The following is a 115,343-nucleotide window of genomic DNA, read 5'->3' as shown; positions in this document are numbered from 1 at the left end:
GCCGGTTACGACCTTGACGACGTGCTCGCCTGACTGCAGCGCGAACGGGGCCAGGTCAGCCCTCGATCGGGTTGCCCTCTGCGTCCCAGTTCTCGGCGACCATCTTGCTGGGTTGCACGCGCGGCGGCTCACCCGGCATCTTCGGGAAGTCCGGGGGGAACGACAACTCGCCGAGCCCGTTGTCGAGATCTCTCATCCACCAGCCGAGCAGCGTGTCGATCCGCCCCGGTGCTTTCTGAATATCGGCCCACGGGTCGCCGATGTCTGCCAGACGCTGCGGGATGCTGCGTACCGTGAAGACCGTCGGATCCAGTCCGTCGAGTTTGTCCCATTCCACCGGCGTCGACACCGTTGCGGCGGGAAGCGCACGCGGGCTGTAGGCACCCGCCATCGTGCGGTCGCGATTAGCCTGATTGAAGTCGACGAATATGCGCTCGCCCCGTTCTTCCTTCCACCAGTTCGTGGTGACCTGCTCAGGCATGCGGCGCTCCAGCTCTCGTCCTGCGGCGATGACCGCGTGACGCACGTCGAGGAACTCCCACTCCGGCACGATCGGACAGAACACATGCAGGCCGCGGTTGCCGCTGGTCTTGATGAAGGACTCGAGATCGGCTTCTCGCAGCACCTCGCGGAGACCATGCGCGGCGGTGACGGCATCCGCGAAGTCCGTGCCCGGCTGCGGATCGAGGTCGATGCGCAGCTCGATCGGGTTGTCGGTGTCGGACGCAAGTGACGCCCACGGATGAAAAACGATCGTATTCATCTGCGCAGCCCAGACGATCGCGCTCGGCCGGTTCAGAACGATCTGCGGATGCTGCCTGCCGCTGTTGTAGGTGACGGTCACAGCGTCCACGAAATCGGGCGTGCTCTTGGGTGGGTTCTTCGAGAAGAAGCTCTCGCCGCCGATGCCGGCGCGGAACCGTTCGAGCGACACCGGCCGGGCACCATTGGCATTGAGGAATGGATCGGCGACGACCTGGAAATACTCAGCGAGCTCCGCCTTCGTGATGCCGGCCCCTGAGCCCGGCGAAGGCCAGATCACTTTGTTCGGGCTCGACAGCTCGACTTCTCGCGCTCCCTCCGGGTCGGCGATCGTCAATGTCACGCGCTCACTGGCCATGCACCGACCTTAGAACGGCACCGCCGCGAACGGTAGTGGTCAGTCGCCGACGTCGACTGCGAGCACGAGCACCGCGGCGAGCGCATCCCGCTCGACGAGGATCGACGGTCCCGCCGGGTCGACGATCACACCGGCGATCGCGCTGTGCGTGGTGAGAACCTTCGCCAACTGCTCCGGTGTGAACGGCATCGGCTTGTCGCTGCGGCCGAGTGCAACAACCTCGAGCGGATGCGAGAAAACCTGCAGGTAGCGCTTGCCATCAGCCGTCTGCGCCTCAGCGATACCGATCTGGCCTCCGCCGCTGCCGTCGTTGACGGCCACGTAGACCTTGCTCTTGGCGAGCGCGTCACCGACCTTCTTCGCTGTGTCCTGTTCACGCGGGGCAGCGATCAACGTCTTGACGGCCATCGCGGGATCGGCCTGCTCAAGCGCCTTCGACAGGATCTCGGTCGGGAAAACAGCACGGTGCACACCGGAGGCGTTGTCGAGGATGATGCCGCTGAAGTTCCCGGAGACCACCTGCTGGAGCACCGCTGTGACCGGCTGCGCAACGGCAGAGGTTGCCGTCGGCTCGGTCTCGCGTTGCACAGAGTCCCGAACGGCAACAGCCGAACTGAACGCGAGCATGAAGGCGCGCTCGCCGTCTCGGACCACGGCGATCGACAGCGGCTTGCCCTCGGCGATCTGCGTTCGGGCATCACCGTGCACGCGCAGGTACAGGTGCCCCTGCATCATCTGACGTAGCACCCCGATCAGCTGCTCGTTGCTCGGGCCCTCTTCCAGCTCGGCAAGCGCCGTGCGCAGCAGGACGTTGTCCTTCATGCCCGGCACCGATTCGGTCTGCTCGGGCGGAAGAGCAGGTGCCAGCGGGAGCGTGCGCTTCTCTGGAACGAGCGGCGTCGCGGTGGGGTTCTTCGGCGCGACAGCCTGTCGCGCGGGGGCTGGCGCATCCGGATCCGGAAGAGTCACCTGCGGGCCGGCATCGGCACCGACGCCGCGGAACGCCTGCACAGAGATGCCGATCTGTGGCACGGGTTCGCTCTGCACCGCATCCGCGGGAACTTCTTCGTCCGGGGCATCCGCCTCGGCAGAGGTCTGTGATTCGGGAACGACGTCGTCGGTCTTCTTGCGGCGGGAGAACAAAGCCATATCTGTCAGCCTATCCCGCACGGCCCGTAGCATGGGGCCATGGCAGCGCCCGAGAAACTCTCTGACATCGTCACCACGTTTCTCGATGTCGTGCACGACCGTCTCCTCTCTGACCGTCGCGGCACGGTCGCCGATTACATCCCGCAATTGGCAAGCGCGGACCCCGAACTGTTCGGTATTGCCCTGTGCGGTCTCAACGGGCGCGTGTACGAGAGCGGCGACACGGGTGTCGACTTCACAATCCAATCGGCGTCGAAGCCGTTCGTGTACGCGCTCGCGCTCGATGACCAGGGTTTGGATGCTGTACATGCACGAGTCGGCGCCGAGCCCAGCGGCGAGGCGTTCAACTCGGTGAAGCTGGAAGCGGGCACCGGACGGCCGCCGAACCCGATGGTCAACGCCGGGGCGATCGTCACAACGTCGCTTGTTACCGGCAGCTCGCCCGAGCAGAGGTTTGCCCGCATTCTCTCCCGCCTCAGCGCGTTCGCCGGCAGGGATCTGAGCGTCGACGAGACGGTTTTCGCGTCCGAGGAGGAGTCCGGCGACCGAAATCGAGCATTGGCCTACCTCATGCGCAGCGCCGGATCGCTCACCGCACCGGTGTCGGAGACGCTCGACACATACTTTCGCCAGTGCTCTGTGCTCGTCACTGCCCGCGATCTCGCGGTGATGGGGGCGACTCTGGCGAACGGCGGGGTGAATCCGCTGACGCACGAACGGGTCACGAGCGCCGAAACCTGCCAGCACGTCATGACCATCATGGCCACCTGCGGTATGTACGACTATGCCGGCGAGTGGTTGCTGCGCGCCGGGCTACCGGCGAAGTCCGGTGTTGCCGGCGGCCTGGTTGCAAGTTCACCGGGTGAGTTCGGACTTGGCCTGTTCAGCCCGCGGTTGGATGCCAGCGGTGCGAGCCTCCGCGGCGTCGTGGCCGCGCAGCGCCTCGCGAACCGGTTCGGCCTGCATGTGCTGCACCGCCCGCTCACCCTTTCGGCCGCCGAAGTGACGGCGGCGAATGATGAGCTCGCCGCGGGATTGGGGGCCGAGCAGGATGCCGTGGCCACCCAGATCCTGCAGGAGAACGCCGACGACCTCGCCGTATGGCGGCTGCGCGGGTACATCGACTTCGACGGAGCGGAACGACTGCTGCTCGATCTGGACGCGTGGCTTGACGCTCGTCCGGCGGACCGTGAGTCGCCGGCAGTCATTGTTCTGGATCTCACCGAGGTCACACAGCTGCAATCGGTCGCGGTGTGGATGCTGGCGGCCCTGGCCACCTGGTGTCGTGAGCGGGGGATTCGTGTGATCGCGAGCGACCCGCAGGGCCGCAGCCTCGGCGTCGCGGGGCTCTCGCAATCAGCCGACTTCGACGACGCCGTTCGCGACGCGGCAGCCGGTACCCAGCAGGATGAGGACTGAGCGTTACAGCTTCTCGATCGGAGCGATCTTGATGAGCAGCTTCTTCAGGCCCGCGGCGTCGAAACGCACGTGCGCGATGCGCTTCGCACCTTCGCCGGTGACGGCATCCACTCGTCCCTCACCGAAGTCGGAGTGACGGATGCGGTCGCCCGCGGTAAGTTCGAGGTCGCCGTTGTCGCGCACCTTGCCGGTGACCCTGTTGGGGAACTTGTCCATCGAGGTCGATAGCGGCTTGAGTCCGTCGCGCGCAGCGAGCGGTTTGACCGCGAACCGGTCGTTGCCGCCGCCTCCTGCCCCTGCCGAAGCGCCATAGCCTCCCCCACCGAACCCGCCGCGCCGCGCATTCAGTGCACGCGACTGCATGCCACCACGCGAATTCACGTCTCCCGGCGACTGACGCCAGTCGACGAGTCCGGCAGGAATCTCTTGCAGGAACCGGCTGGGCATGGCGACGGTGACCTCGCCGAACTGCGCCCGGGTCATGGCCAGCGACAGGTGCAGGCGCTTTCGTGCCCGGGTGAGGCCGACGTAGAACAGGCGCCGCTCCTCCTGCGGGCCGCCAGGTTCCCCCGCCGAGATTCGATGCGGGATGAGGTCTTCTTCGACACCGGTGACGAACACCGCGTCGTACTCCAGCCCCTTGGCCGTGTGCATCGTCATCATCGACACTGTTCCCGACTCGTCATGCAGATCGTCGGCATCCGAGACGAGTGCGACCTCGGTGAGGAAGTCGACGATCGTGCCCTCGGGGTTGTTGCGGGCGAAATCACGCGCGACCGCGACGAACTCGTCGAGGTTCTCGACTCGAGCTTCGTCTTGCGGGTCACGGCTGGCGCGGAGCGTGTCGAGGTAGCCGCTCTTCGAGAGCAGCACGCTGAGACCGTCGGCCACGGCTGTCGGCGGCGGCACTTCGCCGGATGCTGGCAGCATGAGTGCGGTCGCCTCTTTCAGCACAGCATCCAAATGGCCGATCGCCGTCTGAATCTTCGGCCCGACGCCAAGCTGGCTGGGAACGGACAGGGCGTCACGGAAGCTGATGCCGTTCTCTTCGGCGAAACGGCCGATCGCTGTCTCGGTGACCTCGCCGATTCCGCGGCGCGGCTTGTTCAGGATGCGGCGCACCGCCATGTCGTCGGCGGGATTCGACACCGCGACGAGATAGGCCAGCGCATCTTTGATCTCGGCACGGTCGTAGAACTTCGTGCCACCCATGATCTTGTACGGCACAGCCGAACGGATGAAGATCTCTTCCAGAGCGCGCGACTGCGAGTTGGTCCGATAGAAGACCGCCATCTCGGAGTACGGCATTCCCGCCCGGCGAAGCACCTCGACCTCATCGGCGACGAACTGCGCCTCGTCGTGCTGCGAGTAACCGGTGAAACCGACGATCTTGTCGCCGTCGCCCTTATCGCTCCAGAGCTTCTTGTCTTTACGATCGAAGTTGTTGCCGATCACCGCGTTCGCGGCCGACAAAATGTTCTGCGTCGACCGATAGTTCTGCTCGAGCAGCACCACCTTGGCACCGGGGAAATCGCGCTCGAACTCGCTGATATTGCGGATGTCAGCGCCGCGGAACGCGTAAATCGACTGATCGGAGTCACCGACAACGGTGAGCGATGCCCCCGCGACAGGATCGACCGAGGGCGCGTCGAAGATCATCATGCCGCTGTCGCCGTAGGCTTCGCCGTCTGCCTCACCCGAGACCGGCTTCGTCAACTCGTGAATCAACGAGTACTGCGCATGGTTGGTGTCTTGGTACTCATCGACCAGGATGTGCCGGAACCGGCGGCGGTACGTGTCGGCGACCTTCGGGAACGCCCGGAACAGGTACACGGTCTGGCCGATGAGGTCGTCGAAGTCGAAAGCGTTGGCCTTGCGCAGGTTGCGCTGATAGTCGGCGAATATCTCGACGAACTTGCGTTCGGCGGGGTCGCTCATGTTCGCATCGCGCGAGTAGGACTCAGCGTCTTGCAGTTCGTTCTTGAGCTTCGAGATCCGCGACTGCACGGATGCCGGGGTCAGCCCGTAGGCGTCGGCCTCGTGCTCTTTGACCAGACGCTTCAACAGCGCCCGCGAATCGCCGGAGTCATAGATCGTGAACGACTTGGTGAAACCGAACTGTTCTGCTTCACGGCGCAGGATCCGCACGCAGGCGGAGTGAAAGGTGGAGATCCACATGCCCCGAGCAGCTTCGCCGACGATGTCGGCAACACGCTCGCGCATCTCACCGGCGGCCTTGTTGGTGAAGGTGATGGCGAGGATCTGACTCGGCCATGCTTCACGATTGCGCAACAGCGAGGCGATACGGCGCGTGAGCACGCTGGTCTTGCCGGAGCCTGCCCCGGCGACGATCAGCAGCGCCGGACCACGGTAGGTCACGGCGTCGAGCTGTTGCGGGTTAAGGCCGGAGAGGAGGTCGTCCTGATCGCCGGCAGACGAGCGTGGGCCAGCGGATTCGGGAACGATGAGAGGTGCGTCGGTCATGTCTCTACGAGTCTAGGCCGGGCCGCCGACGTTGCGATCCTGGCGCTTTCAGGGTCTCAAGTGCCACAATCATGCTCATGCGCACGATATTGAACATCATCTGGGTGATCCTCGCCGGCTGGGCGCTCTTCCTGGGTTACATCCTGGCCGGAGTCCTGTTGTGCATCCCGATCATCACAATCCCCTGGGCGATCGCCTCGTTCCGCTTGGCGGGCTACGCGCTGTGGCCGTTCGGTCGGCAGGTGGTCGAACGTCCGACTGCAGGGGTCGGGGCATTCCTCGGCAACGTCATCTGGGTGATCCTCGCCGGCTGGTGGCTGGCGATCGGGCACATCGTCTCGGGCGTCGCCCTGTGCATCACGATCATCGGCATCCCGATGGCCATCGCCGATTTCAAGATGGTGCCGATCTCGCTCATGCCGCTGGGCAAAGAGATCGTCTCCACGCGCCGGGGCCCCTTCGACGCGAAGTGATCCGCACACGCAGGTGAAAGCCGAGGCGCCGAGGAACGACTGCTCCTCGGCGCCTCGGTGGTGTCAGACTCGCTGCCTGCGGCGTCGCACAACCAGTGCGATCCCCCCGGTCAGCAGCAGCGCGAGCGCCATCGCGGAAGCGCCGATCGGCAGCTCAGTTCCCGTGGTCGCAAGTGCGCCCTCCCGTTGGGCCGGTTCGCCCGGTGCGATGGGGCGCTCGGGGGCGTTCGGCTCAGTCGGAGCGTCGGGTGTGCCCGGCGCTTCAGGTTGAGTCGGTGTCCCGGGTTCCGTCGGAACCGTGGGCTCTGTCGGTGTCTCCGGCTCCACAGGAACCTCCGGCTCGACAGGAACCTCGGGCTCGACAGGAACCTCCGGCTCCACAGGAACCTCCGGCTCCGCGGCGACCGGCAGCGTTCCGGTGCGCAACGACTCAGAGGCATAGCCGTCGGCGAACCACCACACCGGACGCTGATCGTCCACCGCGAGCGAGGACGGCGCCGTGGCGAAGCCCTCGTTGTTGATGTCGGGCAGACCTGCTGGACGGGCGAACTGCGCGATGCCGGGATCAGCTGTGCCGTTCAGTGTGATCTGCGCGGAGCGCCCCTGGCATCCGTCGTCGCACACGGCCCACAGAACTCCGAGAACGGAGTCGTAGTCCAGGCTCATGACGCCGGCAAGCCCGGGGTCGATCGTCGAGACGAGCTGCGCTGAACCGTCTGCGGCGAGCGCGAAGGCGTACACGCCGCCGCCATCCTCGACCGCGACGAAGAACAGTCCGTCGCCCGCGTACGCCGACGGATCGTATGCTGCCTGCGTGTTGTCGTCGAAGAGCATGCCCGCGAGCATCTCATCCGAGACCCATTCGACCGCTTCGATGCCGAGGTTCGCGCCGACTGCCGGAAGCAGTTCGGTGAGATCCCATTCGTTGAGCGCGATGAGGTCGGGGCCAGCTTCATCCGGATCAACCTGCAGCACCGTGTTCTGGTTGACGCCCTTCACGCTGTTGTCGCGCTCGGATGCGACGTAGACGAGGCCATCACCGTCGACGGTGATGCCTTCGGTGTCGGGTCCAGCGGCGCCCGGGGCGTCAGCATCCCTCTGAAAGCGCACCCGCTTGCCGTCTTCCCAGCCGTCCACAAGCGCGACTGAGCCATCGGCAGACGCTTCAAGCTTCCAGATGCGTCCCTCACCATTGTCAACGGCCCAGAGGAATGCGCCGTCGGCGGTCTCCTGCACGTCGAGCCCCGAGCTGTCCTCCAGGAAGGTCGGCACGGTGTCAAGAACCCGTACGTCGGCGGAACCAGGCCACGGCGTGACGGCGATCTCGCCGACGCAGACATTGGCTGCGCCCGGGGTGGGCTCGGCGGTCTCAGCGAATGGTCCACTGATGTCCGGGCAACGACCCCATGTGGTGGCCGCGTGGGCTTCGCCCCATGAAACCTGGTCGACCAGCTGGTCGCCATCGAAGACCCGGACCGTGTCGTCCTTGCCGATTCCGAAGTCGAAATCATCGAGCACGAGGTAGCCGCCCGCGGGAATGCTGGTGGCAGGAGGGATGACGTACTCGTGCGAGTCGTCGTCATCCTTCACGATGATGCCCGAGATATCGAGGGCAGCATCGGTCGGGTTGACCAGCTCCACCCAGTCGGGCTCACCATCGGACTCGACCTCGTTGATGCGTACCGGGTTGCCGCAGGCGTTGCGGATGCCTGGAGTGCCGACTGCGACGTCGACGAAGTCGCCCGTACTGTCCTGGCAGCGGGCCCAGAAGCCCTCCGCGTGCGCGGCGTAGGCATGCTCAGCGACGGTCAAGCCGTTGGCATTGCGGATGGTGACTGTGTCGCCGTTTCCGAGGCCGAAGGTGAAGTGATCGGTGCCGTTGAACACGAAGTACCCACCGGGCTCGAGGATCGTGCCAGCGGCCAGCGGAGTCACATCCGCGGCGTGGCCCGCCGGGTCGTTGTCCATGAGCGTCCAGCCGGAGATGTCGAGCGGCTTCGTACCGGTGTTGACGATCTCGGCCCAATCAGGCGAGCCATTCGAGTCGATCTCGTTGATGCTGATCGTCGGCGGGACGCAGTCGTTCGCCGCGCCCGGAGTTGCATAAGCGAGGGAGAACTCTCCGACGCCATCGAGGCAGCGCGCGAGCGTGGCCGCGATCTCGTCACCGTCGATGTTGGCGTGGCCCTCCCACGCGCCGGTCCGATCAGTCAGCACACCGGCACTGTCGAAGAGCCGGATCTCGTCGGTGCTGCCGATGCCGATCGGTGCGTCGAAGCGTGCAAGCTCTCCATCGACGATGCCGATCGAACTCGCCTCTACGACGAGGAACTGCCCGGCTGCGATCGATGTCCCGTCCTGGAATGCCCAGCGGTGGTCATCCGAATTGTCGCGAAGCTCGTAGCCCGAGATGTCGAAGGATTCGGTCCCGGGGTTGTACAGCTCTACCCAGTCGGCCGGACCCGAGTCGACCTCATTGAGCAGGATCGATCCGGCGACTGTCGCAACGGTGCAGTCGTTTGCGGCGCCAGGCGTCGCGGTGGTCGCATGCGCCCACGCGCCGGTGCCGTCGGGGCAGCGGGCGAAGGTCGCGATCGGCGAAGTGTTCGCATAGAGGTAGGCGTCGACCTCGACGCTGTCGGCGTCGTAGAGAACGACCTCGTCGCCCTTACCGAGACCGAAGTCGAAGTCGACATCGGTGACGAGCACAGCGAATGCACCCGGGGCGAGAGCCGTGCCGTCTGCGAACGGCGTGCTGAATCGATCACGCTTGTCGTCCGAGATCGTCCAGCCCCCGATCGCAACGGTCTCGGTGCCGGCGTTGTAGATTTCGACGCGGTCGCTGTGGCCGGAGATGTCGTCGTAGATGATCTCGTTGAGGACGACACCCGAGCCGGGTGTCTCAGGCTCGGCACCGAGGGCAGAGGTAGGAACAGCGAGCAGCAGAGCAGCGCTGAGGGCGCATACCGCTGTTGTCGCGAGTCCGCGTTGCAGGCGGGACATGTGACTCCATGGTCAAGAGGCGGGCGGGGTGCCTCCAGACCATCGAGTTGCGCTTACGCCTCCGCGTCGAAACGGTGTACTGCACATGAACAGCGGCTGTCCGGCGGTGCCCGCGACTCAGACCGGTCCGCTGCTCAAGCGATGCGTGTGCCCGGCGGCAGCATCCGCGCCGGCGTGCGCGTGCGCGCCCAGGCACCGGCGAACAGCCCACCGGCGATCACAATCTGGATGCCGAGACCGACGAACCAGCTCGGCACACTGTTGTCGATGACTTCCTCTGCCGTGGGCGTCATATCGTTGCCCATTGCCGCGCACTCATCCCAGCGGTACTCCGCAGGCGACTGCTGTGCGCTGCGCAGACCGTACTTGATCTGGCCGAACAGGTCGACGGGCCAACCGCTGTCATCGAACGCTGTCGGTGTGGCATCGGCCAGCACCACGAAGGGATTAGCCGCGAGCGCCCACCAGACCCGATCGAATCGGGGTGTCTCGTAGGTGTAGCTGTCCCATCGCTCGCAGTCCACATTTCCGGCGTTGTCGTACGGGCGGCTGTAGCCGGTGACCTCGCTGCGCAGCGCCGTGCCGCCCAGTCCGAACGCAATGAGGGTGCCGATCGTCAGTGCCGCCACGACGAGGTACGTTGCGGCAACGGAGAACAGCGGGCGTGCAATGAGCCCGCTGAGCCCCACACCGACGGCTGCGACGATGATGATCTCGGCGGCAAGCACGAGCAGTGACACCGCAAAAGTCGCCGGGCGGACCCCGCCTCCGAACAGCGAGACTGCCAGGAACGGCAGCGCGACGAGAAGGAAGACCCCGCCGGTAGCGATTGCCGCCAGAAGCTTGCCGAGCATGATGTCGCCAGTGGATGCCGCGGTCACCTGCACTGCGGCAAGCGTCGCCGCCTCACGGTCGCCGTTGATGGCGTTTCCGCTGAGCGTCGGGGATACCAGGACGACGAGCAGCAGCACCATATTGACGACGATCGAATAGACCCCCGCACCCGTCACCCCGGTATAGGAATACACCGCGAACGCAAGCCCGGTGACGGCGAGCAGGATCAAGGCGAAGATCCCGAGCAGGATGTACCAACCGACGCTGCGCAGGCGCTGTGTGAGCTCAAGACGCGCAACAGTGCCGATGTGTGCCAGGGTCATGATCCGGTCTCCGTCCGTGGCAGGTTGAGGAACCTATGCTCCAGCGCGCTCTGCGCCGGCACGAACTCACTCACCGCAAGACCTGCTTCCACGATCCTGCGCAGGCCGTCGGCAGCCGCCAGCTCGGATGAGAATCCGACGAGTAGGGCGGTTCGATCGATGCCGAGCGATTCCGGTGCCATGGACAGCGCCGTGGCGACCCGCTCCGCGTCGCCACGCAGCTGCTGTTCTCCGGATCCGGCAAGACGAATGCGCCAGGCGCGGACCGCCGACTGCGAGGGCGCGGCGTCCACGACGGATCCGGCCACGAGGAACACCGCATCATCGATGACCTCCTCAAGTTCGGAGAGGATGTGGCTCGAGATCAGCACCGTGCGCCCCTCACTCGCGAGTCGCCGCAGCAACCCGCGCAGCTGCACGCGAGCTTCCGGATCGAGACCGGATGCCGGCTCGTCCAGCAGCAGCACTTGGGGGTCGTGCACGAGCGCGCGGGCCAGCCCGAGCTTCTGCTTCTGCCCCCGCGAGAGCACTTTCGCCGGGGCATCCGCCAGGTCTACGAGACCAACCAGCTCCAGCAGTTCGGCTGCGCGCACGTGTGCGGCGGAGCGTTCCATGTCATAGAGCCGCGCAGTGGTGACGATCGTCTCCCGTGCGGTGAGTGACGGCCAGGCACCGAGGGCGTCCGGCATCCAGCCGAGAAGTCGGCGCGCGCCCAGGGGGTCGGCAAGCGGATCGATTTCACCGATGCGGATCATGCCGGTATCTGGCGCGAGCAGGGACGCCAGCATCAGCAGCAGCGTGGTTTTTCCTGCTCCGTTCGGCCCGATCAGGCCCGTCACCCGTCCCGGCGCGGCATGGAAACTCGCGTCTCGGACAGCCTGTACGTGGCCGAAGGCTCTGCTGACACCGTCAGCGACGATTCCGCTCATGCCGTCAGTCTGGCACCATCAGGACGCCGCGCTATGCGGCAGGCGCTCAGCCGCGGAAGAAAGCTACTCCGAGGTCTGGGTGGTCGACGAAGACACCGTCCACGCCGGTGCGTGCGATCGCCGCCCACTCCCCCTCATAGTCGCCGAATGCGGGCTTACCTCCATCGCCACGGAACTCCGCCGAAAGGAAGGCATTCTCGGGGCGGGCCGTCCAGGTGAAGACCTTCAGGCCACGGGCGTGGGCATCTGCGACGATTGTGTTCTGCTTGGCCAGCAGCATCCGCTTATTGACGCTGATGCCATCGACCTGACCGATCAGGCCATTCAGTCCCTCCGGTGTGACCGTCGCTTTGTACGTGGGTGCCGCCCGTCCGTGCGCGACAAGCTGATCGTAGGGGCGACCGGATGCCTCGATCAGATAGATGTACGACGCCGAGATGTCGTGCTTCTGCAGGTGCCGAAGCACGGTGGATTCGAACGCCTCGATCACCAGCGGAAGTTCGCCATCGGCCCACCCGGCCGCCCGCAGGTCGCGCACGATCAACGGCACGAGATCCAGTCCGATGCTCGCGAAGTACGTTGCGTGTTTGACCTCGAGCACGACGCCGATCTCGCGTCCGTGCTCAGCAGATGCGGCGCGCACCAGATCGAGAACGTCGATCAGGCGCAGGATGCCCTGCGCGCCGTTGAACGACGCGCTCGAGGTGCGGATCTTCGGTAACCGCTCGGTCACCCGCAGCGTCGCCAACTCACTCCAGGTGAAATCCTCGGTGAACCACCCGGTCAGCGCTTCGCCGTCGATGCGTTTGGTTGTTTTGCGATCAGCGAACCGCGGATGCTCGGCGACATCAGTCGTGCCCGAGATCTCGTTCTCGTGCCGAACGACCAGGACACCGTCTTTGGTGGCCACGATGTCCGGCTCAACAGCATCCACACCCATTGCCAAGGCGAGCTCGTACGAGGACCGGCTGTGCTCGGGTCGGTAACCAGGCGCGCCCCGATGACCGATGACGAGGGGAAACTTCCTGGGCATGCTCTCAGCGTAGAACACCCCCTGCAAAGAAAACGCCCGCTATCGTTGAGGAAAGCGACCTATATACCCCACTTGGAGTGAGGCCCACCGATGAGCAATTTCGCGTTCAACAATCCCGCTTTCCAGAAGCAAGACCCCCGTAATGTGGCGACCTATCCGGGTAGCCCACAGGCCGGGGCTCAGACTGCTTCGTTCCAGCACGCCGGCATGGATGCTGCCGCGAACGCGCAGCTGGAGGGAATGTACGCCGCTCCCCCCGCCGGCGCCATCGAAACCGACCGGATGACTGTCGAGGACACCGTCTGGAAGACCGCAGGTCTCTTCGGGATTCTGCTGGTCACCGCCGTTATCGGCTGGATCTGGACGCTCGGTGGCACACAACTCGCCTCGGCGGCCTCCATCTCGATGGTGCCCTGGCTGATCGGTGCGCTCGGCGGATTCGTCCTCGCCATGGTGATCACCTTCACGTCGCGCAAGAAGGTGCGCCCGGCGCTGATCTTCGCCTATGCGGCTCTTGAGGGTCTGTTCATCGGTGGCATCTCGGCGTTCTTCGAGGTGCTCTTCCCGGGCATCGTTCTGCAGGCGACGCTTGCCACGGTCGCGGTGGTCGGTGTCACCCTCGCGCTCTTCGCCAGCGGCAAGATCCGCGCGTCCAAGAAGATGACCAAGATCTTCATGATCGCGATGATCGGCTACCTGGTCTTCTCGCTGTTGAACCTCGTGCTGATGTGGACCGGCGTCAACGACAACGCCTTTGGACTTCGCAGCGAGGAGATCATGGGCATCCCGCTCGGACTCATCCTCGGTGTGCTCGTGGTCTTCATGGCTGCTTACGCGCTGGTCCTCGACTTCGATCAGATCCAGCAGGGTGTGCGCAACGGCGCTCCCCGCCAGTTCGGCTGGATGGGCGGCTTCGGCATCATGGTCACCGTCGTCTGGCTGTACGTCGAGATCCTGCGCATGATCGCGATCGCTCGCAGCAACTAGTCTCTGTGCTTTAAGGGTGTCCGTCTCGTCCGAGGCGGGCACCCTTTCGCATTGAGGGCGCGCCTGTCAATGGGTTGCGTCGCTTTCTTGGGCGGAGCATGATTGCCTCACCGTCACCAACGACGTAAGGAGCACATCATGGGATTTCTTGGATTTCTTATTCTCGGCCTCATCGCCGGTGCAATCGCAAAGCTGATCCTGCCCGGCAAGCAGGGCGGCGGATGGATCGTAACGCTGATCCTTGGCGTCGTCGGAGCGCTCTTGGGCGGATGGATCGGAGGCATGCTCTTCGGCCGTGGCCTGGAGGAGTTCTTCGACCTCGGCACCTGGGCCCTCGCCATCGGTGGCGCGATCATCGTGCTCCTGATCTACGGTCTGATCGTCGGACGAGGTAACAAGGTCCGCGACTAACACCGACTACTCGGAGGCTTTCACTTCCAGAAGGGCGCGCTCCCTGTCGTTCCCCGCAAGTTTTGCGGCGGTGGCGAACTCGGAGCGCGCCTCTTCTTTGCGCCCCAGACGCACCAGCATCTCACCGCGGGTTGCCGGCAGCAGGTGGTAGCCCGGCAGGGAATCGGATGCGACCAGCCGGTCGATAATGCGCAGAGCGGATGCCGGCCCGGTCGCCATCGCAACCGCAGCTGCCCGATTGAGTTCGATCACCGGCGAGGGCGCGATGTGGCCCAATGCCTCGTACAGCACGACGATCTGTTCCCAGTCGGTGTCATCGATGGCTGCTGCGATGGCATGGCACTCGGCGATTGCGGCCTGCAGTGCATAGGCGGTACGTCCGCCACCGAGTGCGTCGGCTCTGGCCAGCGCCGCCCGTCCACGGGTGATGCGACTACGGTCCCAGCGGGATCTGTCCTGGTCGGCCAGAAGCACCGGCTCGCCCTTCGCATCCGCCCTGGCAGGAAAACGCACGGCGGTGAGTTCCATCAGAGCGAGCAGACTGTGGGCATCGCGCTCTTTCGGCACGAGCGAAGTGAGTACGCGGGTGAGCCGGATGGCCTCGGCGCCGAGTTCAGGGCGCATCCAGTCTGCGCCGCTGCTCGCCGCGTGCCCCTCATTGAAGATCAGGTAGAGCACGCCGAAGATCGCGCTCAGACGTTCGGCATACTCCTCGCGAGGCGGCACTTCGAACGGCACGTTCGCTGCGGTCAGCGTCTTCTTCGCTCGCACGATGCGCTGCTGCACTGTCGCAACCGGCACGAGGAAAGCGCGCGCGATCTGCTCGGTGCTGAGCCCCGCGACAACCCGCAGGGTCAGCGCGACACAGGCTTCACGCGAGAGCACAGGATGGCACGAGATGAAGACGAGCCGCAGCACGTCGTCGTCGATGACGTCGGGGTCCCAGGGGTCGGCATCCGCGGCATCAGCCTGTTCGCGTTCGAGGTCATGGGCGATCCCGGCGATGCGATCGTCATAGCGCTCTTGGCGGCGCCATCCGTCGATCGCCTTGCGTTTGGCGACGGCGGTCAGCCATGCTGCGGGATTACGCGGCACGCCCTCAGCGGGCCACTGCTTCAAGGCATCGATGAGGGCTTCCTGGGCGAGGTCTTCGGCAAGGCTGAAATCGCCGACCATGCGCGTGAGCGTCGCGATGATCTTGGCTGATTCGATGCGCCAGACAGCGGCGATGGCACGCTCCGCCTGCTCGACGGAGCGTGCCACCGCGTGGCCAGACCGATCGGTCATGACTCCTGCGCGCGCTTCGCCTGTTCGCCGCGCATGATCTCTTCCTTCTCGATCCACTCGTTGTCAGCAGGGAAGTCTTCGACTCCGGTGACCCGGCGCACCTCGAGAAAAGAGCCGGGGCCGAGCGGGGCGCGCCCTGCCCACTGCGCAGCTTCTTCCCGGGTGGAGACCTCGATGATCCAGAAGCCGTTGAACAGCTCCTTCGTCTCGCCGTAGGGGCCGTCCGTGACCAGTGGCGTTTCCGCCGAGAAGTCGACGACGAAGCCCTCAGCGGCGTCCGTCAGGCCTTCGCCGGCGAGAAGCACTCCGGCTTTCATCATCGACTCGTTGTACTTGCCCATGGCTTCGATGACCTGCTCGAATGGCACGTCCTTGTATGCCTCTACAGCCGCGTCGGTCGCTCGCATGATCAGCATGAACTTCATGATTGTTCTCCTTCAGTCGCGGGTCGTTTTAGACCCTCTCACTGAAGACGTCGAACGGGAAGAGCTCAGATCGACACAGAGCAGAAAGTTCTTCGCGCTGAGATATCGCAGAACAGCACTAATCTCGCAGAAGCTGCCGAGGAACCTGCGAAATTCGTGTTGTTCTGCGAGAACAGTGCCTGCTAAAGCGGAAGCGGCTCGCGCCTACTCCCACTCAATGGTTCCCGGGGGCTTCGAGGTCACATCGAGCACTACACGATTGACGTCGCGCACACCGTTGGTGATGCGGTTCGAGATCTTGGCGAGCACGTCGTAGGGCAGACGCGTCCAGTCAGCCGTCATCGCATCCTCGCTGGAGACGGGACGCAGCACGATCGGGTGACCGTAGGTGCGGCCGTCGCCCTGCACGCCGACCGAGCGGACGTCTGCGAGCAGTACGACCGGGCACTGCCAGATCTCGTTGTCGAGGCCAGCCTTGGTCAGCTCTTCGCGAGCAATGGCATCGGCTTCACGCAGAATCTCCAGGCGATCGGCTGTGACCTCACCAACGATGCGGATGCCGAGGCCAGGGCCCGGGAACGGCTGGCGTCCGACGATCGCCTCGGGAAGACCGAGGTCGCGGCCGATCTGGCGCACCTCGTCCTTGAAGAGGGTGCGCAGCGGCTCGATGAGTTCGAAGTCGAGATCTTCGGGAAGACCGCCGACGTTGTGGTGCGATTTGATGTTCGCGGTTCCCGCGCCGCCGCCAGACTCGACGACGTCGGGGTACAGCGTGCCCTGCACGAGGAACTTCACCGGCTCGCCGGATGCCTTGGCCTCGGCGACGAGGTCCAACTGCACCTTCTCGAACGCACGAATGAACTCGCGGCCAATGATCTTGCGCTTCTGCTCGGGGTCGGTGACACCCTGGAGGTGACCGAGGAATGTGTCTGCGGCATCCACCGTGATCAGGCGCACACCCGTCGATGCGACGTAGTCGTTCTCAACCTGCTCGCGCTCACCCTTGCGAAGAAGTCCGTGATCGACGAACACGGCGGTGAGCTGGTCGCCGATCGCCTTGTGTACAAGAGCCGTGGAGACAGCCGAGTCGACGCCACCGGAGAGCGCGGAGATGACACGGGCGTTGCCGACCTGCGCGCGGATACGCGCAACCTGCTCGTCGATGACGTTGCCGCTGTTCCAGTCCGCGGCGAGCCCGGCCGCCTTGTGGAGGAAGTTCTCGATGATCGCCTGGCCGTGATCGGAGTGCTTGACCTCGGGATGCCACTGCACGCCGTAGAAGCACTTCTCTGCGCTGCCGAATGCGGCGACGGGAGTATCTGCCGTGGATGCGAGCACCTCGAAGCCCTCGGGGGCACGGGATACCTGGTCGCCGTGGCTCATCCACACGTTCTGGGTGCTCGGCTGGCCGCCCATCAGCACGCCACCGTCGTTGGCGATGACCGCGTCGGTGGCGCCGTACTCACGAAGACCGGTGTTGGCCACTTCGCCCCCCAGAGCCCGCGCCATGACCTGGAATCCGTAGCAGATGCCGAGTGTCGGGACGCCGAGTTCGAAGATTGTGTTGTCCAGCGACGGCGCGCCCTCGTCGTAGACCGAGGAGGGACCGCCCGAGAGGATGAGAGCAACGGGGTTCTTCGCGCTGATCTCAGCGGCGGTGACCGTGTGCGGAACGATCTCGCTGTAAACGCCAGCCTCGCGCACGCGTCGCGCAATGAGCTGTGCGTACTGAGCGCCGAAGTCGACGACGAGAACGGGGCGCTGGGCGGTGTCTGCGCTCATCGCGCGGCCTCCTGGGTCTGGGATTCAGCAGCGATCGCTGCTTCACGGGATACGAGGTAGGCCTTGACCTCACGGGAGACCTTCGCCTCCATGATGAACGAGAGCACGGGCACGATGCCGCCCAGGGCGAGCACGATGAACCGCGGGAACGGCCAACGCATCAGGCTCCACATGCGGAAGCAGGCGAAGAGGTACACGACGTAGAACCAGCCGTGCGCCACGAGAATGAAGAGCGAGAGGTTTGCACCGCCCGCTGTCTGCCCCGTCGAATCGAGCTCGCAGCCCATCCCGCCCGGGACGAACAGCGAGTACCACTGGCATCCGTCGCCGACGATGACCGGCGCAAACCAGAGAAGGCCACCATCGCCACCGGCGAAGAGTTCCACGTGGATCGGGCTGTACTTCAAGATCATCTCGGCCAGCAGCAGAAGCAGCATGACGCCGGTGATGATCGACGCGATCTGGTAGAACGTCAGCGCCCCGCGGATCTTCGGGAATGAGGCGACTTTCGGTTCAAGCATGAAGTCCAGTCTAGCCGTGCCTGGGGTGGACGAACGCCGAAGACCGGCGGGATAACTCCCACCGGTCTTCGCGCGTTCGGTCAGCTCTCGGTGTCCTCGATCTCCCCGACGTTGCGGCGGCGTCGGAGCACGAGGAACCCGGCGCCGAGCAGCAGCAGAATCGCGCCGATCACGATGTACGGAGTGGAATCCGCACCGGTTCCTGGCAGCTGTCCGCCGCCGCCAGGAGCCGCGGTCACCACGAGTGTCGCCGTCGCTTCAGCACCATCGGGCTGAATGGCGGCGAGCGTGTGGTTGCCTGCTGCCGTGTTCTTCGGCACCGTGATGGTGGTGCTGAACGTTCCGTCTGTCGCGACCGTCACCGTGCCGACCTGCACCGGTGCAGAGCGCAGTTCCAGCACCAACTCGAGGCCGGCTTCGAACCCTTCACCGCTGACGACCAGGGTGCCGCCGGCTACGACCGAAGTCGCGCCGAGCTTGATGGTTCCTGGTGCGTCCGGGGCATCCGGTGCGTCAGCGAACATGATCGGAAGCTGCACACTCGTGCCGGCTTCAGCCGTCGCCACGGTGAGCTCCTGGGCCCCGAAGACATCTTCAGGAACGGTGAAGGTCACGCTGGCGCGACCTGCTTCATCGGTGGTGTCTACCGGCGTGGAGTCGACCGCAGCGCTTGCCAGCACCGACTCCCCGAGCGAAACCGTGACGTCGCCGGGAGCCGCGTCACCACCGGTGAAGGCCAGCGAGGAAAGATCAAGTGTGACCTCATCTCCCGCACTGTAGCCATCGGCATCCGGGGCGCTCATCACCACGCCCACCGCGCGCTGCGCAAGATCCGGTGTTGCCGTGCCGTTGGCATCGAACCACTCCACCATCGAAGATAGGTCGCTCTTGCCGGTGTCGGCCTGGTTCGCACCGTCAGCCAGCGTGGTGAAGTTGTCGCCGCCGGATGCGAGGAACGAGTTCGCCGCAACCCGATAGCTAGCCTCAGCATCGATCGCCTCACCGTTCAGGGTGACGGAGGTGATCCGCTCCCCCGCTGCTGCCGTCGGATCGTAGGTGTACTGCACCCCTTCCGAGACGCCGAGCTTGAGGAACGGCCTGCTGGAGCCCTCCGGCTGCCACTGTTCCTCGAGCACGCTCTTGAGCTGAGCGCCGGTGAGGTCGAGAGTGACCAGAGTGTTCGCGAACGGCTGCACGGTGGCGGCCTCACGGAAGGTGACGTTGCCGTCCGGGTCAGCCGTTCCCGAGGAGGCGTACGTCAAATCGGTGCGGATACCGCCCGGGTTCATCAGCGCGAGGTCCGAGTCCGTCGCCCATTTGTGCACGTCTGCGACGAAGTTTCCGATCGTCGATTCGCCGCCGCGGTTCTCTGAAGCATCCGTCTGGCGCGCACGGTTGAAGTCGGCCGTGATCTCGCCCACCGGCTCTGCCCCGAGCACATCGGCCTCGGCGACAGCCGCGTCGACGATGTCCTGCACGTCCTGCACAGCGGGATACAACGGGGCCCCCTCCTCATCGGTGAGAGGCATGATCTCGTTGGTGATCGAGATGAGTTCCTTCGACTTGGCGTCGACCTGCAGGTTCATCAGACCGAAATTCTCGCCGTACTGACCGGCCGAGACAACGGGTCGACCGTCGATGACATGGTTGTACGCGAGGTGGGTGTGCGCCGAGACGATCGCACTGACCTTGTCGTTCACGCCCGCGACGATCTCGCCCAGAGCCGATTCCGGGGTGATGCTGGCGACGTCGGTCGACGTCGCGCCCTCGTGGACGAGCAGGATCAGCACATCGGCCTCACCATTTGCATCATCACCGTCAGTGAGTTCATCGGCGACCGCGTTCACGGACTCCGCGATGTCGCGAACTTCGAGATCTGCGATTCCCTCCTGAGCGACGAGCGATTCGAGCTCTTCCGTCACCGCGCCGATGAAGCCGACCTTCACACCATCGAGTTCCGAGACCCAGGCCGGAGCGAGCGCCGTCTCACCCGTTTCGGTCAGGAACACGTTCGAGGAGATGTACTCCCAGTCCGCCCGGTCCTGCACGCGGTCACGCAGGTCTTCCCAGCCCTGATCGAACTCATGATTTCCGGCGGCGCTGACATCGAGCCCCGCGGCGTTGAGAGCGTCGATCGTCGGATTGTCGTCAGCGATGAAGGACGTGAAAGTGGATGCCCCGATCAGGTCACCGGCTGCCGCGAACACCGTGTTCGCGTTCGCATCGCGCACCGACTGCACAGCACCCGCCAGAACCGCGGCTCCTGCAGCTGCTCCGTCCGCTTCGATGCGACCGTGGAAGTCGTTGATCGTGACGACGTCGATACTCACCGGCGGCACGGCGCTGGAGACGCCGACAACCACCGGATCGTGATCGCTGGAGCGGAACGGCGTGCCGGATTCAGCGGCGCCGAAGGAATAGCCGCGGTCGCTCCACTCGGGCGAGTTGATCGTCCATACGCCGGTGCCGGTCACCGATGCCGCCAGCGCGGGCGACGCGATGGCGTGATCGAGCGAACCGAGCTCGCCGTCGAAGGTGTAGGTGTACTGACCGGCGGCCTGCGCCGGTACCAGATCGGTCCAGCCGGCCTGGGCGAAGACATCGATCGGGTCTTCCTGGGCGTAGGCGTTGAAGTCGCCGAGCAGGAGGATATTGTCGCTGCCGCTGCTCTCAGCCAACGTCTGCGTGAAGCCGAGCAACGATTGTGCCTGAGCGGTGCGGTCTTCGTTGAAGAAGCCCTGGCCGTCGGCCGGTTCGTCCCCGCCTTCCTCCGGCGGCGACTTCGACTTGAAGTGGTTTGCGACCACCGAGACGAGCTTTCCGTCGATGTCGAAGGTCTGCGCGATCGGTTCGCGAGCGTTGTCCCACACCTCTTCGTCGATGACCGTGGCGCTGTCACCGACGGGGGTGACGGCATCCGTCCGGTAGATGATCGCGTTGGTGATGACATCCGTCGTCGCGGTGTCCTGCAGGGCGACCGGGGTCGGTACATAGCCCCAGACCTCGGAGCCTGCTGCGGCGTTGAGCCCGGCAACTAGATCAGCGACAGCGGTGTCGACCGGCTTGCCGAAGTGGATGGAGTTCTCGATCTCCATCAGCGCGACGACATCTGCGCCGAGGCCGCTGATCGCGGTGACGATCTTGGACTTCTGAATCGCGAACTTCTCCGCGTTCGCCGCACCGCGTGCTTCCGGGTTTTCGCTGCGCAGTGTCGTGAAGTAGTTGAAAACGTTGAACGCGGCGATCTGCGCGTCACCGCCGACGTCGGGTGCGGTGTCGCTGCGCGGGTTCTCGGTCGTGAACGTGGCCTTGTACGCTGCATCGCTCGAGTCATCGATGGCGATGACGGGCTGCAGCCGCCAGTCGTCGAACCCGTACTGCAGCACATAGCCGTTCTCAGCGAAGGAGACGACGTCACCGTTACGCACTGTCGTGCCGGTGGTGAAGTACGGTTGCTCGCCCGGGTGCGCATTGCTCACGACCTGCGAGTTCCAGCCATCATCGAGCAGAATGCGCTCGGCGCGGTTCTGCGCGGCGATCGTATTGGCATCCGAGCCCGGTCGCGTGGTCTCGGTGCTCTTGACGTTCAGCTCTCCGGGGTTGAGCCACAGCGTTCCGAAGTTGTAGAGCTGGTGACTGGATGCCAAGCGGTACGTGCCCGAAGGGGACACGAACATGTTCTCGTAGGCTTCACGATCCGTGCCGATCACCGAGTCCGGGAGCGGTGTCACCGCAGGCACGCCGACCGCCGCAGTGACGACGGCGACGTCTTGCTCAGCGGCGGGTGCGATCTGTGTCTGACCGTAGTTCTCCGAGACGACGCCGGTCACCGTGACGAGGTCGCCGATTTCGAGCGTGGGTGCGAGGCTGTTCAGGTAGACGAAGATGCCATCGGATGCCCCGGGCGTAGCATCCGTCTCGCCACCGCTGCCCGCGGTCTGAATCGAGATGCCCGCGTAGCCGCCGACACGATAGTCGCCGGTAACGATGCCCTCGACCGTGACTGTCTGGCCGACAAACGGCGAAGATTCGCCGGTGCCCTGCACAGCGGCGATCGACTGCGTTGCGGCAGAAGCGGGAGCTACAGCAAGCCCACCGAAGGCGAGAGCCGCAGTCGCGATAGCAGCGAGAGCCGCGCGGCGTCCCCGACTGTGAAAAAAGGATGATCCTGTGCTCGGCACTGCACAGTCAGGAACAGACATCATTGCGGTAGTTCTCCTCGACGTCGACTCAAGAACTTCGCGCGCCGTCGTGAGGCACACGAAGAGGCGTCCCCCAGTACACACATCTATGTGTGATTCAGGCGCCTAGCTGTGAGCATATGGCTCCCCGCCGACATCCTCAATGGTGTTCGCCGAATGGCCACCACCGCGTCACCGTAAAACGTGCTCGTCAAGCGGCGGTCGCGCGTTCCTCGAACTCCTCGACTTCGAGCTCCCAGCGGTCCTTCGCCAAGCGATACCAGATGTAGAAAGCGAAGCCCGCGAAAACAGCCCATTCCAGCGCGTAGAAGACGTTCAGCCAGTTGACTGTGGCGAGTTCTTCCGGTGCCGGGGAGACGATATCGATCAGTGCCTCAGGAGCATCCACAGCAGCAAGATAGGTCCGGTAGACCGACAGTTCCTCGATGTCGTGCCACTGCCCCAGCAGCATGGCCGGAGACATCCTGTTCATCGAGTGCGGGTCGTCCTTGGTCGGCAATGCCGTGCCCTCATCCGAGATGATGCGGCCCAGGACCGTCGATTCGGTGCCGGCAATCGTCTGCTCAAGAACGGATGCCGCGGCATCCGCTGATTCTTGATCCGGGGCCCACCCCAGCGCCACGGCGATCGAAGTGCGCTCGGCGACACGCAACTGGCCGGTCACCCAATACCCTTCGACGTCGTCGTTGAAGCGCGCTGATACGACGAGAAAGTCGTCGGCGATCCAGGTGCCGGTGGTTTCCACTCGCTGTCCGACATAGGGCTCGGGCAGATACTCCCCCGGAGAAACCACATCCCGGAGCTCTCGGACATCCTCGGTGATCCCCACCGGGGCGGGATCAGTATCGATCGCACGTTCGAGCTGCCACTGCCCGAGGAACGCAAACACCCCTGCGACGACCAGGCACGCGATCAGCACTCCGATCCAGCGTGCACGGAGCATGACCTCGCGAAGGGTCGGTGGGAATTCCTGGGGTGTCGTCACAGCGTGCAGTACTCGTCAGGCCTGTTCGTATGGAGCAAGCACAACTTCGACGCGCTGGAACTCCTTGAGATCGGAGTATCCCGTAGTGGCCATCGACTTGCGAAGTGCGCCCATGAGGTTGGCTGTGCCGTCGGCGACCGGCGCCGGTCCGTACAGGATCTCTTCCAGCGTGCCGATGCCCCGGGTCTCGACGCGACGGCCGCGCGGAAGGTGCGGGTGATGAGCCTCCGGGCCCCAGTGGAAGCCCCGGCCCGGAGCATCCGTGGCACGAGCAAGCGCGACGCCGAGCATGACGGCATCCGCGCCCATGGCGAGCGCCTTGACGATATCGCCAGACGTGCCCACGCCACCGTCGGCGATCACGTGCACGTAGCGTCCGCCGGATTCGTCGAGGTAGTCACGGCGGGCGGCGGCGACATCAGAGACGGCGGTGGCCATCGGGGCGTGGATGCCGAGCACCGCTCGCGTCGTGGATGCTGCTCCCCCGCCGAATCCGACGAGGACGCCTGCGGCGCCGGTGCGCATGAGGTGCAGAGCTGCCGTGTAGGTGGCAGCGCCGCCGACGATCACCGGAACGTCAAGGTCGTAGATGAACTTCTTCAGGTTCAGCGGCTCGGCCACGCTGGAGACATGCTCAGCGGAAACGGTCGTACCGCGGATGACGAACAGGTCGACACCGGCCGCTGCGACGGTCTCGTAAAGCTCCTGCGTGCGCTGCGGCGTGAGAGAACCCGCGACCGTAACACCACCCTCGCGGATTTCCGCCAGACGTGACTTGATCAGCTCGGGCTTGATCGGCTCGGAGTACAGCTCCTGCATCCGCACCGTCGCCTGGGCAGCGGGCAACGAGGCGATCTCGGCGAGGAGCGGCTCGGGCTTCTCGTAGCGGGTCCAGAGACCCTCCAGGTCGAGCACACCGATGCCGCCGAGCTTGCCCAGCATGATCGCGGTCTGCGGGCTGACCACGGAGTCCATCGGAGCACCGATGATCGGGGTATCGAAGTGATACGCGTCGATCGACCACGAAGTCGAGACGTCTTCGGGGTTACGTGTCCGCCGTGACGGCACCACCGCGATGTCGTCGAAAGTGTACGCGCGACGCGCGCGCTTGCCTCGGCCGAGTTCGATGTCCATGCTCACCCGTCCAGCCTACCCGCCCCGCAATATGCTTCCCACGTGCGTGAAGTGGCAATAGGCGCCACCTTGAGTGACGCCGAAGTCCGAGAGGTGTCGCTCGTGGTCGCGTCGCTGCATGTGGTGCGACCACGAGCGACCCCTCAAGCAGGGGCAGACGGGATGCCGGAGCCAGGTATATGCCGAGCAGATCAGGCGATCAGCTCTGCGGAGGCGCCATCACCTGTCGACCCGGATGCACCCGATCGCAGGTGCGGCGCCCGAGCGCGCGTGGCTCAGGCCAGCGCACCGGAGGTCGGCACGGGATTCGTGAAGACGTCGAAAACGGGGCAGTGCGCGTCGACGACCTGGCGCAGGTTCTCGTACTGCTCAGCCGTGTCGGGTCCGGTGATGTCGACCTTCACCCGCACGTCTCGGAATCCTGCCCGACCGGACTCATCGATCCCGAAGAGCTTGCGCACATCGAGGTCGCCTTCGGCCGTGATCTCGATCTCGTCGATCGTGAGCCCGAGCGCCTGTGCGTAGAGGCGGAACACGACAACCTGGCACGACACAAGCGCGCCGAGCGCATATTCGACGGGGCTGGCCGCCGCATCGTCACCGGCGAGAGCGCTGGGTTCATCGACGAGGAAACGGTGCTTGCCCGCGCGGATCTCAGTCGCGACCGAGCCGATTCCTCGGCCGACGACCTTGTAGGTGAGTTGGGCGTTCCCCGTGTCGCGAGCAATGCGTTCGTTCCACGCCGTTCCCGCGTAGGTGAGGCGCTGTGTGCGCTCGGCTGCGGTGACGTCGGTGACGGATGCGATCTGGTCTTGAAGAAGAGTCATAGCGCGACGATAACGGCGACGCTGGCCTGCGGCGAAGGAGGCCGTCATCCGCCGTCACATCACAGGATTATGTCGTGGCGCGCGCAGCTCGCTTCTCCTCCTGGAAGACGCGGATCGCCTCGTAGCGCTCGGCGGAACGGGCACGGCGTTTGGACGCCTCCTGCTCGCGGTTCTTCGGCGGCGCGGTGGTGATCAGGCCATCGAGAAGGGCACGGGTCGCCTGCGCGATCTCTGCGACGGCACGGTCGAAGACCACCTGATTGGCGCGGGAGGGTGCGTTCGCGCCGGAGACCTTGCGCACGAACTGCAGAGCGGCATCCTGACACTCCTCGTCAGTCGCGGCGGGTTCCAGGTTGTTCAGCGGGACGATGTTGCGGCACATGCCAGCACGCTACGCCCGTTCCTGAGGTGGCGCGAGTGGTCGCGTCACCACAGCGCGAGCGGCGCGAAGCGACACCTCCCCGCGACGGACTCCCCTCCCGCAGCGTGCCAGGCATCTGCCGCGGGCTACTTCTTGTAGTTGGGCGCCTCTACGACGATCTGCACGTCGTGCGGGTGCGACTCCTTGAGCCCCGCCGCAGTAATGCGCACGAACTTGCCGCGGGTCTTGAGCTCGTCGATCGTGCGAGCACCGACATAGAACATCGACTGACGCAGGCCACCGACGAGCTGGTACGCGACTGCCGAAACCGGACCGCGGTACGGGACCTGTCCTTCGATGCCCTCCGGGATGAGCTTGTCATCGCTGGGCACATCGGCCTGGAAGTACCGGTCCTTCGAGTACGAAGTCTGCTTGCCGCGAGTCTGCATCGCACCGAGCGAGCCCATGCCACGGTACTGCTTGAACTGCTTGCCCGCCTGGAAGACGATCTCTCCCGGTGACTCGTCGGTTCCGGCGAGGAGCGAGCCGAGCATCACGGCATCCGCCCCGGCGACCAGCGCCTTGGCGATATCGCCCGAGTACTGCAGACCACCGTCGGCGATCACCGGGATACCGGATTCACGCGCGGCGAGCGAGGCTTCGTAAACGGCTGTCACCTGCGGCACACCAACGCCGGCTACAACGCGAGTGGTGCAGATGGATCCGGGACCCACCCCGACCTTGACGGCATCCACGCCCGCATCGATCAGCGCCTGCGCACCCTCGCGAGTGGCGACGTTGCCGCCGATCACGTCGATGTGCTCGAACGTGGGGTCTGCCTTCAACCGCTGCACGAGGTCAATCACACCCTGGGACTGCCCGTTCGCTGTGTCGACCACGAGTACATCCACACCGGCGTCGCGCAACGCCTCCGCACGTTCCCAGGCGTCGCCGAAGAATCCAATCGCAGCACCGACACGCAGCCGGCCCTGCTCATCCTTGGTGGCCAGCGGGTACTTCTCGCTCTTGTCGAAGTCCTTGATCGTGATCAGGCCGGCGAGCTTGCCGTCGTCATCGATGAGCGGCAGCTTCTCGACGCGGTGCTTGGCGAACAGCGCGATGACCTCTCCTGCCGGAACACCGACGGGAGCGGTGACCAGGTTCTCGCTGGTCATGACGTCCTTGACGAGTGTGGTCTGACGTTCACGCCCGCTGACGAAACGCATGTCACGGTTGGTGATGATGCCGACCAGGTGTCCGGTGTCGTCGATCACCGGAAGCCCCGAGATGCGGTATCTCGCACACATCTCATCGACCTCTTCGACCGTTGCCTCGGTCGTGGTCGTGATCGGGTCGGTGATCATGCCGGACTCGCTGCGCTTGACGCGATCCACATGAGCGGCCTGATCAGCGATCGAGAGATTGCGATGCAGGATGCCGATACCGCCCTCGCGCGCCATGGCAATTGCCATGCGGCTTTCGGTGACGGTGTCCATCGCGCTGGACAGCAGGGGCGTGGCAACCGAGATGCGGCGGGTGATCCGCGAAGAAGTATCCGCGTCACTGGGAATCACATCGGTGTGCCCGGGAAGGAGCAGAACATCATCGTATGTGAGTCCGACGAAACCGAAGGGATCGGGCTGGTCCATGAAATCTCCTCCTGCAGGCGCGTTGCGGTGTACCAATTCTAAGCGTGCGGAGACCGCGAATATTCCGGTCGAGCGCCGCCTCTGCGACACCCCCGGCATTGCGATCAGGAAACAGTTAGTACGCATTTACCCAAGTCCGCGTTACGCTCAGTGCGACGTCCGTCACTCGACAGCCTCCCGACGGCTGCGCGAGGGCACTCAATGTGGAGGATGCGTGGGACTCAGATCATCGGCGCTTCAGCGCCCCAAGAACACCCTGTGGGCGCTGCTGGCGGCGCTGACAGTCATCTTCGTGCTGGTCGGGATTCCGTCCGGCACGGCTGTGGCAGACACGACCGACGACGGCCAGGAAGTGACAGACTTCTACTTCGCCGGCAACATCACCTTCGAAGGCACGCCGATCGAGGGCGTCACCGTCGCTGTGGACGGCAACGGTTTCGATGCGAAGACGGAAACGGATGCCGACGGCAAGTGGCGGTTGTACGTGCCCGAGAAGGAGCAGTACACCCTCGCCGTCGATGAGGACACGCTGCCCGAGGGCGTCATCGTCGATCAGACCAAACTCCCCGAGGGCGTCGCAGCGGTCGAGGGCACGAGCGGTTCGTTCGAAGCCGAGTTCGGGCTCACCGGAACCAAGATCATCAACCTGTTCCTCGGTGAGGGCGAGCGGGTCACGGTCTCCTTCATCGATCAGCTGATCTCCCGCATGGTGGGCGGCATCAACTTCGGTCTGCTGCTGGGGCTCGCCGCCATGGGCGCGGCCCTCATCTACGGCACGACCAGGCTGTCGAACTTCGCACACGGTGAGATGGTCACCTGGGGTGGCGTCGTCGCGGTGCTGTTCACATCCTTCTGGCAGCTTCCACTGTGGGCCGGTCTCATCGCCGCAGTGATCGGCGGTGGTGCGCTGGGCTTAGCCATGGATGCCGGACTCTGGCGTCCGTTGCGCCGACGCGGCCTCGGCATCGTGCAGTTGATGATCGTCAGCATCGGACTGTCGCTCGCACTGCGATATGTGCTGCAGTACATGGTTGGCGGCGGTACCCATCAACTTCCGGGGGCAAGCCCGACGCCGATGCAGTTCGGACCGATCACCCTGTCGTACATCGACCTGATCAGTATGGGGATCAGTCTCGCCGCCATCCTCGGCATGGCCTATTTCCTCACCCGCACTCGCATCGGCAAGGCGACGAGGGCGATCTCCGATAACCCACAGCTGGCGGCAGCATCCGGAATCGACGTCGACAAGGTCGTACGCATCGTCTGGATCGTCGCCGGCGCGCTGGCGGCGATCTCCGGCGTTCTGTGGACGTACTTCCGGCCTGGTGTGAAGTGGGACATGGGCATGCAGATGCTGCTGCTGATCTTCTGCGCGATCACCCTGGGCGGTCTCGGCTCGGCGATCGGCGCTCTGATCGGCTCCCTCATCGTGGGCATCGCCGTCGAGGTCTCGACGCTGCTGGGTGTTCCCTCCGACCTCAAGTACGCCACCGCGCTGGTCGCACTGATCGTGATCCTGCTGGTGCGGCCTCAGGGCTTGCTCGGGCGCAAGGAAAGGCTGGGCTGACATATGGACTTCGGATCGATCTTCGGCAACACCGCCGCATACATCTTCAGCCCCGTCACGATCGCGTACGCGCTGGCGGCCACCGGGCTTGCCGTGCACTTCGGCTATGCGGGTCTGCTCAACTTCGGCATGGCGGCATTCATGGCCGTGGGCGCCTACGGCTATACGATTCCCGTCCTCGTGTTCGGAGCACCATGGTGGCTCGGCATGCTCATCGGCCTCCTTGGTGGCGCCGTATTCGCCCTGCTGCTGGGTATCCCGACGCTGCGGCTGCGCGCTGACTACCTCGCCATCGCCACGATCGCGACAGCGGAAGTGGTGCGACTACTGTTCTTGACGAGGCTGTTCGAGGAGTGGACGGGAGCGGCAGGCGGGCGTACCGGATACCACGCCAGCTTCCGCTCGGCGAACCCGTTCCCCGAGGGGACCTACGGCTTCGGTCCCTGGACGTACAACGCCACTGAACTGTGGGACCGGGTGTTCGGCCTGATCCTGCTGGCCATCGCAATTCTGCTGGTGTGGGCCCTGATGCGCAGCCCCTGGGGCCGTGTGCTCAAGGGCATCCGTGAGGACGAGGATGCCGTGCGCTCGCTGGGCAAGAACGTCTTCGCATACAAGATGCAGGCGCTCGTCGTCGGCGGTGTGATCGGCGCTGCCGGTGGCATGGTCTTCGTGCTGCCCTCGGCAGTGGTGCCCGGCAGCTATTCGACATCGCTGACGTTCTTCCTGTGGACCGTGCTGCTGCTCGGAGGAGCGGCCACCGTGTTCGGCCCCACTCTCGGTGCGGTGCTGTTCTGGGTGCTGTTCGCGTTCCTCGGCAACCTGCTTCCACAGCTGGCGAGCAACGGCCTGCTCCCGATGACGGCGTCCCAGGCCGAGGTCGTCCGCTGGATCCTGGCTGGTGTCGCGCTCATGCTGATCGTGATCTACCGCCCGCAGGGCATCCTCGGAGACAAGAGGGAGATGACCTTTGTCAAGTGAAAGCACGCCGGTCAAACGGCAGAAGTCAACGGGCCTGGCCAAGGGCGAGGCTGTCCCCGGAGTCGCCAAGGTTGACCCGATCCTCGTCGTGGATGCCGTCGAGCGCCGCTTCGGCGGACTCGTCGCCGTCGACGTCGACCATCTCGAGATCCCCCGCGGAGCGATCACCGCCCTGATCGGCCCGAACGGTGCGGGAAAGACCACCCTGTTCAACCTGCTCTGCGGCTTCGACAAGCCCAACGCTGGCACCTGGGAATACAACGGCAAGAGCCTGGCCGGCATCCCGTCGTTCAAGGTGGCCCGCATGGGGCAGGTGCGAACCTTCCAGCTCACAAAGGCACTGTCGCTGCTGACGGTGCTGGAGAACATGAAGCTCGGCTCCCCCGATCAACCCGGTGAAAAATTCTGGGCCAGCCTGTTTCCCGTGATCTGGCGCAAGAAGGAAGCCGAGATCGAGGTCAAGGCCCGAGAGCTGCTCACGCTGTTCAAACTCGATGCCAAGGAGAAGGACTTCGCCGCCTCCCTCTCGGGAGGTCAGCGCAAGCTGCTGGAGATGGCGCGGGCGCTGATGAGCGATCCCAACCTCGTCATGCTCGACGAGCCGATGGCCGGCGTCAACCCGGCTTTGACGCAGTCCCTGCTCGATCACATTCTCGGGTTGAAGGACCGCGGTATGACCGTGCTGTTCGTCGAGCACGATATGCATATGGTGCGCCACATCGCCGATTGGGTGGTCGTCATGGCCGAGGGCCGCGTCGTCGCGGAAGGGCCACCGGAGACGGTCATGGAGGATCAGGCCGTGATCGATGCGTATCTGGGCGCTCACCAGGACGTGGACCTCGGTGAGGTCACCGGGCGCATCGCGGTGGTATCGGATGCCGAGGCAAGCCGCATCCGTGAAAAAATTGAGTCCGAAGCCGAGGCTGAGCTCGATGAAGGGGAGAAATCATGACCGATGCTTCGCACGTCCGCCAGCAGATCGGCGACGCTGCCCCGCCCGATGATCGCGACATCGTCGTCCAGATGAAGGACGTGCACGCCGGGTATCTCCCGGGCGTCAACATCCTCAATGGTGCGAATCTCGTCGCGCACAAAGGCGAATTGGTCGGCATCATCGGCCCCAACGGCGCGGGAAAGTCCACGCTGCTGAAGGCGATCTTCGGCATGCTGCAGGTGCGTGAGGGCGAGATCACCCTGAACGGTTCGAGCATCGTCGGCCTCAAAGCCGACAAGCTCGTTGCCCGTGGGGTCGCCTTCGTTCCGCAGACCAACAACGTCTTCCCGTCGCTGACCATCGCCGAGAACCTGCAGATGGGGCTCTATCAGAACCCGAAGATCTACAACGAACGCCTCGCGTTCGTCACGGAGATCTTCGCGGAGCTCGGCTCACGGTTGAAGCAGCGCGCCGGATCCCTGTCGGGCGGCGAACGTCAGATGGTGGCGATGTCTCGCGCGCTGATGATGGACCCCTCCGTCCTGCTGCTGGATGAGCCCTCGGCAGGGCTTTCGCCGGTGCGCCAGGATGACGCCTTCATCCGCGTCTCCGACATCAACAAGGCCGGCGTAACGACGATCATGGTCGAGCAGAACGCTCGCCGCTGCCTGCAGATCTGCGACCGCGGCTACGTGCTCGACCAGGGCCGCGACGCTTATGAAGGCAGCGGACGCGACCTGCTCAACGACCCGAAGGTAATCGGCCTGTACCTGGGAACGCTCGGCCAAGACGCCGCCTGACCAGCGCCACAGTGAAACGGCCCCGGATGCGTCGCGTCCGGGGCCGTTCTCTTCTCCGCGTGTTACTTGATGCGGGTGTGCAGGTTGCCCTCACCGTATTCGTAGACGCCGATGGCGGCGCCCTTCGGGTCGTTGTTCTCATCGAACGTGACCGAGCCGGACAGGCCCTCGTAATCGACGGTGCCGCCGTCGTTGATGATCGCGGCGCAGTCAGCGAAAGTGCTGCACTTCTCGCCTTCGCCCTCACCACCCGAGACCTCGCGCATCTTGCCCGCGATGTCCGCGCCCTCGACGGACTGTGCAGACAGCGCAGCCAGTGCGATCAGGATCGTGGCGTCGTACGCCTCAGCGGAGTACGTGACGGCGTCGATCGGGTCATTGCCCTCAGCGGTCCAGATCTCGTTGAGCTGGTCGATGAAGTCATCGGGCAACTCGGCTCCCGCACGCGTTCCCTTGGAACCGGTCAGGTCGATTGGGAGGTCAGGCCAGTCCTTCAGGTTGCCATCGACCAGGTACAGCTTGCCGGTGTCGACGCCCGCGTTGCCCAGCAGCGGGGCGATCGTTGCGAACTGGTCGTACGAGACGATAGCGACCGCGTCGGGGTTCGCCGCGGCAATGGTGTCGACCTGGGCGTTGTACTGGCCGTCGCCCTGGTTGTAGGACGCTTCTGCGACGACTTCGCCACCGGCGGATGCGAAGGTCGCCCCGATGGCCTCTGCGAGGCCGGTACCGTAGGGGTCATTCTGGTAGAGGATGCCGAGAGTAGTGTTGCCATCCTCAGCGATCTGGTTGCCCAGCACCTCGCCCTGCAGATTGTCACTGGGAGCGGTACGGAAATACATCGGGTCGATGCCGGTGAAGTCCGCTGAGGTGTTCGACGGCGACACCGTGACGATACCGGCACCGACGTTGCCGTCGAGGATGAGCTTGGAGACGCTGGAGGAAGCCGCACCGACCATCGCTGTGATGCCAGCGCTCTGCAGTTTGGCGATCGAGGTCTCGTAGGCCTTGTTGTCGAGGTCGCCTTCATCACCGGTCGACAGTTCGACGGTGATGCCTGCATCCGCCTCATTGATCTGCGAGACGGCGAGCTGCACACCGGCCTCCATCGGAGCGCCGAGGAACGAGAGCGTTCCGGACGCCGGCAACAAAGAGCCGAGCTTCAGCGTCAGGTCGACCGCCGCCGGCTTGTCTTCACCGCCGCCATTGTCTGTGGGCGTCTCGGCTGGGGTGCTGCTGCACCCGGCAATGACCAGTGCGGAGGCGCTTGCCAGCGCAAGCCCCGCGAAGATCCTCGCGGATCGCGAGCCCTTCATAGCGTTCATGTTGCTCCTTTGCGTAACTGAACGTGGATAACCACCTTCGGGTGCCTATCACCCTAATCTCTTGTATGTGCGGACAGTCGATGCTTCTGTCTCGGTCCCACAACAATCCTCAGATCAGCGCCGCTGAGGCCGCGCGCCGGCCACGCCGCTTCTTCAGAGCGAGGTCGACGAGGAACACGCCGATCGCCACCCAGACGATGGCGAACCCGATCCACCGTTCGGTCGGCATCGGCTCTTTCAACAGCGCCCAACCGACCAGGAACTGCATGACCGGGGTGATGAACTGGAACATTCCCACCAGGGTCAGATCGATCCGCCTGGCACCGGCTGCGAAACACAGCAGGGGCACTGCTGTGGCGATGCCGGCACCGGCTACCAGCACCGTATGCCAGACGCTCACGGCACCGAAGGTGATGCCATCGGTACTGCCGACGATGATGAGTGTGACCGCGGCGACCGGGATCAACCAGAAAGATTCCATGGTCAGTCCGCTGACAGCATCCACCGCCGGGCCGATCTGCTTCTTGACGAGTCCGTAAAGGCCGAACGATGCCGTCAACGACAGTGCGATCCAAGGGAACCGTCCGTGGGCGATGATGATCACCACAACCGCGACGGCGGCGATGCCGATCGCGGTCCACTGCAGTTTTGAGATGCGCTCGCGCAGCACGAAGACGCCCAGCAGCACCGTGAAGATCGGGTTGATGAAGTACCCGAGACTCGTCTCGATGACCTGCCCGCTGAGGGTTCCGATCAGGAACACCTGCCAGTTGCCGTAAATGAGGATTCCGGCGAGCGCCGTCCACCCCAGCAGCCGCGGCTGCCGGATGATCGCCCGCAACGACGCCCAGCCGCGTGTGACAGCGAGCAGCACGAGGCAGAAGACGAACGACAGCAGCACCCGCCACGCGACGACCTCCCATGGGCCGGTCGGCACGAGCATCAGGAAGTACAGCGGCAGTACACCCCAGAGCAGATAGGCGCCGACGGTGTAGGCGATGCCGCTGCGGCTTACTCCCATCCCTTCACCCTATCCGCCCCCTCCGCCCCTTAACCCCTTGCGAGTGGTCGCTGGTGGCTCATAATTTGACGAAAATCGAGCCACCAGCGCCCACTCGCAAGGGGTGGGGGCGGGGGACGCGGAAGGGCCCGGATGCCGAAGCATCCGGGCCCTTCTTTGCTTTACTGAAACGCTCAGCGAACGACGACTGCGAGGACGTCGCGAGCCGAGAGCACGAGGTACTCATCGGCGCCGAACTTCACCTCGGTGCCGCCGTACTTGCTGTACAGAACGCGGTCGCCGACGGCGACGTCGATCGGAACGCGGTTGCCGTTGTCGTCAATGCGGCCGGGGCCAACGGCCACAACCTCGCCCTCCTGGGGCTTCTCCTTGGCGGTGTCAGGGATGACCAGGCCACTTGCTGTGGTCTGCTCGGCCTCGACCTGCTGGATGACGATGCGGTCTTCGAGCGGCTTGATGGAAACCGACACGGTCTACCTCTTCTTTCTTGACGCTGACACGAAAGACTTGTTCGCACTCTCAACCCGAGAGTGCTAACCCAAGTGTATGCGGTCGGCTGGCACTCACGCAATGCGAGTGCCAGTTTTGTCGTCACAGACCCGACGGACACACCTCGTAGGCTGGTCCCGTGGACATGTCCGAACTCACTGCCCTACTCACCCCCGATGGCCTCCGGCTGCTCGACGAGGTGGGCACGATCGAGTCGACGGCGGATGTGGCGCAGACCGTTTCCCGCCTGCGTGCGGCGGGCCACTCCCCCGATCTCGTATCCGCTGTCGTCGGGCAGGCGCATCTGCGCGCAAAGGGTACTGCGAAATTCGGTGGCTTCGCCGAGCGGATGCTGTTCACCAGAGCAGGCTTCGAACAGGCCACCCGCCTGGGAGTTGCAGCACGCCATGCCGGACGCATGCGCCGCGCCGGCATCACCCGGGTCGCCGACCTCGGTTGCGGCATCGGCGGCGACGCACTCGCGTTCGCCGGTGCAGGGCTGAGCGTGCTGGCCGTCGATGCGGATGAGGTGACCGCAGCCATCGCCGCGTACAACCTCGCTCCATTCGGCGATGAAGCGACCGTCAAACACAGCACAGCCGAGACCACCGATCTCACCGGCATCGACGCAGTGTGGCTCGACCCCGCGCGCCGGACGGCCGGTCACAGCGAGACGCGGCGGGTGACGGCATCCGATTATTCCCCGTCACTGGACTGGGCATTCGAGCTCGCATCGCGGGTGCCGACCGGCATCAAACTCGGCCCCGGGCACGACCGTGAGGCGCTTCCGGCAGACGCCGAGGCGCAGTGGGTCAGTGCTGACGGCAGCGTCGTCGAACTCGTGCTCTGGTCTGGCGTGCTCGCTCGCGAAGGTGTCCGCCGTGCGGCGCTGGTGATCCGCGGCGACGAGTCGCATGAGCTCACCGGCGGGGCGGATGCTGAGGACGCCGACGTCCGTGAACTCGGCGCATTCCTGCACGAGCCCGATGGCGCGGTCATCCGCGCACGTCTGATCGGCGACGTGGCACGCAGCCTGGAAGCCGGGATGCTGGACGAGAAGATCGCTTACATCACCGGAGATGCGGCGCTGACGAGCCCGTTCGTGCAGTCGTTCCGCGTGCGCGAGGTGACCGCTGCGAACCCGAAGGCCATCAACGCGGTGCTGCGCGCCGGCGACATCGGCACGCTGGAGATCAAGAAGCGCGGGATGGACATCGATCCCGCCGCGTTCCGCAAGAAGTTGAATCTGAAGGGAACGAAGTCGGCGACGTTGATCCTCACGCGCACGGGCGACAAGCGGATGGCGATCCTCGCCGACCGGGTATGAGCCGGAGTCATCTCACTCGTTGATGTCCCCGGTTTTGTCGTCGATCTCGACCTGCTCGCCTTCGGTGACTTCGACTCGAGTGCCGGGAACCTTCACGATCGTGAGCTGCTGACCGCGCGTCTCGGTCTGATGCACGTTGTACTGTGTCGGGATGCCGCCGACGGGTGCTGTGACGACCAAGTCCGTCATGGGCATTTCCGCGGTCGATGAACAGCCCCACACAATGCCGACGTCAGATTCCACGATCAGGCACAGCTCGTTGCCCCAACTCGTCCAGATTGGCTTCTCGCCGTCGTAGCCGAGAATACTGAGCGAATTTCGAACGAAACCTGCCGCTTCTACGCGGTCGAGGGCTTCGCGTTCTTCCTCGCTGAACTGCGATTCCCAGTTGTTGTCTTCGGGATTCCAGAGCTGGATCGCGGGGACAACCTCCCCGTTCGCCGATAACAGCAGGAACGCATTGAGCATCTGCCCCTCGGCCTCATCGCCTTCCGGCACGGGGATGGAGACGTTGGCTCCCAGGTTGCTTTGATCCAGCTCCGCGCATCCGCTCTGCGTCTGCACCGGCGTCGTGGCGATGATGCACGTCCGCTCGCCCTCTTGGCTTTCTGCGCGCCAGATGACCACTCCATGACTCTCCGACAGCGCGGCGACGGTTCCCGGGTCGTAGTCACCGGATTTCTCCAGTTCGGCGCGTTTCTCGGAGTGTGTGGTGGCGAGGGCGAACTCGGCCGTGTTCCAGCCCCAGAGCGTCCATCCGACCCCCATCCCGATGAGCAGGGCCCCGACAGCGGCGAGTGCGAGTCGCCGGCGACCGCGGGAGGGTCGGGATGGTGCGGATGCTTCAGGCTCTGGACTCGGCGATTCCTCGGGCAGCTCGGACCCGTCCGGCACCTCGGACAGCTCGACAGCCTCCGCGCCCCAGACCGGGGCTGCGCGCTCCACAGGCTCCACGACGGAAGGCGCCGCGACGCGCGGGCGCAGCTTCGACTCCAGCTCATGCAGGCGCGCCGCATCCTCGGCGGCCAGCCCACCACCGCGTCCGTACGCACGTTTCTGAAGCGACCGCAGCTGCGCGGTCTCTGATTCGTCCAGCATCCGTCCGATCATGTCACCCGTCGAGGCTTCGGTGCACATCCAGGTGCACGGCCGGCTCCCGTCCAGCGGTGAGCAGCAGCGTGGCGTACGCCTCGTCGGTGTAGCCGTCGCCGTCGGTCCGGTGCACCACGGCGAGCCCGTCGGATGCCACCCGATCCTCATCGCTGCACACAGTGGTTGCGTCGAGGCCATCATCGACGATGAGGCACAGCGTATCGCCGCCGTCGGTCATCGCGAGCCAGACGATCACGTCGTCGTGTGCGATCATCGCCCGCAGCGCGTTCGCGTCATAGCCGCCATCAGCGACGAGCTCATCCCCTCTCAGCCGTTGCTCCTGCGTTAATCCGATCGATGAGCTGTCCGCACGTCCGAACAGGATCCAGCCGACGCCGATGCCCACAGCGAAGACGGCGATGACTGCGAGCACGGCGCGCCACATCCGGATGCGCGAAGACGGCTGCGGCGGTGCGCTTCCAGATAGATCAGCACCGGATGCGCCGCCGGACGGCCCGGTGTCGCGGCGCCGCTCCAGGTCTCGCAACCTCGAGATCTGCTCCGCTGACAGATCACCATCCTGCCGATACACCTGCGCCTCAAGCATCCGCAGTTCTGCGAATTCGTCGGCGCTCAGCATCCGATTATCCGAGTGTCTCGAACTGCATGGCGGCCCAGATCAACCAGCCCAGGCTGAAGATCGTGGCGGCGATCCCGAGCACAAGTGCCCACCGCGCAATCGCGCGGTTCTCGACCGGACGACGCAGCGACATGATCGCGGCTACCACCGCGACGATCGCCAGCGGGATGCCCCAACCCACGAACCACGACGCGACCAGGGCGACGATTGCTGCGACAAGCGCCCAGGGCGCGAGGCGCGCATTGTCATCGCTGACCACCGCGTCGTTCGGAGCCCACTGCACCGCAGGCATACCCGCGGTGTCGGCCGGACCACTGGCGACGACCGGCTCTATGCCGACAGGGCCTGTGGGCAGCGTCGTGTACCCCTCGCGCGGCGCTCCGGGCATCCGCGCTGTGCCGGCTGGCCGCTCAACCTCTGAGCTCGGCTCCTCAACTCTGGGCTGATCGCTGGGCTGATCGCCGGGCTCGCTCATGCGGCTTCCTCGTGCGCGGCATCCGCACGCTCGGCGACCTGGATCTCGGTGACCGGCAACGTCGAATCCGCCCCGAATGCGAGCGTCGAAGGGCGACGCCCGGAAGCAATGAGGTCAGCGGCGAGCGCGGCGATCATCGCACCGTTGTCCGTGCACAGCGACAGCGGCGGGATACGCACGGTGACGCCCGCTTCCGCCGCACGGGAGAGAGTAACCTCGCGCAGCCGCTTGTTCGCGATCACGCCACCGCCGAGCAGCAGGCGAGGCACTCCGAGGTCGGCGCAGGCGGCCAGCGCCTTGGTCACCAGTACATCGATGACGGCCTCACGGAAGCTCGCTGCCACATCAGCAACCGGCACCGGTTTGCCTTCTGCCTCACAGCGTTCGACCCAGCGGGCGACGGCGGTCTTCAATCCGGAGAAGGAGAAGTCGTAGCGGTGCTTTTCCATGTCCGAGGCCTTCGACAGCCCGCGCGGGAAACGGATCGCCTTCGGATCGCCGTCGAGAGCCACCCGGTCGATCTGCGGGCCGCCCGGATACGGCAGCGACAGCAGTCGGGCGACCTTGTCGAATGCTTCACCAGCCGCGTCATCGATCGTTTCGCCCAGCAGCTCGACGTCGGTGGTGAGATCGCGCACGTGCAGCAGCGATGTGTGTCCACCGGAGACGAGAAGTGCAATCGTCGGGTACTCGAGTGGTTCGGAATCGGGGGTCACGATGTCTGCGGCGATGTGCCCGACGAGGTGGTTCACCGCGTAGAGCGGCTTGCCGAGCGCGACGGCCAGGCCCTTGGCCGCTCCGACTCCGACCATGAGTGCGCCGGCGAGGCCCGGACCGCTGGTGACCGCAATCGCGTCGAGGTCGGCGAGCTGTACCTGAGCTTCGGCGAGCGCCGCCTCGATCGAGGGTTGCAGCGCTTCGAGGTGCGCGCGGGCGGCGACTTCGGGCACGACGCCCCCGTACCGGGCGTGCTCGTCCATGCTCGAGGCGATTGTGTTCGACAACAGTGTGCGTCCACGGACGATGCCGATGCCGGTCTCGTCGCAGCTCGTCTCGATCCCGAGGACCAGTGGCTCGCTCATGCTGTCTTCTCCTCGTCACACTGTTGGGCGGAGTTCGCGCTGTTGGGCGGAGAAATCTCCGCTGAAGTTCCGCCCATGGGTGCGTTTTCCGCCCGAGCGTGCGGCGCGGCAGCGGCAGCGGCAGCGGCAGCGGCAGCGGCAGCGGCAGCCCTATCCGCCCACGCCCGCAGGTCGAGCTTCATCACGATCGCATCCACATTTTCCGGCTGGTAGTACCGGGGGCGGCGGGCGATCTCATCGAACCCCTCCGAGAGATAGAGCGCCTCCGCACCGGGGTTGTCAGCGCGAACCTCCAGGAAGACTTCCCGGGCTCCGCGAGCGGATGCCTCGGCGAGCAGCGTACGCAGAAGCGCGCGGCCGCGGCCCTCTCCCCTGCGTGCTTCGAGCAACGCGATCGTCTGGATGTCGGCATCCGCATTCCCGAGGATCGAACGGAGGCCGGCGTATCCGATGATGTCGCCGGCATCCTCGTCGACGAGATACTGGCTGTGCTCGGTGGCGAGTTCCGCTGCCATCGACTCGCTGCTCCACGCGTCGGTGGGAAACGATACGTTCTCGATCGCCATGATCGCGTCCAGATCAGCGGGAGTCGCAATACGGATGGTCACGAGCTCACTCGTTTCGGAGCGCCGGGAACGGTGACATCCGGCTGGCGGAGGTAGAGCGGCTCAGCGCCGGTCAGCACGCGTGCGGCGTTCGCGGCACGGATGCCGACGCGGCCGAGCGCGGCGCCATCGATGGTTGCGACCTCAATGGCATGGATGCCGCTGAGCCGCTCCTCCGAATCGGCGCGAGGCACGAGCACCGTGGGTGCTGTGAGGTTCGGGATGCCATCGGCATCGAGGCCGTCGAACACGCTGATCGCGACCTCTCGGCGGCGAGCATCCGTCACGATCGCGAAGGGGGTGTCCGGAGCTTCTGCCTCGATCACTGCGAGCGCGGCACCGAAATGGCTGGGCACCGCGATGACCGGGATGCCGCGGGCGAGCGCGAAAGCTCGGGCCGTGGCAATGCCGATCCGCAGGCCAGTGAAGGGGCCGGGGCCCATGCCCGCGACGACCTGGGTGATGTCCGCCGCATCTGCTTCTGACAGCACCCGCTCGAGGAGCGCGCCGATGACCTCGGCGTGCCCGAGCGGGTCAGGGCTCGAGGCATCCGCTCGCAGACGCCCATCGGCATCGATCAGAGCGACGGCAGTGCCCAGGGAAGTATCGACGGCAAGGATCACCTCTCCAGGGTAGTCGGCGCTGGCACCGGGAGCCTGGCGACTGGCTCGCGCGTTCAGCGCTCGACGCGCTCGATCGTCACGATTCGGGGGGCATCGGCATCCAGATCCTCGTCTGCGACACCGTCGTCGGCGACGCCTACGGGCCGCTCCAGCTCGATGTCCCACCAGGAATCGGCGATCGACGAGGCCATCTCACGACCCCACTCGACTACGACGACCGAATGCGCGAGGTCAACATCGAGGTCGTCGAGCTCCGCGGCCGATCCCAGCCGGTAGGCGTCGACATGCACGAGCGGTGCGCGCCCGACGAGCGAGGGGTGGGTGCGAGCAATGACGAAGGTCGGACTCTGCACAGGGCCGCGCACGCCGAGTCCTTCAGCAAGCCCACGCGTGAAAGTCGTCTTGCCAGCACCCAACGGACCCGTGAGCACCAGCAGATCACCTGCTTCGAGCTGCTCCCCCATGACGAAGCCGAGACGCTCCATGCCGTCCGCAGTGGCGATCTCGCGGCGACCGAGGAATGCCGGGTCGACGCTCATGCGTTTCTCCGCGGCACCCGGTTGCCGATGCGGGTGACGATCTCATAGTTGATCGTGCCGGCGGCATCCGCCCAGTCCGTGGCCGATGGCGCACCCAACGTCGGGTCGCCGAACAGCACGGCTTCATCGCCCACCGCCACGGAGGTATCACCGACGTCAACGACGAACTGATCCATCGCGATGCGTCCGGCGACGCGGAAGCGGCGACCGTTGATCAGCACGGGTCCACGCCCGGATGCTTGGCGCGGGATGCCATCGGCATAGCCGAGCGGAATCAACGCCAGGGTGGTCTCTCGGTCGGTTCGGTGGTCGTATCCGTAGGAGACGCCGGCACCGGGCCCGACCCGGCGAACCGCAGCGACAGCGCCGCGAAGAGTCATAGCGGGGCGAAGGCCGAGATCGGCTGAGGAGCGGTCGTCGAACGGCGAGAGCCCGTAGAGGCCGATCCCGATGCGAACGGCATCGAGGCGGGTTTCAGGCAGATCGATGGCGGCCGCGGTGGCCGCGATGTGCCGGATCTGAGGTCGGACACCCGCGGCTGCCGCGGCAGCCGTCCCCTCGTCGAACTGGGCGAGCGCGGCCCGGTCGTCAGCAACCGAGGCGTTGGAGAGGTGGCTGAACAAGCCGATGATCTGGACCCGGCCGATGCGCTCGAGGCGCGCGGCCTCAGCAAAGATTCGCCCCCAGTCAGCGGGTGCGATGCCGTTGCGGGACAGACCCGTCTCGAGCTTCAGGTGCACGCCGACGGGGCTGTCGACGCCGGCTGCGGCTCCGGCGGCTTCCAGCTGGTCGAACGAGGAGATTCCCACCTCGATGCGGTTCGCGGCGGCGAGATCGAATCGCTGGCCCGGCTCGTGCAGCCACGCCATGATCGGGGCGTTGACGCCCTGCCGACGCAGGTCGATGCCCTCGGGCACCTCGGCGACGCCGAGGCGGGTGGCTCCGCCGGAGAGCGCTGCGACGGCGCTGGAAGCGGCACCGTGTCCGTAGGCGTTGGCTTTCACGACGGCGATGACCTCGGTGCCGGTGAGTCGGCGCAGGTGCCGGGTGTTATCGGCGATCGCATCCAATTCAATGGTCGCTTCGCGGAACGGGACAGTCACAGCGGCGCTCCTTCAGCGACGACGAAGGCGGTGGCAAGACCAGCATCGTGGGACATGGTCAGGTGCAGGTTCAGGATGCCCCGACTGGCCACGGCCTCGGCTGTTGTGCCGGACAGCACGAAGTGCGGCTTGCCGGACTCTTCGGATGCGATCTCGATCTCGGTCCAGTGCACACCGTCGGAGCCGCCCAGAGCCTTGATCAGAGCCTCTTTGGCGGCATAACGCGCGGCAAGCGAAGCGAGCCGGAGCGTACGCTCCGACGGGGCGAAGAGTCGCTCCATGAGCCGCGGTGTCCGGGACATCGTGCGCTCGAACCGCGGGATGTCGACGAGGTCGATGCCGGTGCCGATGATCACGCTTCCAGCCTACTCGCGCAGTGGCCTGGCACAGATTTCGCCCGGGCGGCCGGCGGCGCGGTGGCGCCGGCACGGATGTCGGCTCGGCTCTACGGATGCCAGGAGATTCGGGGGAATTGGACTGACCGGTGTGGAAATCCACCGACAAGTGGACCAGAGCCACCCGCGGCCTGACCAGTTCTGCACATCTCGGGCTATGCCCGTTTTGTCCACAATCGCCCGTTTCGGCCTCGTTCGAGGCCGCAGTTCCGGCACGCTCGGGACATGTTTCCTCCTGCAGTCCTCCTTGACCGTTTCGGCGGCATCGCTCGCGGCACTTTCCTTCAGCAGTTCGGATGTACGCGAAAACAGCTTGCTGCCGACGTGCGAATCGGCAGCATCCACAGGGTCCGTCCCGGTGTTTTCGCCATCCCGACGGCAGACGCGAGAGTCGTATCCGCCGCAGCGCATGGCGGAGCGCTCACGTGCAATGCAGCGCTTCGTTTCCACGGAATATGGATTCTGCCCGATCCAGACGACGAGGTTCACGTCTGGATGGGCGCGGCGGGCCGCAGCCATCCGCATGAGCGATGCGTCTGCGTGGTGCATTACTCTCCCGGCCGCGCCGAACTCGGACTCGCCCCGGTCGCCGCGGCCCTCGTCCATGCGTACCGGTGCCTGAGCCAAGAGGCGTTCTTCGCCGCGTACGAATCCGCATGGAACAAGCGACTCATCTCCGCGACCGACCGGGCACGTATCCGTCGTGAGCTGCCCAAGACCGCAGGCTGGCTGCTTGATCTGGCACGCGCTGACGCTGAGAGCGGCCTGGAATCGCTTCTGCGGCTTCGCCTGCATCTGCTCGGTATCCAGCTCGAATGCCAAGTAGCCATCGATGGGGTCGGCCGCGTGGATTTCGTGATCGGCGGACGTGTGATCCTCGAGGCAGATGGCAAAGACAACCACACGGGCGCGAAGCGCCACAAGGACCTGATGCGGGATGCCGCGGCATCCGTTCGGGGATACGAGACTCTGCACTTCGACTACGCGATGATCCTGCACAACTGGGATCTGGTCGTCGCCGCCATTCTGCCGGCAATCGCGCGCGCTCGCGCGTGACGACAGGTACGGATGTCAGTCAGAAAACACGGATGCCTGCGCAGCCACCTGATTCCGGCAAACATCCGTGGAATCGACCGACAAGTGTGCCCGGGCGGCCAGCAGCGCGGCCGCACCCGACCCGGTTACTCGACGGTGACGGATTTGGCCAGGTTGCGCGGCTGGTCGACGTCGAGTCCCTTGGCCGTGGCCAGTGCCATGGCGAAGATCTGCAGCGGAACGACGGTGAGGAGCGGCTCGAACATTGCGCCGGCGAGCGGAATGCGGATGACCTCATCGGCGAAGGGCAGCACTGCGGCATCGCCCTCTTCGGCAACCACGATCACCTTGGCGCCGCGAGCGCGGATCTCCTGGATGTTCGAGACGACCTTCGAGTGGATCAGCGCCGAGTGACGCGGCGACGGCAGGATCACAAACACCGGCTGGCCGGGCTCGATCAGCGCGATCGGACCGTGCTTGAGCTCACCTGCAGCGAAGCCTTCGGCGTGGATGTAAGAGATTTCCTTGAGCTTGAGCGCACCCTCGAGCGCGATCGGATAGCCCACGTGGCGGCCGAGGAACAGCACCGAACGGGTATCTGCCATCCAGCTGGCCAACTGCGAGACGTGGTCGTGCTCTTCTTCCAGCACCCGAGCGATCTTCTCGGGGAGGGTGGCGAGCTCTTCGACGGCGGTCTCATCGGTCAGCGTGTCGCGCACACGACCCATGTGCAGGCCCAGCAGCAGCAGCGCCGTGATCTGCGCAGAGAACGCTTTGGTGGATGCGACAGCGACCTCGGGGCCGGCGTGGGTGTAGACGACGGCATCCGATTCGCGCGGAATCGTCGCACCCTGCGTGTTGCAGATCGACAGCGTCCGGGCGCCGCGCTCGCGCGCGTACTTGACGGCCATGAGCGTGTCCATGGTCTCGCCGGACTGGCTGATCGAAATGACGAGCGTGTCGTCGCCGATCACCGGGTCACGGTAGCGGAACTCGTGCGCGAGCTCGACGTCGGTGGCGATGCGGGCCCACTGCTCGATGGCGTATTTTCCGACGAGGGCTGCATAGGATGCCGTGCCACAGGCGGTGATGATCACCCGGTTGATGCCACTGAAGAGGTCATCGAGCCCCTCGAGTTCGGGGATGACGACCTGTCCGTCCTGAACGCGGCCACGAATGGTGTTCGCGACAGCCTCGGGCTGCTCGGCGACCTCCTTCGCCATGAAGGAGGACCATCCGCCCTTTTCTGCGGCGGCAGCATCCCAGGAGACGTCGAACGGCTCGGCTTCGACGGGCGTGCCCGCGAAGTCGGTGACGGTAACCGCGGCGGGTGTGATCGAGACGATCTGATCCTGGCCGATCGCCAGGGCCTTGCGGGTGTGTTCGACGAAAGCGGCAACGTCGGATCCGAGGAAGTTCTCCCCCTCGCCGAGTCCGATCACCAGCGGAGAGTTACGGCGAGCGCCGACGACGAGGTCGGGGTGGTCCTGGTGCATCGCGAGCAGAGTGAAGGCGCCCTCGAGACGGTTCACAACGTTCTGGAAAGCGGTCTGCAGGTCGGGGGTCTTCGCGTATTCCTGGCCGAGGAGCGCGGCGGCGACCTCGGTGTCGGTTTCGCTGCGGAACTCGACGCCCGCAGCAAGCAGCTCTTCGCGCAGAGCTGCGAAGTTCTCGATGATGCCGTTGTGGATGACGGCGAGCTTGTCACCATCGGCGAGGTGCGGGTGGGCGTTGACGTCGGTCGGTCCGCCGTGGGTCGCCCACCGCGTGTGGCCGATCCCGGTGTTGCCGTCACTCAGCGGCGAATCAGCGAGCGATTCGCGCAGCATACTGAGCTTGCCGGCTTTCTTTCGCATGCCGAGGTGGCCGTCACCATCGATGATGGCGATACCAGCGGAGTCGTAGCCACGGTATTCCAACCGTGCAAGGCCGGCGATAAGGATGTCCTGGCTGGGGCGCGGCCCCACGTATCCGACGATTCCACACATAAAGTACAGAATAAACGCGATATTTTGCGAGTCGCCCGAACGAACCCTGCGGCAGTGTGCTCAGAGTTTGCGCAGCAGCACGCTCTCGACTGAGTGATCGGCACCCTTGTTCAGAACAAGGCTCGCCCGATGCCGAGTCGGCATCACGTTCTCGACGAGGTTCGGCATGTTGATGTCGTTCCAGTATCCGAGCGCGGTGGCGCGTGCCTCATCGTCAGTGAGATGGGCGAACACGTTGAAGTACGACGACGGGTTACTGAACGCGCCCTTGCGCAGCGCGAGGAAGCGGTCGACGTACCATTTCTCGACGTGCGCGACATCGGCGTCGACGAAGACTGAGAAATCGAACAGATCACTGACGGCGACGTCGTTCGGCGCGGGTGGCGGCTGCAGCACGTTCAGCCCCTCGACGATCACGACATCGGGCCGGCGCACGACGACGCGCGCATCGGGGACGATGTCGTAGCGCATGTGCGAGTAGAAGGGTGCCCGCACCTCGGGTGCACCAGATTTCACCTCGGTGAGAAACTCCAGCAGCGCGCGCCGGTCGTAGGACTCGGGGAAGCCCTTCCGGTCCATCAGCCCGCGCCGTTCAAGCTCAGCGTTCGGGTAGAGGAAACCGTCTGTGGTTACGAGCTCGACCCGGGGTGTGCCCGGCCACCTGCTCATCAGCTCACGCAGTAGACGTGCGATCGTCGACTTTCCCACCGCGACGGATCCTGCGACGCCGACCACGAACGGGGTCGTGACGTCATCTTCCTGCAGGAAATCACTGGTAGCCGCACCGAGTCGCTTCGTCGCCGTCGCGTACAGGCTGAGCAGACGACTCAGCGGCATATAGACCTCACGCACCTCGTCGAGGCTGAGGCGGTCTCCGATCCCTCGGATCTCGACGACCTCGGTCTCGCTCAGCGGCTGATCCAGGCCCTCGGCCAATCGCGCCCACTCCGCACGTCCGATCTCGCGGTACGGCGACAGTGGCAGCGTGGGGTCGGCGGTAGTCACGGCATCCATCGTATCGGCGTGGATGCCCTGGACCATCGCTCCGAGTCATAACGCTTCTACACCGGCAGCAGCGACCGAGCACCTCGACATCACGCTCCGACGTTGAACTGCCGAAGTCGCGCCGCATCTCCTTCGACGTCAAGGACAGTGAGGCTGGGTGCTGCGACGGGATGGATGCGGCTGGCACCGAGACCAACGAAACGATCCAGCACCGCACGGATCGTGCCGCCATGGGTAACGACCAACACTGGTCCCGGATGGGCTGCCGCACTACGCACAGCGCCAGATACCCTGGCACGGATCGCCTCCGCAGGTTCACCGCCCGGAGGAATGAGCACGCCCTCGCGCCACTGGTGGTAGGCGGGACCGATCATCTGCGGAGTCGCGCCTTCCCATTCACCGAGACTGTGCTCGATCCACGCTGTGTCGATGATGGGTGGGACATCACTCAGCAGCGCGGCTGTGGTGCGTGCGCGGGTGAGCGGTGAGACGACCACGGTCTGCGGGTTCCAGGGTGCGATGATCTCCGCGAGCGCCGTGACCTCTGCGCGACCTTGCTCGGAGAGATCGATGTCGGTCCTTCCCTGCATTCGCTGCTGACGATTCCAGTCGGTCTCTCCGTGTCGGACGAGTAGCAGTGTCGTCACAGTCGCTGTCCGTCCGCACCGAAGCACGCCGCCGGTCTCTCCGGGAATCGAAGGCGAGTGCTCTCCCCCGGGATCGCTGCCCGGTCGCTGACCACGGTGATCCGATGTCCTGCCTCAGGAGCGACGCGTCCGGTGACCAGGTGTCGTCCCGCCTGCGGCGTGGATTCTACGACCTCGAAATCAAGCGTCCCCTGCGGATGCATGGCGACCTCATCCGGGCGGAACATGAGGTGTGCGGCATCCGCCGGGAGCGTCATCGCGGTGTCGAGAATGATCTCAGCACTCCTGGGCAGGAGGACCGCTGCGGGGCTTCCCAGAAAGGATGCGACGAACATCGTGGCGGGAGCCTCCAGCAGCTCCGTGGGTGTGCCGAACTGCTCGAGCCGCCCACCGTTCATCACCGCGATGTGCGTGGCGAGCGCCAGCGCCTCGACCTGGTCGTGCGTGACGTACACGCTCGTCGCGCCGCTACTACGGTGCACGCGGCCGAGCTCAGAACGCGTCTCGACTCGCAGGCGCGCGTCGAGGTTCGACAGGGGCTCGTCGAATAGCACCACCTGCGGACGGGGTGCGATCGTGCGGGCTATGGCCACACGCTGCTGCTGCCCGCCTGAGATCAGCGCCGGTGTGCGATCGGCCAGATGCGCGATCTCCAATGATTCGAGAACCGCTTCCACCCGCGAAGCACGATCTCGGCGCGACCATCCGGCAACGGTGAGCGGCCACTCAACGTTCTGCTTCACCGTCATGTGCGGCCAGAGCGCATAGCTCTGGAATACCATGCCGATGCCCCGCTTGGAGGGCGGGATGCTGATTCCGCGGGTCCCGTCCGCGATTACGCGGTCTTCGAACGAGATGCTGCCGCTGGTTGGGTCCTCGAGACCGGCGATCATCCGCAGCGTCGTGCTTTTACCGCAACCTGACGGGCCGAGCAGCACAAGGAAGGCGCCGGAGGGGATCTTCAGCGACAGATCTGCGACGGCATCCTGTGCTCCGAAGCGCTTGCCGAGCCGATCGATGGTGAGTTCAGTCATGAGATCTTCCGTTCAAGAGAGCGGTTCTTTTCGAGCGAACGCGCGCACAGGGTCGCCGCCACTGAGATGGCCGCGATGATCAGGGTGATGACACCGGCCTGCTGGGCGAAGCCCTCCGAGGCATAGCGGAAGGTCATCATCGACAGCAGCGGGGTCGCCGGCGTCACGAGCAGCACAACGACCGAGAGATCGCGCACCATGGTGACGAAGACGAGGATGCCGCCGTTTGCAAGTCCCCTCGCCACAAGCGGAATCGTGATGCGCGCGAGGCGGCGAGGACCACCTGCCCCCGTGAGCACGGCGGCTTCGTCGAGTTCGGGTGCAACCTGCCCGAGCGCGGACTTCGCCGTTTGGAACGCGAACGGGATGCTCGCGGCAATGCCGGCAAGCACAAGGATGCCGAACGTGCCGTACAGCGATCCAAAGGGCCCGATCGGCGCGCCGAACTGCGCGATGAACGCGGCTCCGAGGGCCACGCCGGGAATGAGGAAGGGCACATACGCCAGCAGATTGATCGCGCCATTCATCGTGCGCGCCCGCGGCATCCTCCGGATGACGTATGCGGCGACCAGTCCGATGAGAACCGCCCCGATGGCGACGGCTGCCCCGAGTCCGAGGGTTCCTCCGAGCGCCTGCAGCACGGTGGGGTCAAGCAGCACGCCGCGCATGCCGTGCGAGATCGACGGATCGGACTCCCCGATCCAATAATGGAGTGTGAATCCGCCGTCGAAACTGTTCGTGCGCCTCAGGAACGTACTCACAATGAGCACGATGGCGGGAATGATCGCGGTGATCACGACTGTTGCCCACGCAGTCGTCGCCAACGGCGCCCTCCAACCGCCCGTTCGAGTGATGCGTGCACGGGTGGCTTTGCCGGTGATGGTGGAGAACGACCGACCTCCGGTGATCCGGTTGCCGCCGAAGAGAATGATGCCGGCGACGACAATGAGCAGGATCGAGAGCACATAGCCACGTTCGGCATCGCCTGTGGAGATCGCTCCGTACAGGCGTGTGCTCAGCGTCTGGAACCGCACCGGGAGTCCCAGCAGCGCGGGGACGGCGAAGTTCGATACGCCTTCGGCGAAGGCGAGGAGGAACCCGGAGAGCACGGCCGGTGTCACAGCGGGGATGACGATGCGCGCGGCGACGCGAGTACGGGAGGCTCCTGTCAGCTCGGCGGCGGCGACAAGATCTCCCCCAACGTTCGAGAGAGCTGCGGCGATGACGACGAAGCTCAGCGAGTAGTAGTGCGCAACGAGGGTGAGGATGACGGGAACCGGACCCCAGGCGAGCCAGTCCGGCACCGGAACACCGAGCGAGAACAACAGTCCGGTGCTACCGCCGATCAGGTCGTTGCGGAAGATGCTTTCCCAGGCGAGTGCGATCGCGAAGCTCGGCAGCGCGAACGGAATGGCGGCGAGAACGCCGATCACCCGGCGACCAGGCACGTCGCTCATGACGACGATCCAGGCGAGGAAGGCGCCGATGACGGTGGCGATGATTCCGGTTCCGAGGCCTACGAGCAGCGAACCGCCCAGCGGCTGCCAGAACAGCGCAGACGACATCGGGCTGGCGAGCACATCGCCCCAGGCGCCGTCGGCGTCCTCTCCGACAGTGGCCGCCGTGAGCCCCGCCAGTGGCAAGGCGACAAGGATGACGAGTACCGCGAGCACGGCGATGGCCAGCCACAGAATGGGCCGGCGCACCGCCGCGCGCACGCGGATGGAAGCACTCACTGGATCGTGAGAAGGAAGTCCGCGACGTCGGAGCGGTGCTCGGCCGAGGCCTCCGGGTCGATCTGCCAAGCGCCCAGCTCGTCGAGGCTCAGAGCATCGGCGGGTGTATCGATGTCCGTGCGGGTCGGATAGTCGCCCGCGACGTAGAACGGCTCGAATCCGGCTCCTCCGGTGGAACTGTCGTCACCCATCATGTAGTCGATGAGCAGACGGGCAGCGGCCGGGTTCTCCGCCCCGGCGGTGACGCCGAGGTACGCGGGGAAGACGATCCCGGGCGCGGGAGCGACACCTGAGGCCACTTGCAGCGCCCAGCCTTCCTCTTCGTTATCGCGGCGGTCGGAGTACGACGTGAACCCGACGGGTGGAGCGTCCTGCCCCGTTGCGCCAACGGCGGCATTGACCGTGTCGGTGTCATCGACGAGCACGGCGTCATTGGCGTAGAGGTTCTTCAAGAACTGCAGTCCGGCATCCGGCATACCGTCTTCGAGAGCGATCTCCTCACCGAAGTGCTCGGTGTATGCATCCGCCATCTCGTCGGCGCGCAGCGAGAACTCCGTGGCAAGGTCGAGGTAATCGCCACGCACGTTGGGGTCGACGAGCACGACTTTACCGGCCCATTCCGACTCGGTGAGCTCCCAGAGATTCGACACTGGCGCACCGTCAGGGTGCGCTTCTTCGTTGTACATGAGCACCTTCGTCGAGAGGCGGTTCGCGACCAGCGGAGCCTGATGCTCGGACGGCAGCGCCTCGGCTACACGTGCGGGGAGGTATGGCAGCAGTACGCCATCGGCGAGAAGCTCGGTGACGACGACGGGGGCGTCGGAGACGTAGGCGAGGTCGGCCGTCGCGCTGCCGGCTGTGTGCTCGGTCGCAAGTCGTGTGATGAGCTCACTGGAGGAGATGTCGCTGGCGACGACGTCGATGCCGGGGTACTCGGCCTCGAACGATTCCTCGATGGCGGCGATCCGGCTGGTGAAGGCGTAGACGACGACTTCGCCTTCGTCGGTGGCCATGTCGACGAGCTCATCGTGCGTGAGGGCATCCCAGTCGACATCGGCGGACGGCGCGGATGCTGCGGGTGCGCTGCATCCGGCGAGCGTGACCGCCAGGCCGCAGGCGACGAGGACGGCGGTGGCGGCGGTGATCGGGCTGCGGAGCGGTTGCCAGGTCATGATCGTTCCTTTCGAGGGATTTTCAAGGGAATTTCGAGGGCGTACGGGGTAAGCGACTACGGATGCGGTGGGACGGATGCTGCGAGCCGGTGTCACCGGTCGAAGCGCTCGAGCAGAGACTCGAGACGGTCGAGCGAGCGCAGGACGCGGTCGGGCGCTTGGCGGGCGATGGTGAGAATCAGGGCGTTCGCGATGGCCATAGGGACGGTCAACGTGAGGAACTCGTCCCCACCGCCGCGCGGTGCTGCGAGCACAGCATCCGGTTGGGGCGACAGCGAAAGCAGGGTGTCTGTGAGCAGCGCGGTGTATGCGCCGGTCTCACGTGCGAGCTCGAGCACGGGTACGAGGTCGCGCGGTGCCCGACGGAAAGCGCAGGAGAGGATGAGATCGCCCTCGCTGAGCGTGGCGAGCTGCTCGGCGACATCGCGGACAGGACCGTCCAGGGCGGTGACGCGGATGCCACTGCGGCGCAGCCGGCGCTCGAGCAGGTCGACCAATACGGTGGCGTTGCCGTGTCCGAAGAGGTACACGTGTCCAGCGGCGAGCACCCGGGCGGTGAGGTCGTCGAGGTCATCCTGACTGATGTGCTGTGGGAGGGCTGTCAGAGCGGCGATCTCGTCGTCGACGAATCCACCGATGACGTCGTCCGGATGCCGCTCCAGACGGCCTCGGATCCGCTGGGAGGGGCCGGAGCCAGCTAGGTAGTCCTGTCGGAGGGCGTCGCGCAGCCGGGGGTACCCGTCGAACCCCAGACGCTGCGCGAAACGCGTGGCAGCCGACTGGTGCAGGCCCAGGGGATCGGTGAGCTCGGCTGCCTGCCAGAATGCGGCCTCTGCAGGTCGTGCCTGCAGCACGGCGACGAGTCGACGGTCGGTCGCGGTCAGCGCGGAACCGTGGTTCTTGGCGAGGTCGGTGATGAGCACGTTCTGGACGCTATGCGCAATTTCACTTGCATTGAGCGCAAGCCATGCGAGTTCACGTGCCGTTCATCGGTCCGCCGACCCGCGGTCACCACGAGCCGTCGCCGATGCGCTTGTCCGCGCAGTTACGCCAGATGCGCGTAGTCTCTTTCCGTGCGCTTGGGAATCCTCGATATCGGTTCGAATACCGTCCATCTCCTCGCCGCGGATGCCCGCCCCGGTGGCCGTCCGCACGCGACGACGAGTGACCGCACTGTGGTGCGCCTGATGCGCTTTCTCACACCCGAGGGCGCGATCAGCGAGGAGGGCGTGCGTGCGCTCGAAGCCGCCGTCACCCGGGCGCGGCACATCGCTGAGGCTGAGAGAGTTGAGACGCTGCTGGCCACGGCAACCAGCGCGATCCGTGAAGCGGCCAACGGCACCGAGGTCATCGCGCGCATCGAGAAGGCTCTCGGTCAGCCCCTGCAGGTGCTTACCGGCGAGCAGGAGGCCGATCTCACATTCCTCGCCGTCCGGCGTTGGTTCGGCTGGGATGCCGGACGCATCCTGCTGCTCGATATCGGCGGCGGCTCATTCGAGTTCGCGGCCGGCGCGGACGAGACCGCGGAGATCGCAGCATCCGTCCCGCTCGGGGCTGGGCGCATGACCGTGCAGTTCCTGCCGGAGGATCCGCCCGGTGAGGATGCTGTCGAGCTGCTGCGCGCGCACGCGAGAACGGTGCTCGCACCAGTGACCGAGAAGCTCAACGCCCTCCCCCGCCCTGATCACATCGTCGGCTCGTCGAAAGCGATCCGGTCGCTGGCGAACCTTGCTGGTCGCGAAGTGTCCGGGCTGGGATTCAATCGCACAGTGATGTCGCGCTCGGCCCTGAAATCGTGGATTCCACGGCTCGCTCGCATCCCGGCATCCGCTCGTCAAGAGCTCCCGGGAATCACGCCCGATCGCACGTTCCAGATCGTCGCCGCCGCCGTCTGCCTGCATACGGCGATGAGCATGCTCAACCTCGATGAGCTCGAAGTCTCACCCTGGGCACTGCGCGAAGGGGTGCTGGTGCGCTACACCGAATCGCTCAGCTGGGGCGGCGTCGGGATCTGACGCGCGAGGTCGACGGACCCGCCTGGCAGCCCTATCGCCGCACACTTGCAGGGTGATCGTACGGCTGCAGGGCGAAACGCCGATGGATGCCCCGACATCCGTGCATACGCCCTGCAAGTGTGCCGGGTCGCACTCAGCAGGCGCACTCAGCAGGGTCGCACTCAGCAGGCGCCGACACTCAGAGCGCGAGCCGCTCCTTGACTACATCGGCGAGCTTCTCCGCGTGCGCTTGAGCGGACTCTGCGTCCGCGGCCTCGACCATCACGCGCACGAGGTTCTCCGTGCCGGACTTGCGCAGCAGCACTCGTCCGGTGTCTCCGAGTTCCGCCGTGACGGCGGCGACGGCATCCTGCACGCCCTCATCGTCAGCGCAGCGCTCCTTATCAACGTTTCGGACGTTGATCAGCACCTGCGGATACACGGTCATGACGCTGGCAAGTTCGGCGAGAGACTTCTTCTGGTGCGCCATCTCGGCCACCAGATGCAGCCCGGAAAGCACACCGTCGCCCGTGGTGGCGAATTCGCTCATGATGACATGCCCGGACTGCTCGCCGCCCAGCGCGAAACCGCCGGCGTTCATGTCCTCGAGAACGTAACGGTCTCCGACAGCGGTCTGGCGCACGGTGATGCCGTGCTCTTTCATCGCAATATGCAGACCGAGGTTGCTCATCACGGTCGCCACAAGCGTGTTGTCGGTGAGGTGTCCGCGTTCCTTCATCGCCACGGCGAGAATCGCCATGATCTGGTCTCCGTCGACGACATTGCCGTCAGCGTCGACCGCGAGGCAGCGGTCTGCGTCGCCGTCATGCGCGATGCCGACGTCAGCGCCGAGTCGGACCACCGCCTCGGCGAGGTTGTCGAGATGCGTCGAGCCGACACCGTCATTGATGTTGATTCCATCGGGTTCTGCCCCGATGACGGTGACCGTGGCACCGGCGGTCTTGAATGTCTCCGGTGAGACTCCGGATGCTGCGCCGTGCGCACAGTCCAGCACCACGTGGATGCCGTCGAGCTGATGCGGAAGCGACGCGAGAAGGTGCAGCTTGTAGCGGTCCTCCGCGTCGGAGAAGCGCTGGATACGACCGACGCCTTCACCGGTGGGAAGAAGCATCTCCCCCGTCATTGCCGCTTCGATGCGCTGCTCGACGACGTCCGGGAGCTTTACGCCACCGCGGGCGAAGATTTTGATTCCGTTATCGGGTGCCGGGTTGTGCGAGGCAGACACCATGACGCCGAAGTCGGCATCATGGTCGTTGACGAGGAATGCCAACGCCGGAGTCGGAATGACGCCAGCGTCCAGAACGTCGACGCCGGATGCTGCGAGGCCGGCAGAGACAGCGGCTACGAGGAATTCACCGGAGACGCGCGGGTCGCGGGCAACCACGGCGGAAAGCCGCTTGCCCTCGGACTTGCGAGTCTCTGCAGTGCGGCCCTGGCCCAGGACGACAGCTGTCGCCTGGGCCAGGGTGAGCGCGAGGTCGGCGGTGAGGATGCCATTGGCAAGTCCTCGCACACCGTCCGTGCCGAAAAGCGGCATCGGGACTGTGGACCTTAGCGCTTCGAGTACTGAGGCGCCTTGCGGGCCTTCTTGAGACCAGCCTTCTTGCGCTCGATGACGCGGGCGTCACGCGAGAGGAAGCCGGCCTTCTTCAGGGTCGGACGGTTGTTCTCAACGTCAATGCCGTTGAGGGCACGGGCGATGCCGAGACGCAGTGCGCCGGCCTGGCCCGAGTCGCCGCCACCCGAGATGCGTGCGATCACGTCGTACGCACCCGTGAGGTTCAACACGGTGAAGGGGTCGTTGATCAGCTGCTGGTGCAGCTTGTTCGGGAAGTAGTCCTCGAGCGTACGGCCGTTGACCGTGATCGTGCCCGAGCCGGGGACCAGACGCACGCGGGCGATGGCCTGCTTGCGACGGCCGACGGCTGCGCCGGGGACGTTCAGCACGGGACGGGGAGCCGTCTCCGTTGCCGTGGTCTCCGCGCTGGAGGTCGAGTAGTTCTGAGGGGTTTCGGTGGTGTCCTGAGTATCAGCCACGAGAATGTCCTTCGTAATCTTTGCGGCGCTTACTGGGCGACCTGGTCGAGTGTGTACGTCTGAGGCTGCTGCGCGGCGTGCGGGTGCTCAGCACCGACGTACACCTTGAGCTTCGACAGCTGCTGACGGCCGATGCTGTTCTTGGGGAGCATGCCGCGGACGGCCTTCTCGACAGCGCGGACGGGGTTCTTCTCGAGGAGCTCCTCGTAGGTGACCGACTTCAGACCGCCCGGGTAGCCCGAGTGGCGGTAAGCCTTCTTCTTCTGGAGCTTCTGACCCGTCAGCGCAACCTTGTCGGCATTGATGATGATGACGAAGTCACCGGAGTCCATGTGGGGGGCGAAGGTCGGCTTGTGCTTGCCGCGCAGGAGCGCTGCGGCGTGCGAGGCGAGGCGACCGAGAACGACGTCGTTTGCGTCGATGACGACCCAGTCACGCTGAATCTGCCCGGCCTTCGGGGTGTATGTACGCGTCACAATAGTGCTGCTTTCTTGTCGAACGGAGAGGTTCGTGAATCCCACTCCGGGGTGGTTCCCTGAGGAACACGCCAGTGGAGGGCTCACGTTCGTGGCACTCGGCAGTCGAGTACCAAAGATATAGCTTACGCCATCAGCCTGATGCGACCAAATGGACATCGGCGTGAGGGGCGCCTCGGTGGCAGGGGTCGCCTCGTGCCGCACACCCGGCCGCACCGCGACCACACGCGCCACCTCCGCAACCCGCGACCCTCCCTGCACAGGTTCCGAAGGGACCGAGTTCTCCACGGTTCGTGGTGTTCGGCATCCCGAGCATCCACCTCGACGAGCACAGTTGCCAATATGTCCCTATCTCCCCGACCTCTCCCACCGGAACTCGGCGGGCAGTTCTCTGTTCGCCGCGCGTCCGATGCCGGCGCCACCCGCCGCAGGATGCGCGCACGCGACCTCACCCACCCCTTCCGCGGCGTGCGCCGCAGCGTCAGATTCATCGAGGAGCGGGGTGCCGCAGCCGAAAGAGACAATAAGCCGTACGCCGAGTTCCGCCGCAAGCGCCAAGAGCTGATCGACGACGCGCACGCGTATGCAATGGTCATGCCGCCAGGCGCCTTCTTCTGCGGCGCAACGGCGGCGGTGATCGGCGACAGCTTGCCGGTGAAGTTCCCTGACGCACTGGACGTCGCAGTAGTCGCGCCGCAACGCGCACCTCGGGCGAAGGGCGTGCGTGGGCGGAAGGTAGCCGAGCATCTTGTCACAATCGGCCAGTTCGAGGGTCTGCGGTTGACGAGTCCGGCGAGCACTTGGGCGATGCTCGGCCGTGATCATGACCTGCGCGATCTCGTGGCGATTGGTGATGCGCTCGTGCAGATTCCTCGCGACAACTTCGGGCTTCAGCATCCGGAGTTTGCACGCGCCACCATCGCTGACCTTGCCACCGAACTCGCCCGCGGTCCGCGTCCACCGTCGACGAAGAAGCTTCACGAAGCCCTGGGGCTGATCCGCGTGGGAAGTTCCTCCGTACTCGAGACGGAGTTCCGACTGGATGCCGCGGCTGCAGGCCTGCCCGACCCTGAGCTTGACATGGAGATCCATTACGACGGCACCCGACTGGGGATCTCCGAGTTCGTGTACCCGCGATATCGAGTGGTCGTGGAAGTCGAGGGCGATCACCATCGCACATCCCGAGGTCAATGGAATCGTGACATCGAGAAGTATCAGGCCTACGTCGAAGCAGGGTGGGAGACCATCCGCCTGACCTCATCACACATTCGCGGTCGCGAGGCGGATGCCGTGCAGCGGGTTGCCGCAGCTCTCAAGCGTCACGGCTGGGTCGGCTGAGCATCCGTCACGCAGCGAAGCCGCGCCACGCCCCTCGCGCGGGTGTCGCAAACGGCCGCGCCAGGCGCCCGCTCCCGACACCAAGCGACACCTCCGCGAGCGGGCGCGCCGCGTCGGCATGGCGCTACGCGGGGAACGGTACGTGATGAGCGCGGCCGGATGGCGCGTGCTCATATCGCTTCTCGGCCCGCAGCCGCTCCTTCTCGATCCCCTCGAAGGCAGACCAGACCGATTCGGCGAACACGTCTCCCCCGGCTGCCGCCGGATGGATCCCGTCGCCGGCGAGCAGGTCCTGATGGGGAGCGATGGCACCCGACCAGTCCGCGATCCAGACCCGACGGTGGCTGTCGGCGAACGCCTCAAGGTCTGCGTTCACGCCCGGAATCCAGTCGCGCGGTGCGACCGCGTTGACGAGGATCAGATGCCGCTCCGGTCCGATGATCTGCAGCATCTGATTGAGCACCCCCGTATCGACCGGCCCATTCGTGCCAAGCGCGACGACGACGTTTTCGCGCAACTGCCCGTTCCCGGCCAAAGCCGAGAGAATGTCGGGCCCGGCCCAGATCGATCTGGACACCTCCGCGTCCACGCTGATCCCGGGAAACTTCTGCATGAGTGATGGCGCCGACGCCAGCATCACCGAGTCACCCACGGCGGTGATATCCACGCCTTCCGGGATGACGATCTGATCGTCGGATGCTTCGGGCGATGGCGACGCGGATGGCGACGCAGACGGCGACGGCGACGCGGACGGCGACGCGGACGCGGCTTCTTGCACAGCCTGCTCGCCGCGGTGGATCGCAGCCGACGCCGAGGTCGCATGCGGCGCCTGCACGATCGCGGCGGAGGTTCCGGCCACGGCGATGAGCGCGACGGTCAAGGCTGCCAGTCCGGCGAAGCGCGCGAGCGGCCTTCCCGTGATCCGCCTCCCGAGCGCGCCCAGAGAGCGCCGGAAACCGTAACGGCGAAGCGGCTGCTCCACGAAGCGATAGGAAAGCGCCGCGGCGACGAGCGACAGCACGAGCGCCAACACTCCCTCCGCCCACGGCACCCCGCCCTCCGGTCCGTAGCCACGCGCCCACGACAGCACCAGGACCAGAACCGGCCAGTGCCAGAGATATATGCCGTAGGAGCGGTCCCCAACCCAGCGCAACGGTGCAGCATCCATTCCCCGGCCGAACCAGGACCCCGGCCAGATGCCGGCAAAAACTGCCAGCACGCTGCCGGTGGTCGCCAGTAACAGGCTTCCGGGGAATGTCACCAGATCAGGTGATTCCGGGATCGTCGAGGCAACGACGATCGCTCCGATGCCGACGATCCCCACCAGCAGCGCGCAGACCTGCATCCTCCGCCGGCGCATCCATTCCCGATCGGGCATACCGGCCGTGGCCAGAGCCAGCGCAATGCCGAACAGCAGCCCGAAAGCGTGCGCGTCGGTTCCGAAGTAGGCGCGTGTGACCTCCCCGGCCGACACGAGCTGTGCCATCCACCAGGCCGACCCGCCGGCTGCGACCATGAGGAGCGCGACGCGCGACCATCTTCCCGGGATCAGCAGCACCAGCGGAAGTAGCAACGGCCACACCACATAGAACTGCTCTTCGACGGCGAGCGACCAGAAGTTGCGGAACAGCTCCGGGGCGGTCGCGGTGAAGTAGTCCGTTCCGTCCGCGACGGCGAGCCAGTTGTAGCTGAAGGTGGCCGCCCCCAGCACCTGCCTGCCCATTCCCACCAGCAGGTCGCCGCCGAGCAGCCATGCCGCTGTCGCACACACCGTGATCACGACCACGAGCGCGGGCAGCAGTCGACGAGCGCGACGGCGCCAGAAATCGATCAGTCGACCAGGTCCGCGGTGCGAGGGGCGCAGCAGCAGCGAGGTGATCAAGAACCCGCTGATCACGAAGAAGACGTCGACACCGACGAATCCACCCGGCAACGGCAGTGCCGGGAAGAGGTGGTAGACGACAACGAGGATGACGGCGACTGCACGCAGGCCGTCGAGGCCCGCGAAGCGCGTGGAGGAGGAAGGAGTCTGCGTCATCGTGGAGAGGTATGTATCGGCGTGCGGCCGAGAAGAATTCAAAAGCCCAGTCTAAGCTGGCCAGGTGCGAATTCGGCTGGACATCGCCTACGACGGCACCCACTTCCGCGGCTGGGCGAAGCAACCGGGGCTGCGCACGGTGCAGGGATCGCTGGAGACGGCACTCGAGCGGATCGTCGGCTCCCCAGTGCATCTCGTCGTCGCCGGACGAACGGATGCCGGAGTGCACGCCTCCGGCCAGGTCGCGCATCTCGATCTCACCAAGCCGCAATGGGCACGCCTCGAATCGCGAAATGGCCGCAGCGCCCACAGCCCGGCGGAGTCGATAGCTCGCCGCGTGCGCGGGGTGCTCGGCTCATACCCCGATGTCACCGTGCACCGCTCCTCGCTCGCGCCGACCGGTTTCGATGCCCGATTCTCGGCGGTGTGGCGCCGCTATCGCTATCGCCTCGCAGATGATGTCACCGGCTTCGACCCCGCCCGCCGCCTCGACACCACGAGCATCCGGGGTGAGCTCGACGTCGAGACGATGGATGCTGCGGCACAGTCGCTGATCGGACTCCATGATTTCGCGGCCTATTGCAAGCCGCGCGAGGGCGCGACGACGATCCGAACCCTTCTCGACTATCGCTGGCAACGCGATGCCGACGGGGCACTGGTCGCCGAGGTGAAGGCCGATGCTTTCTGCCACAGCATGGTGCGGGCGCTGGTTGGTGCGTGCGCAGCTGTGGGTTCCCGCAGGCTCGATGTCAGTGACCTCGTCGCACTGCGTGATGCACTGGAGCGCACGAGCCGCTTCGCCGTCCTCGCCGCGCGCGGACTCACACTGACTGAGGTCGGCTATCCGTCAGATGACCTCCTCGCGGTGCGCGCCGAGCAGACGAGGGCGCGACGCAACTTCGAGTAGCAGTGCCACTACCCGGTGGCCTCCCCCCAGCAGCCACCGGATAGTCGATCGAGCGGACGAAGCCCCATTGATCGCCCCGCGATACGACGGCCCCGGCATCCGGAGGGACGCGATCGGAACCGTACAATGACCTTATTGGTGGGTTCTTCACAGGGATCGGGGGAAACTGTGACGAAGAACGATTCTGACTACGACCGCAGATTCGCCGCTGCGCTGAGCGAGGCGATCATCGCACGCGATGTCTCGCTCACCTGGCTTCATCGGCACCTGCACGACCGGGCCACTCCGGTGTCGATGGCCACGCTGAGCTACTGGCGCTCAGGAGATCGACATCCCGAAGGCACCGCCTCACGCGCCGCAGTCGACGAGATCGAAGCATTGCTCGGGCTGAGTCCCGGCAGCCTCAGTGAGCTCATTCAACCCATTGCACGAGTCGGCGCGCTCCCTGCCGCATACGTGCCGAGCGCTGCGGAGATCAGCGCTGCGATCGAGGAGATCACCAAAGTGCTCGGTACCACTCCGTCTTCGGGGCTTCGCGATCTGAGCACGCTGACCACGGTTGAGGTCGGTTCAAACGGTGCGGTGGAGAGCGTCACGATGCGCGCCCTGGTACAGTCCACGATGCCCAGCATGACGTCAGTGCCCCTGTTCGATTTCGTCCCCGAGCCAGGTGTCGAGCCGAAGAAGATAGTGAACGTGATCGGTGGCACGCTCGCCCCTCCGTATGTGCATCCGGGTGGGAAGGTCGTGTGCGACGTTCTCACACTCGACCGGCCTGTCCCTGCCGGCGGGACCACGATGATCGAGTTCACTGAGCTGTATGCACCGGGGTACCCGCAGACTCGGCAGGCGTCTCACGCGGTGTCCAGACCCGCACGGCAGACGGCGATCTGGGTGCGTTTCCATCCGGATGCTGTTGCGGACTGGTGCGAGGAGTTCGTCGATGCCGGGGAGGGTGAGGCCGTCAGGTCGCTTGAGGTGGCAGGTACCTCAGTGCACGTGTTCCGGTTCGGTTTCGGTCCGGCCACGCTGGGAGTGCGGTGGGGCTTCGACGACTGAGCACCGGTTGGTCGTCCATCACACGGCAGATCGCAGTAGCGTGGACGGTGTGAAGGTCATCTCGTACAACCTACGCAAACACCGTGCTGCAACCGAGCTCGAGGAGCTCGCCGCCGAGCACGCGCCGGATCTTCTCTGCCTCCAGGAATGCGACGTGGCTGCCCTGCCGGACGAGATCGGCGGCCTCGCGCTTGCGGATGCCACGCACGGTAACCGTCTCGGGCTGGCGATCTACTACCGCACGAACACCTTCCGACTGCAGGAGATTCGCACATTCGGGTTGAAGAAGTCGATGCATGACCGTGTTCTCAAGCCCGCTCACGAGCGTGTGCTCGGAGTGCGTCTGCTAGACATCGACGACGGACACGAGCTGATCGTGGCATCATTCCATGCAGCCCCTCTCACGGCGCTGAACTCGCTGCGCCGCAATCAGATCCGCGCTGCACTGTCCGAGCTCGAGACGATGGGAGTGGGGCTGCCGGTGCTCATGGTGGGCGACTACAACTACCCGGTTTTCAAGGAGAGCCTCAGCCAGAATGTGCGCGACCATGGCTACACGCTGACGCTCAGCGACGACCGCACCTACACCCGGTATCGAGTGTTCAAGGGGCATTACGACTTCGCCACCTCTGATGGCTTCACAATCGACAGCATCCGCACCCTGCCGCAGCGCTCCAGCGATCACCGACCGATTCTGGTCACCGCGAAGGTGGACTGAGCGGCCCTACCGCCGCAGCACGCGTTGCGCGAGCCAGTTGCCGAGCAGCTGACCGACCTGCACGATCACGATGACGATCGCGACGGTGACCCAGGTGACCTCCTGGTTGAACTGCTGGTAGCCGTAGATGATCGCGAAGTTTCCGAGTCCGCCGCCGCCGATGTATCCGGCCATCGCCGACATGTCGACGACTGCGATGAACATGAACGTGTAGCCGAGGATCAACGGCGCAAGCGCCTCGGGGATCACGACGCCGAACAAAATAGAGATCCGCTTCGCGCCGATCGCGAGGGCCGCCTCGACGACGCCGGGATCAACAGCGACGAGGTTCTGTTCTACGACGCGGCCGATCACGACGGCCGCCATGATCGTCATCGGCACGATCGCAGCGTCCGTGCCGAGGGTCGTTCCGGCGATGACCTTTGTCACCGGCCCCACGGCGGTGAGGAAGATAATGAATGGGATCGGGCGGATGACGTTGATCACCAGGTTCATCAGGTTGAACACGACGCGGTTGCCGAACAGGTTTCCGGGGCGCGTGGCGTAGAGCACCGCACCGATCAGAAGACCTGCCACACCGCCGATCAGCAACGTGACAACCACCATGTAGATGGTTTCCTGGATCGACTGCATCAGCACCGGGCTGAGGGAACTCCAGTCGGTGGCGAGTTTTGCGCTGTTCATTCTGCGACCGCCGATCCGGATGCCGCGACTGCACCTTCGGCGCGGAGGACCTCGGCCCTGGTGCGCACGGAGAGATCGGCAACGACAGCGGCGCTGGCATCCGCCGCCGCCTGCACGCGATACGTGAGCGTGCCGAGCTGGCGCCCACGGATATCCGTGACTCCGCCGAAGACGACCGCGCGGCGCACGGCGTGCTTCTCGAAGATCTCGTCAACATCCTCGCTGGTGAACTCGTTGATGTCGACGCTGATCAGCGTGCCACCGCCGGCGAGCAGGGCTTCGCGAGTCTCGCCGGTCGGTACGCCCTGGGTCACCGCAGCGACGAAGCGCTCGGTCAGCTCGGCCCGCGGATGCGCGAACACACGGTACGTGTCGCCGCTGTCGACGACCCGGCCGCCGTCCATCACGACGACCTGATCGCACAGCTCGTGAACGACCGAGATCTGATGAGTGATGACGACGATAGTGATGCCGAGAGTGCGATTGATCTCGCGCAGCAGCGCCAGCACCTCACCGGTGGTCTGCGGGTCGAGAGCGCTGGTGGCTTCGTCTGCGAGCAGCAGTTCGGGGTTCGCGGCGATCGCACGTGCGATGCCGACGCGCTGCTTCTGCCCGCCAGAGAGCGCACGCGGGAACCGGTCGGCTTTGTCGCCGATGCCGACGAAATCGAGCAGTTCGGTGACGCGCGGCCCGATGTCGGCCTTCTTCCAACCGGCGACCTTCAACGGATAGGCGACGTTGCCGCGCACCGTCCGCGAGGCGAACAGGTTGAACTGCTGGAAGATCATCCCGATGCGTCCGCGCAAAGATCGCAGCTCGCTCTCGGAAGCCCGACCGACATCGGTGCCGAGGACCTTCACCGTGCCGGAGCTGGGCTTCTCGAGCCCGTTGATGAGGCGAACCAGCGTGGATTTGCCGGCGCCGGAGTATCCGATGACTCCGATGATCGATCCGCTGGAGACCTCAAGATCAACGTCTTGCAGTGCGTTGACGACGGGTCCCTTGCGCGTTCCGGGGAACGCTTTGGAGACCTGTTCGAACGTGATGATGCTGTTCATGGGACCCGTCGTCGTGCGCGTGCTCGTCTGCGTTATTTGCTCTCGCGCAGCTGGTCTTCGAGGGTGGTGAGCTCGGCCCGCAGATCCGCTGCGGTCCAGTCGCCCTTGAACTGCAGGTTGTCCTGGTTCAACTCAGCGACCGCGGCCTCGACCTCGGTGGAGTGGTAGGCCTCGATGAGCGTGGCCCAGCGCGGATCGTCCTTGTTCTCGTCCTTCACGACGAACGCGTTGATGTAGGGCGCGAGCTCGAGGTTGTCGAGGTCTTCCTTGAAGATGATGACGTCGTCGCCGAGGCCGCCCTTCTGCGCCTGGGTGTTGTTGACGACAGCTGCTCCAGCGCTGCCGTCCTTGAGAGCGGTGACGGTCTGGTTCGAGTCGACCGCGAGGATCTCGATCTTGCTGTCGACGATGTCTGCCTCGGAGGAGAAAGCGTCGCCGCCGTCCTTCAGCTCAAGCAGACCTGCGCGCTGCAGGTTCAGCAGAGCACGTGCGAGGTTGGTGGGGTTGTTCGGGATCGCGACAACCGTGCCCGCGGGGATGTCTGCGACATCGGTGTACTTCTCCGAGTACAGCGCGAGCGGGTACACCGCCGTAGCGCCGACTGGCACGAGGGTTCCGCCACTGTTCACGTTGAAGTCGGAGAGGAAGATGAGGTGCTGGAACAGGTTGATGTCGGCTTCGCCGTCCTGAACGGCCTGGTTGAGCTGCACACCGTCGGTGAGGGTTCGCACCTCCAGTTCGATGCCTTCGTCGGCCAGCTTCTCCTTGAGGATCGTCCAGTGTGCCTCGACACCGTCATCGGCGGCGAGCACGATCTTGCTTTCGTCGCTGCCGGAGGCCTCGCCCGTTCCGGAAGCCGCGGCGTCACCACCCGCGCAGGCCGCCATCGACATCGTCAGCACACCGGCTGCGAGGACGCCGAAAACGGACAGGAGCTTCTTGTTCACACGGGTTTTATTCACGAGAGCGAGTGAACCACGCGCTCACGCCCGCCCCTACTCCGACGGTAACGCCGCGTAACGTGCCTCCCCCGCTCGATCATCGCTGTACGGTGATGGCGTGACTCTTCTGGAAGACGAAGCGCTCAGCTTCGTGCGCGAACTCATCCGCATCGACAGCGTCAACACCGGGGATGCGGCAACGATCGGTGATGGTGAGACGCGTGCCGCCCGCTTCGTGCAGGCGCGGCTGGCTGAGGTGGGAATCGACACGACGTTCGTCGAGCCTGTTCCCGGTCGCGGCAGTGTTGTCGCGCGACTGTCCGGGAGCGATCCGGATGCCCCGGCGCTGATCGTGCACGCGCATCTCGATGTCGTTCCGGTGAGCGGGCAGGACTGGGTTCATCCGCCGTTCGGCGCCGAAATCGAGGACGGGCTGCTGTACGGCCGTGGCGCCGTCGACATGAAGAACTTCGCCGGCGTCATTCTCGCAGTGGCCCGCCACTTCGCTCGTTCCGGCATCCGTCCTCGTCGTGATCTGATCTTCGCGTTCCTCGCCGATGAGGAGAGCGGGGGCGTCTGGGGCGCATCGTGGCTGGTCGACAACAGGCCCGAGCTGTTCACGGGTGCGAGTGAGGCCATCAGCGAGGTGGGCGGGTTCTCGGTGCCGTTGGACTCCGACCGCCGCGCCTATCTGATCGCGACGGCGGAGAAGGGCGTCGGCAGTGTGAGGCTGACCGCGCGCGGTGAGGCGGGGCATGCGTCGAGGCCGCGACCGAGCGATGCCGTGCCGCGGCTAGCGGGCGCGGTGGCGCGGATCGGTGAACACCGCTTCCCGGTCGTGCGTACCCCCGCGTTGACGAAGTTCCTGTCCAAGTTCGGGCATGCGCGCGGTGTCGTTTTCAGCGATGCGAACCTGGATGCTGAGCTGGAAGAGATCGGGTTCGTCGGACGTGTTATCGCCGCAGCAGCGCGGAACACGGCTGCCGTCACAGTGTTGCGCGCCGGCGACAAGAGCAACATCATCCCCGGCAGGGCCGAGGCGATCATCGATTATCGAGCGCTGCCGCAGGGTGAGGCTTCCCTGTTGGCCGAGCTCGAACTGCTCGCTGGTGATGGCGTCGAGGTCGAGCAGTTCCGGTCGATGGATCCGATCGACTCTCCGATAGATTCGGCGCTGATCGAGGTGATCCGCGCCGCTATCGCAGACGAGGATGCTGGTGGGGTCGTCGTGCCCTATCTGCTGCCGGCATCCACGGACAATAAGCACTTCGCCCGGCTGGGAGTGCACGGGTATGGGTTCGTGCCGCTGCGCGTTCCGGACGACTTCGACGTCTACGGCCAGTTCCATGCGGTCGATGAATGCGTACCGGTGGAGAGTCTGTACTTCAGTGCCCGCGCGACGGCGCAGATCCTGCAGACGGCATAGCCAGCTGGTCCCCCTTCGGCAGCAGTCACCCCACCGCGAGACTTCGCTTGTGTCTCTAAAACACACTGTTTTGGTGACACAAGCGAAGTTTCGCGGTCAACGGCGAACGAGGATGCCGTCTTCGTCGGAGTACAGGTGCGCGCCGGGGCGGAAGACCACTCCCCCGAACGCGACATCGACATCGAGTTCGCCCGTGCCGAGCTTGCCGCTCTTTCGCGGGTTCGTTCCCAGCGCTTTGACTCCGAGGTCGAGGCCAGCGATCGCGACGCTGTCGCGGATGGCGCCGTGGATGACGACCCCGGCCCAACCGTTCGCTACGGCGGATGCGGCGATCAGGTCTCCCATGAGTGCTGTCTGCAGCGAACCAGCTCCGTCGACGACGAGAACAGCACCATCGCCGGGCGTTGCCAGCATCGATTTCACGAGGGCATTGTCTTCGAGGCAACGAATCGTGCGGATCGGACCGTCGAATGCAGATCTGCGACCGAAATTGCGCAGTTGGATGGGCAGGGATTGAATGCTCTCTCCGAGCTCGTCGTAGAGATCAGCGGTGGCGATGGACATGTCGACATCATGACATAACGAGGGATTCGGAATACCCCCCTGGGGTACTCTGTTACTCTGAGTGAACGGCCCCCCGGGGCATCCGAGCAGACGACCAGAGGAGCAGACGATGAGCACGATCGAATACCAGGTCACCGGAATGACCTGCGGACACTGTGAGATGTCCGTTCGCGAAGAAGTAACCCAGGTCGCCGGGGTCGAGTCGGTCGAGGTCAGCGCACAGAGCGGCACGCTCGTCGTCACAGCATCCGGCCCGATCGCAGACGACGCCATCCTGGCCGCCGTTGACGAGGCCGGGTACTCAGCGACCCGCGCCTGACACAAGGAATCCGGTCCTTCCATCCGCCGTTTCCGAGGAGCATCCGATGAGCACCCCCACAACCCGAGGCGCGAGCGTAGAGCTCGAGATCGGTGGGATGACCTGCGCGTCGTGCGCAAACCGCATCGAGCGCAAGCTGAACAAGCTCGACGGCGTCGCCGCAACGGTCAACTATGCGACCGAGAAGGCGAAGGTCACCGCTCCCGCCGGGATCGACCCGATGCTCCTGATCGCCGAGGTGGAGAAGGCCGGATACACCGCTGCGCTTCCCGCGCCGAAGGCGGCTCCCATCGAATCCGACGCGGATCCTGAGCTCACGGCCCTGCGCCAACGGCTGATCATCTCGGTCCTTCTCACTGTGCCGGTGATCCTGATGGCGATGATTCCGCCGCTGCAGTTCACGTACTGGCAGTGGGCGTCGCTGACATTGGCTGCCCCCGTGATCGTCTGGGGCGCGTGGCCGTTCCACAAAGCCGCCTGGACGAACCTGAAGCACGGCGCCGCGACCATGGACACGCTCATCTCGATGGGCACGCTCGCGGCGTTCTTCTGGTCGCTGTATGCGCTGTTCTTCGGAACCGCCGGCATGCCGGGCATGACGCACGGCTTCGAGTTCGCGCTTTCCCGCTCGGACGGTGCTGGGAACATCTACCTCGAAGTGGGCGCGGGTGTGACGATGTTCATCCTCGCCGGACGCTACTTCGAGAAGCGTTCCAAACGTCAGGCCGGCGCGGCGCTGCGGGCGCTTCTCGAGCTGGGCGCGAAGGATGTCGCTGTGCTGCGCGACGGTGTCGAGTCGCTCATCCCCGTTGACCAACTGCGTGTGGGCGACGAGTTCGTGGTGCGTCCCGGCGAGAAGATCGCCACCGACGGGGTCGTAACCTCGGGCAATTCGGCCGTGGACGCGTCGATGCTCACCGGCGAATCGGTGCCGGTGGAGGTCGGCGAAGGGGATGCCGTCACCGGGGCGACCGTCAACGCCAGCGGGCGTCTCGTGGTGCGCGCGACGCGCATCGGAGCGGATACCCAGCTCGCACAGATGGCCACGCTCGTGGAGGAGGCGCAGACCGGCAAGGCCGAGGTCCAGCGGCTCGCCGACCGGATCTCCGGTGTGTTCGTACCGATCGTCATCGTGATCGCTGCCGCAGCACTCGTCGGCTGGCTCGTCGCCGGATTCCCGGTATCGGCAGCCTTTACCGCTGCCGTCGCAGTGCTCGTCATCGCCTGCCCGTGCGCCCTGGGTCTCGCGACTCCGACCGCGTTGCTGGTGGGTACCGGTCGCGGCGCGCAGATGGGGATTCTCATCAAGGGCCCGGAGGTTCTCGAGTCCACTCGCAAGGTCGACACGGTCGTGCTCGACAAGACCGGCACCGTCACCGCCGGGCGCATGACACTCACTGACGTCATCGCGGAGGACGGAACGGATGCTGATGAGCTGCTGCGCCTGGCCGCAGCGCTCGAGCATGCATCCGAGCATCCAATCGCTCAGGCTGTCGTGAAGGCAGCACCGGCACCGCTGCCCGCGGTCGAAAGCTTCCGCAACGTCGAGGGCAAGGGCGTGCAGGGGGTTGTGGAGGGGCACAGCGTCATCGTCGGGCGCGAGTCGCTGTTTGCGGACTGGTCACTCACCCTCTCCCCTGGCGTCGCCGCCGCGAAGGCCCAGGCCGAGGGTGAAGGCAAGACGGTTGTCGCTGTCGGCTGGGACGGCGCCGCCCGCGGCGTCCTGGTCGTGGCTGACACAGTCAAGCCGACCAGTGCCGAGGCGATCCGCGGGCTCGTGGCCCTGGGGCTGAAGCCCATCCTGCTGACCGGAGACAACAATGCCGTGGCGCAGCACATCGCCGCCGCCGTGGGCATTGACGAGGTGATCGCCGAGGTTCTTCCGCAGGACAAGGTCGATGTCATCAAGCGACTGCAAGCCTCGGGCAGGGTCGTGGCCATGGTTGGAGACGGCGTGAATGATGCGCCTGCGCTAGCCCAGGCAGATTTGGGGCTCGCCATGGGCACCGGCACCGACGTCGCGATCGAAGCATCCGATATCGCGCTCGTCCGCGGTGATCTACTCAGCGCCGTCGATGCGATCCGGCTGTCACGCCGGACGCTCAGCACGATCAAGTCGAACCTGTTCTGGGCCTTCGCCTACAACGTCGCGGCGATCCCGATCGCAGCACTCGGAATGCTCAATCCGATGCTTGCCGGCGCGGCCATGGCGTTCTCCAGCGTGTTCGTGGTGGGCAACAGCCTGCGGCTGCGCCGGTTTCGCAGCGTGATGAAGTAGGGCCGGCATAAAGCACGTCATCACTTCGGCTCCGGGCAGCTCCTACAATTGCTGAGATGAGGGAGATCCGAGCGACGCCGCCCCTCGACGCAGTATGTATGAACGTCGACGGGATCGGCTGCCGAGTCCCTCTGTGGTTCTACGCCCCCATCTATGACGACGAAGCACAGATGCCGATTTCCCCTGGGCTCGCTGACGATCTCCGACAATGGAACTCGCTGCACGCGTCAGCGATCTCTGAACTCGATGGCTCTCATACTCACCTGTGGGTGCCGCTTGATGATGAGCGAGGCTTCTCAGAGCACTGGCGGGTTGGTCTCGGTCTCGCTCAGCGCGTGGCTGACGAGTTGCATGACGACGGCTGCGATGACGGGGTGTGGGTCAAGCAGCCACATGGATGGCAGCATGTCCTGCCGTCACAGAATTCGTAGCCGCACGCTCACAGCAGCACCTCCTGGCGCTATTAGGACGGCGGAGACTGAGCCCGTCGCGTGGATGCGATCGTCGGCTCTCGGATTACCCACCTGGAGGAATACACAAAAACCCCCGAAAGTCCGGGGGTCTTCATCTGTAGCAGGAGCGGGGCTTGAACCCGCGACCTCACGATTATGAGTTGGATGCGGCGGGGTAATGGGTGCTCGTTGGTCGCCGTTTGCCGCGTGATTCCGGGGAAGTCGTCATGGTTGGTCGCGGCTGGTTGAGGGTGGTTTCAGCGGAGCTACCGGCACATTACCGGCACAACTTGAGCCGGTTCTCCCGCTTGCTCCGATTTGGTGTGAATCGAATTGGGCTCATGCTCAGACATGCAGTGCGTCGGGGTCCCAGGGTTGCGTCTGTTCTCGAATCAAGTCGAGGTAACGGGAACTCGCGTCCAAGTTAAGAAGTTGCAGGGGTGTCTCACAACTAACGTTGCGTACCTCAAAATCGGCGATCACTTATGACACATAGTTGTGAGACACGTCCGCGTTAGGCTAATCCAGAATTACCCTCTTACCAGCGGTTCAGTGGCGAGACGTCTCGTATCCGTAGGGTTATGCGACACTTCGGTTACGTGTTGGTCGGGACTGCTGCATTGACGGAATCAGCGGCTTCAGTTCAGGAGCAGCCCTGCTCTTGAACCCACTGGGTGGCCTGCTCGTCCGCGTCGTCGGCAGCTGTCGGATGGTCAGCCTCGATTGGCTGCTCGTCGAGACTGACTCCGTCGCGGTCGACGTAGACGCTTGTCGTGAGGATGATCTGCGCGCCGTCATATAAGGTGCGCGGCACGTTGCCCGATGTGTATCCGTAGCTGTCAGCGCCGAACGATTGAACGTGATCTAGGCCGCGGAACGAGGTGGCGACGGCTTCGCCACTGGATGCGGTCATCGAATCCTGAAGGACTGCGATCGGGGCATCGGTAATCTTGGACTGTTCTCCAACGCTAATTGTTGTGCTGCCGAGTCCTACCCCGTCGTTGTAGACCGTGACCGGTGTCATCTGTTCTGTTCGTGTGGTGAAGGAAAATGCGGTCCCGTTCGGCAGGAGAGCTGAGACGCCCGAGAGCATCGGGTACATGTTGCCGCCCGTATTACCACGGAGGTCGACGATCCAACCGCAGGTGCCGGACACTGCATCCGCGATGCCGTCAGCGGCGGTTTGTGCGTATTCCTGCTGAAGATCGCCCGAAACCGCACCAAGAGCAGGCAGGACGATGGTTGTTACGCCGTCCACGGTCGTCACGGTTGGAGCCTCATACGTGGCGGTCGATGAGTCCGCGTACTCATTGGTCTCTTCCGGGTCGAGGAAGACTGAGTGTTGACCGCCGGCCGCGGTTGTCGCTGCGGCGATCTCGTCATGCAGGTCCGAATAGTCGTCTGCGTCAGCGGCGGCCTGTTCGAGCGCAGCCCGGGCGGCGTCCCACTCGTCACCGGACGCGCGATACCCCTGGTCGAGATGCTCGATGGCAATCTGCCCGTACTGCTCAGGAGACGGTGGTATCAGGTAGAACCCCATCCGCGGCCCATACGTGTGAGCCGCCCACAGCACACCCGCGATCAGAAGAACGAAGATCACGCCCACCACGGCCAGAATCTTGCGAATGCGACGACTGCGCTTGGGACGAGAAGAAGACGCAGTATGGGTGTGCATACCCTCCACACTCTCATCGTGCGGTTAACTTCTCGTCATCCTCAGGTAGCAGCTGGGTCATCCCGAAGGATGAACAATCGCTCCCGATCGAGCAAGCGCTGTCTCGCAACCTCGGTGTCTCGAAACCCATGGCATGTGAGACACCTTCGTAGCGTGGGCGGCGTCCGCAGTCGAGTGGAGACACCGCTTGGTCGCTTGTGATATTGACCATCCCGGTAACCCACGATTATGAGTTGGATTCGGTGGGTTAGCGGGTGCTCGGTGGTCCTCGTTTGCCGCGTGATTCCGGGGAAGGTGTGACTCCGGGGAAGGCGTGGTGCTTGGTCTCGGCTGGTTGAGGGTGGTTTCAGCGGAGCTACCGGCACAACTGGCTGGTGTGAGATGCTCCATCCAGGTTGCGCACCTGGTGAGGAGGCTGTGTCCGTATCGGGCTTCGAGTAGAGTCTGGCTGGACCAAAGGATGTTATGACGCGAACTGTAAATGTGTACTGTGACGAGAGCTGTCACCTTCAGAATGATGCGCAGAGCGTAATGGTGCTCGGTGCGGTGTCCTGTGATGTGGACAAGGCTCGAGAGATTGCTGTGCGGATTCGAGAGATCGGCCGCAAGCACGGCATGCCCCCGGGCTTTGAAATCAAGTGGGCGAAGGTGTCAAGCGCCAAACTTCAGTACTACATGGACGTAGTGGACTACTTTTTTGACGATGACGACCTGCGCTTTCGCGGAGTTGTGGCTCATAAGGCGAACCTCAATCACGCGGCTTTCGGTCAGACGCACGACGACTGGTACTACAAGATGATGTACCTACTCCTCACTCGGGTACTCGCGCCGGGATCGTCTTACCGGATCTATCTGGACAAGAAGGACACTCGAAGTGGGGATAAAGTTCGGAAGCTCCACGATGTTCTGAGTAATAGTATTCATGACTTCGACCACAGGATCATCGAACGGGTACAGATACTCGAGTCCCACGATGTTGTGCAGATGCAGCTGGCCGACTTGCTCCTGGGTGCCCTCTCGTACGTGAACCGGGGGCTGGTAACCAGCGACGCGAAGCTGGCGTTGATAGCGAGAATTCGCCAGAGGACCGGGTACGTCCTTACGCGATCAACCTTGCTCCGCGAGGAGAAATTTAACGTGTTCCACTGGACGCCACCGACGGCCCTCCGGGTCGCGCAATGACGTCAGGGTGGCCGCCATTAGGGGCCGACCTCAACAGCTTCGGTGGCGACTGGGTGGCCTTCGACAACTACTGTTACGAGTGCTACTGGGCCGATTTTTACCAGAGTTGCCCAGTCTGGCCGGAGCCGAATAAGCGGTTCAACATCAAACGTCATCCTGAAATCGATGGGCGTTGCGCGACATATGTGCACATAACTTCTGAGGGGCCCGTCGAGCAGCAGCGGACGACGGCTTTGGATCGGGCGGAGAGGATTCAGTGGCCACGCCAGATCTTGGATGAGTTCGCGATGGCCTACCCCGCGGCGGCGTCGCAGAGGATTATTTGGTGGAAGAACCGTCGCGGGACAGAGTGGCGTTACTTGATCGCGCTTGCCGACTTTTCGTACGTGGTCGTAGTGGCTGACCGTGGCGCGTATGTGTTGCTCTGGACTGCATATCCGGTGGAGTACGAGAGTCGCCGACGCAAGCTCAGGGCCGAGTTCGAAAGGTATTGGGACAAAAGCTAAGGCCGCCTCTCTCGAGACGGCCTCGTTACTCCTTCAACGCCTGGTTGATGAGTTGTTCCCCACATTACCCCAGGATCCTGCGAGGCGCCTCAAGATCGGAGAGATCGGCTCTGTTCATGGCCGGTGCGCTAGTGGGGCGGTGCCGAGGAGCGCCCGGACCGCAGCGTAGCGAGGACCGGACGCACCGCAGGCAGCGCGCAGCCCGCCGGAGGCGGGCCTTGAACGAGTATAGAAAGTCCTCACAGATCGTCTCACTTCGTCGACCGTCGGATTCGTGTGGCCGTCGTCTTGACGTCTTCGGGCTTCACCGCCCGCGCATCGAACCGCTCGTGCCACGTGTCGAACACGGTGAGGAGCTTTGGTTCCCGACGCTTCAACGCGGTCGACATGAACGTTGACAGGTCATCGATGGGACGGGTGATGCGCTCGTCGGCCGGATTGCGGACGAACCCAAGTTGTTTCGGGGCATTCTCGCCGAAAAGCGCTACGAACTCCTCCGAGACAATACTGCGCATCCGGTCGCGGATCTTCAGCTGCTCGTCAAGCGCTGGCGTGATACCACGGAAGTCACTGTCGACGACCGAAATGAAGGGCTCGAGCACGATATCGATGAGAGGATCCGGCTTGAGAAGCTCCCGCACCGCCTGCACATGCTGCTCGTTGTAACGGTGCCGCAACGCGCTTGGTGACACTCGCTGCCACTTCGCCAGGACGGAGAGCTCTGGACGTGGATCGGCGATGGCCTGGCTGTAGGCGGTCAACAGTGCGCGAATGTCAGCTGAGCGATCTGCAAGCTCGGTGCTTACCCCTGCAACCCGGTAGAGCCACTCTTCTGTGTCATCTTCCGGTAGGTCAGTTGCGACAGGCGTCCATCGTGGCGGCCGCGAGTGATCGAAGTCAGAGAGCGGATCAGTGCGGACCTTGGACAGGTTGGTGAGCAGCCTGACGACCGGCTTCGGCACCTGTAACTGATTCAGATTCTTGCCCACCGGACAAGACTACGGGATGTCGTGTCGCAAAGTACTTGCGTTAAGTACAGTCGCAAAGTACTGTGACAAACGTAAGCCAACTATCCCTATTTGAGAGGAGCCAGAGATGGCACTGCAGTCAGGAATCCCGGTCAGCTTCGAGGCGTACTTCCCGCGCGGAGCATTCATGGTCGGCGAAATCGAAGCGGTCGCGAAGTGGTCCGACGACGGCCAGCGACAGGGTCAGGACCTGGACAAGAACTCCGGGCACCCGCTGTGGCAGGTACGCGTCATCGATGCGGACCCAGAGGCCCGTAAGGGTCAGAACGAGGTCACGGTCAAGATCGCCAGCATCGCGGAACCGACGGCGCCACCTGAGGCCAGTGGCCTGCCCTTCCGTCCGGTCCTTTTCGACGGGCTCACGGTGACCCCGTACGTCAAAGAGACGGGCGGTCGACCTCGCGTCGCCTTCTCGCTCCGCGCACGTGAGATGAAGGCCGCTGGCAAGCCTCGGGGCGGTGAATGATGACATGGTCATGGCGCATCGAACGCGCTTATTGGGCGGGTGAGTGGCCGCTGCTGTGGCGACGCGGCTGGTGGCTACTCCCCCTTCTACTCGTCCTCACGCTGTTCAGCACGGTGACCGCGATCGGGCTACTCATCAATTGGCTCTTGATCGGAGCGGTTGTCATCGTCATCGTGCGCCGAGTTCGCGCAACTCGCAACTTCGATTCGCTTCTGCAGCATCGCTGGCAAGAGCAGACCACGAGGTGGATTGTCAGTTCGTGGCCGTCGCTCGCCGTCCAGCTCGGACTTGAGGTCAAGGACTACTCCGGGCGAAAGATCGTCACTGGCGCGGGAAACCCCAGCTGGGATGGTTCGACATGCATCCTTCAGGTGTCGATGCCTCCCGGCCTCGCACGAGAAGACCTCGTCGCGGCGACGGCTCGTATCGCTCAGGCGTTCAACGCCGTACGCGTGACGGTCGTGGGCGAGCAGATCAGCTCTCTCGCTCTGCGGATCGAGTACGTCGATGCGCTGGCCCAGCCCTTCGACTTTCCACTCGGAGGCTCCTGGGATGGCGCATCCGTGCTCATGGGCATCTCGGACGGCGGTGCCGAATGGCGGCTGCCTCTCGGGCCCCACACGCTCGTCGCGGGCTCCTCGGGCAGCGGAAAGGCCTCGCTCGTGTGGGGACTCCTCCTCGGCCTGGTGCAGCCGATCCATTCCGGACTGATCGAAGTATGGGGCATCGACCGCAAGGGCGGCATGGAGCTGGCGATGGGGCGCGACTTGCTGACGCGTTTCGCTTCCGACGCTGCCCATTCGGTCGCGCTGCTCGAGGATGCCGTTGATCAGATGCAGGATCGCGCGCGAAAGCTCGCCGGGATCACGCGTCAGCACACACCGACCGTACACAGCCCGACAGTGATCGTCCTGATCGATGAACTGGCTGCCCTCACCGCGTATGAGACGGATCGCGAGATGCTGCGGCGCGCGAACGCATCCATTGCCACACTCGCCTCACAGGGACGCGCCGTCGCGGCTGGCGCGCTGAGCCACGAGATCTCGGCCTCGATGCCGGGCGTCGCCTTCGTCCTCGCAGAGAACGGCGCGCCGCCTCAGCGAGTGCGTGCGGCCTACGCAGCTGACGAGCAGATCCGCGATGCCGCTCTCACCTACTTCGCTCCGAACCCGCGCCCGGTGGTTCTGCCGGTCCTGGAGGACGAGCCGAAGCCAAGACGGACCCGCGCCACGCGCAAAACGAAGACAACTGAACCTCAGGAGGAATCATGACCACGAAGACTCGCATCAGAATCGCAACAATATCGATCCTCGCCGGCGCAGTGCTGCTAATCGGAGGCGCATCCGGCGGCTACGCGATCGCCGCGCACACCTCGCCCATCGTTTATGAGGCATCTACGACGCCCGTGCCCTGCAACCTGCGGCTTGTTTGGGACCGCGTCGAACAGGACTACCTCGCGGTCTATGAAGAGTCAGCGATGGTCTCTTATACCGGCGATTATGGCCGAATCGCGAACCTGTCTTGTACCGACGCTGACATCCTCGAGTGGCAGCAGCACCGCCGCGTGAATGACCTCGACGCCGAGGTCTGCCGCCCCGTCCTCGACTCTTCCAATGTCGCCGGGAACGTCTTCCCTATCGGCTGCGCCGTTCCGACGATGGTGGTGACCGGTGAGCCTCGCTGAGTCCGTCGCCAGGCGCCTGCGAAGCGCTGAATTCGATCAGTGGATGTCCGGTGCCGCTCGAGTTGGGTTCTGCTCGAACCCGGTTCGCCTAACTGGTTCTTCTGCAACGCTCGATCCGCAGAGCGGCGAGGTGATCCGCGAATTCACCACCTCGACCCAGCCCGACGGTCTTACGTACACGCGCTGCGGCAACCGGCGCGCACGTCGATGTGAGTCGTGCAGCCACGAGTACAAGGGCGACACCTGGCACATGATCATGGCCGGTGCTGCGGGCGGCATGAAGGGCGTGCCTGAGGCCGTCGCAGATCACCCGATGGTGTTCGTTACCCTCACTGCTCCCTCCTTCGGCTCTGTCCATTCAGCTTCGCGCTCACGACTCCGTGGCGTCTGTGACCATGGTCGACCGCGCGGCTGCAGCTGTGGCCATGAGCAGAGCGATCCGAAGCTCGGCGACCCAATGTGCGACGAATGTTACGACTACGAGGGACACGTCGTGTGGCAGTTCTTCGCTCCCGAGCTGTGGCGTCGATTCACGATTCAGCTCAGGCGTAGCCTCGCTCACGAGCTGGGGGTCACCCAGCAAGCGGCCGCGGAAATCGTTCGAGTTCAGTTCGCGAAGGTTGCTGAGTTCCAGCGTCGCGGCGCCGTACACTTCCACGCGATCGTTCGACTCGACGGTGTCAGTGACACCGAGGATTTCCCACCGACGCCAGCCGATGTGACTGAGGCCCATCTAGCAGCTGCGGTCAAGACGGCAGCGCATCGAGTCTCCTTCGAAGCGCCGATCGTAGGCGAAGATCAGACCACGCGCACACTCCGGTGGGGAGCGCAGCTCGACGTGCAGCCCATCGTGCGGCGCGAAGGACTCGATGGCGCACTGTCGGATCGCGCAGTCGCTGCCTACATTGCCAAATATGCGACGAAGGCGACAGAAGATCTGGACGGCGACACAGGGGGCCGGCGCCACATCCAGCGCATCAAGGCGACTGCAGAGCTGATCGCGGACGCGAGCGGAGCGGAAAGCGCATACGTCCTCCTGACCAAGTGGGCACACATGCTCGGCTTCCGCGGGCACTTCTCATCGAAGTCGCGTCGATATTCCGTCACCCTCGGCTCGCTGCGCGGCGCACGTCGTCGTTGGCGACTCGATCGCATTATCGAGCGCGCTCAGGCCGAAGGACATGACGTCGATGAAGTACTCGTGATCGGCAGCTGGAGTTTCGCCGGGATGGGGTGGCGCACCGAGGGTGATCGCGCTCTTGCGGTCGAGGCCGCGCGGGTAGCACGCGAATGGCGAGACGCGCGACGTGTGCGTTTCGAAGAGAGAGGAGAGAAGGATGCGTAACAGCGCCGAGCTCGTTGAAGACCGAGCCGACATCGAGTCATTTCAAGTCGACAAGTACATGACCAGAAAGGAGGTCGCCGAGCGTTGCCGCGTCCCGTTGTCGACGTTTGATTCGCTGCGGAGACAGGCACGCGTCCCCTTCCCTGACGCTCACGTGGGCAAGCACATGCTCTGGCGCACCTCTACGATCGAAGCCTTCCTGGACTCCGGAGGTACTCATGGCCTCCGGTAACGAGCGGATCGATCCGAAAACGAGGAAGATGCTCCCCGAGGGAATCCGCTATCGCGGCGATCGAAACAAATACCAGGTGCGGGTGTGGGCGCTCGGGATCAACGGAGAGCAGCGGGAACGCAGTTTCCTCGTCGACACCCTCGCGGAGGCCAAGAAGCTTCGTAGCGAGGCCCGGCTCAGCGTTCGGCCCGAAGGTGGGATGACTCTCAATGTCTGGAAAGTGCGGCACTGGGCGTCTCTGGTCGAAGGTGTCCGCCCCGCGACGGAAGCGGCTTACGAACGAGGCTGGCGACTCCGCGTGCAACCCTGGCTTGGGCATCGGAAGCTGGAAGCGATCGGGGTTACCGATGTCAACGACGCCATAGCCGGCTGGAGCGGATCTGCGTCTACGCGCAATGATGCACTCGCCGTGCTGAGCCGTTTGCTCGAGGGTGCTGTACGTGCGGGGATCGTCGTTGCCAATCCTGTTCGGCTGGCGCGGCGGCCACGGCAGGAGCGGTCCACGGGCCTTCGCTCGCGAGCCCTGACCGTATCTGAGGTGGCAATCATGCTCGACTTCGTCAAAAGCGAGCCTCACCGCGACTACCTCGCTGCGCTGGTTTACACGGGAATGAGAGCAGGAGAGGCCAGCGCGCTGCGCGTGAGCGACGTGGATCTCGACCACGGGGTGATTCACGTCCTGCGAAGCTTCTCGCCCGCGGGCGGAGGCAAAGTCCTAGAGCAGACTCCGAAGAGCCACGACGGACGCACTGTTCCATTGCCTGCGGCGCTGCGGTCAGTGATCGTTCGCCGGGTAGAAAGACTCGGCCGGAACGATCTTGTTTTCACTGGCCCGAATGGTGGCCGCCTGAACACGTCGAATGTGCGGCGGGCCGTGAACTGGGAATCACTTCGAGACCGTCTAGATCGACCGGATCTCCGCATCCACGATCTTCGCCACACCCTCGCAACGCTGCTGTTCGATGCGGGAACTGCGGCGAACGACGTGCAGGCGATCCTCGGCCACTCGTCGATGCAGGTCACCGAGAAGTACAGCCGCGCTCGATCCGACGCCGCACTGCGCGCAAACGGTGCGCTCGACAAACTCCTCCATGCGAATACTTCGGAAGGAGCCAGACGATGACTGAGTACAACTACACAAACCTGACCGCAGCAGTCGGCGACAAAACCTCGCCACTGCGGATACTGCTCACCACACTTTTCCCGAATACACGGCGCGTGCAGGCCGAATATCGAGCGGACAAGCCCCCGCTCCTTGTGGAAGGTGGCTCTGCGAACCCGGGCACGCTCGGCGCCGCCTTCGACTACGCAATCCGCTTCAAGCTGGCTCCGTTGTTTGACGCGCGACTCGCACGAGCTGCTTTTCTCGACGATGTGAATGCAGTGACGAATATCGACGCCGTAATCGTCGCTGCACAGGTTGCGGCAGCGGTCGGGGATCGAACAACGGTCTATCGAGCGTCGTGGGCACTCGCGCTGCTCACGGAGGTGTATCGCATCGGGCTCATGCCTGGGTCGCCGCTGCGCCAGCTCCGTGAAGACGGCACCTTCAACGCCATGCATCTTCTCGGGCTTGCGTCGCCAGATGCCCTGCACCAGCTGGATGAGCTTGTCGAGGTTGCTGGCTCAGAGCTCCTCCCCCACATTGGGGGTCCATACGTGCTCGGTCCGACATTCGATGGTTCCGCTTTTTGCTCGGCTGATGCCGATGTGATCGCAGGTGGATTTCTACTGGACTTCAAGACCAGTCTTGGCGCGAAGGTTTCGAGGCCGGGCGGACGGTCGGATTGCCTCAAGCTCAAGGACCTGCATCAGCTGGTCGCGTATGCGCTGTTCGACTACTCGGATTCCTATCGCTTGCACCGGGTGGGAATCTACTCGGCTCGCTTCGGCCATCTGGTGTCGTGGGATCTCGTCGAGCTTCTTGAGAAGCTGGCCGGACGCCCCGTTGATCTGGCAGACGCACGCGAACAGGTCTGGCGATCTCTCGGCGGCTCGCTCTCTTAGGCAGTAGTTGAGATGGCAACGCGATTCATTGAAGGCGTGCCCGCCAGGAGTCCTCCACTCCTCCAGCTGCCATCAGACGTTCGGCAAGCGCAACTCCTGATCTCGCTTGGTTGCGATACGCGAACGGTTCGAGCAGCTGCGCAAGACGCCGCGGCCGCAGGAGCACTCCCCGTTGCACCGCGTGCAGGAGGGCATCTGCAATCAGCGAGGGGTCTTCCCAACTTTCCACCAGATCGGCGATCGCACGTTCCACTGTCATCGAAGGAATCCCGTCAACATGCACGATGTCGCCCTCGTCAAGTTGCCGGACGCGCAGCCGCACATCCTGGAGACGAGTCGTTCGCCGAGTCGGCGTCACGAAGTCGACCGTCGTTGGGAACCAATCACCAATTCGATGCAGAACGGCCGCTGACTTGCCGGATGCAACGACAGACTCGCCTGCCGCGCCGCCGACCGCAAGCCAGCTGATCCGAACGACGTCGATCTCAATCTCTGCAACGGGTGCTCCAGCCATGCGATACACACCCTGAGCGAGCCGATCGATCGCTCCGGCCGCCGCGAGGCCCGAGAGCACTTTCCGAGACACACCGGCATTAGACGCCTGCGCCGCCGTGAACATGCCCCATCTCGTGGCCGCGATCGCGCCAAGTCGTGAGGTCGTTACACCAGCCATACAGCATTTGTACCTCAAAAAGGTAACAAATGCTGAGCCAATCCAGTGAAACTACGTCGGCCGAGGCCGCCCAATCTGAATCTTGCGGCGGCCAAGCAACTCGAGCGCAGTCTGGAACTGCAAGAAAAGTGCATCAACCGTGTACTGCAGAGTGGCCGTATCGTTGGTGACCTGCACACCGATGACGCCGTTCCCGTAGTCAGCAAGCTCGGTGCGCGGCATGAAACGGACCGACCGAAGCATTGAGGGGTGGCTCAGCCCACTGATCATGCGCCAGACCATTTCGCCATATCCTCCAGGCAGCCCGGTCGAAGCCGTCGCATCTCGAACGATCTCAGCGAACCCCACGAGGTACTTCGCCGTCGTCGGATCTTCCACACCGGCACGGGCAGCGACGGCTCGTATCTGATCTACGTATCGCTTCTTCCAGGCCTTCTGCTGCTTCCGTTGACGGTCCAGGAGGTGCAGCATTTCGGGTAGAGCAAGGTTCTCTGAGGCGTTGACCAGTGATGACTCGTCACTGACCTCACGCCACAGATTTCGCAAGTGGCGCTGTATCCTCACTTTCGGGTCGTCGGGGTTCAGGATCCAAAGCGCAATCGACGACGCTTCGAGCCCCGACCGCGCGACTGGGTAGTGTGCGACAAAAGGGATAGCGAGCGGCCCTTCAGGCGGGATCAGCACCGTCAACGCCCGAAGGCAATCACCCGCGTGGTTTAGGTTGTGGTGCGCGTACGAACTGAGGTGCGTCCAGTGCGTGAGCTCGTCATCCACTGCCAGCTCACTTCTCGGCCCAGCGTCAACTCCCGCAGTGCGGTTCCACCGATCGAGGAGTGCAGGAACGAGTGCCAGCCTGTCTCGAATCCGCTGCACGATGACGAGCTCGTCGGCATCCTCGATCGGAACTGCGCGCGTCCCGTGATAGCCACCATCCATGCTCCGATCATGCCCGCGACCGCAGACAAACAGGCATTCGCGAGTCTCGCCACCGGCACAAAACCGGCACAACCCGCCGCGCGACCAAACCGCGACGCATCCCGAATACGACAAAACCCCCGATTTCTCGGGGGCCTTCATCTGTAGCAGGAGCGGGGCTTGAACCCGCGACCTCACGATTATGAGTCGTGCGCTCTAACCAGCTGAGCTACCCTGCCGCGAGGCATCCGTCCGCGTGAGATGAATGCTGCGAGCCCCGACCGGGATTTGAACCCGGGACCCCTTCCTTACCATGGAAGTGCTCTGCCACTGAGCTATCGGGGCGTTGTTACCTCGCTGAGGCAACCATACGAGAATACCAGTTATTCGGCGTTCTCAAAAACCGAGACGGTTAGTAGTCGTACCTTCCCGCATTCTCCTGCAGCCACGGCAGCGGATCGATGGTCGAACCGTTGACGATGAGCTCAAAATGCAGGTGCGAACCGTAGGAGCGGCCGGTGTTTCCAACCAGTCCAACGATGTCGCCGACCTTGACCTTGTCTCCGGCGCTGACGCGCAGGGAACCGTACTGCATGTGCGAGTAGTGGCTCGTGATGACCTTGCCGTCGATGACGTGATCCACGTACACGGTGACCCCGAAGTTGCCGCCGGATTCAGTCGCCGTGCGCACGGTACCGTCGGCAATCACCTGCACCGGAGCACCGTCACCGGGCACCAGGTCAATACCTTCGTGCATGCGACCCCAGCGCGCTCCGTAGCCGGAACTCATCGACACACCGACCACGAACGGCCACTGAATAGCAGCATCCGGATCATTCGTGTAGAGGTTGTTCGAGTACTGGATGCCCTTTTCCGCAGCGAGATCGATGAGCGAAGCCGTCGAGAAGCTCTCGGTGCGCTCAATCGTGTCGTTCTGCACGTCGGAGGACGCGACGTACGCCTGGATCTCGTCCTCAGCGACGTCGGATGCGACAACCTGCGAGCCAGCAACCAGCGACGTCACCGTCTGGTTCTGGGTGCCTTGCACCGCCGCGACTGCTTCTGCCGGAAGCGTCATCGAAACTGCGAGCATGCCGGCTACACCCATGACTCCCACCGTGGCGCCAACGGCCAGCAGCTTGCGGCGAGCTTTGCTGCGCCGCGGTGCTACATGAATCGTGGTGGCCTCGGGCGGAAGCGACTGCTCGCGAGCGGCATCGAAAATCGACGGCTCCGCGGCAACCGCGCGAAACGCGCGCGATGCGCATACGAACAGGTCAGAATCTGGTTCGTCGACGACATCCGAAGCCCCGGACTCCACGCGAACCTGTCCGGCCGGGTCTGCCACAGCTTCGACCAACACCTCGGCGACAGCAGCAACCTGCTGCGCAACATCCGCAACAAGCGACTCGTCAACGATCTGCGTCTCGGCGGTTGCCACACGGTGACGCTCACGGATCTCACGACGAGAGAGCGGCTGCTCAGGGGCCGAGCCAGTGCCGTTCGGAGTCACCGAATTCGCGGTCCGTGCGCGGCTGGAACGGCGCGTTGGCACAGGTTCAGCCAGAGGGGAGTCGAAGGGCAAAACGGTTCTCTCGGGTACTTGGGAATCGGGGGGAAGATCTTCGAAGTTCGGGCTACGAAGATAACGAACGGGTAAACACTACCGTGATCGGTCTGTGAATGCCATGTGCGACGGTCTAGCTCTCATTGTGGAGAACAGAAGAAATCTGGGCGTGGATCTCGGGCCCAGCAGCAACGAGCATCGGCCGCTCGGATGCTGTATCCGTTCTCGTCACGACACCACCGGCTTCGGTGACCAGGAGCGCACCGGCGGCGAAGTCCCACGGGCGCAAGCCGCGTTCGAAGTAGCCGTCAAGTCGGCCGGCCGCGACATAGCTCAAATCGAGCGCAGCGGAGCCCATTCGGCGTAGGTCGCGTGCGAGCGGCATGATCTGCCGCACGGTAGCGAGGTCACCATCGTGAGTCGCCGGATCGTAGCCGAAACCGGTCGCCAGCAACGCGCCGGCCGGAGCCTCAGCGTTGACGGAGAGCCTCATCTCCCCCAGCCATGCTCCTTCACCGCGCGCTGCGGTGAACAGTTCACCGAGCACAGGAGCGTAGACAGCTCCGGCAAGCCCGATCCACGTCTCCGGGTCGGCGTTCCCCTCGACCACGGCAATGCTGACGCTATAGGCGGGCATGCCGTAGGCATAGTTCACCGTGCCGTCGATCGGGTCGACGACCCAGGTCAGGCCGGTTGCACTGTCCGCTCCGCCCGACTCTTCACCCAGGAATCCGTCACCCGGGCGCTCAGCGCTCAACCTGTCGCGGATGAGCTGCTCTACTTCACGGTCGGCCTCTGTGACGATGTCAGCGACAGTTGATTTGGTTGCCGCCAGCAGAACGCCTTCGGCTCGGCGCAGGCGGGCAAGCTCGCCCGCTTCTCGCGCGATATCCGTGGCCAACTCCCGGAGTCGGCGAACGTCGTTCACTTCTCGGCTCACAGCGGCGGCGCCGGCGGAGGAGGAGGGAACGATCCAGGAGTCGGATGCTGACCAGGAATCGGATGCTGGCCGGGCGCAGGCTGCTGAGGCTCAGGTTGCTGGACAGGCGCAGGCGCAGGCTGAGCAGGCGCAGGCGCCGGCTGCTCCGGTGCTGGTGCGGCCTGCTCCGGCGCGACCGGTTCCGGCGTCACCGGGAAACCCTGCGCAGAAGTCTCAATCCACGCCTGCTGCTGCGTCGGATAGCCCGTGTAATAGGCGTTCCAGTCCGGTGATCCGTCCTGCAGCACGGGCAACGGGGTCGCGCCGTCCGCGTATGTCGGCCACTGCTGGGCGGCGACCGGCGGCGCGGCAAGCGCTGGTGACGAGCTCGCGAACGAGTTCGGCGCGTAACCATGCGGCGCAGCTGGCCTCTTCGGAGCGAACAGCGCGTTCAGCAGCGGGATGAGGGTGGTTCCGACCGCGGCAAGAATCGCCAGCGCAACGACGATGCGCCAGTAGAGGTCGCCGTAGTCGAAGGTGTGCGGGAATGCCAGGAAGAACACCAGCAGCGCAACCAGTCCGACCAGGATCGAAATCGTGACGTAGTAGATGACCTGCGTGAACGTCGTCACGTAGCGCTGCGCCGCAGCCGTGAACAGTCGTGCATGAAGCAGACCGAGCTGCAGCACACCGACGACGAGCAACAGCATGAAGAAGCGTCCGACACCCATCGTGTACTCGTCCGGAGCCTCGGGCATCCAAATCTTGATCGCACCGACCAGCAGCGCGACGATCCAGGTGATCATGCTGGCGAGCGCGAGCCAGTCCGGACGGTTCGGCGCGAGGCTGGCTTCAAGAATCGCAACGCCGGCAAAGGCCGCGAGCAGCAGGATCGTCAGGAACGCACGGCCGATGATGCCGTCCTGGTTGCCGATAAGCACCCAGATGACACAGACGATGGCGGCCGCGATCAACGCGCCGATAGCGATCCAGATCGCCCCTCTGATCAGCAGGGAGGCGTTCGTCTTCCCAGCCTCGACTGTTGTGACCTCTGACATGGTGGTCCCCTCTTCGGCCGTCGTTGCTTTCATCCTGCCACGCGCCGCCGTCGGATACCGCTGAGCTGCGGGAGTGTGGATAAACCCGACGCGTCAGCGCGCCTTCTTCGCGGATGCTTCGGCGAACGCCGCGACGCGGGCTTTCGCATCCGCCGTGTCGAAAGCGGCCCCGATAGAGCGTGCTTCCTCTGCCAACTGATCGACGAAAGTGCGTTCGGGGCGCGAGCGCATCAGCCGCTTGGCCTGGCCGTAGGCGCTGGCCGCACCGGCGAGCCAGAACCGTGCGATCTCCTCGGCTCGCGAGCGCACGCGGTCTGCTTCTTCCGCGGCATCCGCACCCGCCACGATCTCGGCGGCGATCCCCCACTCGAGCGCCTCTTCGGCTGTGAGGAGGCGGTCCTGCAGAACGAGCTGCAAAGCGCGGCGCTGTCCGATAGCGGCGGCGAGCTGCGCGGATACCGACAGGTCAGGGGTGAGTCCGATATTCGCGTACAGGCTGCCCACTTTGGATCGTCCGCCGATGACGGCGTAGTCCGAGCAGAGCAGGATGCCAAGGCCACCGCCCGCCGTCGTGCCGTGCGCTGCCGCCACCACCGGGATCGCGGACTCTGTCAGGGCACGGATGCCGATATTGATGACGCCGGCGAGATCGGCGATCTGCGAGCCCTCACCCATCGTCGTCGTCGCCATGTCGAGGACGTCCCCGCCCGCGCAGAAGGCTGGCCCCGAGGCATCGAGCAGAATCGCCCGAACATCATCTCGCGTCGTCGCTTCGGTCGTCGCGTCACGCCATGCCTGAGCCAGATCGGCGTTGAAGGCGTTGAGGCGGGTCGGACGGTTCAACGTCAAACGCGCGAGGCCGTCATCGACCGAGAACAGGATGGCATCGCTCATGGCATCTCCTTTGAAGCACTGGGTGGGACTGGGATTCAGCTTAGCTGCGACCCGAAGTCAGCCGGTCTCCTCCTGCACACGCGCGACGAGACGCTCCATCCGTCGGCGCGTGCCGTCCAACCGGAAGTCGACCTGCCCTTCGGCACGCACCTCATTGGGCGCGAGTGGATGCGCCAGCCGCACACTCTCGTGACAGGAAAGATCGGCGCATATGTACGTGCCGACGCTGTCACCGCGGTGCCCAGCCGCACCGGAACGACGAGCAGTGAACAGCGCGACCTGATTTCCCGGCTGCATCGTATGGCAGATGTTGCACATTCCGGAGCGCGTGCGGCCGGGGTCATTTGGCCGCAGAACGATGCCGGTCACGCCTTGATCGGTCTGGATGACCACGCAACCACGTTTACTCGAGGCCGGGTCACGCCAGGCGAGAAAGTCGTGGAACTCCCAATCGAGCAGCAGGAAATCGTGCGGCATCTCGATGAGGGCGAGTTCATCCTTCGTGGCGTTGATGAAGGATGCACGGACCTCAGATTCTGTGAGCGCTCGCATCTGTCCAGTCTATGAAGCCGTTGCAATGCGGGGCTCGCGATCACGGCCGCGGATGAGGAAGCCGAACCCGAACGCGATGAAGAACATGAGCACGCCGTACACGGCAGCGGGCAGACTCAGCTCAACCGATCCCAGCACCGTCTGTGCGATCACGATCGCGAGGGTCGCGTTGTGGATGCCGATCTCGAACGATGTCGCGATCGCCTGGCGCCGCCCAACCTTCAGCGCCCGCGGCACGAAGAATCCGATGGCGAGGCTGATCAGGCAGAACAGCACGGTGATCAGGGCGAGGCGAGCGAAGTTATCCACCAGGAGTTGCCAATTGGACGCCACAGCTCCGCCGATCACGACGATGAGGATAATCACGCTCGCAATGCGAACGGGTTTGTCCATACCGGCGGCGAACTTCGGCCAGAAGTGGCGAACGAGCATTCCGAGCACAACGGGAAGCAGTACGATCGCGAACACTTCCAGCGCCTTCGACCACTGCAGCCCGAGCTGGTCGTCGAACGGATTGAAGTACATGATCGCGAAGTTCGTGATCAGTGGCAGGGTGATCACCGCGATCACCGAGTTCACCGCGGTCAGCGAGATGTTCAACGCGATATCGCCGCGGAACAGATGACTGTAGAGGTTTGCGGTCGTTCCTCCTGGCGAGGCCGCCAGCATCATCATGCCGACGGCGAGCACCGGCGGGAGCTGGAACAGCAGCACGAGTCCGAAGCAGACAACCGGCAGCACAACGAGCTGACAGACTAACGCGACGAGCACCGCCTTCGGCTGTTTCAGCACTCGTGCGAAATCCGCTGGCGTGAGGCTCAATCCGAGCCCGAGCATGATGATGCCGAGTGCAACCGGCAGTCCGATGGTGGTCAACGCTGATCCCATGACCCTCAGTGTGGCTGAGAACGAGCCTCGGTGCCACTATCCCGGGTCGACCATTTTCCGGTGGCCGTACTCGCCGAGGCTGAAATGGCTGAAGGCCCCGCTTTCGCGAGGCCTTCAGTCAGGGTTTTGGTGGCGAGTACTGGATTCGAACCAGTGAATGCGTAGCAGTCTGATTTACAGTCAGATCCCTTTGGCCGCTTGGGTAACTCGCCAGGTGCACACCCGTCCAGCCTGTTCAGCCAACCGGGGGCGCGAGTATCAAGCATACCCGCCAGAAGCGACTGCAAGAAATCGAAAGCTCAGCTGCCCCGAACTCCGCGATCACCGGCATCCAACGACTCCGGCGTGCGCAGCAGACCGCCCTCGGCGCGGCATGTTGCGGCGGCGACATCCATCGCCCGGTCCAACAGCTTCTGCCACTCCCCCGCCGCTTCCGGGCGCGCGCCGACGAGGCCTTCCGCAACGGCGGAAAGAGTCGCATCCCCGGCGCCGACGGTATCGACAATGGGTCTGGGCAGGGTCGCGATCGGCGCTTCAAGGAGACCGGCATCTGACTCCAGCACGGCACCATCCGATCCGGCGGTCGCGAGCACTGCATCCGCGCCCAGCGCGCGCAGTCGCACCCGTAGTTTCGTTAGATCGCCGTCGTACAGCAGCGCGGCATCGTCTGCGCCGACCTTGACGATAGCGGCCCCAGCGACGAGCCTCTCGAACCCGCGGACGAACTCGTCCCGGTCGCTGAGCATGCCCGATCGCGGGTTCGGGTCGATCGCGACGCGAACGCCGGCAAGGGCGTCAGCGACAGCATCCACCTCGCCGGGTACATCAAAGGGAAAACAGCTGATCACGGCAAGATCTGCGGTCTGCAGAGCCTGTCGTGCTTCTTCGCCATAACGGATGCTGCGGCGCTGAGCGGCTTCGTTGAAAACATAGGACGGCTCACCATTCGCGTCGCGCTGCACAACTGCTCGCGACGAGCCGTGCGGGGCAACGCTTTCGATCAGTTGTACCTGGTGATCACTCAGGTACTCACGAATGTGAGCGCCTGCCTCGTCATCACCGACCATCGCGATGAGCGTCGTCGGCACGCCGAGACGCCGGAGCCCGACCGCGACATTCAACGCGGCACCTCCGACCAATTCGCGCACGCCGCCGGCGTCGTGGATCTCGTCGATCAGGGCGTCACCGATCACCACGGCACTGGGGGAATTCTGCTGCATCCTGCCATTCTGTCGCATTCGGCGCCGCCCACACGCGTTCCGGTCGCACTTGACGCCGCCCCGCATGCGTTCCGGTCGCACTTGACGCTGCTATAACGGTGTTTTAGCAACACGAAGTGCGACCGGAACGGGTGTCGCGGTGCCGGGGAACGGAGAAGGCCCCGGTTCCTGTCGGAACCGGGGCCTTCTCAATGGACTATCGCTCAGTTATAGGTACCGGGCGTGACGTCGTCCGTTGAGAACGCGTCGAAGTCGACGTAGCCGAAGTCGCCCTCAGCGTACGCACCGTCGGATGCGAAGATCCGGTTCGGGTAGCGCTCGCTCTTGGCTTCTTCCGTCGCCTCGACAGTGATGTCGCGGTACTTCGCAAGACCGGTTCCGGCGGGGATGAGCTTACCGATGATGACGTTCTCCTTGAGACCGATCAGCGGGTCGCGCTTGCCTGCCAGAGCAGCCTCGGTGAGCACGCGGGTCGTCTCCTGGAACGACGCAGCCGACAGCCACGATTCGGTCGCAAGCGACGCCTTCGTGATACCCATCAGCTCCGAACGGCCAGAAGCCGGACGCTTGCCCTCGGCCACGGTCTCGCGGTTGATCGCCTGGTAGCGCTTGAGGTCGACCATCTCACCCGGCAGCAGAGTCGTGTCGGCGTGATCGACGACGGTGACCTTGCGGAGCATCTGGCGGACGATGACCTCGATGTGCTTGTCGTGAATCGGCACACCCTGCGAGCGGTACACACCCTGAACGCCGTTGACGAGGTAACGCTGCACCTCGCGGGCACCCATGACACGCATGACCTCCTTGGGGTCAAGCGTGCCGACCAGGATCGGCTGACCGACGGTGACGTGCTGGCCGTCTTCGACGAGAAGCGTTGCACGCTTCAGCACCGGGTAGACAACCTCTTCTTCACCGTTGTCGGGCGTAAGGATGACCTTCTTGCCCTTGTCGTTCTCGTCGATCGTGATGCGGCCATCGGCCTCAGCGATCGGCGATGCACCCTTGGGGGTACGAGCCTCGAAGAGCTCTTGCACGCGGGGCAGACCCTGGGTGATGTCATCCGCCGATGCCGAACCACCAGTGTGGAACGTACGCATCGTCAGCTGGGTACCGGGCTCACCGATCGACTGTGCGGCGATGATACCGACGGCCTCACCGATGTCGACGGTCTTACCCGTCGCCAGCGAGCGGCCGTAGCACTGTGCGCAGACACCGACGGCCGAGTCGCACGTCAGCACGGAGCGCACCTTGATGGTGTCGACACCGAGCTCGACGAGACGGTCGATCAGAACGTCTCCGACGTCGTCACCAGCCGAGGCGAGAACCTCACCCGACTCGTTCACGACATCGGCAGCCAGCGTACGAGCGAACACCGAGTTCTCGACGTTCGCGTCGCGCACGAGCTCACCCTGCGAGTTCGGAGCGGCGATCGGGAGCTCAAGGCCCTTCGACGTGCCACAGTCCTCTTCGCGGATGATGACGTCCTGCGAGACATCCACCAGACGACGGGTCAGGTAACCCGAGTCGGCGGTACGCAGAGCGGTGTCAGCCAGACCCTTACGGGTACCGTGCGTCGCGATGAAGTACTCCGCAACCGACAGCCCCTCGCGGTACGAGGAGATGATCGGGCGAGGGATGATCTCACCCTTCGGGTTGTTCACCAGACCACGCATACCGGCGATGTTCCGGATCTGCAGCCAGTTACCACGAGCACCGGAGGACACCATGCGGTTGATGGTGTTGTCCTCGGGGAAGTTCTCGCGCATCGCGACCTGAACCTCGTCCGTTGCCTCGGTCCAGATCTTGATGAGCTCCTGACGACGCTCTGTGTCAGTGGTGAGACCCTTCTCGTACTGGGACTGAACCTTCGCAGCCAGCTTCTCGTGCTTGGCGACGATCTCCTTCTTGTTCGGAGGAGTAAGGATGTCGCTCAGAGCAACGGTCACACCGGAGCGCGTTGCCCAGTAGAAACCGGCGTCCTTGATGCGGTCCAGCGTCGCAGCCGTCTCGACCTTGGGGTATTCCTCGGCGAGCTTGTTGACGATCTGCGACAGCTTGCCCTTGTCGGCAGGTTCGCGGACGAACGGGTAGCCCTTCGGGAGCGTGGCGTTGAAGATCGCCTGGCCGAGCGAGGCATCCAGCAGGTGGTGACGCTCGTATCCCTCGGGCGCTTCGCCCTCGAGGAACGTCAGTCCCGGAATACGGATGCGGACCTTCGCCTGCAGGTCGAGGGTGCCCTCGTCCTTAGCCAGGATCGCCTCGGAAACCGAGCCGAATGCGCGACCCTCACCCTTGGCGCCGTCCTTGACCACCGTGAGGTGGTGAAGGCCGATGATCATGTCCTGCGAAGGCAGCGTGACCGGACGACCGTCCGACGGCTTCAGGATGTTGTTCGATGCGAGCATCAGAACGCGAGCCTCAGCCTGCGCCTCAACCGACAACGGCAGGTGAACAGCCATCTGGTCACCGTCGAAGTCAGCGTTGAACGCTGCACACACGAGCGGGTGAAGCTGGATGGCCTTGCCCTCGACGAGCTGCGGCTCGAACGCCTGGATACCCAGGCGGTGCAGCGTAGGTGCACGGTTCAGCAGCACCGGACGCTCGCGGATGATCTCCTCGAGCACGTCCCAAACCTCGGGACGGGTGCGCTCGACAGCGCGCTTGGCAGCCTTGATGTTCTGCGAGTGACCGAGGTCGATCAGACGCTTGATCACGAACGGCTTGAACAGCTCGAGAGCCATCTGCTTGGGGAGGCCACACTGGTGCAGCTGCAGCTGCGGGCCGACGACGATGACCGAACGGCCAGAGTAGTCAACACGCTTTCCGAGCAGGTTCTGACGGAAGCGACCCTGCTTACCCTTCAGCATGTCGCTGAGGGACTTCAGGGCACGGTTGCCGGTACCGGTGACGGGGCGACCACGGCGACCGTTGTCGAACAGCGCGTCAACGGCCTCCTGCAGCATGCGCTTCTCGTTGTTGACGATGATCTCGGGGGCACCGAGGTCGATCAGACGACGAAGACGGTTGTTGCGGTTGATCACACGACGGTAGAGGTCGTTGAGGTCGCTCGTTGCGAAGCGGCCACCATCGAGCTGCACCATCGGGCGCAGCTCCGGCGGGATCACCGGAACGACATCCAGAACCATGGCTGCCGGGCTCATGCCGGTCTCCAGGAACGAGTTGACGACCTTGAGGCGCTTGATCGCGCGGATCTTGCGCTGGCCCTTGCCCTCGGCGATCTGCAGGTGCAGGTTCTCCGACTCGGTCTTCAGATCGAAAGCTGCCAGGCGACGCTGGATCGACTCGGCGCCCATGTAGGCCTCGAAGTACTGACCGAAGCGGTCCTGCAGCTCGTGGAAGACGTCGTCCTCGGGACGAAGAGCGCCGACCTCGAGTGTGCGGAAGTCTTCCCACACGCGCTCGAGCTTGGCGATGGCCTCGTCTGCGCCCTTGCGCAGCAGAGTCATCTCCTTCTCGGCGGCATCCTTGACCTTCTTCTTGGCGTCGGCCTTTGCACCCTCAGCCTCCAGGGCTGCGAGATCCTCTTCCAGCTTCGTCATGCGCTCGGCGATCTTCGCGTCGCGACGATCACCCAGCGTCTTCAGCTCGAGGCGGACGTTGTTCTCCTGGGTGGCGAGGTCGCGGTGACGAGCATCCTCGTCAACCGAGATCACCATGTAGGCGGCGAAGTAGATGACCTTCTCGAGGTCCTTCGGCGCCATGTCCAGCAGGTAGCCCAAGCGCGAGGGGACGCCCTTGAAGTACCAGATGTGGGTGACGGGTGCGGCCAGCTCAATGTGGCCCATGCGCTCACGGCGGACGGAGCTCTTGGTGACCTCTACGCCGCAACGCTCACACACGATGCCCTTGAAGCGGACACGCTTGTACTTACCGCAGGCGCATTCCCAGTCGCGGGAAGGTCCGAAGATCTGCTCGCCGAACAGACCGTCCTTCTCGGGCTTGAGCGTGCGGTAGTTGATGGTTTCGGGCTTCTTGACCTCACCGTAGGACCATCCGCGGATGTCGTCAGCGGTAGCCAGGCCGATGCGAAGCTCATCGAAGGTGTTTGACTCGAGCACTAGTTCTCCTGTGTCTCAATAAAATTTCTGCGAAATCGGGCGCTGTCGAAGCGTCAGATCTCGTCGATCGAGGCGGACTCGAATCGGCTGGAGATGTTGATACCGAGCTCTTCCGCTGCGCGGAATGCCTCGTCGTCAGTGTCGCGGAGGTTGACCGCGGTGCCGTCAGCCGAGAGGACCTCGACGTTCAGGCAGAGCGACTGCATCTCCTTCATGAGCACCTTGAACGACTCGGGGATGCCAGGCTCCTGGATGTTCTCGCCCTTGACGATCGCCTCGTAGACCTTCACGCGGCCGAGGATGTCATCAGACTTGATCGTGAGGAGCTCCTGGAGCGCGTATGCCGCACCGTAGGCCTCAAGCGCCCACACTTCCATCTCACCGAAGCGCTGTCCACCGAACTGTGCCTTACCACCGAGCGGCTGCTGGGTGATCATGGAGTACGGTCCGGTCGAGCGGGCGTGGATCTTGTCGTCCACCAGGTGGTGGAGCTTCAAGATGTACATGTAGCCCACCGAGACCGGCGCAGGGAACGGCTCGCCAGAACGACCGTCGAACAGGACCGTCTTTCCGGTCGAGTCGATCAGGCGGTGGCCATCGCGAGTCGGCAGCGTCGAGTCGAGAAGACCTGCAATCTCGTGCTCTTCAGCGCCGTCGAACACCGGGGTGGCGACCTTGGTGCCAGGAGCGGCCTCGAAAGCGACCTCGGGCAGCGTTGATGCCCACTCCGGGTTACCTTCGACCTTCCATCCCTGCTTAGCGATCCATCCGAGGTGGGTCTCCATGACCTGGCCGAAGTTCATACGTCCCGGGATACCCAGCGGGTTCAGGACGATGTCGACCGGGGTGCCATCCGGAAGGAACGGCATGTCCTCGATCGGGAGGATCTTCGCGATGACACCCTTGTTGCCGTGACGGCCAGCAAGCTTGTCACCCTCGGTGATCTTGCGCTTCTGAGCGATGTAGACCACGACGCGGCGGTTGACGCCGCTGCCGAGCTCGTCATCGCCATCTTCCGCGTTGAACTCCTTGACAGCGATGATCGTGCCCTGCTGACCGTGGGGAACCTTCAGCGAAGTGTCGCGAACTTCACGGCTCTTCTCGTTGAAGATCGCACGGAGCAGACGCTCCTCAGCGCTCAGCTCGGTCTCGCCCTTCGGCGTGACCTTGCCGACGAGGATGTCGCCGGGGCGAACCTCGGCGCCGATGCGGATGATGCCGCGCTCGTCGAGGTCCTTCAGCAACTCGGGGCTGACGTTGGGGAGGTCACGGGTGATCTCCTCCTTGCCGAGCTTCGTGTCGCGGGAGTCAACCTCGTACTCTTCGATGTGAATCGAGGAGAGGGTGTCGTCCTTCACCAGGTCCTGGCTGAGGATGATCGCATCCTCGAAGTTGTAGCCTTCCCACGGCATGAACGCGACGAGCAGGTTCTTGCCGAGCGCGAGCTCACCGTTCTGGGTGGCGGGACCATCAGCGATGATCTCGCCGACCTCGACCCGCTCGCCTGCGGAGACGACGACCTTCTGGTTGTAGGACGTGCCCTGGTTCGAGCGGTCGAACTTGCGCAGGTAGTACTCCTGCGTTCCACCCTCGTCGAGCTGAACGACAACGCGGTCTGCGGAGACCTCGGTGACGACTCCGGCCTTCTCAGCCGAGATGACATCACCGGCGTCGATGGCTGCGTAGCCTTCCATACCGGTTCCGACCAGCGGCGAGTCGCTGCGCAGCAGCGGCACAGCCTGACGCTGCATGTTCGCGCCCATGAGCGCGCGCTGTGCGTCATCGTGCTCAAGGAACGGCACGAGCGAGGTTGCAACCGACACCATCTGACGCGGCGACACGTCCATGTAGCCGATCTCGGCGGGCTCGAACATGTCGACCTCACCGCTACCGCCCTTAGGACGAGCAAGCACGTGGCTGTCGAGGAAGGCGCCATCCTTGCCCAGCGGCGCGTTGGCCTGAGCAATGTTGAAGTCAACCTCTTCGGCTGCCGTGAGGTAGTCGATCTGGTCGGTCGCCTTGCTGTCGACGACGCGGCGGTACGGGGTCTCGATGAAACCGAAGGCGTTGATGCGCGCGAAGGTTGCCAGCGAACCGATCAGACCGATGTTCGGGCCTTCAGGGGTCTCGATGGGGCACATGCGGCCGTAGTGCGACGGGTGAACGTCACGCACCTCGACGCCTGCGCGGTCACGTGAGAGACCACCGGGGCCGAGGGCCGAGAGGCGGCGCTTGTGGGTCAGACCCGCGAGCGGGTTGTTCTGATCCATGAACTGCGACAGCTGCGACGTTCCGAAGAACTCCTTGATCGCGGCGACGACAGGACGCACGTTGATCAGGGTCTGCGGCGTGATCGCTTCGATGTCCTGTGTGGTCATGCGCTCGCGAACGACGCGCTCCATACGGGACAGACCGGTGCGAACCTGGTTCTGGATGAGCTCGCCAACGGCGCGGATGCGACGGTTGCCGAAGTTGTCGATGTCGTCCGTCGCCATACGGATCTCGGCCTTCTTGCCGCCGCGGAGGCCGGTGAAGGTCTCATCGCCACGGTGCAGACGCACGAGGTACTTGATGGTCGCGACGATGTCTTCGACCGTCAGCACCGAGGAGCCCAGCGGCTGGTTCAGGCCCAGCTTCTGGTTGATCTTGTAGCGGCCGACCTTCGCGAGGTCGTAGCGCTTCGAGTTGAAGTAGAAGTTGTCCAGCAGCGCACGGGCGGCCTCAGCGGCAACCTGCTCGCCCGGACGGAGCTTGCGGTAGATGTCGCGAAGCGCGTCTTCCTTGGTGAGGATGGTGTCCTTGGCCAGCGTCTCCTCGATCGAGGGGAAGCCACTGAACTCAGCGAGAATCTCTTCGCTGGTCATGCCGAGGGCCTTCAGGAACACGGTGACGGACTGCTTGCGCTTGCGGTCGATGCGCACGCCGACCTGGTCGCGCTTGTCGATCTCGAACTCGAGCCATGCACCACGGCTCGGGATGACGCGAGCGGAGACGATGTCCTTGTCAGAGGTCTTGTCCGGGGACTTGTCGAAGTAGACACCCGGGGAGCGCACCAGCTGCGACACGACGACACGCTCGGTGCCGTTGATGATGAACGTGCCCTTGCCGGTCTGCAGGGGGAAATCACCCATGAAGACGGTCTGAGTCTTGATCTCACCGGTCTGGTGGTTCATGAACTCGGCTTCGACGTACAGCGGAGCAGCGTAGGTCTTGCCACGCTCCTTGCACTCGTCGATCGAGTACTTCTCCGGCTCCAGGTACGGGTTCGTGAAGCTCAGCTGCATGGTCTCGCTGAGGTCTTCGATCGGGGAGATCTCCTCGAAGATCTCCTCCAGACCACTGAACTCATTGAGGTCCGTACGGCCGGCCTTCTTGCCTTCGGCGAGACGGGTCTTCCACGCTTCGTTGCCGACGAGCCAATCAAACGACTCGGTCTGCAACGCGAGAAGGTCAGGAACCTCCAGCGTGTCGGAGATCTTGGCGAACGAGAGCCGCGAGACGCCGCGCCCGTTCTTGTTGGTGGTGGATGTGGATGCGTTGCGAGCAGCAGCCAAGGGAATAACCTCCGTGAGCCCCGCAGGGCTTCTCGATTCCTTTGTCGTCAGGTGAGTGCGCGTTCGTATGCTCAACAACTGCCGACCACCATATGAGGGCAGGGAGAACCGAGGCGCAAAGATCAACTATACGTCGGATTTCGCGACATGGCAAGCGGAATCCTTGACCAATTCCGGATGCTGCGGTATTGGCATCCGTTCGTCAGGAGGCGATGTTGAGTTCGTTGCCGGGAATGGACGCCAGCAACCGCCGTGTATACGGGTCTCGAGGGTTCGTGAAGATCTCCTCACTGGTGGCCGCCTCGACGAGTGCGCCGTCCTTCATCACGCATACGTAGTCGCTGATCAACCGCACGACGGCCAGATCGTGCGAGATGAACAGATAGCTCAGCCCGTACTCACGTTGCAGGTCGCCCAGCAGCGTCAGGATCTGATCCTGCACGAGCACATCCAGCGCCGAGACCGGCTCATCGCAGACGATCAGCTCCGGCGACAAAGCCAGCGCCCGAGCGATTGCTACGCGCTGACGCTGACCGCCGGAGAGCTCTGCCGGGTACCGGCGCAGCATCGACTGCGGCAGCGCCACATCATCCAGCAGTTGTCGCACCCGTTTACGCCGATCGGCGCTATTGCCGCGCCGGTAGAACTCCAGCGGTTCAGCGATCAGACGCTCGATCGTGAACATCGGGTTCAGGCTCGAATACGGATCCTGGAAGATCGTCTGCACGCGCTGCCTGAAGTCGCGCGTCTCCGCACGGCTGAGCGCGGAGATGTCTTTGCCCTCGAACGTGATCAGGCCGCTGGTCGGCTCGATCACCTTCAACAGCATCCGCGCTGTCGTGGTCTTGCCCGACCCCGACTCCCCCACGATCGCGACCGTCTCGCCCCGAGGAATCGCCAGGGAGACATCGTCGACGGCGACGAAGTCCTCGCCGCGACCGCGCACCGGGTACACCTTGGTGAGGTTCTTGATCTCGACGATGTTGTCGGATGCGACGGAGGCACGTTTCGCCTCGCTCCGCTCACTCACCGACCGGGTCTTGTCGGATGCCGCAGTAAATGCCGCCGGCTGCAGGCGCGCCACCGCGACCGACGGTGCCGCCGCGACGAGGGACTGCGTGTACGGATGCTGTGGGGCTTCCAGGATCTGCTTCGCCGCGCCCTGCTCCACAACCTTGCCGCGGTGCATCACGATCACGCGCTCTGCCCGCTCCGCCGCCAGGCCGAGATCGTGCGTGATCAGCAGCACCGCGGTGCCGAGCTCGCGCGTCATTGCACCGATCTGATCGAGAATCGTCTGCTGCACGGTGACATCCAGCGCACTCGTGGGTTCGTCCGCGATCAACAGGCGCGGATTGCACGCCAATCCGATCGCGATCAGTGCACGCTGGCGCATGCCGCCGGAGAACTCATGGGGGTACTGCTTCGCCCGCTTCTCAGCATCCGGAAGCCCCGCGGCTTCCAGCGCCTCGACGACCTTCGCAGACACGTTCTGCCGGGTGGCGAGACCGTGCGCGAGCAGCGTCTCGGCGACCTGCGTTCCGATCTTGGCGACCGGGTTTAGGTTCGACATCGGGTCCTGCGGAACGAGCCCGATGTCGCGCCCGCGAATCTTCTGCAGCTCGGACTCGGATGCTTTCGAGATCTCCGCTCCGTCTAACCGGACGCTGCCGGCGGCGATGCGTCCGCCACCGGCCAACAGCCCGATGATCGCCATGGCCGTGGTGGATTTGCCGGAGCCGGACTCCCCCACGATCGCGACCGTCTCGCCCGCGGAGATCTCCAGGCTCACGCCCTCGACCGCGTGCACGACGCCGTCGACGGTATTGAAATCCACGGCGAGATCCTCAACAGAGAGGAGGGGTGCGGTCATGCTCTGCTGCTTCATCGACATATCAGCGTGCTCTCGTTCTCGGGTCCATGGATTCGCGCAGCGCCTCGCCGAAGAGGGTGAAGCCCAGAGCTGTGACGGCAATACAGATACCCGGGAAGAACGCCAGCCACGGCGCAATCGCCAGTTCACTCTGTGCGTAGGTCAGCATCCGCCCCCATTCCGCCGTCTCCGGACGCCCGCCGCCGAGGCCGAGGAACGACAGCGCTGCCGCATCGATCACGGCCGTCGCCAGGGTGAGTGTTGCCTGCACGATGACGGGGCCGATCGCATTCGGCAACACGTGCGACATGGTGATTCGTCCGCGGCCGAGGCCCAGTGTCTGCGCGGAGAGCACGTAGTCGCTTGAGCGCTGCTGCAGCATCGATGCGCGCAGGAGCCGAGCGAAGATCGGCACCTGTGAGGCACCGATGGCGATCATGACCGCAGATGGCGTCTGTCCCAGGATCGCCGCGATGGAAACCGCCAGCAGCAGGTTCGGCACCGACAGGATGATGTCGACGATGCGCATGATGACCGTGTCCACCCAGCCGCCGAAGGTTCCGGCGATAAGGCCGAGGATCATGCCGCCCACCAACCCGATGGCGGTGGAGATGACGCCGACCATCAACGATGCCTGCGCACCCCAGATGAGCTTCGACAGCACGTCGCCGCCGAATCGGTCCAATCCGAGAGGGAATTCCGGGAGCTCACCCGGACCCGGAATATTCGTCGGCGTGATGAACTTCGCACCGGGAAGAGCGGTCTCCGGATACGGCGCCAGCAACGGAGCGAGAGCCGCGATGAGCAGGAAGATGAGCACGATGGCCGCGCCGATCCATGCGGTCGGATTGTGCCGCAGCCGGCGGAAGACATCACGCCAGAAGCCGCCGGTGCTGTCTTTGAGTTCGGACTGTGCGATGGCAACGGTGTCGATGACCTCGCCGCCCTGTGCTGGTGGAAGCGGAACGCTCATTGCACCCTCACTCTCGGGTCGATGAAGCTATAGGAGACGTCCACCGCGAGGTTAATCAGCGCGTAGGCGATGGCGATGAAGATGATGAAGCCCTGCAGCACGGGGAAGTCACGGGTGAAGATGGCCCGCGCCAGGAACGAGCCGATGCCGGGGAAGGCGAACACCGTCTCGGTCAGCACCGCCCCCGAGATCAGCAATCCCGTCTGCAGACCGATCGTTGTGATCACCGGCAGCATGGAGTTGCGGAGGATGAAGCGTCCGCGCAGCGTCGATGCGGACACACCCTTTGCGCGTCCGGTGCGCACATAGTCGGCGTTCTGCACCTCGAGCACGCTCGCGCGGGTGATGCGGACGATGATCGCCAACGGGATGGTGCCCAGTGCGAGTGCGGGCAGGACCAGATGCAGGAACGCATCCCACGACGCATCGAATTCGCCGGTGATGATGCCGTCCCACACGTAGAAGCCGGTGGGATGAGTGGCATCTATTCGCGGGTTCTGGCGCCCGTCCGAGGGCAACCAGCCCAGCTGAACGGCGAAGATGTATTTCAAGATGAAGGCCAGGAAGAACACCGGAATGGTGATGCCGACCAGGCTCAGCACAACAGCAGCGTGATCGCTGAACTTGCCGTGTCGTCGCGCCGCCCAGTATCCCAGCGGAATGCCGACGCCGACCGCGAAGATCAGAGCGGTGATCGACAGTTCAATCGTCGCGGGGAAGCGGCGGAGGAACTCTTCCAGCACCGGACGGTTGGTCTGAATAGAAGTGCCGAAATCGCCCTGCAGCAGCCGACCGATCCAGATGAAGTACTGCTCGATCAGCGGCTTGTTGAAGCCATAGAGTTCGTTGATTCGGGCGACGGCTTCTGGCGTCGCCTTCTCTCCGAGAAGTGCGACCGCCGGGCCGCCGGGAAGAGCTCTGACCCAGGCGAACAGCAGAATGCTCAGGCCCAGCAGAGTCGGAATGAGAAACAGCAGTCGCCTGCCGATGGTGCGCAGCAAAAAGTACTCCCAGCTTTTCAGGTGCGTGGTGGCACCCGGTTCGCACCGGGTACCACCACGCGTGAATCCTTACTTGGTGAGGACGATGTCCGTGAAGACCTCGTCATTCACCGGGCTGGCAGGGTAGCTTTCGACCCGCGGGTCGAAGGCCAGGGTGGGTGCCGGGTGCGCGAGCGGGACGCCGGGGATGAACTGCGCGACATCCTCGTTGATCTGCTCGTACAGCGCGCTCTGCTCTTCCAGGTTCGCGATGCCGCGCGCCTCGGCGAGCTTCTGGAAGAGGTCCGGGTTGTCGAAGCCCCACTCGGAGCTCTGCTGGCCGAAGAAGACTCCGACGAAGTTGTCGGTGTCGTTGTAGTCACCCGTCCAGCCGAGCAGGTGGATGCCGTGGTCTGCGGTGCCGGTCGTGCGGTCGAGGTACTCGCCCCACTCTTCGGATACGGGAGTGGTCTCCACGCCGACGGCCGCCAGCTGTGTCGAGAGCACGGTGAAGATCTGCTCGGGGTCCGGCATGTACGGGCGCGAGACGTTGACCGGGTAGTTGAAGTCCAGCTTCAGCGGATTGGCCTCGGTGTAGCCGGCCTCCGCGAGAAGCTCCTTGGCCTTCTCGGGGTCGAAGTCGTAGGTGGTGACGTCTTCGTTGTAGCCGTTGACGACCGGAGGCATGAACTCGATCGCCTTCTGTGTTCCCTCGGGAAGAACCTGAGTGATCAGGGCATCCTTGTCGATCGCGAACGACAGCGCCTCACGAACAGTGGGGTCCTGCAGCTCGGGGATCGCCTGGTTGAACGCCAGGTAGAGGATCGTGAACGGCGGACGGGAGACCATCTGGAATCCGTCCTCCTCCAGCGCCTGTGTGTCTGCCGGGCCAACGAGGTCGTAACCGTCGATCGCCCCGGACTCCAGCGCCTGGCGGCGGGCTGTCGGGTCATCGATCGTACGGAAGATGATCTCGTCGATCTGGCCCTGTTCGCCCCAGTATCCGTCATAGGCCGTGAGCGTGACCTGCTCGCCCGGAGCCCACTCATCGAACTGGAAGGGGCCGGTTCCGACCGGGTGCGCCATGCCGTACTCGGACATCTGCGGAGCCTCGGCGGAGCCGCCGACCTCGTCTGCGCCGAACTCCGCCATCGCGGAGGGACTCTGCATCGAGAATGCCGGCAGTGACAGAGCGGGGATGAAGCCGGCGAACGGCTTGTTCAGCTCGACCGTGACGGAGTAGTCGCCGTCCGGGGTGCATGACTTGTAGACAGCCTGTTCCGGGTTCGACGCGAAGCCCTGGAACAGCTTGTAGTAGTAATACCCGAAGGCCTCGGACGCGGCAAGGCCCGTCCAGTTGTACCAGCGATCGAAGTTGGAGCAGACGGCCTCGGCGTTGAATGGGGTGTCGTCGTGGAAGGTCACCCCTTCCTTCAAGGTGAAGGTGTGGCTCATGCCGTCTTCGCTGGAGTCCCACTTCTCCGCGAGCAGAGGCGCGGGGTCTGCGGTTCCGGGCTCGGTACCGATCAGGCCTTCGAAAATCTGACGTGAGACGCGGAACGTCTCGCCGTCCTGGGCGAAAGCCGGGTCGAGAGCCACGGGGTCCGAAGACGCGGCGAACACGAATGTGCCGTCGATGTCGCTCGTGCTCTCACCGGAGTCCTCGGTGTCGGCTTCTCTCTCGCTGGCGACACAACCCGCGAGCAGCATGGCTGCGATCGCGGTGCCGGTGACGGCGATGAGGCCTCGTCGACGCATGGATGAGTGGTTCATGCTGGGTACCTTCCCTGTGGGCGCTTCGTTGCGCGTGCTAGGGCGTCGTCGCCCCATCACGGTGATGATCTGACGCTACCCAGCACGCTCCAGTTATCCAAACGCTTCCGTGTTTCGATCTGGTATCGGCTGGGTAACGCTTGCGCCTCCGCGCGGACGACCGTCGCACCGTAGGCTCGTTCCCATGGGTAGAACGCGCACAAAAGACACCGAGCATCCTCAGGCCCATCTGGACCACGGCGGCATCGCGCGGATCATCCCGTCGGAGTTCACCAGCGGATTCGAACTCATCGTCGACGACACCCCGCAGTCGCATGTCGATCTCGACGACCCGACGCATCTGCACTTCGAGTACATCGTGCGCATGGGTGCCGTCATCGATCAGCTCACGTCCCCGGGCGCAGCCCTGACAGCCGTACATCTCGGCGCCGGAGCCCTGACCATTCCGCGCTACATCGCTGCGACCCGGCCCGGTTCTCGTCAGCAGGTGATCGAACTGGAAGCCCCACTCGCAGCTCTCGTTCGCGAGCATCTTCCCCTGCCGCGCGACGCGTCGATCCGCGTGCGCATCGGCGATGCGCGGGAGGGCGCGCGTAAGCTCCCACCTGCGCTGACCGGTGTGTGCGATCTGGTCGTCTCTGACGTCTACTCCGGCGCACAGACACCAGCACACTTGACCAGCGTCGAGTTCTACACGGAGCTTCGCACCCTCCTTGCGCCTTCAGGGGTGCTGCTGGTCAACGTCGCCGATGGCCCCGGTCTCGCCTTCGCAAGACGGCAGGTCGCCACAATCGCCACCGCCCTTCCGGAGGTCGCACTGCTCGCCGATACGCAGGTACTCAAGGGGCGCCGGTTCGGGAACCTGGTCATCGCAGCATCTGCCTCTCCCCTGCCCACCGAGTGGCTGCCCCGAATGCTGGCTGCTGGCCCCCATCCGGCGAAGATCGCTCAGGGCACCGAGATCGCGGCCTTCGCGAAGGGCGCCCACATCGTCACAGACGCGGATGCTGTGGCATCCCCGAAGCCGGACGCATCGCTGTTCCTGCGCTGAAATGCCCTTCCGGGGCGCGCCAGCGGCCCCTCCTGCGCAATGACAGGCAGACTAGGACAAGCGCTGCGAGAGGAGAGCACAATGGGTTACATCAAGGGTTACGACCCAGACACTCTTCGGGAACAGGTCGACCAGGTCGAATGCGCTGCCCGACTGTCTGAGATCGAGGCTCAACGGAGCCTGCCGGCGCTACTTGAGCGCGTCTGGCTGTTGAAGGTTCTCGACCGTCTGGATGAAGCACTGCACCTCTCCGACGAGTCCGTCCGAGTCGCGCGCATGGCGGGGACTCGAAAGGACGTACTGCGTTCCCGCGTGCTGCACGCGACGATTCTGCAGTACCGCGGCGCGTACGCCGCCGCGGAGCAGGAGTTGGCAACCTGCGCGTCTGAAGCCGAAGGACAGGGCTGGGCATCGATCGCGGCATTCGCGTACCAGCATCACGGCAAGAATGCCTACGATGCCGGCGACTTCGACCAGGCTCGGGACAGCTTCAAGCAGGCGCTGTTCCTGCGCCGCGAGGCCGGTGCTGCCGACCCCGAGCTGGAAACCGCGCTGCTGGCGATCGAGGCTGCAGAGAAGCGCCGCAGCGGACAGCTCGTCTTCCCCTGACCACTGGGTCGCCCCGAATGTCTGCGGGATGTTTTACGCTGGGCGCATGGCGGACCTGAACCGTGTGCGCGTCTGGGGCGAGGCGCTGATTCGGATGCACCTCGACGAGACCTGGTCCTTCGGCTTCGACCATGCCAAACGCCGCGCCGGGCAGTGCGATTTCGGGGCGAAGAAGATCACTGTGTCGCGCTATCTCGCGGCACGTTTCGACGACGACGAAATCCACCAGGTGCTGCTGCACGAGGTCGCTCATGCCCTCGCCGGACACAAGGCCGCGCACGGGGCGAAGTGGAAACGCATCGCCCGTGACCTCGGCTACGTCGGCGGCACCACGCACCACGGCGAAACGGCCGAGGAGCTCGCACCGTGGGTGGGAACGTGTCCGACCGGCCACGTGACCTATCGTCATCGCCGCCCCGGCCGGCCGACCTCATGCGCCAAGTGTTCGCGGGCGTTCGACGCGCGGTTCGCGTTCGAGTGGGTTCGTCGCGAGATCAGCCCGGCGACGAAGCTCGCCGCTCAGACACCGCGCTGATTCGTCGCCCTACCGGAACGTGATGAACGCGCCCGCGTTGAGCACGGGCACGGCGTCTGTCGCATCGATTTCGGCTGCCGCCTTCGGCTCGGTCGGAACGATCCCCGCCGCGATCATTCGCTCGGTCGCCACTGTTCCCCCGACCCCCGCTGCGAGTTCTTTAGCCGATCCCGAGGCCGTGAGCAGATGCCGCATGGCCCGGCGCAGTCCGCGCGCGGATTCGCACGCTGCGGCCGCTTCCGGTGAGGTGTGATCTGCGCCGAGATCGCTGAGCGCGGAGATGATGGTTCCGGCTCCCAGCTGGTCTTCGACAGCGAAGCGGAGGTCACCGGCATCCGTTCGCTCGCCAGCGGCGATCACGTTCACCGAGGTTCGCATCTGACGGCGATTCTGGATCTCGAGCACCGCGCGCGCAACGGCCGAAGCGTTGCGCAGCGACCCGAGCAGGACGGTGGCACCCTGCGCGGCCGCGGCGACGGCGGCCCCGTTCGGCGACCACTGCCGTGCATCGGCGAGTTCGATGGATTGCCCGGATGCCACGGCATCCGTCACCGTCGAGGAGAACCGCAGTACGTCGACCACGACCACGACGTCGGCCGCGGCCAGCCGCTCGAGTCCGGCGATTCCCCAGTCGAAACGGACCTGAAACGACGACTGATCGAAGGTGTGCGACATGTGCCTAGCCTAGAAGATTCCCCATGACCGAGCCGTGGCAGCGGCACCGGCACCGGCCCTGGCACCGGCACCGGCCCTGGCACCGGCCCTGGCACCGGCCCTGGCGCGCGCACCCGCTCAATCGACGGCGAGCGCCTCGACCGGGGCGACGCGAGTCGCGAGGCGGGTGGGGGTCGCTGCGGCGATGAGCGTCAGCATCCCCGTTGCCACCACGATCACCGCAATCGGCAGCCATGGCACGGCGGGTGCCACGAGTCCCGCAGCTTGGTCGAAGTCCGGCGGCATCTGCACCGAGCCGAGCAGCGACTGCGCCGCGATCCATCCGTAGGCGATGCCGAGCAGCAGCCCAGTCGCCGTCGCCGTGATTGTGATGTGCAGTGCCTCGAGCAGGATCATCTGCCGCACCTGACGGTTGGACAGACCAACCGCGCGAAGCAGCCCGAGCTCGCGCCGACGCTGCACGACGCCGATCGTCAGCAGGTTCACCAACCCCACTCCGGCGATCACCGCCGAGATTCCGACCAGCACCATCATGATCGTGCCGAAGCTGTCCATGATCATCGAGAAGTCAGAGTCGAGCTCACCACCGGCCGCTTTCGTGAGCAGCACCTCCACCGACTCGAGTGCGACAGCAAACATCGTCACCAGAGTGACGCCCATCACCACGCCGATGGCCATGCGGCTGGAACGCTCCGGGTAGCGCAACGCGTTCTCCGCGGCGAGCTTCGCCGTCGCGGAGCGGCCAAAAAGCCGCCCGACGATGCGCAGCGCCGGCGGCATGATGAGCACCGCGCCCACCGACAATCCGGTGAACGACAACAGCCCGCCGAGGAACGACACGATCACACCGAGCGGAGTGACCAGCCCCGCCAGGACGCCCAGCGCGAGCAGCACCGCACCCACGACGAGCAGCACCAGCGCCCCGACGTGACGGGCCGGCCGTGCCGCAGCATCCGCATGTGAGCGCTCGACGGAACCGGCAATCGCCTGCAACGGCGTCACAGCCAGCACGCGGCGAGATCCGACCCATGCGGCGGCCCAAGTCGTCAGCACGACACCGACAGCCGGAATGAGGATCGTCGGCTGCGTCATCGTGAAGTCGGAGACGGGGCCCAGGAAATTTTCGGCAAGATAGACCCCGGCTGCCGCAAGCAGGAGGCCCACGATCAGCCCCTGCACCGCACCGATCACGCCGACGACAAGGCCCTGCTGTGCCACTTCTGCCCGCTGCGAGCGCGCGCTGGCCCCGATCAGCCGCATCAGCGCGATGCGTCGGGTGCGTCCGGCGATGATCGTCGAGAAGGTGTTCGCCGTGACGATGGCCGCGACATAGAGAGCCACGCCGACCAGCAGCACGCTGAGGATTGTGACGACCGCTGCGAGTGTGCCGCTGTCGCCGATGTAGGGGTCGGACTTCAGCATTGCGCCGATGTAGGCGGTCGCTTCGACCAGCACGACGCCGAACGCCGATGAGAGCGCCGCGACCAGAATGCTGGCGCCCATCCCCCGGTCGCGCAGCCAACCGAACCGCGGACCAGTGGCCGTCGACTCCGGGACGAACGTCGCCACGGCGCTCATGCTGCCACCTCGGCCGCCAGCATGTACGACGCGATCTGCTCGGCGCTCTGACGCGGGTGGTCAGCGACGATGCGGCCATCGCCGAGGAAAAGCACCCGGTCGGCGTGACTGGCGGCGATCGCATCGTGAGTGACCATGGCGATCGACTGTCCCTGCTCGCGGCTGGCGGTTGCCAGCAATTGCAGCACCTCACGCCCCGAGCGCGAGTCGAGATTGCCGGTCGGCTCATCGGCGAAGACGAGGTCAGGGGCCGTAGCGAGCGCGCGAGCGATGGCGACGCGCTGCTGCTGTCCGCCGGAGAGCTCGTGCGGGCGGTGGGTCAACCGGGTCGCCAGCCCGAGGCGGTCGACGAGCCCGTCGATGCGCGCTTTCTCGATCGCGCTGGGTCGCCGGCCGTCGAGCTCGAACGGCAGCATGATGTTTCCAAGAGCGTCGAGGGTGGGCACGAGGTTGAACGCTTGGAAGATGAAGCCCACACGCCGGCGGCGCAGAATCGTCAGGTCGAGGTCGCTGAGGCCGGTGATGTCGGTGTCGCCGATCCACGCGCGCCCAGCAGTCGGCGCATCCAACCCCGCCATGATGTGCATGAGGGTGGACTTTCCCGAGCCGGACGGCCCCATGATCGCGGTGAACTGTCCGCGCCGGATGCCGACGCTGACGTCGTCGAGTGCGGTGACGGCTCCGGCTCCTGAGCCGTACGACTTGGTGAGGTGCTGCACGCGGGCAGCGAGCCCGAGGTCGGTGGTTGTGATCTCCATACCTACGACGTTACGACCGCCGAGGGCCTCCCCGCATCGCCCGCACGGAGCATCCGTGTACATCCCAAGGATGATCCGCGAGACTTCACTTATGTCCGCAATATCGCGGAATTTGGTGACATACGTGAAGTTTCGCGGGGGGGGTGGGGGTGTGTCAGGGGGTGGTCAGTCCGTGCTCGAACGCAAAGACGACCAACTGCACCCGGTCGCGCAGGGCGAGTTTGGTGAGGATACGACTGATGTGCGTTTTCACCGTGGCCTCGCTGAGGAACTCCCGCCCGGCAATCTCGGCGTTCGACAGACCGCGGGCAGCGAGTGCGAAGATCTCCCGCTCGCGGTCGGTGAGAGCCGCGAACTGCGCCGGCACGGGCTTTGCCTGCTCTGTGAAGTGCGCGAACAGCTCACGAGTGGCGGATGCTGCGATCACGCTCGACCCGGAATGAACGGTGCGGATCGCCGCCAGGAGAAACTCCGGATCAGCGTCTTTCAGCAAGAACCCGCTGGCGCCCTGACGGATCGCTCTGGCGGCCGCCTCATCGAGATCGAAAGTGGTGAGCATCACGACCCGGGGCGCATCCGACTTCTTCAGGATCTCAGCGGTGGCGGTGAGTCCGTCCATCACCGGCATCCGGATATCCATCAGGACGACATCCGGCCGTGATCCGGTCACTGCGGCGAGCGCTTCTTGCCCATTGCCCGCCTCTGCGATGACTTCCATGTCTGGTTGCGAGGAAACCAGCATCCGGATGCCGGCACGAAACAGTGCCTGATCGTCGACGAGCATTACGCGGATCATTCATTCTCCTCCGAAATTACAAGAGCGTCGGATGCTGTTCCGATCGGCAGCGACCCACGCACCACGAATTCATCGCTCTCGCGCGCAGCGGTGAGGGAACCGCCGATGAGTTGCGCGCGTTCACGCATGCCGACCAGGCCGTGCCCGCCCGGCACTGACTGCGTCGCATCCGCGGTGACAGCGTTGCGCACTTCGAAGTCGACGCGGTCCGGCATCCAGGCCAGGCGCACATCCACAACGGCCTGCGCGCCGCCCGCACCATGCCTGATCGCATTCGTCAATGCCTCTTGCAGAATGCGATACACCGCGAGCTGAATCGCTCCGGGCGGCTCGCCCGGTGGCATCGGATCAATGGTGACGCGCGGCTCAACACCCGCCTGGCGCACATGCTCGAAAAGCTGTTCGAGGTCGGCGAGGGTCGGTTGCGGGCCATCACCCTGGCGGTGGCGGAGTTGTGTCAGCAGCATCCGCACGTCGGACAGCGCTCCTCGGGCCGTCTGCGCAATCGTGCCGAGCGCCTCGGTGGCCACACCAGGATCGGATGCTGCGGCATAGCGAGCCCCGTCAGACTGAGCCACAATCACCGCCAGCGAATGCGCGACGATGTCGTGCATGTCGCGTGCGATGCGCACCCGTTCTTGTTCTTCCGCTGCAGAGAGCTCGGCGACCGACTGTGCTTCGCGGCTGGTGCGCCAGCGCAGCACCATACGCCACCCGAAGCCTCCGAGCCAGGGCGAGCCGAGCGCAAGGATGCTCATGATCGCTACAAGGACGAACGTGGCCACCGCGCTGGCGAATCCGGTCGCGGTGAACCCGCCGAGGACGAACGCGATCTGCGCGGCAGCGACGATGCCGCCGACGAACGATGAGGCAAGCCCCGCCCAGAAGACACGCGTCGTGCCCCACGCGGCCGTCGCGTACAGCACGCCCAGGATCGCAAGGTTGATCGGCAGTGGGCCGAGTCCCCCCGCCAATTGCACGATCGCGCCGGCCCAGGCTGCGATGAGCGCAATTCCGGGAGCAAGTCGTCCGATCGCGACCGCGCCAAACTGCAGCACCCCTGCGATGACCAGGGCGATGACGCCGACGGCCTCAGTCATTGTCGTGCTGAGGTTTCCGGACCCGTAGAACGCCAGCGATGTCAGTGTCAGTATCGCGAACAGCACGAACGACCCGACGACGTCGAGGACGAGCGAGGTGCGAGACAGCGGTCGGATCACCCTCTCACGCTACGCGAGGCACCGTGCCCCGGCATCCGCCGGAAGATGTATCCGCGAAACTTCACGTATGTCACGCGCAGCGCCCTTTTTAGCGACACACGTGAAGTTTCGCGGATGGGGAGGGAGCGGGCTGGGCTCAGGCGCGTGCGAGGATCTCGCCGTGCGGGAGGAGATACCAGCCGTCGCCGTCGTCCGCCCAGGCACGCCACGCGGTACTGATGCGCTGGAGGTCTGCGCCGGTCGCCATCCCGCTATCGACAAGTTGGCGTGCGAGCGCCGACTCGAGAATGCGGTCGGCCCACATACCGCCCCACCACGCGCGCTCCTCAGGCGTCGCATAACACCAGGTGGATGCTGTCGCCGTCACCTGTTCGAACCCCGCAGCCCGAGCCCACGAGAGTAGTCGGCGTCCGGCATCCGGCTCCCCGCCGTTCGCGCGCGCCGCAGCCCGGTACAGCCGCAGCCACTCATCGAGTTCGGGCAGCAGCGGGAACCAGACGAAGCCGGCATAATCGGCGTCGCGCGCAGCGACGATTCCGCTGGGCCTGGTGACCCGTCGCATCTCGCGCAGCGCCTGCACCGGATCAGCGACGTGCTGCAGCACCTGGTGCGTGTGCACGATGTCGAAAGAGTTGTCAGCGAAGCTCAGCGCGTGCACGTCTTCGATCGAGAAGTCGATGTTCGCCACGCCCGACTCTGCGGCGAGTTTCTGCGAGAGTGCCAGCTCGGCCGGGCCGATCTCGGTCGCGGTGACGTGCGCGACGTGCTGTGCGAACTCGACCGTGATCGTGCCCGGTCCCGCACCGACGTCGAGAAGTCGCGCATCAGCATTCAGGTGCGGGCGAAGGTACTCCGCCGAGTTCGCGATCGTCCGGTTGCTGTGCGAGCGCAGCACCGACTCGTGGTGTCCGTGGGTGTAGTTCGCCATCCCTCCAGCATCCCACGCACCTTCCCGCCCCTTGCGCCCCTTGCGCCCCTTGCGCCCCTTGCGCCCCTTGCGAGTGGGCGCGCGTGGCTGCATTTCCGGCAAAAGTGGAGCCACAAACGCCCACTCGCAAGGGGTTTTCAGAGCAGGCGGCGGACGGCCTCGCGGTCGGGCTTGCCGGATGCCAAGGTGGCGATCTCGTCGACGACCACCAGGCGCGCGGGACGCGCGGGCTTGCCCAGCTCTGCAGCGACGACCTCGCGCGCATGCTCGAGCTGCTCGGCCTCGCTGCGACGCAGGGCCGCGGCGCGCGCGGCAACGATTACAGATGCTTCGCCCCATCGCTCGTCCTCGACGCCGACAACCACGGCACCGGTGAGCCCCGGGATGCTGCGAACCAGCCGTTCGACACGATCGAGCGAAATATTGACGCCACCGGAGACGATCACGTTGTCGGCCCGGCCGTGCACACGCACGATGCCGTCCTCGACGATGCCGAGGTCGCCAGTGCGATACCAGCGGATGCCGTGCTCATCGCGCACGAACGTCCGCGCTGTGAGGCCGGGGTCGCCGAGGTATCCATCGGCGAGCATGGGGCCAGCGATGCGCAGCTCCCCCTCAACCTCTCTCACAGCAACGGTTTCCAACGGGATGCCGTCGTACACGCATCCGCCACTCGTCTCGGACGAACCGTAGGTGCGCACAAGACGAGCGCCCATCTCCGCTGCGCGCTCGCGCACGGGTTCAGGCAGCGCCTGTCCGCCGACGAGAATCGCCTGGTATGCCTGGAGAGCGGCGAGTACTGTCGTGTCTTCGTCCGCCGCTTCGAGAAGTGTCGACACCTGAGCGGGCACGAGCGAAGTGAACAGCTGCTCGGTGCCGGCACGAAGCATTGGCAGCGTCGCCTCGGCGAAGGATCGAGGCGAGAATCCGCCGTCCAGCGTCGCTGGTGTCGTGCCCGAGAGAATTGATCGGACCAACACTTGGAGCCCTGCGACGTATCCCGCGGGAAGAGCGAGCAGCCAGCGGCCGGTCCCGATCCGGCTCGCAGTCGCTTCGGCGCCGGCACGCAACGCTTCGGCACTCACGACCACTCGTTTGGGGATGCCACTTGATCCTGAGGTACCGATCACCGCGGCCGTGCCGTCAGCGACGGTGTCTGGCCGATCGCCCAGCATCCCAAGCCCGAGAGCCGGCCCGCCGTCCAGTGCCCCCCTCAGCGCACCCAACAAGGCAAGTGGATCTTCCCCATCCGTCGAAATCAGCGCGCGAGACTTCGCGTATGTACTGTTTTCGGGGTCAATCTGGGACATAAGTGAAGTCTCGCGAGCCGTGTGCGGGGTGGTCAGAAGTGGTACGGGAAAGGGGACCAATCGGGGTCGCGCTTCTCGAGGAAGGAGTCGCGGCCTTCAACAGCCTCATCGGTGCCATAGGCCAGACGCGTCGCCTCGCCGGCGAACACCTGCTGACCCATCATTCCGTCATCGACAGCATTGAACGCGAACTTCAGCATGCGGATCGCCGTGGGCGACTTCGTCAGCACCGTGCGCGCCATCTTCAGTGCTTCACGTTCCAGATCCTCGTGCGGCACGACACGGTTGACCGCACCCATCTCATAGGCACGCTGCGCGGAGTACTCCTCGGCGAGGAAGAACACCTCGCGCGCGATCTTCTGCCCGGTCTGACGCGCCATGTAGGCCGAGCCATAGCCGGCGTCGAAGCTGCCGACGTCGGCATCCGTCTGCTTGAACTTGCCGTGCTCGGCGGAGGCAATCGACAGGTCGCAGACGATGTGCAGCGAGTGACCGCCACCGGCCGCCCACCCGGGGATTACAGCGATGACCACCTTCGGCATGAAGCGGATCAGGCGCTGCACCTCGAGAATGTGCAAGCGTCCGGCGCGCGCCGGGTTGGCGACCGCCGTCTCGTCCTCGGAGTACTTGTATCCGTCACGGCCGCGGATACGCTGGTCGCCGCCGGAGCAGAACGCCCAGCCGCCGTCCTTCGCGCTCGGGCCGTTGCCGGTGAGCAGCACGGCGCCGATCTTCGGGTCCTGGCGGGCGATGTCGAGTGCCCGGTACAGCTCGTCGACCGTGTGCGGGCGGAACGCGTTGCGCACCTCCGGACGGTTGAACGCGATGCGGGCGACACCGCCGTCGACGGAGACGTGCGCGGTGATGTCGGTGTAGTCCTCGGCGCCGGGCGCGAGCACCCATTCGGCCGGGTCGAAGAGATCGGAGACCATGAGTCCAGCCTATGCCTGAGCCGCTGTGCGGCGCGCCTTGCGCCAGCCGTCGATGCTGTCCCACACGGCGATTCCGACAGCCGCAAAACCGGTCAGGATTGCGAGGATGCGCAGCGCGTTTTCGTCCACTGCTCCGGTGAACGCGAAGTCGATGAACTCGGGATTGATGAGATCGCCCCGACCGAGCAGCGTCAGCCACCAGCTCACGAAAAGCACGGCGAGTGCAGTGTTGAAGATCGCGAGGCCGCGGTTCCAGCTCTTATTCCCGTACACAGCGATGGCGAGCACGACTTCGGCGGCCAAGAGCACGAAGAGTCCTCCGATCCACCATGGCCACAGCTCGGGGTTGAGGATCGCGATGGGCTCGCCGCCGGTGGGAAAGAATCCGCGGAAGTGATCCCAGAGCACCGCGCCGGTCACGATCACCAGGTAGGCCAGGGAGGTGATGAGTTCAGTGCGTGGCGCCTCCTTCACCTGCGGCTCCGGGAGCTGGTCCACGTCCCAGCGCACCCCGGTGTCTGCCCCTGTGCGCTCCAGCACGGCGAACACCAGCGTCACCCAGAATGCGATGTGTACGGCGACGCTCAGCCCGATTCCAATGGCCGAGCCGATGGTCTCACCGATGTTCCCGCCCGCGATCGCCTGACCGAGCGCGACTGCGCCAGCCACCGATACCGGAACAATGATCAGCAGCAGCTTCAGCAGGCGCCACCAGGTGAGGTAGTAGCGCGGACCGATCAGGTGCAGCGGCCGATCGGCGAAGCCCGCGGCGAGCGCAGCTGGATCGCCCAGCTCGGTGAGCACCGTGCGCTCAGCATCCTCGCGCGTTTCCCCCTGCTCCAGACGCGCGTCGACGGCATCGGCGATGGATGCCTCGAGCTCGACGCGCACGTCGTCCTGTGCGGTGGGGTTCAAAGTTTTCGTGACGGCAGCGATGTACCGCTCGGTGAGTGTGGCGGTCATTTCAGTGCTCCTCAGTGTCTGAAGATGTGGAGGTGAGCGTGGCGATCGCGGCAGTGAGCGCGAGCCAGTCCTGGGTGAGCGTGTCAGCGAGCCGGATGCCCGCCTCTGAGGTGCGGTAGAACTTGCGGGGCCTGGCCTCGTCGGTGTTCCACTCGCTGGTGAGGTACTCCTGCTTCTCGAGCCGGCGAAGCAGGGGGTACAGCGTGTTCGCATCGGTGGCGAAGCCGCGACGCACGAGTTCCTCGAGCAGCGCGTAGCCGTACCCGGGACTCCGCAGCAACTGCAGACACGCAAGCACGACAGTGCCGCGCCGCAGTTCCTGCAGATGCGTATCCAGCGTCTCACTCATGTCGATCACATTACTGTGTCTCACACACTATAGTCAATGCCACATTATTATTCAGGCCCTGATCCGATCGACTAACGTCGATCACATGCCTGTGCACCTCACCCGAATCGACCCTTTCGACAACGCTGCCGTGGACATCTGGTGGGAGATCTACGCGGCCGCGGAGCGCGCTGATCGCGGCCAGGACACCCCGGTGTGGACACTCGAGGAATCTCGACTCGAACTGCAGCAGCGCACCGACACGATCGAGCGGCGCGCCTACCTTGCGCACCTCGACGGCGATGTCGCCGCATCCGCGCGGCTCGCACTGCCCCAGCGCGACAACGTGCACAGCGCCGAGCTCGGCGTGCATGTCGCACCGGCGCTGCGACGACGCGGGATCGGTAGCGCCGTACTGACACTGCTAGAAGGCGACGCACAAGCCGCCGGGCGCAGCATCCTGAACAGTGAGACCTCCTGGCCATATGCCGCGGGCGAGGACGGCACCGGAATCCCCGGCCGTGAGTTCGCCCGACGGCACGGATATGCGCTGGCGCTCGGCGACGTGCAGAGCCGACTCCGACTGCCCGTCGACGCTGCGCTACTCGATGGGCTCGATGCCGAGGCTTCCGCACACTCCGCCGGGTACACACTGCAATCATGGGTCGGGGCTGTGCCGGAGGAGGTCGTCGCGGGCTGGGCGGCGCTGGATGCCGCGGTCGAAACAGAGGCGCCGATTGGTGCGCTCGAGATCGAAGCGCGCACCTCGGACGTCGCAGATGTGCGCGCGACCGAAGCCTTGCTGGCGCAGCAGAATCGCACCAGCTACGGCACGATCGCGCTGGATGCCGACGGCCGAGTCGCCGCTTTCACGCAGATCGTCGTGTCCGGAGACGATGGGAACGCGTACCAGTGGGGCACGCTCGTGCACCGCGATGCCCGCGGAAACCGACTCGGCACTGCAGTGAAGCTTGCGAACCTGCGGATGCTGCAGGCCCACTCTCCGGAGACCGCGGCGGTGTACACATACAACGCCGGCGTGAACGAGCACATGCTCGCCATCAACACCCGCCTGGGCTTCGCCCCCTCCGAACGCCTGGGCGAACTCCAAAAGCGTTTGACCTGACTGGCGTCCCGATTCCCAGACAGGCCCGCGGCGCCACGGCGTGTCGGCCGTATGACACGCCGTGCTGAGCACTCTGCATCTGGGATTCGGCACTCCGCGAGTGCATGATGGGGACATGAACGTCCCGCTCGCAGAGTTGCTCGGTACCGCCCGCGTCGTCGCATTGCCGATGACCACGCGCTTTCGTGGAGTGGACGTACGCGAAGCGCTACTACTGGAGGGGCCTGAGGGCTGGGCGGAGTTCTCCCCGTTCCTCGAATATGCGGATGCCGAGGCATCCGTCTGGCTCGCCGCAGCGATCGACTACGCCTGGAATGCGCAGCCAGCGCCGCTGCGCGACCGGATTCCGGTCAATGCCACGGTGCCCGCCGTCGCCGCCGACCGCGTTGCCGACGTGCTGGCACGTTTCCCCGGATGCCGCACCGCCAAGGTGAAGGTCGCAGAGCCCGGCCAGCACCTGAGTGACGACATTGCCCGCGTGCAGGCCGTGCGCGAAACGCTCGGGCCCGAAGGACGCGTACGCATCGACGCCAACGCCGCCTGGAACGTGGACGAGGCCGAACGGGCCCTGCATGCTCTCGCCGAATTCGACCTCGAGTACGCCGAACAGCCGTGCGCGAGCATCGACGAGCTGGCCGAAGTGCGCCGCCGCGTGAAGTACATGGGCATTCCGATCGCCGCCGATGAGAGCATCCGCAAGGCGCAGGACCCGATCGCCGTGGCCCGCGCAGGCGCCGCCGACCTGATCGTCATCAAGGCACAACCCCTCGGCGGCATTCGCCGAGCACTGGACATCGTCGCCGAAGCGGGCCTTCCGGCAGTGGTCTCCAGCGCATTGGATACAGCAGTCGGCCTCAGCCAGGGCGCGGCCCTTGCCGCCGCACTCCCCCAGCTCGACTTCGACTGCGGCCTGGGCACCGGTGCGCTGTTCGTCGAGGACGTCGCCGACCGCACACCTGTCGACGGAGCGATCCCGGTGGGCCGCGTCACTCCCGATGCATCGCGGCTCGACAGGCTCGCGGCATCCGCGGACCGTCGCGAGTGGTGGCTCGAACGCCTGACTCGCTGCCACGCGCGGCTCGCAGCATCCGCCAACTGACGCGAGAAACGTCTTACAGCACGAGAAACGTCGCAGTTCGACCTGTCTCATGTGTGAAGTCTCAGGACATTGGTGACGGTTGTGTCTCAGGACATCGGTAACGCTTCTTGCTGATTTGGTGGTGACACT

At 64.6% G+C, this 115,343-nt stretch carries 103 protein-coding genes and 3 tRNA genes (1 of these 106 running past the window's edge); 32 read left to right on the top strand and 74 right to left on the bottom strand.

Annotation, left to right across the window (positions count from 1 at the left end; all coding sequences use genetic code 11):
- Positions 1 to 33, top strand: the end of a protein-coding gene (locus ACW5CM_RS14355; protein WP_457125406.1) for an ATP-dependent DNA ligase. 1,011 nt of this gene lie to the left of the window's left edge; 33 of the gene's 1,044 nt are visible here — the last part of the coding sequence; the start codon falls outside the window, past its left edge; it ends in the stop codon at positions 31 to 33.
- 22 nt (positions 34 to 55) lie between these two features.
- On the opposite strand, the gene ligD is transcribed toward ACW5CM_RS14355, so the two are convergent.
- Both ligD and ACW5CM_RS14345 read right to left on the bottom strand, forming a co-directional pair.
- Positions 56 to 1,120, bottom strand: coding sequence for a non-homologous end-joining DNA ligase (gene ligD, locus ACW5CM_RS14350; protein ID WP_457125405.1), 1,065 nt, complete (start codon positions 1,118 to 1,120; stop codon positions 56 to 58).
- A gap of 39 nt (positions 1,121 to 1,159) precedes the next feature.
- On the bottom strand, positions 1,160 to 2,269 hold the full coding sequence (locus tag ACW5CM_RS14345) for an SseB family protein (RefSeq protein ID WP_438253158.1): 1,110 nt from the start codon (positions 2,267 to 2,269) through the stop codon (positions 1,160 to 1,162).
- Positions 2,270 to 2,308: 39 nt separating this feature from the next.
- Between ACW5CM_RS14345 and glsA the strand changes: the two genes are divergently transcribed.
- Positions 2,309 to 3,688, top strand: a complete 1,380-nt coding sequence (glsA, locus tag ACW5CM_RS14340) for a glutaminase A (protein WP_438253157.1) — start codon at positions 2,309 to 2,311, stop codon at positions 3,686 to 3,688.
- 3 nt (positions 3,689 to 3,691) lie between these two features.
- On the opposite strand, the gene ACW5CM_RS14335 is transcribed toward glsA, so the two are convergent.
- On the bottom strand, positions 3,692 to 6,172 hold the full coding sequence (locus ACW5CM_RS14335; RefSeq protein ID WP_438253156.1) for an ATP-dependent helicase: 2,481 nt from the start codon (positions 6,170 to 6,172) through the stop codon (positions 3,692 to 3,694).
- Positions 6,173 to 6,249: 77 nt separating this feature from the next.
- On the opposite strand from ACW5CM_RS14335, the gene ACW5CM_RS14330 reads away from it, so the two are divergent.
- Positions 6,250 to 6,645 carry a YccF domain-containing protein gene (locus ACW5CM_RS14330; protein ID WP_438253155.1) on the top strand — a complete coding sequence of 132 codons (396 nt, stop codon included), beginning with the start codon at positions 6,250 to 6,252 and terminating at the stop codon, positions 6,643 to 6,645.
- 63 nt (positions 6,646 to 6,708) lie between these two features.
- Here the strand turns inward: ACW5CM_RS14330 and ACW5CM_RS14325 are convergent, their stop codons facing one another.
- The 4 genes from ACW5CM_RS14325 to ACW5CM_RS14310 form a co-directional block, all read right to left on the bottom strand.
- Complete coding sequence (locus ACW5CM_RS14325) at positions 6,709 to 9,648, bottom strand: lamin tail domain-containing protein (RefSeq protein ID WP_457125404.1); 2,940 nt, start codon at positions 9,646 to 9,648, stop codon at positions 6,709 to 6,711.
- Positions 9,649 to 9,782: 134 nt separating this feature from the next.
- The gene (locus ACW5CM_RS14320; protein ID WP_457125403.1) at positions 9,783 to 10,805 is read right to left on the bottom strand and encodes an ABC transporter permease; all 1,023 of its coding nucleotides are present in this window, start codon (positions 10,803 to 10,805) and stop codon (positions 9,783 to 9,785) included.
- Positions 10,802 to 11,734 (bottom strand): ABC transporter ATP-binding protein, encoded by a 933-nt coding sequence (locus ACW5CM_RS14315; protein ID WP_457125402.1) that lies wholly within the window; start codon positions 11,732 to 11,734, stop codon positions 10,802 to 10,804. Before ACW5CM_RS14315 ends, ACW5CM_RS14320 begins: the two co-directional genes overlap by 4 nt.
- Positions 11,735 to 11,780: 46 nt before the next feature.
- On the bottom strand, positions 11,781 to 12,767 hold the full coding sequence (locus tag ACW5CM_RS14310; protein WP_438253151.1) for a glycerophosphodiester phosphodiesterase family protein: 987 nt from the start codon (positions 12,765 to 12,767) through the stop codon (positions 11,781 to 11,783).
- A gap of 90 nt (positions 12,768 to 12,857) precedes the next feature.
- Here ACW5CM_RS14310 and ACW5CM_RS14305 point away from each other — a divergent pair, with 90 nt between their 5' ends.
- Complete coding sequence (locus tag ACW5CM_RS14305) at positions 12,858 to 13,754, top strand: Bax inhibitor-1/YccA family protein (RefSeq protein ID WP_457125401.1); 897 nt, start codon at positions 12,858 to 12,860, stop codon at positions 13,752 to 13,754.
- Between the two features lie 138 nt (positions 13,755 to 13,892).
- Positions 13,893 to 14,165: a GlsB/YeaQ/YmgE family stress response membrane protein gene (locus tag ACW5CM_RS14300; protein WP_438253149.1), complete on the top strand. Its 273-nt coding sequence runs from the start codon at positions 13,893 to 13,895 to the stop codon at positions 14,163 to 14,165.
- Positions 14,166 to 14,171: 6 nt separating this feature from the next.
- Here ACW5CM_RS14300 and ACW5CM_RS14295 read toward each other — a convergent pair whose 3' ends face one another.
- From ACW5CM_RS14295 to guaB, 10 genes are all read right to left on the bottom strand, one after another.
- Positions 14,172 to 15,452, bottom strand: a complete 1,281-nt coding sequence (locus ACW5CM_RS14295; protein WP_457125400.1) for an RNA polymerase sigma factor — start codon at positions 15,450 to 15,452, stop codon at positions 14,172 to 14,174.
- Complete coding sequence (locus ACW5CM_RS14290) at positions 15,449 to 15,877, bottom strand: YciI family protein (protein WP_438253147.1); 429 nt, start codon at positions 15,875 to 15,877, stop codon at positions 15,449 to 15,451. The genes ACW5CM_RS14295 and ACW5CM_RS14290 overlap by 4 nt, the downstream gene beginning before the upstream one ends.
- Positions 15,878 to 16,081: 204 nt before the next feature.
- Positions 16,082 to 17,659 (bottom strand): glutamine-hydrolyzing GMP synthase, encoded by a 1,578-nt coding sequence (guaA, locus tag ACW5CM_RS14285; RefSeq protein WP_457125399.1) that lies wholly within the window; start codon positions 17,657 to 17,659, stop codon positions 16,082 to 16,084.
- Positions 17,656 to 18,180, bottom strand: coding sequence for a DUF3817 domain-containing protein (locus tag ACW5CM_RS14280; protein ID WP_438253145.1), 525 nt, complete (start codon positions 18,178 to 18,180; stop codon positions 17,656 to 17,658). Before ACW5CM_RS14280 ends, guaA begins: the two co-directional genes overlap by 4 nt.
- Positions 18,181 to 18,260: 80 nt before the next feature.
- The gene (locus tag ACW5CM_RS14275; protein ID WP_457125398.1) at positions 18,261 to 22,382 is read right to left on the bottom strand and encodes an ExeM/NucH family extracellular endonuclease; all 4,122 of its coding nucleotides are present in this window, start codon (positions 22,380 to 22,382) and stop codon (positions 18,261 to 18,263) included.
- A gap of 190 nt (positions 22,383 to 22,572) precedes the next feature.
- Complete coding sequence (locus ACW5CM_RS14270) at positions 22,573 to 23,367, bottom strand: SURF1 family protein (RefSeq protein WP_438253142.1); 795 nt, start codon at positions 23,365 to 23,367, stop codon at positions 22,573 to 22,575.
- A 15-nt stretch (positions 23,368 to 23,382) separates the two neighbouring features.
- The gene (locus ACW5CM_RS14265) at positions 23,383 to 24,501 is read right to left on the bottom strand and encodes a GuaB3 family IMP dehydrogenase-related protein (protein WP_438253687.1); all 1,119 of its coding nucleotides are present in this window, start codon (positions 24,499 to 24,501) and stop codon (positions 23,383 to 23,385) included.
- 275 nt (positions 24,502 to 24,776) lie between these two features.
- Positions 24,777 to 25,328: an OsmC family protein gene (locus ACW5CM_RS14260; RefSeq protein ID WP_457125397.1), complete on the bottom strand. Its 552-nt coding sequence runs from the start codon at positions 25,326 to 25,328 to the stop codon at positions 24,777 to 24,779.
- Positions 25,329 to 25,395: 67 nt separating this feature from the next.
- Positions 25,396 to 25,710 carry a DUF2277 domain-containing protein gene (locus tag ACW5CM_RS14255; protein WP_457125396.1) on the bottom strand — a complete coding sequence of 105 codons (315 nt, stop codon included), beginning with the start codon at positions 25,708 to 25,710 and terminating at the stop codon, positions 25,396 to 25,398.
- A gap of 125 nt (positions 25,711 to 25,835) precedes the next feature.
- Positions 25,836 to 27,338 carry an IMP dehydrogenase gene (gene guaB, locus ACW5CM_RS14250; protein ID WP_438253139.1) on the bottom strand — a complete coding sequence of 501 codons (1,503 nt, stop codon included), beginning with the start codon at positions 27,336 to 27,338 and terminating at the stop codon, positions 25,836 to 25,838.
- A 214-nt stretch (positions 27,339 to 27,552) separates the two neighbouring features.
- Here guaB and ACW5CM_RS14245 point away from each other — a divergent pair, with 214 nt between their 5' ends.
- From ACW5CM_RS14245 to ACW5CM_RS14230, 4 genes are all read left to right on the top strand, one after another.
- Positions 27,553 to 28,905, top strand: a complete 1,353-nt coding sequence (locus tag ACW5CM_RS14245; protein ID WP_438253138.1) for an ABC transporter permease subunit — start codon at positions 27,553 to 27,555, stop codon at positions 28,903 to 28,905.
- A 3-nt stretch (positions 28,906 to 28,908) separates the two neighbouring features.
- A complete protein-coding gene (locus ACW5CM_RS14240; protein WP_438253137.1) occupies positions 28,909 to 29,886 on the top strand; it encodes a branched-chain amino acid ABC transporter permease in 978 nt (325 codons plus the stop codon).
- Positions 29,876 to 30,838, top strand: a complete 963-nt coding sequence (locus ACW5CM_RS14235; RefSeq protein WP_457125395.1) for an ABC transporter ATP-binding protein — start codon at positions 29,876 to 29,878, stop codon at positions 30,836 to 30,838. Before ACW5CM_RS14240 ends, ACW5CM_RS14235 begins: the two co-directional genes overlap by 11 nt.
- Positions 30,839 to 30,909: 71 nt before the next feature.
- On the top strand, positions 30,910 to 31,620 hold the full coding sequence (locus ACW5CM_RS14230) for an ABC transporter ATP-binding protein (RefSeq protein WP_438253686.1): 711 nt from the start codon (positions 30,910 to 30,912) through the stop codon (positions 31,618 to 31,620).
- A 62-nt stretch (positions 31,621 to 31,682) separates the two neighbouring features.
- Here the strand turns inward: ACW5CM_RS14230 and ACW5CM_RS14225 are convergent, their stop codons facing one another.
- The 3 genes from ACW5CM_RS14225 to groES all read right to left on the bottom strand — a co-directional run bounded on the left by ACW5CM_RS14225 (position 31,683) and on the right by groES (position 34,436).
- Positions 31,683 to 32,945 (bottom strand): ABC transporter substrate-binding protein, encoded by a 1,263-nt coding sequence (locus tag ACW5CM_RS14225; RefSeq protein ID WP_439256126.1) that lies wholly within the window; start codon positions 32,943 to 32,945, stop codon positions 31,683 to 31,685.
- Between the two features lie 109 nt (positions 32,946 to 33,054).
- Positions 33,055 to 33,966, bottom strand: coding sequence for an EamA family transporter RarD (rarD, locus tag ACW5CM_RS14220; protein ID WP_457125394.1), 912 nt, complete (start codon positions 33,964 to 33,966; stop codon positions 33,055 to 33,057).
- Positions 33,967 to 34,139: 173 nt separating this feature from the next.
- Positions 34,140 to 34,436, bottom strand: coding sequence for a co-chaperone GroES (gene groES, locus ACW5CM_RS14215; protein ID WP_028502311.1), 297 nt, complete (start codon positions 34,434 to 34,436; stop codon positions 34,140 to 34,142).
- A gap of 158 nt (positions 34,437 to 34,594) precedes the next feature.
- Between groES and ACW5CM_RS14210 the strand changes: the two genes are divergently transcribed.
- The gene (locus tag ACW5CM_RS14210; RefSeq protein WP_457125393.1) at positions 34,595 to 35,782 is read left to right on the top strand and encodes a THUMP-like domain-containing protein; all 1,188 of its coding nucleotides are present in this window, start codon (positions 34,595 to 34,597) and stop codon (positions 35,780 to 35,782) included.
- A 12-nt stretch (positions 35,783 to 35,794) separates the two neighbouring features.
- Here the strand turns inward: ACW5CM_RS14210 and ACW5CM_RS14205 are convergent, their stop codons facing one another.
- The 9 genes from ACW5CM_RS14205 to ACW5CM_RS14165 are packed head-to-tail and all read right to left on the bottom strand — an operon-like array spanning position 35,795 to position 42,297.
- Positions 35,795 to 36,880, bottom strand: coding sequence for a hypothetical protein (locus ACW5CM_RS14205; protein ID WP_457125392.1), 1,086 nt, complete (start codon positions 36,878 to 36,880; stop codon positions 35,795 to 35,797).
- A 13-nt stretch (positions 36,881 to 36,893) separates the two neighbouring features.
- On the bottom strand, positions 36,894 to 37,514 hold the full coding sequence (locus ACW5CM_RS14200; RefSeq protein ID WP_457125391.1) for a hypothetical protein: 621 nt from the start codon (positions 37,512 to 37,514) through the stop codon (positions 36,894 to 36,896).
- A 4-nt stretch (positions 37,515 to 37,518) separates the two neighbouring features.
- The gene (locus ACW5CM_RS14195) at positions 37,519 to 37,989 is read right to left on the bottom strand and encodes a hypothetical protein (protein ID WP_438253129.1); all 471 of its coding nucleotides are present in this window, start codon (positions 37,987 to 37,989) and stop codon (positions 37,519 to 37,521) included.
- Positions 37,986 to 39,071 (bottom strand): tRNA (adenosine(37)-N6)-threonylcarbamoyltransferase complex transferase subunit TsaD, encoded by a 1,086-nt coding sequence (gene tsaD, locus ACW5CM_RS14190; RefSeq protein WP_457125390.1) that lies wholly within the window; start codon positions 39,069 to 39,071, stop codon positions 37,986 to 37,988. Before tsaD ends, ACW5CM_RS14195 begins: the two co-directional genes overlap by 4 nt.
- Positions 39,068 to 39,679, bottom strand: coding sequence for a ribosomal protein S18-alanine N-acetyltransferase (rimI, locus tag ACW5CM_RS14185; protein WP_457125389.1), 612 nt, complete (start codon positions 39,677 to 39,679; stop codon positions 39,068 to 39,070). Before rimI ends, tsaD begins: the two co-directional genes overlap by 4 nt.
- A complete protein-coding gene (gene tsaB, locus ACW5CM_RS14180) occupies positions 39,676 to 40,299 on the bottom strand; it encodes a tRNA (adenosine(37)-N6)-threonylcarbamoyltransferase complex dimerization subunit type 1 TsaB (protein WP_457125388.1) in 624 nt (207 codons plus the stop codon). The genes rimI and tsaB overlap by 4 nt, the downstream gene beginning before the upstream one ends.
- A 53-nt stretch (positions 40,300 to 40,352) precedes the next feature.
- Positions 40,353 to 40,838, bottom strand: coding sequence for a tRNA (adenosine(37)-N6)-threonylcarbamoyltransferase complex ATPase subunit type 1 TsaE (gene tsaE / locus ACW5CM_RS14175; RefSeq protein WP_439256135.1), 486 nt, complete (start codon positions 40,836 to 40,838; stop codon positions 40,353 to 40,355).
- Positions 40,835 to 41,941, bottom strand: a complete 1,107-nt coding sequence (gene alr, locus ACW5CM_RS14170; RefSeq protein WP_457125387.1) for an alanine racemase — start codon at positions 41,939 to 41,941, stop codon at positions 40,835 to 40,837. Before alr ends, tsaE begins: the two co-directional genes overlap by 4 nt.
- Positions 41,938 to 42,297, bottom strand: coding sequence for a holo-ACP synthase (locus tag ACW5CM_RS14165; protein ID WP_438253123.1), 360 nt, complete (start codon positions 42,295 to 42,297; stop codon positions 41,938 to 41,940). The genes alr and ACW5CM_RS14165 overlap by 4 nt, the downstream gene beginning before the upstream one ends.
- A gap of 579 nt (positions 42,298 to 42,876) precedes the next feature.
- Here ACW5CM_RS14165 and ACW5CM_RS14160 point away from each other — a divergent pair.
- Positions 42,877 to 43,392: an endonuclease domain-containing protein gene (locus ACW5CM_RS14160; RefSeq protein ID WP_457125386.1), complete on the top strand. Its 516-nt coding sequence runs from the start codon at positions 42,877 to 42,879 to the stop codon at positions 43,390 to 43,392.
- A gap of 125 nt (positions 43,393 to 43,517) precedes the next feature.
- Here the strand turns inward: ACW5CM_RS14160 and glmS are convergent, their stop codons facing one another.
- The 7 genes from glmS to ACW5CM_RS14125 form a co-directional block, all read right to left on the bottom strand.
- Positions 43,518 to 45,359 carry a glutamine--fructose-6-phosphate transaminase (isomerizing) gene (gene glmS / locus ACW5CM_RS14155; RefSeq protein WP_438253121.1) on the bottom strand — a complete coding sequence of 614 codons (1,842 nt, stop codon included), beginning with the start codon at positions 45,357 to 45,359 and terminating at the stop codon, positions 43,518 to 43,520.
- A gap of 60 nt (positions 45,360 to 45,419) precedes the next feature.
- Entirely contained in the window at positions 45,420 to 46,373 is a 954-nt protein-coding gene (coaA, locus tag ACW5CM_RS14150; RefSeq protein WP_438253685.1) for a type I pantothenate kinase, read from the bottom strand.
- A gap of 80 nt (positions 46,374 to 46,453) precedes the next feature.
- Positions 46,454 to 47,011, bottom strand: a complete 558-nt coding sequence (locus ACW5CM_RS14145) for a histidine phosphatase family protein (RefSeq protein ID WP_439256138.1) — start codon at positions 47,009 to 47,011, stop codon at positions 46,454 to 46,456.
- Positions 47,008 to 48,045 carry an ABC transporter ATP-binding protein gene (locus ACW5CM_RS14140; protein WP_457125385.1) on the bottom strand — a complete coding sequence of 346 codons (1,038 nt, stop codon included), beginning with the start codon at positions 48,043 to 48,045 and terminating at the stop codon, positions 47,008 to 47,010. The genes ACW5CM_RS14145 and ACW5CM_RS14140 overlap by 4 nt, the downstream gene beginning before the upstream one ends.
- Entirely contained in the window at positions 48,042 to 49,781 is a 1,740-nt protein-coding gene (locus ACW5CM_RS14135; RefSeq protein WP_457125384.1) for an ABC transporter permease, read from the bottom strand. The genes ACW5CM_RS14140 and ACW5CM_RS14135 overlap by 4 nt, the downstream gene beginning before the upstream one ends.
- On the bottom strand, positions 49,778 to 50,953 hold the full coding sequence (locus ACW5CM_RS14130) for an ABC transporter substrate-binding protein (RefSeq protein WP_438253117.1): 1,176 nt from the start codon (positions 50,951 to 50,953) through the stop codon (positions 49,778 to 49,780). Before ACW5CM_RS14130 ends, ACW5CM_RS14135 begins: the two co-directional genes overlap by 4 nt.
- A gap of 92 nt (positions 50,954 to 51,045) precedes the next feature.
- Positions 51,046 to 51,876: a MurR/RpiR family transcriptional regulator gene (locus ACW5CM_RS14125; protein WP_438253116.1), complete on the bottom strand. Its 831-nt coding sequence runs from the start codon at positions 51,874 to 51,876 to the stop codon at positions 51,046 to 51,048.
- Positions 51,877 to 52,026: 150 nt separating this feature from the next.
- Here ACW5CM_RS14125 and ACW5CM_RS14120 point away from each other — a divergent pair, with 150 nt between their 5' ends.
- Entirely contained in the window at positions 52,027 to 52,968 is a 942-nt protein-coding gene (locus tag ACW5CM_RS14120) for a Ppx/GppA phosphatase family protein (protein WP_438253115.1), read from the top strand.
- A gap of 178 nt (positions 52,969 to 53,146) precedes the next feature.
- On the opposite strand, the gene glmM is transcribed toward ACW5CM_RS14120, so the two are convergent.
- Genes glmM through rplM form a run of 3 tightly spaced genes read right to left on the bottom strand, consistent with a single transcriptional unit; the run spans position 53,147 to position 55,481 of the window.
- Entirely contained in the window at positions 53,147 to 54,505 is a 1,359-nt protein-coding gene (glmM, locus tag ACW5CM_RS14115) for a phosphoglucosamine mutase (RefSeq protein WP_439256143.1), read from the bottom strand.
- 14 nt (positions 54,506 to 54,519) lie between these two features.
- Complete coding sequence (rpsI, locus tag ACW5CM_RS14110) at positions 54,520 to 55,005, bottom strand: 30S ribosomal protein S9 (protein ID WP_438253113.1); 486 nt, start codon at positions 55,003 to 55,005, stop codon at positions 54,520 to 54,522.
- 29 nt (positions 55,006 to 55,034) lie between these two features.
- Positions 55,035 to 55,481, bottom strand: coding sequence for a 50S ribosomal protein L13 (gene rplM, locus ACW5CM_RS14105; protein ID WP_439256144.1), 447 nt, complete (start codon positions 55,479 to 55,481; stop codon positions 55,035 to 55,037).
- Between the two features lie 342 nt (positions 55,482 to 55,823).
- On the opposite strand from rplM, the gene ACW5CM_RS14100 reads away from it, so the two are divergent.
- A complete protein-coding gene (locus ACW5CM_RS14100; RefSeq protein ID WP_457125383.1) occupies positions 55,824 to 56,819 on the top strand; it encodes a putative endonuclease domain-containing protein in 996 nt (331 codons plus the stop codon).
- Between the two features lie 124 nt (positions 56,820 to 56,943).
- Here the strand turns inward: ACW5CM_RS14100 and ACW5CM_RS14095 are convergent, their stop codons facing one another.
- On the bottom strand, positions 56,944 to 58,899 hold the full coding sequence (locus ACW5CM_RS14095) for an acyltransferase family protein (RefSeq protein WP_457125382.1): 1,956 nt from the start codon (positions 58,897 to 58,899) through the stop codon (positions 56,944 to 56,946).
- Positions 58,900 to 58,921: 22 nt separating this feature from the next.
- Here ACW5CM_RS14095 and truA point away from each other — a divergent pair, with 22 nt between their 5' ends.
- From truA to ACW5CM_RS14080, 3 genes are all read left to right on the top strand, one after another.
- Positions 58,922 to 59,764 carry a tRNA pseudouridine(38-40) synthase TruA gene (gene truA, locus ACW5CM_RS14090; RefSeq protein WP_457125381.1) on the top strand — a complete coding sequence of 281 codons (843 nt, stop codon included), beginning with the start codon at positions 58,922 to 58,924 and terminating at the stop codon, positions 59,762 to 59,764.
- 168 nt (positions 59,765 to 59,932) lie between these two features.
- Entirely contained in the window at positions 59,933 to 60,823 is an 891-nt protein-coding gene (locus tag ACW5CM_RS14085) for a hypothetical protein (RefSeq protein ID WP_439256148.1), read from the top strand.
- Positions 60,824 to 60,872: 49 nt separating this feature from the next.
- The gene (locus ACW5CM_RS14080) at positions 60,873 to 61,541 is read left to right on the top strand and encodes an endonuclease/exonuclease/phosphatase family protein (RefSeq protein WP_438253107.1); all 669 of its coding nucleotides are present in this window, start codon (positions 60,873 to 60,875) and stop codon (positions 61,539 to 61,541) included.
- A gap of 6 nt (positions 61,542 to 61,547) precedes the next feature.
- Here ACW5CM_RS14080 and ACW5CM_RS14075 read toward each other — a convergent pair whose 3' ends face one another.
- The 3 genes from ACW5CM_RS14075 to ACW5CM_RS14065 are packed head-to-tail and all read right to left on the bottom strand — an operon-like array spanning position 61,548 to position 64,245.
- Positions 61,548 to 62,225 (bottom strand): methionine ABC transporter permease, encoded by a 678-nt coding sequence (locus ACW5CM_RS14075; RefSeq protein ID WP_438253106.1) that lies wholly within the window; start codon positions 62,223 to 62,225, stop codon positions 61,548 to 61,550.
- On the bottom strand, positions 62,222 to 63,283 hold the full coding sequence (locus ACW5CM_RS14070) for a methionine ABC transporter ATP-binding protein (protein WP_438253105.1): 1,062 nt from the start codon (positions 63,281 to 63,283) through the stop codon (positions 62,222 to 62,224). Before ACW5CM_RS14070 ends, ACW5CM_RS14075 begins: the two co-directional genes overlap by 4 nt.
- A 32-nt stretch (positions 63,284 to 63,315) precedes the next feature.
- Positions 63,316 to 64,245, bottom strand: a complete 930-nt coding sequence (locus ACW5CM_RS14065; protein WP_457125380.1) for a MetQ/NlpA family ABC transporter substrate-binding protein — start codon at positions 64,243 to 64,245, stop codon at positions 63,316 to 63,318.
- Between the two features lie 97 nt (positions 64,246 to 64,342).
- Here ACW5CM_RS14065 and ACW5CM_RS14060 point away from each other — a divergent pair, with 97 nt between their 5' ends.
- Positions 64,343 to 65,650: a M20/M25/M40 family metallo-hydrolase gene (locus ACW5CM_RS14060; RefSeq protein ID WP_457125379.1), complete on the top strand. Its 1,308-nt coding sequence runs from the start codon at positions 64,343 to 64,345 to the stop codon at positions 65,648 to 65,650.
- Positions 65,651 to 65,746: 96 nt separating this feature from the next.
- Here the strand turns inward: ACW5CM_RS14060 and rraA are convergent, their stop codons facing one another.
- Positions 65,747 to 66,214 carry a ribonuclease E activity regulator RraA gene (gene rraA / locus ACW5CM_RS14055; protein WP_457125378.1) on the bottom strand — a complete coding sequence of 156 codons (468 nt, stop codon included), beginning with the start codon at positions 66,212 to 66,214 and terminating at the stop codon, positions 65,747 to 65,749.
- Positions 66,215 to 66,323: 109 nt separating this feature from the next.
- Here rraA and ACW5CM_RS14050 point away from each other — a divergent pair, with 109 nt between their 5' ends.
- Positions 66,324 to 66,533 carry a heavy-metal-associated domain-containing protein gene (locus ACW5CM_RS14050; RefSeq protein WP_438253101.1) on the top strand — a complete coding sequence of 70 codons (210 nt, stop codon included), beginning with the start codon at positions 66,324 to 66,326 and terminating at the stop codon, positions 66,531 to 66,533.
- Between the two features lie 46 nt (positions 66,534 to 66,579).
- The gene (locus ACW5CM_RS14045) at positions 66,580 to 68,811 is read left to right on the top strand and encodes a heavy metal translocating P-type ATPase (protein WP_457125377.1); all 2,232 of its coding nucleotides are present in this window, start codon (positions 66,580 to 66,582) and stop codon (positions 68,809 to 68,811) included.
- A 1,095-nt stretch (positions 68,812 to 69,906) separates the two neighbouring features.
- Here ACW5CM_RS14045 and ACW5CM_RS14040 read toward each other — a convergent pair.
- On the bottom strand, positions 69,907 to 70,938 hold the full coding sequence (locus ACW5CM_RS14040) for a S41 family peptidase (protein ID WP_457125376.1): 1,032 nt from the start codon (positions 70,936 to 70,938) through the stop codon (positions 69,907 to 69,909).
- A gap of 465 nt (positions 70,939 to 71,403) precedes the next feature.
- On the opposite strand from ACW5CM_RS14040, the gene ACW5CM_RS14035 reads away from it, so the two are divergent.
- Positions 71,404 to 72,120 carry a DUF3800 domain-containing protein gene (locus tag ACW5CM_RS14035; protein ID WP_457125375.1) on the top strand — a complete coding sequence of 239 codons (717 nt, stop codon included), beginning with the start codon at positions 71,404 to 71,406 and terminating at the stop codon, positions 72,118 to 72,120.
- 757 nt (positions 72,121 to 72,877) lie between these two features.
- Here the strand turns inward: ACW5CM_RS14035 and ACW5CM_RS14030 are convergent.
- Positions 72,878 to 73,615, bottom strand: coding sequence for a hypothetical protein (locus ACW5CM_RS14030; RefSeq protein ID WP_457125374.1), 738 nt, complete (start codon positions 73,613 to 73,615; stop codon positions 72,878 to 72,880).
- A 106-nt stretch (positions 73,616 to 73,721) separates the two neighbouring features.
- Here ACW5CM_RS14030 and ACW5CM_RS14025 point away from each other — a divergent pair, with 106 nt between their 5' ends.
- The 7 genes from ACW5CM_RS14025 to ACW5CM_RS13995 are packed head-to-tail and all read left to right on the top strand — an operon-like array spanning position 73,722 to position 79,388.
- Entirely contained in the window at positions 73,722 to 74,120 is a 399-nt protein-coding gene (locus ACW5CM_RS14025) for a plasmid replication, integration and excision activator (RefSeq protein WP_457125373.1), read from the top strand.
- Positions 74,117 to 75,391: an FtsK/SpoIIIE domain-containing protein gene (locus ACW5CM_RS14020; protein ID WP_457125372.1), complete on the top strand. Its 1,275-nt coding sequence runs from the start codon at positions 74,117 to 74,119 to the stop codon at positions 75,389 to 75,391. The genes ACW5CM_RS14025 and ACW5CM_RS14020 overlap by 4 nt, the downstream gene beginning before the upstream one ends.
- Complete coding sequence (locus ACW5CM_RS14015; protein WP_457125371.1) at positions 75,388 to 75,804, top strand: hypothetical protein; 417 nt, start codon at positions 75,388 to 75,390, stop codon at positions 75,802 to 75,804. The genes ACW5CM_RS14020 and ACW5CM_RS14015 overlap by 4 nt, the downstream gene beginning before the upstream one ends.
- Before the next feature lie 43 nt (positions 75,805 to 75,847).
- Positions 75,848 to 77,149 (top strand): replication initiator, encoded by a 1,302-nt coding sequence (locus ACW5CM_RS14010; protein WP_457125370.1) that lies wholly within the window; start codon positions 75,848 to 75,850, stop codon positions 77,147 to 77,149.
- Positions 77,142 to 77,381: a helix-turn-helix transcriptional regulator gene (locus ACW5CM_RS14005; RefSeq protein ID WP_457125369.1), complete on the top strand. Its 240-nt coding sequence runs from the start codon at positions 77,142 to 77,144 to the stop codon at positions 77,379 to 77,381. The genes ACW5CM_RS14010 and ACW5CM_RS14005 overlap by 8 nt, the downstream gene beginning before the upstream one ends.
- Positions 77,368 to 78,504 (top strand): tyrosine-type recombinase/integrase, encoded by a 1,137-nt coding sequence (locus ACW5CM_RS14000; protein WP_457125368.1) that lies wholly within the window; start codon positions 77,368 to 77,370, stop codon positions 78,502 to 78,504. The genes ACW5CM_RS14005 and ACW5CM_RS14000 overlap by 14 nt, the downstream gene beginning before the upstream one ends.
- Positions 78,501 to 79,388 carry a hypothetical protein gene (locus tag ACW5CM_RS13995; protein ID WP_457125367.1) on the top strand — a complete coding sequence of 296 codons (888 nt, stop codon included), beginning with the start codon at positions 78,501 to 78,503 and terminating at the stop codon, positions 79,386 to 79,388. The genes ACW5CM_RS14000 and ACW5CM_RS13995 overlap by 4 nt, the downstream gene beginning before the upstream one ends.
- Positions 79,389 to 79,413: 25 nt before the next feature.
- On the opposite strand, the gene ACW5CM_RS13990 is transcribed toward ACW5CM_RS13995, so the two are convergent.
- The 18 genes from ACW5CM_RS13990 to ACW5CM_RS13905 form a co-directional block, all read right to left on the bottom strand.
- On the bottom strand, positions 79,414 to 80,061 hold the full coding sequence (locus ACW5CM_RS13990) for a type IV toxin-antitoxin system AbiEi family antitoxin domain-containing protein (RefSeq protein WP_457125366.1): 648 nt from the start codon (positions 80,059 to 80,061) through the stop codon (positions 79,414 to 79,416).
- A gap of 51 nt (positions 80,062 to 80,112) precedes the next feature.
- Positions 80,113 to 80,997 (bottom strand): hypothetical protein, encoded by an 885-nt coding sequence (locus ACW5CM_RS13985; protein ID WP_457125365.1) that lies wholly within the window; start codon positions 80,995 to 80,997, stop codon positions 80,113 to 80,115.
- A gap of 144 nt (positions 80,998 to 81,141) precedes the next feature.
- A tRNA-Met gene (locus tag ACW5CM_RS13980) sits at positions 81,142 to 81,215 on the bottom strand.
- Positions 81,216 to 81,249: 34 nt separating this feature from the next.
- Positions 81,250 to 81,321, bottom strand: a tRNA-Thr gene (locus ACW5CM_RS13975).
- Positions 81,322 to 81,388: 67 nt separating this feature from the next.
- Positions 81,389 to 82,417, bottom strand: a complete 1,029-nt coding sequence (locus ACW5CM_RS13970) for a M23 family metallopeptidase (protein ID WP_439256154.1) — start codon at positions 82,415 to 82,417, stop codon at positions 81,389 to 81,391.
- A gap of 259 nt (positions 82,418 to 82,676) precedes the next feature.
- Entirely contained in the window at positions 82,677 to 83,471 is a 795-nt protein-coding gene (locus ACW5CM_RS13965) for an inositol monophosphatase family protein (RefSeq protein ID WP_457125364.1), read from the bottom strand.
- An 8-nt stretch (positions 83,472 to 83,479) separates the two neighbouring features.
- Positions 83,480 to 84,520, bottom strand: a complete 1,041-nt coding sequence (locus ACW5CM_RS13960; protein ID WP_457125363.1) for a hypothetical protein — start codon at positions 84,518 to 84,520, stop codon at positions 83,480 to 83,482.
- Between the two features lie 93 nt (positions 84,521 to 84,613).
- Positions 84,614 to 85,414, bottom strand: coding sequence for an enoyl-CoA hydratase/isomerase family protein (locus ACW5CM_RS13955; RefSeq protein ID WP_457125362.1), 801 nt, complete (start codon positions 85,412 to 85,414; stop codon positions 84,614 to 84,616).
- A gap of 57 nt (positions 85,415 to 85,471) precedes the next feature.
- Entirely contained in the window at positions 85,472 to 85,966 is a 495-nt protein-coding gene (locus ACW5CM_RS13950) for an FBP domain-containing protein (protein ID WP_457125361.1), read from the bottom strand.
- 9 nt (positions 85,967 to 85,975) lie between these two features.
- Positions 85,976 to 86,854 carry a bile acid:sodium symporter family protein gene (locus ACW5CM_RS13945; protein WP_438253094.1) on the bottom strand — a complete coding sequence of 293 codons (879 nt, stop codon included), beginning with the start codon at positions 86,852 to 86,854 and terminating at the stop codon, positions 85,976 to 85,978.
- 127 nt (positions 86,855 to 86,981) lie between these two features.
- Positions 86,982 to 87,066 (bottom strand) — tRNA-Tyr (locus tag ACW5CM_RS13940).
- Positions 87,067 to 87,153: 87 nt separating this feature from the next.
- A complete protein-coding gene (locus ACW5CM_RS13935; protein WP_457125360.1) occupies positions 87,154 to 88,074 on the bottom strand; it encodes a carbohydrate kinase family protein in 921 nt (306 codons plus the stop codon).
- 203 nt (positions 88,075 to 88,277) lie between these two features.
- Positions 88,278 to 92,153 carry a DNA-directed RNA polymerase subunit beta' gene (rpoC, locus tag ACW5CM_RS13930; RefSeq protein WP_438253091.1) on the bottom strand — a complete coding sequence of 1,292 codons (3,876 nt, stop codon included), beginning with the start codon at positions 92,151 to 92,153 and terminating at the stop codon, positions 88,278 to 88,280.
- 53 nt (positions 92,154 to 92,206) lie between these two features.
- Complete coding sequence (rpoB, locus tag ACW5CM_RS13925; protein WP_438253090.1) at positions 92,207 to 95,707, bottom strand: DNA-directed RNA polymerase subunit beta; 3,501 nt, start codon at positions 95,705 to 95,707, stop codon at positions 92,207 to 92,209.
- Between the two features lie 202 nt (positions 95,708 to 95,909).
- The gene (locus tag ACW5CM_RS13920) at positions 95,910 to 97,580 is read right to left on the bottom strand and encodes an ABC transporter ATP-binding protein (RefSeq protein WP_438253089.1); all 1,671 of its coding nucleotides are present in this window, start codon (positions 97,578 to 97,580) and stop codon (positions 95,910 to 95,912) included.
- A gap of 22 nt (positions 97,581 to 97,602) precedes the next feature.
- On the bottom strand, positions 97,603 to 98,553 hold the full coding sequence (locus tag ACW5CM_RS13915; protein WP_438253088.1) for an ABC transporter permease: 951 nt from the start codon (positions 98,551 to 98,553) through the stop codon (positions 97,603 to 97,605).
- Positions 98,550 to 99,554 (bottom strand): ABC transporter permease, encoded by a 1,005-nt coding sequence (locus tag ACW5CM_RS13910; protein WP_438253087.1) that lies wholly within the window; start codon positions 99,552 to 99,554, stop codon positions 98,550 to 98,552. The genes ACW5CM_RS13915 and ACW5CM_RS13910 overlap by 4 nt, the downstream gene beginning before the upstream one ends.
- 69 nt (positions 99,555 to 99,623) lie before the next feature.
- On the bottom strand, positions 99,624 to 101,306 hold the full coding sequence (locus ACW5CM_RS13905) for an ABC transporter substrate-binding protein (RefSeq protein WP_439256161.1): 1,683 nt from the start codon (positions 101,304 to 101,306) through the stop codon (positions 99,624 to 99,626).
- A 184-nt stretch (positions 101,307 to 101,490) separates the two neighbouring features.
- Here ACW5CM_RS13905 and ACW5CM_RS13900 point away from each other — a divergent pair, with 184 nt between their 5' ends.
- The 3 genes from ACW5CM_RS13900 to ACW5CM_RS13890 all read left to right on the top strand — a co-directional run bounded on the left by ACW5CM_RS13900 (position 101,491) and on the right by ACW5CM_RS13890 (position 103,501).
- The gene (locus ACW5CM_RS13900) at positions 101,491 to 102,357 is read left to right on the top strand and encodes a spermidine synthase (protein ID WP_457125359.1); all 867 of its coding nucleotides are present in this window, start codon (positions 101,491 to 101,493) and stop codon (positions 102,355 to 102,357) included.
- Between the two features lie 81 nt (positions 102,358 to 102,438).
- Entirely contained in the window at positions 102,439 to 102,966 is a 528-nt protein-coding gene (locus ACW5CM_RS13895) for a hypothetical protein (protein WP_438253084.1), read from the top strand.
- A 46-nt stretch (positions 102,967 to 103,012) separates the two neighbouring features.
- Complete coding sequence (locus ACW5CM_RS13890) at positions 103,013 to 103,501, top strand: SprT-like domain-containing protein (protein ID WP_438253082.1); 489 nt, start codon at positions 103,013 to 103,015, stop codon at positions 103,499 to 103,501.
- A 9-nt stretch (positions 103,502 to 103,510) separates the two neighbouring features.
- Here the strand turns inward: ACW5CM_RS13890 and ACW5CM_RS13885 are convergent, their stop codons facing one another.
- The 10 genes from ACW5CM_RS13885 to ACW5CM_RS13840 form a co-directional block, all read right to left on the bottom strand.
- Positions 103,511 to 104,176, bottom strand: a complete 666-nt coding sequence (locus ACW5CM_RS13885) for a 2-phosphosulfolactate phosphatase (RefSeq protein ID WP_457125358.1) — start codon at positions 104,174 to 104,176, stop codon at positions 103,511 to 103,513.
- A gap of 117 nt (positions 104,177 to 104,293) precedes the next feature.
- The gene (locus ACW5CM_RS13880) at positions 104,294 to 105,754 is read right to left on the bottom strand and encodes an ABC transporter permease (protein WP_438253079.1); all 1,461 of its coding nucleotides are present in this window, start codon (positions 105,752 to 105,754) and stop codon (positions 104,294 to 104,296) included.
- Positions 105,751 to 106,512: an ABC transporter ATP-binding protein gene (locus ACW5CM_RS13875; RefSeq protein ID WP_439256164.1), complete on the bottom strand. Its 762-nt coding sequence runs from the start codon at positions 106,510 to 106,512 to the stop codon at positions 105,751 to 105,753. The genes ACW5CM_RS13880 and ACW5CM_RS13875 overlap by 4 nt, the downstream gene beginning before the upstream one ends.
- Positions 106,513 to 106,666: 154 nt before the next feature.
- Positions 106,667 to 107,308: a response regulator gene (locus tag ACW5CM_RS13870; RefSeq protein WP_439256165.1), complete on the bottom strand. Its 642-nt coding sequence runs from the start codon at positions 107,306 to 107,308 to the stop codon at positions 106,667 to 106,669.
- Positions 107,305 to 108,528, bottom strand: coding sequence for a sensor histidine kinase (locus tag ACW5CM_RS13865; protein WP_457125357.1), 1,224 nt, complete (start codon positions 108,526 to 108,528; stop codon positions 107,305 to 107,307). The genes ACW5CM_RS13870 and ACW5CM_RS13865 overlap by 4 nt, the downstream gene beginning before the upstream one ends.
- A gap of 136 nt (positions 108,529 to 108,664) precedes the next feature.
- Positions 108,665 to 109,456 carry a class I SAM-dependent methyltransferase gene (locus ACW5CM_RS13860; protein WP_457125356.1) on the bottom strand — a complete coding sequence of 264 codons (792 nt, stop codon included), beginning with the start codon at positions 109,454 to 109,456 and terminating at the stop codon, positions 108,665 to 108,667.
- Positions 109,457 to 109,593: 137 nt separating this feature from the next.
- A complete protein-coding gene (locus ACW5CM_RS13855) occupies positions 109,594 to 110,766 on the bottom strand; it encodes an AMP-binding protein (RefSeq protein WP_457125355.1) in 1,173 nt (390 codons plus the stop codon).
- Positions 110,767 to 110,798: 32 nt separating this feature from the next.
- Positions 110,799 to 111,698 (bottom strand): 1,4-dihydroxy-2-naphthoyl-CoA synthase, encoded by a 900-nt coding sequence (locus ACW5CM_RS13850; RefSeq protein WP_457125354.1) that lies wholly within the window; start codon positions 111,696 to 111,698, stop codon positions 110,799 to 110,801.
- Between the two features lie 9 nt (positions 111,699 to 111,707).
- A complete protein-coding gene (locus ACW5CM_RS13845; RefSeq protein WP_457125353.1) occupies positions 111,708 to 112,661 on the bottom strand; it encodes a permease prefix domain 1-containing protein in 954 nt (317 codons plus the stop codon).
- 1 nt (position 112,662) lies between these two features.
- Complete coding sequence (locus tag ACW5CM_RS13840) at positions 112,663 to 113,010, bottom strand: PadR family transcriptional regulator (protein ID WP_438253071.1); 348 nt, start codon at positions 113,008 to 113,010, stop codon at positions 112,663 to 112,665.
- Between the two features lie 85 nt (positions 113,011 to 113,095).
- On the opposite strand from ACW5CM_RS13840, the gene ACW5CM_RS13835 reads away from it, so the two are divergent.
- Positions 113,096 to 114,115, top strand: a complete 1,020-nt coding sequence (locus ACW5CM_RS13835) for a GNAT family N-acetyltransferase (RefSeq protein WP_457125352.1) — start codon at positions 113,096 to 113,098, stop codon at positions 114,113 to 114,115.
- 115 nt (positions 114,116 to 114,230) lie between these two features.
- Positions 114,231 to 115,214, top strand: coding sequence for an o-succinylbenzoate synthase (locus tag ACW5CM_RS13830; RefSeq protein ID WP_457125351.1), 984 nt, complete (start codon positions 114,231 to 114,233; stop codon positions 115,212 to 115,214).
- Positions 115,215 to 115,343: the final 129 nt, after the last annotated feature.

This window comes from Microbacterium wangyouchuni (genome assembly GCF_054072595.1).
Note: the sequence above shows the minus strand (reverse complement) of the source record. Positions and strands in the feature narration are given on the sequence as shown.

Bases quoted from the DNA above. Each gene is read 5' to 3' on its own strand.
- ligD (WP_457125405.1), bottom strand. From the start codon at position 1,120: ATGGCCAGTGAGCGCGTGACATTGACGATCGCCGACCCGGAGGGAGCG.
- ACW5CM_RS14345 (WP_438253158.1), bottom strand. From the start codon at position 2,269: ATGGCTTTGTTCTCCCGCCGCAAGAAGACCGACGACGTCGTTCCCGAA.
- glsA (WP_438253157.1), top strand. From the start codon at position 2,309: ATGGCAGCGCCCGAGAAACTCTCTGACATCGTCACCACGTTTCTCGAT.
- ACW5CM_RS14335 (WP_438253156.1), bottom strand. From the start codon at position 6,172: ATGACCGACGCACCTCTCATCGTTCCCGAATCCGCTGGCCCACGCTCG.
- ACW5CM_RS14330 (WP_438253155.1), top strand. From the start codon at position 6,250: ATGCGCACGATATTGAACATCATCTGGGTGATCCTCGCCGGCTGGGCG.
- ACW5CM_RS14325 (WP_457125404.1), bottom strand. From the start codon at position 9,648: ATGTCCCGCCTGCAACGCGGACTCGCGACAACAGCGGTATGCGCCCTC.
- ACW5CM_RS14320 (WP_457125403.1), bottom strand. From the start codon at position 10,805: ATGACCCTGGCACACATCGGCACTGTTGCGCGTCTTGAGCTCACACAG.
- ACW5CM_RS14315 (WP_457125402.1), bottom strand. From the start codon at position 11,734: ATGAGCGGAATCGTCGCTGACGGTGTCAGCAGAGCCTTCGGCCACGTA.
- ACW5CM_RS14310 (WP_438253151.1), bottom strand. From the start codon at position 12,767: ATGCCCAGGAAGTTTCCCCTCGTCATCGGTCATCGGGGCGCGCCTGGT.
- ACW5CM_RS14305 (WP_457125401.1), top strand. From the start codon at position 12,858: ATGAGCAATTTCGCGTTCAACAATCCCGCTTTCCAGAAGCAAGACCCC.
- ACW5CM_RS14300 (WP_438253149.1), top strand. From the start codon at position 13,893: ATGGGATTTCTTGGATTTCTTATTCTCGGCCTCATCGCCGGTGCAATC.
- ACW5CM_RS14295 (WP_457125400.1), bottom strand. From the start codon at position 15,452: ATGACCGATCGGTCTGGCCACGCGGTGGCACGCTCCGTCGAGCAGGCG.
- ACW5CM_RS14290 (WP_438253147.1), bottom strand. From the start codon at position 15,877: ATGAAGTTCATGCTGATCATGCGAGCGACCGACGCGGCTGTAGAGGCA.
- guaA (WP_457125399.1), bottom strand. From the start codon at position 17,659: ATGAGCGCAGACACCGCCCAGCGCCCCGTTCTCGTCGTCGACTTCGGC.
- ACW5CM_RS14280 (WP_438253145.1), bottom strand. From the start codon at position 18,180: ATGCTTGAACCGAAAGTCGCCTCATTCCCGAAGATCCGCGGGGCGCTG.
- ACW5CM_RS14275 (WP_457125398.1), bottom strand. From the start codon at position 22,382: ATGTCTGTTCCTGACTGTGCAGTGCCGAGCACAGGATCATCCTTTTTT.
- ACW5CM_RS14265 (WP_438253687.1), bottom strand. From the start codon at position 24,501: ATGGACATCGAACTCGGCCGAGGCAAGCGCGCGCGTCGCGCGTACACT.
- ACW5CM_RS14260 (WP_457125397.1), bottom strand. From the start codon at position 25,328: ATGACTCTTCTTCAAGACCAGATCGCATCCGTCACCGACGTCACCGCA.
- ACW5CM_RS14255 (WP_457125396.1), bottom strand. From the start codon at position 25,710: ATGTGCCGCAACATCGTCCCGCTGAACAACCTGGAACCCGCCGCGACT.
- guaB (WP_438253139.1), bottom strand. From the start codon at position 27,338: ATGGACCAGCCCGATCCCTTCGGTTTCGTCGGACTCACATACGATGAT.
- ACW5CM_RS14240 (WP_438253137.1), top strand. From the start codon at position 28,909: ATGGACTTCGGATCGATCTTCGGCAACACCGCCGCATACATCTTCAGC.
- ACW5CM_RS14230 (WP_438253686.1), top strand. From the start codon at position 30,910: ATGAAGGACGTGCACGCCGGGTATCTCCCGGGCGTCAACATCCTCAAT.
- ACW5CM_RS14225 (WP_439256126.1), bottom strand. From the start codon at position 32,945: ATGAACGCTATGAAGGGCTCGCGATCCGCGAGGATCTTCGCGGGGCTT.
- rarD (WP_457125394.1), bottom strand. From the start codon at position 33,966: ATGGGAGTAAGCCGCAGCGGCATCGCCTACACCGTCGGCGCCTATCTG.
- ACW5CM_RS14205 (WP_457125392.1), bottom strand. From the start codon at position 36,880: ATGCTGGACGAATCAGAGACCGCGCAGCTGCGGTCGCTTCAGAAACGT.
- ACW5CM_RS14200 (WP_457125391.1), bottom strand. From the start codon at position 37,514: ATGCTGAGCGCCGACGAATTCGCAGAACTGCGGATGCTTGAGGCGCAG.
- ACW5CM_RS14195 (WP_438253129.1), bottom strand. From the start codon at position 37,989: ATGAGCGAGCCCGGCGATCAGCCCAGCGATCAGCCCAGAGTTGAGGAG.
- tsaD (WP_457125390.1), bottom strand. From the start codon at position 39,071: ATGAGCGAGCCACTGGTCCTCGGGATCGAGACGAGCTGCGACGAGACC.
- tsaE (WP_439256135.1), bottom strand. From the start codon at position 40,838: ATGAGCGTCGACCCGGCATTCCTCGGTCGCCGCGAGATCGCCACTGCG.
- glmS (WP_438253121.1), bottom strand. From the start codon at position 45,359: ATGTGTGGAATCGTCGGATACGTGGGGCCGCGCCCCAGCCAGGACATC.
- coaA (WP_438253685.1), bottom strand. From the start codon at position 46,373: ATGGATGCCGTGACTACCGCCGACCCCACGCTGCCACTGTCGCCGTAC.
- ACW5CM_RS14140 (WP_457125385.1), bottom strand. From the start codon at position 48,045: ATGACTGAACTCACCATCGATCGGCTCGGCAAGCGCTTCGGAGCACAG.
- ACW5CM_RS14130 (WP_438253117.1), bottom strand. From the start codon at position 50,953: ATGACCTGGCAACCGCTCCGCAGCCCGATCACCGCCGCCACCGCCGTC.
- glmM (WP_439256143.1), bottom strand. From the start codon at position 54,505: ATGCCGCTTTTCGGCACGGACGGTGTGCGAGGACTTGCCAATGGCATC.
- ACW5CM_RS14100 (WP_457125383.1), top strand. From the start codon at position 55,824: ATGTCCCTATCTCCCCGACCTCTCCCACCGGAACTCGGCGGGCAGTTC.
- ACW5CM_RS14075 (WP_438253106.1), bottom strand. From the start codon at position 62,225: ATGAACAGCGCAAAACTCGCCACCGACTGGAGTTCCCTCAGCCCGGTG.
- ACW5CM_RS14070 (WP_438253105.1), bottom strand. From the start codon at position 63,283: ATGAACAGCATCATCACGTTCGAACAGGTCTCCAAAGCGTTCCCCGGA.
- rraA (WP_457125378.1), bottom strand. From the start codon at position 66,214: ATGTCCATCGCCACCGCTGATCTCTACGACGAGCTCGGAGAGAGCATT.
- ACW5CM_RS14050 (WP_438253101.1), top strand. From the start codon at position 66,324: ATGAGCACGATCGAATACCAGGTCACCGGAATGACCTGCGGACACTGT.
- ACW5CM_RS14045 (WP_457125377.1), top strand. From the start codon at position 66,580: ATGAGCACCCCCACAACCCGAGGCGCGAGCGTAGAGCTCGAGATCGGT.
- ACW5CM_RS14040 (WP_457125376.1), bottom strand. From the start codon at position 70,938: ATGCACACCCATACTGCGTCTTCTTCTCGTCCCAAGCGCAGTCGTCGC.
- ACW5CM_RS14035 (WP_457125375.1), top strand. From the start codon at position 71,404: ATGACGCGAACTGTAAATGTGTACTGTGACGAGAGCTGTCACCTTCAG.
- ACW5CM_RS14025 (WP_457125373.1), top strand. From the start codon at position 73,722: ATGGCACTGCAGTCAGGAATCCCGGTCAGCTTCGAGGCGTACTTCCCG.
- ACW5CM_RS14020 (WP_457125372.1), top strand. From the start codon at position 74,117: ATGATGACATGGTCATGGCGCATCGAACGCGCTTATTGGGCGGGTGAG.
- ACW5CM_RS14015 (WP_457125371.1), top strand. From the start codon at position 75,388: ATGACCACGAAGACTCGCATCAGAATCGCAACAATATCGATCCTCGCC.
- ACW5CM_RS14010 (WP_457125370.1), top strand. From the start codon at position 75,848: ATGTCCGGTGCCGCTCGAGTTGGGTTCTGCTCGAACCCGGTTCGCCTA.
- ACW5CM_RS14005 (WP_457125369.1), top strand. From the start codon at position 77,142: ATGCGTAACAGCGCCGAGCTCGTTGAAGACCGAGCCGACATCGAGTCA.
- ACW5CM_RS14000 (WP_457125368.1), top strand. From the start codon at position 77,368: ATGGCCTCCGGTAACGAGCGGATCGATCCGAAAACGAGGAAGATGCTC.
- ACW5CM_RS13995 (WP_457125367.1), top strand. From the start codon at position 78,501: ATGACTGAGTACAACTACACAAACCTGACCGCAGCAGTCGGCGACAAA.
- ACW5CM_RS13990 (WP_457125366.1), bottom strand. From the start codon at position 80,061: ATGGCTGGTGTAACGACCTCACGACTTGGCGCGATCGCGGCCACGAGA.
- ACW5CM_RS13985 (WP_457125365.1), bottom strand. From the start codon at position 80,997: ATGGATGGTGGCTATCACGGGACGCGCGCAGTTCCGATCGAGGATGCC.
- ACW5CM_RS13960 (WP_457125363.1), bottom strand. From the start codon at position 84,520: ATGTCAGAGGTCACAACAGTCGAGGCTGGGAAGACGAACGCCTCCCTG.
- ACW5CM_RS13955 (WP_457125362.1), bottom strand. From the start codon at position 85,414: ATGAGCGATGCCATCCTGTTCTCGGTCGATGACGGCCTCGCGCGTTTG.
- ACW5CM_RS13950 (WP_457125361.1), bottom strand. From the start codon at position 85,966: ATGCGAGCGCTCACAGAATCTGAGGTCCGTGCATCCTTCATCAACGCC.
- ACW5CM_RS13945 (WP_438253094.1), bottom strand. From the start codon at position 86,854: ATGGGATCAGCGTTGACCACCATCGGACTGCCGGTTGCACTCGGCATC.
- ACW5CM_RS13935 (WP_457125360.1), bottom strand. From the start codon at position 88,074: ATGCAGCAGAATTCCCCCAGTGCCGTGGTGATCGGTGACGCCCTGATC.
- ACW5CM_RS13920 (WP_438253089.1), bottom strand. From the start codon at position 97,580: ATGACCGCACCCCTCCTCTCTGTTGAGGATCTCGCCGTGGATTTCAAT.
- ACW5CM_RS13915 (WP_438253088.1), bottom strand. From the start codon at position 98,553: ATGAGCGTTCCGCTTCCACCAGCACAGGGCGGCGAGGTCATCGACACC.
- ACW5CM_RS13905 (WP_439256161.1), bottom strand. From the start codon at position 101,306: ATGAACCACTCATCCATGCGTCGACGAGGCCTCATCGCCGTCACCGGC.
- ACW5CM_RS13900 (WP_457125359.1), top strand. From the start codon at position 101,491: ATGGGTAGAACGCGCACAAAAGACACCGAGCATCCTCAGGCCCATCTG.
- ACW5CM_RS13895 (WP_438253084.1), top strand. From the start codon at position 102,439: ATGGGTTACATCAAGGGTTACGACCCAGACACTCTTCGGGAACAGGTC.
- ACW5CM_RS13890 (WP_438253082.1), top strand. From the start codon at position 103,013: ATGGCGGACCTGAACCGTGTGCGCGTCTGGGGCGAGGCGCTGATTCGG.
- ACW5CM_RS13885 (WP_457125358.1), bottom strand. From the start codon at position 104,176: ATGTCGCACACCTTCGATCAGTCGTCGTTTCAGGTCCGTTTCGACTGG.
- ACW5CM_RS13880 (WP_438253079.1), bottom strand. From the start codon at position 105,754: ATGAGCGCCGTGGCGACGTTCGTCCCGGAGTCGACGGCCACTGGTCCG.
- ACW5CM_RS13875 (WP_439256164.1), bottom strand. From the start codon at position 106,512: ATGGAGATCACAACCACCGACCTCGGGCTCGCTGCCCGCGTGCAGCAC.
- ACW5CM_RS13870 (WP_439256165.1), bottom strand. From the start codon at position 107,308: ATGATCCGCGTAATGCTCGTCGACGATCAGGCACTGTTTCGTGCCGGC.
- ACW5CM_RS13860 (WP_457125356.1), bottom strand. From the start codon at position 109,456: ATGGCGAACTACACCCACGGACACCACGAGTCGGTGCTGCGCTCGCAC.
- ACW5CM_RS13855 (WP_457125355.1), bottom strand. From the start codon at position 110,766: ATGTCCCAGATTGACCCCGAAAACAGTACATACGCGAAGTCTCGCGCG.
- ACW5CM_RS13850 (WP_457125354.1), bottom strand. From the start codon at position 111,698: ATGGTCTCCGATCTCTTCGACCCGGCCGAATGGGTGCTCGCGCCCGGC.
- ACW5CM_RS13845 (WP_457125353.1), bottom strand. From the start codon at position 112,661: ATGACCGCCACACTCACCGAGCGGTACATCGCTGCCGTCACGAAAACT.
- ACW5CM_RS13840 (WP_438253071.1), bottom strand. From the start codon at position 113,010: ATGAGTGAGACGCTGGATACGCATCTGCAGGAACTGCGGCGCGGCACT.
- ACW5CM_RS13835 (WP_457125352.1), top strand. From the start codon at position 113,096: ATGCCTGTGCACCTCACCCGAATCGACCCTTTCGACAACGCTGCCGTG.
- ACW5CM_RS13830 (WP_457125351.1), top strand. From the start codon at position 114,231: ATGAACGTCCCGCTCGCAGAGTTGCTCGGTACCGCCCGCGTCGTCGCA.